General features: G+C 60.7%; 104 protein-coding genes, 1 pseudogene and 1 riboswitch (1 of these 106 cut by a window edge). Of the genes and pseudogenes, 44 read left to right on the plus strand and 61 right to left on the minus strand.

Features of this window, described 5'->3' with window-relative positions; translation table 11 throughout:
- Positions 1-288: TetR family transcriptional regulator (locus ACT3UA_RS01565; protein ID WP_444615340.1), on the minus strand; the 288-nt coding region annotated here is incomplete at its 3' end.
- A 268-nt stretch (positions 289-556) separates the two neighbouring features.
- On the opposite strand from ACT3UA_RS01565, the gene ACT3UA_RS01570 reads away from it, so the two are divergent.
- Positions 557-1,513 (plus strand): aldo/keto reductase, encoded by a 957-nt coding sequence (locus ACT3UA_RS01570; protein WP_217990316.1) that lies wholly within the window; start codon positions 557-559, stop codon positions 1,511-1,513.
- A gap of 75 nt (positions 1,514-1,588) precedes the next feature.
- Positions 1,589-2,383 carry a carbon-nitrogen hydrolase family protein gene (locus tag ACT3UA_RS01575; RefSeq protein ID WP_096282730.1) on the plus strand — a complete coding sequence of 265 codons (795 nt, stop codon included), beginning with the start codon at positions 1,589-1,591 and terminating at the stop codon, positions 2,381-2,383.
- A gap of 51 nt (positions 2,384-2,434) precedes the next feature.
- Here the strand turns inward: ACT3UA_RS01575 and ACT3UA_RS01580 are convergent, their stop codons facing one another.
- The gene (locus ACT3UA_RS01580) at positions 2,435-3,160 is read right to left on the minus strand and encodes an alpha/beta hydrolase family protein (protein ID WP_255248286.1); all 726 of its coding nucleotides are present in this window, start codon (positions 3,158-3,160) and stop codon (positions 2,435-2,437) included.
- A gap of 243 nt (positions 3,161-3,403) precedes the next feature.
- Here ACT3UA_RS01580 and ACT3UA_RS01585 point away from each other — a divergent pair, with 243 nt between their 5' ends.
- On the plus strand, positions 3,404-4,429 hold the full coding sequence (locus tag ACT3UA_RS01585) for a Gfo/Idh/MocA family protein (RefSeq protein WP_096282732.1): 1,026 nt from the start codon (positions 3,404-3,406) through the stop codon (positions 4,427-4,429).
- A 42-nt stretch (positions 4,430-4,471) separates the two neighbouring features.
- Here ACT3UA_RS01585 and galE read toward each other — a convergent pair whose 3' ends face one another.
- The 5 genes from galE to ACT3UA_RS01610 all read right to left on the minus strand — a co-directional run bounded on the left by galE (position 4,472) and on the right by ACT3UA_RS01610 (position 9,415).
- Positions 4,472-5,431, minus strand: coding sequence for a UDP-glucose 4-epimerase GalE (gene galE, locus ACT3UA_RS01590; RefSeq protein WP_096282734.1), 960 nt, complete (start codon positions 5,429-5,431; stop codon positions 4,472-4,474).
- The gene (gene galK, locus ACT3UA_RS01595; RefSeq protein WP_444615341.1) at positions 5,428-6,624 is read right to left on the minus strand and encodes a galactokinase; all 1,197 of its coding nucleotides are present in this window, start codon (positions 6,622-6,624) and stop codon (positions 5,428-5,430) included. Before galK ends, galE begins: the two co-directional genes overlap by 4 nt.
- Entirely contained in the window at positions 6,621-7,736 is a 1,116-nt protein-coding gene (galT, locus tag ACT3UA_RS01600) for a galactose-1-phosphate uridylyltransferase (RefSeq protein ID WP_443444872.1), read from the minus strand. The genes galK and galT overlap by 4 nt, the downstream gene beginning before the upstream one ends.
- A complete protein-coding gene (locus ACT3UA_RS01605; RefSeq protein WP_096282740.1) occupies positions 7,733-8,524 on the minus strand; it encodes a DeoR/GlpR family DNA-binding transcription regulator in 792 nt (263 codons plus the stop codon). The genes galT and ACT3UA_RS01605 overlap by 4 nt, the downstream gene beginning before the upstream one ends.
- 288 nt (positions 8,525-8,812) lie before the next feature.
- Positions 8,813-9,415 (minus strand): TetR/AcrR family transcriptional regulator, encoded by a 603-nt coding sequence (locus ACT3UA_RS01610; protein ID WP_444615342.1) that lies wholly within the window; start codon positions 9,413-9,415, stop codon positions 8,813-8,815.
- A 181-nt stretch (positions 9,416-9,596) separates the two neighbouring features.
- On the opposite strand from ACT3UA_RS01610, the gene ACT3UA_RS01615 reads away from it, so the two are divergent.
- Genes ACT3UA_RS01615 through ACT3UA_RS01630 form a run of 4 tightly spaced genes read left to right on the plus strand, consistent with a single transcriptional unit; the run spans position 9,597 to position 15,863 of the window.
- The gene (locus ACT3UA_RS01615; protein WP_096282742.1) at positions 9,597-10,937 is read left to right on the plus strand and encodes an ABC transporter substrate-binding protein; all 1,341 of its coding nucleotides are present in this window, start codon (positions 9,597-9,599) and stop codon (positions 10,935-10,937) included.
- Complete coding sequence (locus tag ACT3UA_RS01620) at positions 10,934-11,866, plus strand: carbohydrate ABC transporter permease (RefSeq protein WP_444615343.1); 933 nt, start codon at positions 10,934-10,936, stop codon at positions 11,864-11,866. The genes ACT3UA_RS01615 and ACT3UA_RS01620 overlap by 4 nt, the downstream gene beginning before the upstream one ends.
- Positions 11,863-12,738 carry a carbohydrate ABC transporter permease gene (locus tag ACT3UA_RS01625; protein WP_443443032.1) on the plus strand — a complete coding sequence of 292 codons (876 nt, stop codon included), beginning with the start codon at positions 11,863-11,865 and terminating at the stop codon, positions 12,736-12,738. The genes ACT3UA_RS01620 and ACT3UA_RS01625 overlap by 4 nt, the downstream gene beginning before the upstream one ends.
- Entirely contained in the window at positions 12,735-15,863 is a 3,129-nt protein-coding gene (locus ACT3UA_RS01630) for a glycoside hydrolase family 2 TIM barrel-domain containing protein (RefSeq protein WP_170947786.1), read from the plus strand. The genes ACT3UA_RS01625 and ACT3UA_RS01630 overlap by 4 nt, the downstream gene beginning before the upstream one ends.
- A gap of 21 nt (positions 15,864-15,884) precedes the next feature.
- On the opposite strand, the gene ACT3UA_RS01635 is transcribed toward ACT3UA_RS01630, so the two are convergent.
- The 4 genes from ACT3UA_RS01635 to chvE all read right to left on the minus strand — a co-directional run bounded on the left by ACT3UA_RS01635 (position 15,885) and on the right by chvE (position 20,898).
- On the minus strand, positions 15,885-16,829 hold the full coding sequence (locus tag ACT3UA_RS01635; protein WP_444615344.1) for an aldose 1-epimerase family protein: 945 nt from the start codon (positions 16,827-16,829) through the stop codon (positions 15,885-15,887).
- Between the two features lie 92 nt (positions 16,830-16,921).
- Positions 16,922-18,103 carry a multiple monosaccharide ABC transporter permease gene (gene mmsB / locus ACT3UA_RS01640; RefSeq protein ID WP_096282748.1) on the minus strand — a complete coding sequence of 394 codons (1,182 nt, stop codon included), beginning with the start codon at positions 18,101-18,103 and terminating at the stop codon, positions 16,922-16,924.
- Positions 18,100-19,638 (minus strand): multiple monosaccharide ABC transporter ATP-binding protein, encoded by a 1,539-nt coding sequence (gene mmsA / locus ACT3UA_RS01645; RefSeq protein WP_096282750.1) that lies wholly within the window; start codon positions 19,636-19,638, stop codon positions 18,100-18,102. Before mmsA ends, mmsB begins: the two co-directional genes overlap by 4 nt.
- Before the next feature lie 93 nt (positions 19,639-19,731).
- Positions 19,732-20,898 carry a multiple monosaccharide ABC transporter substrate-binding protein gene (gene chvE / locus ACT3UA_RS01650; RefSeq protein WP_096282752.1) on the minus strand — a complete coding sequence of 389 codons (1,167 nt, stop codon included), beginning with the start codon at positions 20,896-20,898 and terminating at the stop codon, positions 19,732-19,734.
- A 386-nt stretch (positions 20,899-21,284) separates the two neighbouring features.
- On the opposite strand from chvE, the gene ACT3UA_RS01655 reads away from it, so the two are divergent.
- On the plus strand, positions 21,285-22,679 hold the full coding sequence (locus tag ACT3UA_RS01655) for a TIGR01777 family oxidoreductase (RefSeq protein ID WP_096282753.1): 1,395 nt from the start codon (positions 21,285-21,287) through the stop codon (positions 22,677-22,679).
- A 52-nt stretch (positions 22,680-22,731) separates the two neighbouring features.
- Here ACT3UA_RS01655 and araA read toward each other — a convergent pair whose 3' ends face one another.
- The 9 genes from araA to ACT3UA_RS01700 all read right to left on the minus strand — a co-directional run bounded on the left by araA (position 22,732) and on the right by ACT3UA_RS01700 (position 33,697).
- Complete coding sequence (gene araA / locus ACT3UA_RS01660) at positions 22,732-24,243, minus strand: L-arabinose isomerase (protein WP_096282755.1); 1,512 nt, start codon at positions 24,241-24,243, stop codon at positions 22,732-22,734.
- 41 nt (positions 24,244-24,284) lie between these two features.
- A complete protein-coding gene (locus tag ACT3UA_RS01665) occupies positions 24,285-25,001 on the minus strand; it encodes an L-ribulose-5-phosphate 4-epimerase (protein ID WP_444615345.1) in 717 nt (238 codons plus the stop codon).
- Between the two features lie 33 nt (positions 25,002-25,034).
- Positions 25,035-26,648 (minus strand): FGGY-family carbohydrate kinase, encoded by a 1,614-nt coding sequence (locus ACT3UA_RS01670; RefSeq protein WP_105650002.1) that lies wholly within the window; start codon positions 26,646-26,648, stop codon positions 25,035-25,037.
- A gap of 174 nt (positions 26,649-26,822) precedes the next feature.
- Positions 26,823-27,884 carry a LacI family DNA-binding transcriptional regulator gene (locus ACT3UA_RS01675; protein ID WP_374955687.1) on the minus strand — a complete coding sequence of 354 codons (1,062 nt, stop codon included), beginning with the start codon at positions 27,882-27,884 and terminating at the stop codon, positions 26,823-26,825.
- Between the two features lie 328 nt (positions 27,885-28,212).
- A complete protein-coding gene (locus tag ACT3UA_RS01680) occupies positions 28,213-29,106 on the minus strand; it encodes an ATP-binding cassette domain-containing protein (RefSeq protein WP_096282994.1) in 894 nt (297 codons plus the stop codon).
- Between the two features lie 18 nt (positions 29,107-29,124).
- Positions 29,125-30,189 (minus strand): ABC transporter permease, encoded by a 1,065-nt coding sequence (locus ACT3UA_RS01685; protein ID WP_096282761.1) that lies wholly within the window; start codon positions 30,187-30,189, stop codon positions 29,125-29,127.
- Positions 30,190-30,263: 74 nt separating this feature from the next.
- Complete coding sequence (locus ACT3UA_RS01690) at positions 30,264-31,259, minus strand: substrate-binding domain-containing protein (protein WP_105553996.1); 996 nt, start codon at positions 31,257-31,259, stop codon at positions 30,264-30,266.
- Between the two features lie 210 nt (positions 31,260-31,469).
- Positions 31,470-32,483 carry a LacI family DNA-binding transcriptional regulator gene (locus tag ACT3UA_RS01695; protein ID WP_444615346.1) on the minus strand — a complete coding sequence of 338 codons (1,014 nt, stop codon included), beginning with the start codon at positions 32,481-32,483 and terminating at the stop codon, positions 31,470-31,472.
- Positions 32,484-32,488: 5 nt separating this feature from the next.
- Entirely contained in the window at positions 32,489-33,697 is a 1,209-nt protein-coding gene (locus ACT3UA_RS01700) for a Gfo/Idh/MocA family protein (RefSeq protein ID WP_444615347.1), read from the minus strand.
- 360 nt (positions 33,698-34,057) lie between these two features.
- Between ACT3UA_RS01700 and ACT3UA_RS01705 the strand changes: the two genes are divergently transcribed.
- Together ACT3UA_RS01705 and iolB are read left to right on the plus strand one after the other, a co-directional pair.
- Positions 34,058-34,798 (plus strand): GntR family transcriptional regulator, encoded by a 741-nt coding sequence (locus ACT3UA_RS01705; protein WP_444615349.1) that lies wholly within the window; start codon positions 34,058-34,060, stop codon positions 34,796-34,798.
- 32 nt (positions 34,799-34,830) lie between these two features.
- Positions 34,831-35,733 carry a 5-deoxy-glucuronate isomerase gene (iolB, locus tag ACT3UA_RS01710; protein ID WP_444615350.1) on the plus strand — a complete coding sequence of 301 codons (903 nt, stop codon included), beginning with the start codon at positions 34,831-34,833 and terminating at the stop codon, positions 35,731-35,733.
- A 93-nt stretch (positions 35,734-35,826) separates the two neighbouring features.
- On the opposite strand, the gene ACT3UA_RS01715 is transcribed toward iolB, so the two are convergent.
- Together ACT3UA_RS01715 and ACT3UA_RS01720 are read right to left on the minus strand one after the other, a co-directional pair.
- Positions 35,827-36,621, minus strand: a complete 795-nt coding sequence (locus ACT3UA_RS01715; protein WP_444615351.1) for a TIM barrel protein — start codon at positions 36,619-36,621, stop codon at positions 35,827-35,829.
- Positions 36,618-37,709, minus strand: coding sequence for a Gfo/Idh/MocA family oxidoreductase (locus ACT3UA_RS01720; RefSeq protein ID WP_105650006.1), 1,092 nt, complete (start codon positions 37,707-37,709; stop codon positions 36,618-36,620). The genes ACT3UA_RS01715 and ACT3UA_RS01720 overlap by 4 nt, the downstream gene beginning before the upstream one ends.
- 96 nt (positions 37,710-37,805) lie before the next feature.
- Here ACT3UA_RS01720 and ACT3UA_RS01725 point away from each other — a divergent pair, with 96 nt between their 5' ends.
- Positions 37,806-38,807 (plus strand): LacI family DNA-binding transcriptional regulator, encoded by a 1,002-nt coding sequence (locus tag ACT3UA_RS01725; protein ID WP_444615352.1) that lies wholly within the window; start codon positions 37,806-37,808, stop codon positions 38,805-38,807.
- A 62-nt stretch (positions 38,808-38,869) separates the two neighbouring features.
- Here the strand turns inward: ACT3UA_RS01725 and ACT3UA_RS01730 are convergent, their stop codons facing one another.
- The 8 genes from ACT3UA_RS01730 to iolC all read right to left on the minus strand — a co-directional run bounded on the left by ACT3UA_RS01730 (position 38,870) and on the right by iolC (position 49,206).
- Complete coding sequence (locus ACT3UA_RS01730) at positions 38,870-40,360, minus strand: sugar porter family MFS transporter (protein WP_096282775.1); 1,491 nt, start codon at positions 40,358-40,360, stop codon at positions 38,870-38,872.
- A 418-nt stretch (positions 40,361-40,778) separates the two neighbouring features.
- Complete coding sequence (locus ACT3UA_RS01735) at positions 40,779-41,663, minus strand: sugar phosphate isomerase/epimerase family protein (RefSeq protein WP_096282778.1); 885 nt, start codon at positions 41,661-41,663, stop codon at positions 40,779-40,781.
- Positions 41,664-41,670: 7 nt separating this feature from the next.
- Positions 41,671-42,684 carry a Gfo/Idh/MocA family protein gene (locus tag ACT3UA_RS01740; RefSeq protein WP_444615353.1) on the minus strand — a complete coding sequence of 338 codons (1,014 nt, stop codon included), beginning with the start codon at positions 42,682-42,684 and terminating at the stop codon, positions 41,671-41,673.
- A 54-nt stretch (positions 42,685-42,738) separates the two neighbouring features.
- Complete coding sequence (locus ACT3UA_RS01745; protein ID WP_105554004.1) at positions 42,739-43,659, minus strand: sugar phosphate isomerase/epimerase family protein; 921 nt, start codon at positions 43,657-43,659, stop codon at positions 42,739-42,741.
- 92 nt (positions 43,660-43,751) lie between these two features.
- Positions 43,752-45,266, minus strand: coding sequence for a CoA-acylating methylmalonate-semialdehyde dehydrogenase (locus tag ACT3UA_RS01750; protein WP_444615354.1), 1,515 nt, complete (start codon positions 45,264-45,266; stop codon positions 43,752-43,754).
- Positions 45,267-45,322: 56 nt separating this feature from the next.
- Entirely contained in the window at positions 45,323-47,251 is a 1,929-nt protein-coding gene (iolD, locus tag ACT3UA_RS01755) for a 3D-(3,5/4)-trihydroxycyclohexane-1,2-dione acylhydrolase (decyclizing) (RefSeq protein WP_444615442.1), read from the minus strand.
- A gap of 30 nt (positions 47,252-47,281) precedes the next feature.
- Positions 47,282-48,211 (minus strand): Cgl0159 family (beta/alpha)8-fold protein, encoded by a 930-nt coding sequence (locus tag ACT3UA_RS01760; RefSeq protein WP_444615355.1) that lies wholly within the window; start codon positions 48,209-48,211, stop codon positions 47,282-47,284.
- A 2-nt stretch (positions 48,212-48,213) separates the two neighbouring features.
- A complete protein-coding gene (iolC, locus tag ACT3UA_RS01765) occupies positions 48,214-49,206 on the minus strand; it encodes a 5-dehydro-2-deoxygluconokinase (RefSeq protein ID WP_444615356.1) in 993 nt (330 codons plus the stop codon).
- 338 nt (positions 49,207-49,544) lie between these two features.
- On the opposite strand from iolC, the gene ACT3UA_RS01770 reads away from it, so the two are divergent.
- From ACT3UA_RS01770 to ACT3UA_RS01780, 3 genes are all read left to right on the plus strand, one after another.
- A complete protein-coding gene (locus tag ACT3UA_RS01770; protein ID WP_444615357.1) occupies positions 49,545-50,552 on the plus strand; it encodes a LacI family DNA-binding transcriptional regulator in 1,008 nt (335 codons plus the stop codon).
- Between the two features lie 101 nt (positions 50,553-50,653).
- On the plus strand, positions 50,654-51,826 hold the full coding sequence (locus ACT3UA_RS01775; protein WP_444615358.1) for a Gfo/Idh/MocA family protein: 1,173 nt from the start codon (positions 50,654-50,656) through the stop codon (positions 51,824-51,826).
- A complete protein-coding gene (locus ACT3UA_RS01780; protein ID WP_444615359.1) occupies positions 51,823-52,836 on the plus strand; it encodes a sugar phosphate isomerase/epimerase family protein in 1,014 nt (337 codons plus the stop codon). Before ACT3UA_RS01775 ends, ACT3UA_RS01780 begins: the two co-directional genes overlap by 4 nt.
- A gap of 275 nt (positions 52,837-53,111) precedes the next feature.
- Here the strand turns inward: ACT3UA_RS01780 and ACT3UA_RS01785 are convergent, their stop codons facing one another.
- From ACT3UA_RS01785 to uraD, 6 genes are all read right to left on the minus strand, one after another.
- On the minus strand, positions 53,112-54,269 hold the full coding sequence (locus tag ACT3UA_RS01785; RefSeq protein WP_444615360.1) for an MFS transporter: 1,158 nt from the start codon (positions 54,267-54,269) through the stop codon (positions 53,112-53,114).
- Between the two features lie 128 nt (positions 54,270-54,397).
- On the minus strand, positions 54,398-55,357 hold the full coding sequence (locus ACT3UA_RS01790) for an ROK family protein (RefSeq protein WP_444615361.1): 960 nt from the start codon (positions 55,355-55,357) through the stop codon (positions 54,398-54,400).
- 305 nt (positions 55,358-55,662) lie between these two features.
- Positions 55,663-57,198, minus strand: a complete 1,536-nt coding sequence (locus ACT3UA_RS01795; protein ID WP_444615362.1) for a nucleobase:cation symporter-2 family protein — start codon at positions 57,196-57,198, stop codon at positions 55,663-55,665.
- A gap of 77 nt (positions 57,199-57,275) precedes the next feature.
- Positions 57,276-58,199, minus strand: coding sequence for a factor-independent urate hydroxylase (gene pucL, locus ACT3UA_RS01800; protein WP_444615363.1), 924 nt, complete (start codon positions 58,197-58,199; stop codon positions 57,276-57,278).
- Between the two features lie 4 nt (positions 58,200-58,203).
- Positions 58,204-58,560: a hydroxyisourate hydrolase gene (gene uraH / locus ACT3UA_RS01805; RefSeq protein WP_444615364.1), complete on the minus strand. Its 357-nt coding sequence runs from the start codon at positions 58,558-58,560 to the stop codon at positions 58,204-58,206.
- 28 nt (positions 58,561-58,588) lie between these two features.
- Positions 58,589-59,083: a 2-oxo-4-hydroxy-4-carboxy-5-ureidoimidazoline decarboxylase gene (gene uraD / locus ACT3UA_RS01810; RefSeq protein ID WP_444615365.1), complete on the minus strand. Its 495-nt coding sequence runs from the start codon at positions 59,081-59,083 to the stop codon at positions 58,589-58,591.
- Positions 59,084-59,401: 318 nt separating this feature from the next.
- On the opposite strand from uraD, the gene ACT3UA_RS01815 reads away from it, so the two are divergent.
- Positions 59,402-59,587, plus strand: coding sequence for a hypothetical protein (locus ACT3UA_RS01815; protein WP_096282807.1), 186 nt, complete (start codon positions 59,402-59,404; stop codon positions 59,585-59,587).
- Positions 59,588-59,811: 224 nt separating this feature from the next.
- Here the strand turns inward: ACT3UA_RS01815 and ACT3UA_RS01820 are convergent, their stop codons facing one another.
- Complete coding sequence (locus tag ACT3UA_RS01820) at positions 59,812-60,813, minus strand: AEC family transporter (RefSeq protein WP_105554014.1); 1,002 nt, start codon at positions 60,811-60,813, stop codon at positions 59,812-59,814.
- Between the two features lie 168 nt (positions 60,814-60,981).
- Between ACT3UA_RS01820 and ACT3UA_RS01825 the strand changes: the two genes are divergently transcribed.
- Positions 60,982-61,737, plus strand: a complete 756-nt coding sequence (locus tag ACT3UA_RS01825; RefSeq protein ID WP_105554015.1) for an SDR family oxidoreductase — start codon at positions 60,982-60,984, stop codon at positions 61,735-61,737.
- A 78-nt stretch (positions 61,738-61,815) separates the two neighbouring features.
- Positions 61,816-62,214 (plus strand): hypothetical protein, encoded by a 399-nt coding sequence (locus tag ACT3UA_RS01830; protein WP_105554016.1) that lies wholly within the window; start codon positions 61,816-61,818, stop codon positions 62,212-62,214.
- Here the strand turns inward: ACT3UA_RS01830 and ACT3UA_RS01835 are convergent.
- From ACT3UA_RS01835 to ACT3UA_RS01845, 3 genes are all read right to left on the minus strand, one after another.
- A complete protein-coding gene (locus ACT3UA_RS01835) occupies positions 62,211-62,660 on the minus strand; it encodes an SRPBCC family protein (protein ID WP_105554017.1) in 450 nt (149 codons plus the stop codon). The two genes, ACT3UA_RS01830 and ACT3UA_RS01835, sit on opposite strands and share 4 nt — an antisense overlap.
- A gap of 42 nt (positions 62,661-62,702) precedes the next feature.
- Positions 62,703-62,957 carry a hypothetical protein gene (locus tag ACT3UA_RS01840; protein ID WP_096282817.1) on the minus strand — a complete coding sequence of 85 codons (255 nt, stop codon included), beginning with the start codon at positions 62,955-62,957 and terminating at the stop codon, positions 62,703-62,705.
- A 90-nt stretch (positions 62,958-63,047) separates the two neighbouring features.
- Positions 63,048-63,509 (minus strand): MarR family winged helix-turn-helix transcriptional regulator, encoded by a 462-nt coding sequence (locus ACT3UA_RS01845; RefSeq protein WP_105554018.1) that lies wholly within the window; start codon positions 63,507-63,509, stop codon positions 63,048-63,050.
- A gap of 138 nt (positions 63,510-63,647) precedes the next feature.
- Here ACT3UA_RS01845 and ACT3UA_RS01850 point away from each other — a divergent pair, with 138 nt between their 5' ends.
- Genes ACT3UA_RS01850 through ACT3UA_RS01860 form a run of 3 tightly spaced genes read left to right on the plus strand, consistent with a single transcriptional unit; the run spans position 63,648 to position 66,037 of the window.
- Entirely contained in the window at positions 63,648-64,679 is a 1,032-nt protein-coding gene (locus ACT3UA_RS01850) for a tellurite resistance/C4-dicarboxylate transporter family protein (RefSeq protein WP_105554019.1), read from the plus strand.
- A 9-nt stretch (positions 64,680-64,688) separates the two neighbouring features.
- Entirely contained in the window at positions 64,689-65,690 is a 1,002-nt protein-coding gene (locus ACT3UA_RS01855) for a pirin family protein (protein WP_096282823.1), read from the plus strand.
- Between the two features lie 14 nt (positions 65,691-65,704).
- Positions 65,705-66,037, plus strand: a complete 333-nt coding sequence (locus ACT3UA_RS01860; RefSeq protein ID WP_096282825.1) for a GNAT family N-acetyltransferase — start codon at positions 65,705-65,707, stop codon at positions 66,035-66,037.
- Here the strand turns inward: ACT3UA_RS01860 and ACT3UA_RS01865 are convergent.
- The 4 genes from ACT3UA_RS01865 to ACT3UA_RS01880 form a co-directional block, all read right to left on the minus strand.
- Positions 66,034-66,222 carry a DNA-binding protein gene (locus ACT3UA_RS01865; RefSeq protein WP_096282827.1) on the minus strand — a complete coding sequence of 63 codons (189 nt, stop codon included), beginning with the start codon at positions 66,220-66,222 and terminating at the stop codon, positions 66,034-66,036. The genes ACT3UA_RS01860 and ACT3UA_RS01865 overlap by 4 nt on opposite strands.
- A gap of 9 nt (positions 66,223-66,231) precedes the next feature.
- A complete protein-coding gene (locus ACT3UA_RS01870) occupies positions 66,232-67,620 on the minus strand; it encodes an MFS transporter (protein WP_096282828.1) in 1,389 nt (462 codons plus the stop codon).
- A gap of 353 nt (positions 67,621-67,973) precedes the next feature.
- The gene (gene dnaB, locus ACT3UA_RS01875; RefSeq protein ID WP_096282830.1) at positions 67,974-69,329 is read right to left on the minus strand and encodes a replicative DNA helicase; all 1,356 of its coding nucleotides are present in this window, start codon (positions 69,327-69,329) and stop codon (positions 67,974-67,976) included.
- Between the two features lie 654 nt (positions 69,330-69,983).
- The gene (locus tag ACT3UA_RS01880) at positions 69,984-70,484 is read right to left on the minus strand and encodes a flavin reductase family protein (protein WP_444615366.1); all 501 of its coding nucleotides are present in this window, start codon (positions 70,482-70,484) and stop codon (positions 69,984-69,986) included.
- Between the two features lie 106 nt (positions 70,485-70,590).
- A riboswitch (SAM riboswitch) is annotated at positions 70,591-70,707 on the minus strand.
- A 233-nt stretch (positions 70,708-70,940) separates the two neighbouring features.
- Between ACT3UA_RS01880 and ACT3UA_RS01885 the strand changes: the two genes are divergently transcribed.
- The 5 genes from ACT3UA_RS01885 (at position 70,941) to ACT3UA_RS01905 (ending at position 75,780) form a co-directional block, all read left to right on the plus strand.
- On the plus strand, positions 70,941-72,062 hold the full coding sequence (locus ACT3UA_RS01885; RefSeq protein WP_444615367.1) for a PQQ-dependent sugar dehydrogenase: 1,122 nt from the start codon (positions 70,941-70,943) through the stop codon (positions 72,060-72,062).
- A gap of 139 nt (positions 72,063-72,201) precedes the next feature.
- Positions 72,202-73,812: an AMP-binding protein gene (locus ACT3UA_RS01890; RefSeq protein ID WP_444615368.1), complete on the plus strand. Its 1,611-nt coding sequence runs from the start codon at positions 72,202-72,204 to the stop codon at positions 73,810-73,812.
- An 83-nt stretch (positions 73,813-73,895) separates the two neighbouring features.
- On the plus strand, positions 73,896-74,474 hold the full coding sequence (locus tag ACT3UA_RS01895; RefSeq protein ID WP_444615369.1) for a dihydrofolate reductase family protein: 579 nt from the start codon (positions 73,896-73,898) through the stop codon (positions 74,472-74,474).
- A 206-nt stretch (positions 74,475-74,680) separates the two neighbouring features.
- The gene (locus ACT3UA_RS01900; RefSeq protein WP_444615371.1) at positions 74,681-75,052 is read left to right on the plus strand and encodes an SPW repeat domain-containing protein; all 372 of its coding nucleotides are present in this window, start codon (positions 74,681-74,683) and stop codon (positions 75,050-75,052) included.
- Between the two features lie 104 nt (positions 75,053-75,156).
- On the plus strand, positions 75,157-75,780 hold the full coding sequence (locus tag ACT3UA_RS01905; RefSeq protein ID WP_444615372.1) for a TetR/AcrR family transcriptional regulator: 624 nt from the start codon (positions 75,157-75,159) through the stop codon (positions 75,778-75,780).
- A gap of 65 nt (positions 75,781-75,845) precedes the next feature.
- Here ACT3UA_RS01905 and ACT3UA_RS01910 read toward each other — a convergent pair whose 3' ends face one another.
- Positions 75,846-77,363 (minus strand): acetyl-CoA hydrolase/transferase family protein, encoded by a 1,518-nt coding sequence (locus ACT3UA_RS01910; protein WP_444615373.1) that lies wholly within the window; start codon positions 77,361-77,363, stop codon positions 75,846-75,848.
- A gap of 181 nt (positions 77,364-77,544) precedes the next feature.
- Positions 77,545-77,880: a helix-turn-helix domain-containing protein gene (locus ACT3UA_RS01915; protein ID WP_217990317.1), complete on the minus strand. Its 336-nt coding sequence runs from the start codon at positions 77,878-77,880 to the stop codon at positions 77,545-77,547.
- Between the two features lie 213 nt (positions 77,881-78,093).
- On the opposite strand from ACT3UA_RS01915, the gene ACT3UA_RS01920 reads away from it, so the two are divergent.
- Entirely contained in the window at positions 78,094-78,396 is a 303-nt protein-coding gene (locus ACT3UA_RS01920; protein WP_444615374.1) for a PadR family transcriptional regulator, read from the plus strand.
- Positions 78,397-78,405: 9 nt separating this feature from the next.
- On the plus strand, positions 78,406-78,789 hold the full coding sequence (locus tag ACT3UA_RS01925; RefSeq protein WP_096282847.1) for a hypothetical protein: 384 nt from the start codon (positions 78,406-78,408) through the stop codon (positions 78,787-78,789).
- 70 nt (positions 78,790-78,859) lie between these two features.
- On the opposite strand, the gene rplI is transcribed toward ACT3UA_RS01925, so the two are convergent.
- The 7 genes from rplI to ACT3UA_RS01960 form a co-directional block, all read right to left on the minus strand.
- The gene (rplI, locus tag ACT3UA_RS01930; protein ID WP_096282849.1) at positions 78,860-79,318 is read right to left on the minus strand and encodes a 50S ribosomal protein L9; all 459 of its coding nucleotides are present in this window, start codon (positions 79,316-79,318) and stop codon (positions 78,860-78,862) included.
- A 17-nt stretch (positions 79,319-79,335) separates the two neighbouring features.
- The gene (gene rpsR / locus ACT3UA_RS01935; RefSeq protein ID WP_026820365.1) at positions 79,336-79,575 is read right to left on the minus strand and encodes a 30S ribosomal protein S18; all 240 of its coding nucleotides are present in this window, start codon (positions 79,573-79,575) and stop codon (positions 79,336-79,338) included.
- Positions 79,576-79,636: 61 nt separating this feature from the next.
- Complete coding sequence (locus ACT3UA_RS01940; protein WP_096282851.1) at positions 79,637-80,227, minus strand: single-stranded DNA-binding protein; 591 nt, start codon at positions 80,225-80,227, stop codon at positions 79,637-79,639.
- 58 nt (positions 80,228-80,285) lie between these two features.
- A complete protein-coding gene (gene rpsF, locus ACT3UA_RS01945; protein ID WP_096282853.1) occupies positions 80,286-80,582 on the minus strand; it encodes a 30S ribosomal protein S6 in 297 nt (98 codons plus the stop codon).
- Between the two features lie 172 nt (positions 80,583-80,754).
- Positions 80,755-82,848, minus strand: a complete 2,094-nt coding sequence (locus tag ACT3UA_RS01950; RefSeq protein ID WP_444615376.1) for an acyltransferase family protein — start codon at positions 82,846-82,848, stop codon at positions 80,755-80,757.
- Positions 82,849-83,059: 211 nt separating this feature from the next.
- Entirely contained in the window at positions 83,060-83,611 is a 552-nt protein-coding gene (locus ACT3UA_RS01955) for an LURP-one-related/scramblase family protein (protein WP_444615377.1), read from the minus strand.
- A 144-nt stretch (positions 83,612-83,755) separates the two neighbouring features.
- On the minus strand, positions 83,756-85,036 hold the full coding sequence (locus tag ACT3UA_RS01960; RefSeq protein WP_444615378.1) for a M18 family aminopeptidase: 1,281 nt from the start codon (positions 85,034-85,036) through the stop codon (positions 83,756-83,758).
- Between the two features lie 312 nt (positions 85,037-85,348).
- Between ACT3UA_RS01960 and ACT3UA_RS01965 the strand changes: the two genes are divergently transcribed.
- Positions 85,349-85,768 carry a lipopolysaccharide assembly protein LapA domain-containing protein gene (locus ACT3UA_RS01965; RefSeq protein ID WP_096282861.1) on the plus strand — a complete coding sequence of 140 codons (420 nt, stop codon included), beginning with the start codon at positions 85,349-85,351 and terminating at the stop codon, positions 85,766-85,768.
- A 66-nt stretch (positions 85,769-85,834) separates the two neighbouring features.
- Here ACT3UA_RS01965 and ACT3UA_RS01970 read toward each other — a convergent pair whose 3' ends face one another.
- The 7 genes from ACT3UA_RS01970 to ACT3UA_RS02000 form a co-directional block, all read right to left on the minus strand.
- Positions 85,835-86,536 carry a response regulator gene (locus ACT3UA_RS01970; RefSeq protein WP_096282863.1) on the minus strand — a complete coding sequence of 234 codons (702 nt, stop codon included), beginning with the start codon at positions 86,534-86,536 and terminating at the stop codon, positions 85,835-85,837.
- A gap of 3 nt (positions 86,537-86,539) precedes the next feature.
- Positions 86,540-87,829 (minus strand): sensor histidine kinase, encoded by a 1,290-nt coding sequence (locus ACT3UA_RS01975; protein WP_444615379.1) that lies wholly within the window; start codon positions 87,827-87,829, stop codon positions 86,540-86,542.
- A 38-nt stretch (positions 87,830-87,867) separates the two neighbouring features.
- Complete coding sequence (locus ACT3UA_RS01980; protein WP_444615380.1) at positions 87,868-88,698, minus strand: ABC transporter permease; 831 nt, start codon at positions 88,696-88,698, stop codon at positions 87,868-87,870.
- A complete protein-coding gene (locus ACT3UA_RS01985) occupies positions 88,698-89,630 on the minus strand; it encodes an ATP-binding cassette domain-containing protein (RefSeq protein ID WP_444615381.1) in 933 nt (310 codons plus the stop codon). Before ACT3UA_RS01985 ends, ACT3UA_RS01980 begins: the two co-directional genes overlap by 1 nt.
- Positions 89,631-89,758: 128 nt before the next feature.
- The gene (locus ACT3UA_RS01990) at positions 89,759-90,793 is read right to left on the minus strand and encodes a YdcF family protein (RefSeq protein ID WP_444615382.1); all 1,035 of its coding nucleotides are present in this window, start codon (positions 90,791-90,793) and stop codon (positions 89,759-89,761) included.
- A 15-nt stretch (positions 90,794-90,808) separates the two neighbouring features.
- Positions 90,809-92,227: a phytoene desaturase family protein gene (locus ACT3UA_RS01995; RefSeq protein WP_444615383.1), complete on the minus strand. Its 1,419-nt coding sequence runs from the start codon at positions 92,225-92,227 to the stop codon at positions 90,809-90,811.
- On the minus strand, positions 92,224-93,678 hold the full coding sequence (locus tag ACT3UA_RS02000) for a glycosyltransferase family 87 protein (RefSeq protein ID WP_096282873.1): 1,455 nt from the start codon (positions 93,676-93,678) through the stop codon (positions 92,224-92,226). Before ACT3UA_RS02000 ends, ACT3UA_RS01995 begins: the two co-directional genes overlap by 4 nt.
- Before the next feature lie 105 nt (positions 93,679-93,783).
- Between ACT3UA_RS02000 and ACT3UA_RS02005 the strand changes: the two genes are divergently transcribed.
- The 8 genes from ACT3UA_RS02005 to ACT3UA_RS02040 all read left to right on the plus strand — a co-directional run bounded on the left by ACT3UA_RS02005 (position 93,784) and on the right by ACT3UA_RS02040 (position 102,329).
- Complete coding sequence (locus ACT3UA_RS02005; protein WP_444615384.1) at positions 93,784-94,062, plus strand: DNA gyrase subunit A; 279 nt, start codon at positions 93,784-93,786, stop codon at positions 94,060-94,062.
- Positions 94,063-94,185: 123 nt separating this feature from the next.
- Complete coding sequence (locus tag ACT3UA_RS02010; protein ID WP_444615385.1) at positions 94,186-95,352, plus strand: cytidylyltransferase domain-containing protein; 1,167 nt, start codon at positions 94,186-94,188, stop codon at positions 95,350-95,352.
- Between the two features lie 32 nt (positions 95,353-95,384).
- Positions 95,385-96,278 carry an N-acetylneuraminate synthase family protein gene (locus ACT3UA_RS02015; protein WP_096282878.1) on the plus strand — a complete coding sequence of 298 codons (894 nt, stop codon included), beginning with the start codon at positions 95,385-95,387 and terminating at the stop codon, positions 96,276-96,278.
- Between the two features lie 81 nt (positions 96,279-96,359).
- Positions 96,360-97,346: a glycosyltransferase family 2 protein gene (locus ACT3UA_RS02020; RefSeq protein WP_444615386.1), complete on the plus strand. Its 987-nt coding sequence runs from the start codon at positions 96,360-96,362 to the stop codon at positions 97,344-97,346.
- The gene (locus tag ACT3UA_RS02025) at positions 97,343-98,686 is read left to right on the plus strand and encodes a polysialyltransferase family glycosyltransferase (RefSeq protein ID WP_444615387.1); all 1,344 of its coding nucleotides are present in this window, start codon (positions 97,343-97,345) and stop codon (positions 98,684-98,686) included. Before ACT3UA_RS02020 ends, ACT3UA_RS02025 begins: the two co-directional genes overlap by 4 nt.
- Complete coding sequence (locus ACT3UA_RS02030) at positions 98,683-99,708, plus strand: hypothetical protein (RefSeq protein WP_444615388.1); 1,026 nt, start codon at positions 98,683-98,685, stop codon at positions 99,706-99,708. The genes ACT3UA_RS02025 and ACT3UA_RS02030 overlap by 4 nt, the downstream gene beginning before the upstream one ends.
- Complete coding sequence (locus ACT3UA_RS02035; protein WP_444615389.1) at positions 99,705-100,949, plus strand: DUF6716 putative glycosyltransferase; 1,245 nt, start codon at positions 99,705-99,707, stop codon at positions 100,947-100,949. Before ACT3UA_RS02030 ends, ACT3UA_RS02035 begins: the two co-directional genes overlap by 4 nt.
- A 294-nt stretch (positions 100,950-101,243) precedes the next feature.
- Positions 101,244-102,329 (plus strand): inositol-3-phosphate synthase, encoded by a 1,086-nt coding sequence (locus tag ACT3UA_RS02040; protein ID WP_444615390.1) that lies wholly within the window; start codon positions 101,244-101,246, stop codon positions 102,327-102,329.
- A gap of 938 nt (positions 102,330-103,267) precedes the next feature.
- On the opposite strand, the gene ACT3UA_RS02045 is transcribed toward ACT3UA_RS02040, so the two are convergent.
- On the minus strand, positions 103,268-104,716 hold the full coding sequence (locus tag ACT3UA_RS02045) for a CCA tRNA nucleotidyltransferase (protein ID WP_444615391.1): 1,449 nt from the start codon (positions 104,714-104,716) through the stop codon (positions 103,268-103,270).
- Positions 104,717-104,840: 124 nt separating this feature from the next.
- Between ACT3UA_RS02045 and ACT3UA_RS02050 the strand changes: the two genes are divergently transcribed.
- From ACT3UA_RS02050 to ACT3UA_RS02085, 8 genes and pseudogenes are all read left to right on the plus strand, one after another.
- A complete protein-coding gene (locus ACT3UA_RS02050) occupies positions 104,841-105,380 on the plus strand; it encodes an NUDIX hydrolase (RefSeq protein ID WP_096282891.1) in 540 nt (179 codons plus the stop codon).
- On the plus strand, positions 105,364-107,121 hold the full coding sequence (murJ, locus tag ACT3UA_RS02055; protein ID WP_444615393.1) for a murein biosynthesis integral membrane protein MurJ: 1,758 nt from the start codon (positions 105,364-105,366) through the stop codon (positions 107,119-107,121). The genes ACT3UA_RS02050 and murJ overlap by 17 nt, the downstream gene beginning before the upstream one ends.
- A 98-nt stretch (positions 107,122-107,219) precedes the next feature.
- The gene (locus ACT3UA_RS02060) at positions 107,220-108,812 is read left to right on the plus strand and encodes a hypothetical protein (protein WP_444615394.1); all 1,593 of its coding nucleotides are present in this window, start codon (positions 107,220-107,222) and stop codon (positions 108,810-108,812) included.
- A 100-nt stretch (positions 108,813-108,912) separates the two neighbouring features.
- Positions 108,913-109,881 (plus strand): thioredoxin-disulfide reductase, encoded by a 969-nt coding sequence (gene trxB, locus ACT3UA_RS02065; protein WP_444615396.1) that lies wholly within the window; start codon positions 108,913-108,915, stop codon positions 109,879-109,881.
- 26 nt (positions 109,882-109,907) lie between these two features.
- Entirely contained in the window at positions 109,908-110,231 is a 324-nt protein-coding gene (gene trxA, locus ACT3UA_RS02070) for a thioredoxin (RefSeq protein ID WP_096282898.1), read from the plus strand.
- 3,332 nt (positions 110,232-113,563) lie between these two features.
- Complete coding sequence (locus ACT3UA_RS02075; protein ID WP_255248292.1) at positions 113,564-113,728, plus strand: hypothetical protein; 165 nt, start codon at positions 113,564-113,566, stop codon at positions 113,726-113,728.
- A gap of 231 nt (positions 113,729-113,959) precedes the next feature.
- Positions 113,960-114,259 carry a hypothetical protein gene (locus ACT3UA_RS02080; RefSeq protein WP_255248293.1) on the plus strand — a complete coding sequence of 100 codons (300 nt, stop codon included), beginning with the start codon at positions 113,960-113,962 and terminating at the stop codon, positions 114,257-114,259.
- A 189-nt stretch (positions 114,260-114,448) separates the two neighbouring features.
- Positions 114,449-115,084, plus strand: a pseudogene (locus ACT3UA_RS02085) (ATP-binding protein); it runs 68 nt beyond the window's last position.

The raw sequence follows: 115,084 nt of genomic DNA on the forward strand, positions 1-115,084 counted from the left end.
TGCTTCGAAACTACGGCGCAGCAGTTCGAGCAGGCTTTCACCCGAGTGCGAAGACATGGAGGCAACCATGTCGGAAAAGTGGACGTTCATCGAACGCAAGGCAGTTACTACGGCATCTTCCTTCGATGAGAAGTACCGGAAGAAAGTCGCCCGGGAAATGCCGATTGCCTGGGCGGCCTGCTGTGCGGTGACATTCTCCATGCCGCGCTCGGCGAACACGGCGTATGCCTGTTGCGCCAACTCGGCTTTCATCTTCTCGCGCACCCGATCGCGAACCACATTGCCCATGGGCAAAATTTTACGCTGAGATCATCACACCAAACTGAGACACCGTCTCTTACTCCATGTCAGAAGTTATTCAAGCACGGCGTGTCGCCAGGGTTAATGTTCATTAAGCTAAATAGTTTCGCAGATTAGTGCCATGTGTCCGCCCCTTCGCTAGGCTCGACTTCGGACTGAAATGACAACGAGAAGGATCCTCATGACCAATCAGCAGATCGCAACTCGCATCGACCTCGGCCAAGGGTTGAACGTCAACGCCTAGGGTTTTGGCTGCATGTCGCTGAGCGGACCCTACGGTTCTGCAGATGATCAAGAGTCCTTGCGCACGCTGAACCACGTGTTGGATCGCGGGGTCGCCTTCCTTGATACTGCCAATATCTACGGGGAGGGCCACAACGAGAAACTGCTCGCGCAGGTTCTGAAGATCCGACGCGAGGAAGTCACGCTGGCCACCAAAGCGGGAATCGTCAGGCCAAAGAATCCGGGTGATCCCCGCGCCAACGGCGATCCGGAATTCATCAAGAACTGCGTTGACGAAAGCCTGCAGCGGTTGGGTACAGAGCACATCGACCTCTACTACTACCACCGGGTGGATTCGCGCGTGCCGATCGAAGACACTGTCGGCGCATACAAGGAATTGGTTGAAGCTGGCAAGATCCGCCATATCGGCTTGTCCGAGGTGACTTCCAATGAACTGCGCCGCGCCCACCAAGTCCACCCGATTACCGCGATCCAGATGGAGTACTCGATCTTCAGCCGCGATATCGAACGCTGGCTGCTGCCGACCGCCAGCGAGCTCGGTGTGGGGCTGGTGTCCTATGCATCGCTGGGCCGCGGATACTTCACCAGCGAAGTGGATTCCCTCGCGCAGCTCGAAGCCCATGACATCCGGAGGAACTTCCCGCGTTTTGAAGCTGCCCGCATGGAGCAGAACGAACCCTTGCGCCAGGTAATCCGTGATGTCGCGCAGCGCGAGCAGATCACTGCCGCACAGGTGTCGCTGGCGTGGGTCTACGAGCAGGCCCGCCAGTATCAGGTCGACGTTTCCCCGATCCCGGGTACGCGCTTCATTGAGCATTTTGATGAGAATCTGCAGGCCTTGGACATCCGGTTGTCCAACGAATCAATGGGGCAGCTGAATGATCTGGCCGCCAAGGTTGACGGCGAGCGCCAGCAGGATGTCATGTCGGTGTCCAAGGGTCGCGAAGAACAGCAAATGGCCCAAATGTAGCTTCGCGCACCGCTACTGCGTAAAGTCGACAAGTGGGTGCATATCCCCTTATTAGCCGCAGGAAAGGAACCCACCATGAGAATCGCTTTGGCACAGGTGCTTAGCACCGCAGACCCGCAGCGCAATCTGGTGACGGTACGCGACTACGCACGCCAGGCCAAGGAGGTTGGTGCTTCACTGGTGGTCTTCCCCGAGGCCATGCAGGTGTCCTTTGCCCACGATATTTCCAAATACGCCCAGCCGCTGGATGGCCCGTGGGCAACCCTGCTGCGGCAGCAGGCCCGCGAAATCGGCATTACCATCGCGGCAGGAATGTTCACTCCCGGAGTTGATCAGCGGGTACGCAATACCCTGCTGGTTGCCGGCTCGCAGGTAGATACGCACTACGACAAGATCCATCTCTACGATGCGTTCGGCTACCTGGAATCGGACTCGGTAACCCCCGGGGATGCTCCGGTGCAGTTTGAGCATGAGGGCGCGAGCATCGGCCTGGCCACGTGCTACGACCTGCGTTTCCCGCAGCTTTTCGTGCATCACGCCAAAGCCGGAGCCAGTGTATGCATTGTCAGTGCATCGTGGGGTCAGGGCGAAGGCAAAGTCCAGCAGTGGACCACGCTGGCCCAGGCCCGCGCCCTGGACTCGACGACGTTCGTGCTGGCGGTAGACCAGGCGGATCCAGAAAGCGTGGGACGCAAGATCAGCGGTGCCGCGCCGCTGGGCGTGGGGCACTCCATCGCAGTGGATCCGCTGGGCCGGGTCATTGCCCAGGCTGGCACGCAGCCCGAGTTGCTGGTGGTTGATCTGGATCTGGATTTGATCGATACCGCGCGCAAGCAACTGCCGGTGCTGGCTAACGCGGTGCAGTTCTAGAAGCTACTGTGCCTTCTGGCTTGCATCCTGCAGCCAGGCAAGAATTTCATCTCAGGCTCCGGTGCCGACGCCTCGGCGCATCAGTCCGTGATGGCCGATGCTCTTGACCGAAAGATCTGCCGGCGTATAGGTCTTCCGCTCTACCTTCGCTGCGCTGAGCTGGGCGGTGAGAAGATCCATTTGCCGCGGTGAAGCCCAAAGGTCATCGCTGGCCCCTGCGGCGAGAATCGGAACGGTAGTCCGCGCGGCCCGTTGGGCAGCGTTCATGCTCGGATCATCGAAGAAGTAGTTCTTCTTGAGCGCCCAGCCAGACCATTCCATCATCGCCGCACGGGGCATGTCCTCGCCCAGTCCCAGCTTGGCACCGGGCATGTAGCCGAATATCGTGCTGAGTACCGGGCCAAGCACTTTCAGCACCATGATGACGCGCAGCCCTTCCTGCCATGGGTTGATGGTGCGGATTGAAACGACATGGCTGGAAATGATGGCCGCTGCATCCAGGTGCTCGGTGCCGAAGCCCAGCACCAGCGCGTGGCCGCCGAGGCTGTGCCCGATAGCGTAGTGCGGCAGGTCCGGGTACCGGTCTTTGGCCCAGTGCGCCACCGCCGGTGCGTCCTGCTGGATCCAGTCGCGCATTTTGAAGCGGCTGTTCTGCTTGGGCGGACCCGAGCGCCCGGTACCGCGGTAGTCATAGGTAATGGCCACCAGCCCGTTGGCCGCCGCATGCTGCGCAAAGGCGCGGTAGAAACCCTGCGGGGTGGCGGTGGCCGAGTGCACAAACCAGCACCGCCTTGGGAGCAACCGCGGGGACATACACCGTGGCTTGGACAGTGTCCTTGGCGGTGATCAGGATGCGCACCATTTCGGCGCTGGAGTACTGGGCCCGCATGCAGCCATCCTAGCCACAAGTTACCGACCGGTAAATAGTTGATCGGCGTTCAAAATCCCCTTTCCCGCATGGGCTGGCTGAACTAGTCTGAGTAGTAGTCACCCTGCTTTTCCTGCCATCGGAGATCCCCCGTGAGCCTAGCGCTGCCCCAGTCCGTTCTGCCCCATCCTTCTACGGCGCCGGCGCTGAACTGGGGGATCCTGGGGCCGGGCTGGATCGCCTCGCAGTTCGCCACGTCGCTCAAGGAGCTGACCAAGAGCAAGCTTGCCGCCATCGGATCGCGCACCCTGGCACGCTCGGAGGATTTCGCCCGCACCTACGGGGATGACGGCACGCGCGCCTACGGCTCCTACGCCCAGGTGCTCGAAGACCCGGCAGTAGATGTGCTCTACATTGCGGTCCCGCACAGCGGGCATGCAGATCTTGCGCTTCAGGCGATCGCGGCGGGCAAGCATGTGCTGGTGGAGAAGCCGTTGAGCCTGAACGCCCAGCAGAGTGCCCAGATCGTCCAAGCCGCCAAGGCCGCTGGGGTGTTTGCCATGGAAGCCATGTGGTCGCGCCTGCTGCCCATCGGCAATGTGGTTTCCCAGGTGATCGCCTCCGGGATGCTGGGGCAGGTCATCACCGTGCAAGCCGACTTCGGCGCCAAGTTCCCGGTTGACTACGAGTCGCGGATCTACGACCCGGCGCTGGGCGGCGGGGCCTTGCTGGATGTGGGCATCTACCCCATCGCCTTCAGCGCCATGGTCTCCCCCGCCAAGCAGCTCCTGCATGCCTCGGGGCGCCTGGCCAAAACCGGTGTTGATGCGTCCTTCACCGCGGTCCTTGCCAATGAAGACGGTTCTACGGCCACCGTGTTCAGCAGCATCGAAACGGAATCGCCGCAGAGCGCATGGATTGCCGGAACCGAGGGAACCTTGGAACTGCAGCGTCCGATTTGCTGCGGATCAGGTTTGGTCCTGCGAAGTGCCGACGGGAATATCGTAGATAGCCGCGAGTTCACCGAAACTTCCCCTGCCGCAGGCCTGGGCTGGGAGGCGGCCCACGTGGCCCAGTGCATTGCCGATGGCCTGGCCGAGTCCCCGGTCATGCCATTGGCTCAGTCTCTGGCCATCGCGCAGACCATGGATGAGATCGCCGCACGGCTGCGCGCCTAGGCCCAAGCAGGGCCCGGACGCGTCAGCCTCGTGCTGGGTGCGTCAGCGGCGGGCCGAAGCCTTCCACGCGCTGTGCACCATCTGCTCAAGACTATGGCGCATCTTCCAGTCCAGGTCGCGGGCGGCCAATGTGCCATCGGCAACGATGCGCGCCGGATCCCCGGGGCGGCGGGCCTCTTCGAGGGCGCTGAACTCGATGCCGGTCACCTTGGCCACCGCGTCCATGATCTGGCGCACCGAAACGCCATCGCCGGAACCCAGGTTGTAGACCGGCTCCAGCGGCGCATCGGCCTCAAGCTTCTTCGCGGCCTCGACATGGGCCAGCGCGAGGTCTGCCACGTGCACATAATCGCGCACGCAGGTGCCATCGGCAGTGCCGTAGTCGGTACCGAAGATCTTCGGAGTCTTCCCCGCATTCAATGCCTGGAAGACCAGTGGAAACAGGTTGTGCGGGCTGGCGTCGTAGAGCTCGTCGCTGCCCGAACCGACCACATTGAAGTAGCGCAGCGAGGTGTGCTTCAACCCGGCGGCAACGCCCTGATCACGAATCAGCCATTCACCCACCAGCTTGCTCTGCCCGTACGGGGATTCGGGGAAGGTGCCGGTGGCTTCGGTAACGAGGTCCTCATCCGGGGTGCCGTATACGGCGGCCGAAGAGGAGAAGACCATATTGTGCACGCGGGAGCTCTCCATGGCTTCCAGCAGATGCGCGGTGCCCGTGACGTTCTGCTCGAAGGCCAGCAACGGGTGCTTCACCGATTCGCCCGCGTACTTGTAGCCGGCCAGGTGGATGACCCCGGAAACGTCATGGCGCTTCATGATTTCCACGAGCTTTTCGGTCTGCAGGATGTTCAGCTGGTAGAACGGAACCTGATCGGGCACGAAGCCGCGCACGCCACTGGCCATCGAGTCCACGACCACCGGGTCAAGGCCCGCAGCGGACAGCGAGCGAACCACATGGGATCCGATATACCCGGCTCCGCCGGTCACTAGCCAACTCATGCTTTTCCTGCTCCCTCGTCTGCGATCACGGTGAAAATAGCCGGTTCAACATAGCCGGCCTGGTCAAATGCTTCACGCACCGCCTGGCTAACCTTATCGATGTGCTCGCGCTTGATCAATGCGATGGCGCTGCCGCCAAAACCTCCACCGGTCATGCGCGCGCCAATGGCTCCGGCGGCCATCGCAGCTTCCACGGCAACGTCCAGTTCCTCACTGGAGATCTCATAGTCATCGCGCATGGATTCGTGGGACTGGTACAGCAGTTTGCCCACGGCGTCCAGGTCCCCTTCGCGCAGTGCGAAGACGGTGTCCAGCACGCGGCGGTTCTCGGTCACGATGTGCATGGCCCTCCGCTTGGCCACCGGATCCTCGATGGCTTCAAGCTCGGCCACGACGGTGACTTCGCGCAGCGACTGGACTTCCAAGGCGGCGGCGGCCTGCTCGCAGCTGGCTCGCCGGGCGGCGTACCCGCCATCAACATGCGAATGCTCCACCCGGGTGTCCATCACCAGCACCACCGCATCGTGCTGTGCCAGCGGCAGTGGCACCGCCTGGGTTTCCATGGAACGGCAGTCCAGGAACAGGGCGTGCTGGGCGTGGCACATCAGCGAGGCGCTCTGGTCCATGATGCCTGTCGGGGCGCCGACGAATTCATTCTCGGCGCGCTGGGTCAACTGCGCCATCTGCACCTTGGACAGGCCCAACTCGTAGAGGTCATCCAACGCCACGATGGTTGCTACTTCCAGGGCGTGCGAGGAGGACAGTCCCGAACCCACCGGAACATCGGAGTCCACCAGCAGCTGGATCCCGCCAAGTTCCACCCCGTCGAGCTGGTTCAGCGCCCAGAGCACGGCCGCCGGGTACGCTGCCCAGCCGGGAACCGCGCGGGGCACCAGCTCATCGAAGGTGATGGAGGTGATCGGCGGGTGTTCCCCTGACCCGTAGGTAGACGCAAAATCCAGTGTCTGGCGATCCGCGTCAAGCTGCGTCTTGCGGCGCACAGCCACCAGCGCATTCTTGTCGATGGCGAAGGGCAGCACAAAACCCATGTTGTAGTCGGTGTGCTCGCCGATCAGGTTAACCCGTCCCGGGGCGCGCCAGATGCCTTCTGGCTGGTGCCCGTAGATCTTGGCGAACTTCTGGTGCAAAGCGGCCATGCGCTGCGTGGTTTCCTTGGAGTCGCTGATGCTCATGGCATGACCTCGCGCAGGCGTGCCGCGGTCTGCTCGGCTGGAACGTCGTTGATGAATGCACCCATGGCCGCTTCGGAGCCGGCCAGGAACTTGAGCTTGTCGGCGGCCCGGCGCGGGCTGGTCAGCTGCAGGTGCAGGCGGGAAGCTTCACGTTCCTTGCCTGCCACCGGCGCCTGGTGCCAGGCGGAAATGTACGGGGTGGGAGTCTCGTAGAGGGCATCGAATCCGCGCAACAGATCGCGGTACATCACGGCCAGCTCGTCTTTCTCCGCCTCATTGAGCGCGGCGAAGTCCGGCACGTGGCGATGCGGCACCAGGTGCGCTTCCAGCGGCCAGCGTGCAGCGAAGGGCACGAACACGGAGAAGTGCTCGCCGGCAGCAACCATGCGCGTACCTTCCTTGCGTTCGAAGTCCAGGATGTCGCCCATCAGGGTGCGTCCGGTCTTCTCCAGGTGGGCCACCGCTTGGGCGGCCATCTTGGTGGCGGTCGGGGTCAGGTAGGGGTAGGCGTAGATCTGTCCGTGCGGGTGGTGCAGGGTCACGCCGATATCCTGGCCACGGTTCTCGAATGGGAACACCTGGGCAATGCCTTCCATCGCCGACAGGGCCGCGGTACGCTGCGCCCACGCGTCGATGACGGTGCGCGCCCGGGCATCATCCAGCGAGGCGAAGGAACCCTCGTGCTCCGGGGTGAACACCACGACTTCGCAGCGGCCGTAGGCCGGGGCAGGAACCTGCACCGGAGCAGCGGCCGGGATCCGGCCCAGATCCGGTCCCAGCGAGGGGAAGCGGTTCTCGAAAACCACGACATGGAAATCCTCGGCCGGAATTTCGCTGTGGCGGCCCTGGGTACTGGGGCACAGCGGGCATTCTTCCTTGGGTGGAAGGTAGGTGCGCGACTGGCGGTGGGCCGCGACGGCTACCCAGTCTCCGGTCAACCGGTCGTAGCGCAGCTGTCCAGGTTCCCCACGCGGATCCAGCGCCCTGGCGTCGGGTGCCGGTTCGGGGGCGATGGCATTGGCATCGGCGAAGAAGATCGCCTCGCGGCCATCGGCCAGGTGATGGACCCGGTGTGATATCAGGCCAGAAGGGATCCTGCCGGTAACGCTCATGATTCGACCACCTTTTCAATTTTCAAGTTCTCGATGTGCTGGCGGAGTTCCTCGACGGCCGTCTCGTCCAAGCCGTCGTCGCTGACGAGTGTGTCGATTTCGTGCAATGGAGCACTGGAGTACAAACCGGCCAAGCACCATTTGCTGGAATCCGCGACGACCACGCGGCTGTCACAGCGTTCCAGGAAAAGTCGATTGACTTCCACCTCGAGCATGTTCGGTGTCGTGATTCCGTCCTGGACGCTGAACCCGTGGACCCCCATGAAGCATCGGTCGACGTGCAGTGTCCGCAGGGCCGCAGTGGCCAGTGGACCGACCAACGCGTCGGATACCGTTCGCAGGCCACCGGTGAGCTGCACGGTCTGGCCTGCAGCCGGGGCATCTTGTAGGAGGTCGGCGATGCGCGGAGAGTTGGTCACAATCGTGAGGTCGGGGACTGCCCGCAGCAGACGGGCCACCTCATAGGTCGTAGTCCCCGACGTAAGGGAGATGGACATTCCTGGTTCAACCATTTGCGCCGCCGCACGGGCAATGGCCGCCTTCTGCGGCAACTGCAGAGTTGACTTGCGCTGGAATCCCGGCTCTTCAGCAGACGCAGATTCCTGGAGCAGTGCGCCTCCGTGGACCTTATGCAATTCGCCGTCCTTGACCAGGCGGTCCAGGTCACGGCGCACTGTCATGTGCGAAACGCCAAATTCCTCAGCCAACTGGGCTACCTTGACGGCACCGTTGGCACGAACTCTATCCAGAATCCGCCGTCGACGCTGGGTTGGGAAGTTCTCGCTCATCGGGACTCCTTGGCAGACAGGTTGAAATAACACGCTCCGTAAAGCGATACATCCCTAATTCAAACACACTCAAACATATTTGAACACATTTGAACATATTTTCAACCAGAACCGTCCACTTGCCGGGCAGCCCGAGAACGTAGATATCAGCCCCGAAAATACTTCGGGATCATCGCTCCGGCGTGCCGCTGCAAGTGCTTCGCCCTGCTTGCGCCAAGTCCGCGCGCAGTGGGGAGCTGGATTTTCGCGCGGCTACGGCGCCCCGGAGCCAATTTCGGCAAACACGCCTCATGATTCAGGCAAAATGACCAGGTCCAGATACGCCTTGAGGGTGCCAGCCATGTCAACATCGTCGGGAGACAAGAGCCACTGCACTTGGATCCCGTCCCACAGGGCCAGCAGCGACGCTCCCGCCACATGCGGGTCCACCCCGGGGCGCAGCCGACCAATGCTCTTCATGAATTCGAATTCAGCGCCGTACTCGCCGCGCAAGCGCTCGAAGCGGGCCTCGAAATACGAGCGCGCCGGATGATCGGAAGTGGTTGATTCCCCGCAAAGGGCTGCGTAGAGCTCGATCAACTCCGCGGCACCGTCGTTGAATTGCGCTTGCTCGACAATGGACTGGGCAAAGCGCTCACCAGTGCCCGGCGTGCCGTCGGTGACGGCGTCGCGGCGCTTGAGAGCGGCAATGAGAAGTTCCTGCTTGTTCGGATAGTGGTGCAAAACGCTGGTTTGGCTCATGCCTGCCGCGTCGGCAACATCCTGCACAGTTCCGCCGCGATACCCCCGCGCGCCGAATACCTGGAGGGCAGCCTGGGCGATCTGTTCCCTTCGGGCTGCAGATTTGGCATATGGACCGCGCCGGCGGCGGCCGGATTCATTGCTCGTCACAGTTACTCAGTGTAGGTAGGCCCAGCAGTATTCGAAAATGATGCATCGGCCTAGCAAGCCAGCATGATCGGCAAACAAGAAATTTGACCAAAACTGAGTAATCACTCTATTTTTGCAGTAACCTATTTCACATGCCCTCGTCCCGGGCACCATAAAGAAAACTACTTTTAAGTGAGCACGGATGCCATTGACAACAAGACGCCGCCTTCTCAAGGCCGGCCTGGGCGCCGCCGCCCTGGGCGTAATGACTGCATGCGGCACCGCAGGCCCCCGGTCTGCAGATGCCATGCCAACCATTGCGCCGGCCGCCCCAGGAGAAAAAGTCAGGCTGACATATTGGAGCTGGCTCAAGGATATCCAGCGAGTCGCAGATGCTTTCAACGCCATGCATCCGAATATCCATGTTGAGGCGGTTTGGATCCCCAGTGGAAATCAAGGCGGATACCCAAAGCTCTACTCTGCTCTCGCAGCAGGCGGAGGACCCGATCTGGCCCAAATCGAATTCCGCACCCTCCCGGAGTTCATGCTCGTCAATGGCGTCGTGGATCTCGCGGCGTACGGTGCGCAGCAGTACGCTCACCGATATGATCCGTCACTGTGGGGCCAGGTCAGTTTTCCCAACGGAATATTCGGCATGCCTCAGGATTCCGGGCCGATGGCAATGTTCTACCAGCCAGAAACTCTGGACAAAGTCGGCGCCGTCGCCCCGGAAACATGGGCGCAATGGGCCGAGATCGGGTCAGAACTGCGTCAAGCCAACAGCTACATCGACTGCTTCTCCCTCAGTGATGCCTCCTACTTCGTGTCCTACGCGGCACAAGCAGGAGCCCAATGGCTTCGGCCATCCGACGACGGCTGGGTCATTAATATGACCGACGACGCAACACTGGAAGTCGCCAGGTTCTTCGACCGGGCCATCGACGAAGATGTCGTAACTACCGCGATCTCGCCCTTCAGCCCGTCTTGGTATGCTGCGGCTGCATCCGGCCAGCTCGCCTCTGTCACCAGTGGGAACTGGGCTGATGCGCTTGTCAGCTCTGTCGCTGGCGGACAGGGCAAATGGAGGGTCGCATCGATGCCGAAGTGGACCCCGGGCGGATACGGCTCCAGCTACCTGGGCGGATCGACGGTTGCGGTTCTGGCTAATAGCCGCCATCCGCATGAGGCCTTGGAGTTCGCCGCCTGGATGACGTCCACGGAAGCCGGGATCAGCAACGAAATCGCGCACAGCGGCATTGGCTGGTCACCGGTTCCGGGCATCATCGGCGAGTCGCGCGAAGGCCCCTCCGAATTCTTCGGCGGGCAATCGTACAACAAGCAAGTCATTGTCCCAGCCAGCAAATCGCAGAATCCCAATTGGAGCTGGTGGCCGGTCACCCAGCAATCCTTCAATATCCTTTCCGACGGATTCCGCCGGAAAGCCGCCGGAACCAGCTTGGTCGATTCGGTGGTATCCGCAGAGCAGGAAATCATTGCGGTATTCCGCAATAAGGGCCTGAAGATCCGCAAGGAGGCATCATGAGCACGCCGACCATCACCCGAGGCACCCGGAGAAAACGTGGTCCCTCACCAAGCAGGTTTGAGCTCGCCCCGTGGCTGTTGCTCGCGCCTTTCCTCGCGCTCTTCACCCTGACTTTCATCTTGCCCATCATTGCAGCCATACAAGCCAGCTTCACCCGTATCACACGGCGCGGATTGTTCGGAGAAGCCGGCGTGCACAGCGAATTCGCTGGATTCGGCAATTACGCGCAAGCCCTGGGAGACGAAGCCTTCGTTGCTTCGATTGGCCGCATGATCGTGTTCGGCATCGTGCAGGTTCCCATCATGATCCTTCTTTGCACGGTCCTGGCTCTGCTGCTTGAGTCGGCGAGCGCCAAATGGCCGGCCTTTTTCCGGGCGGCGTACTTCCTGCCCTACGGCGTGCCGGGGGTCATTGCCACTATCCTCTGGTCATTCCTCTATGTTCCCGGCCTGAGCCCGATCATCGATGCCGCCTCAGCCGTCGGCTTGGAAGTCGATTTCCTCGGGCCACAGAGCATCTTGTGGTCCATCGCCAACATCGTGACATGGAGCTACACGGGCTACAACATGCTGATCATCATCGCGCAGCTCAAGGCAATTCCCGGCGAGATCTACGAAGCCGCACGCTTGGACGGGGCGGGTCCACTGCGTGTGGCATGGAATATCCAGCTGCCGCTCATCAGCCCGGCACTGGTCTTGACCACGGTCTTCTCCATCATTGGCACCTTGCAGCTTTTCGCCGAAGCGCAAGTTCTCATGAGTGTCGCACCCGCCATCGACAGCCAATACACCCCTAACCTTTCCGCCTACACAACCGCGTTCGCCTACAACGACTACAATGTTGCGGCTGCGCAATCCGTTCTCATTGCCTTGGCCGCATTCGCGCTCTCATTCGCCTTCCTGCGCCTGACCAATAGGAAGTCCTCATGACTCTGATCCGCCGCCAGTCCTTCGAAAAGCCCGCCTCTTCAAAACCAGCGGCTCTGATTGTCACGGCCTTGCTGACCATAGCCGCATTGTATTTCCTGGTCCCGGTCTACTGGGTCGTCGTTGCAGCAACGAAATCGACCCAGGACTTGTTCAGCACAAATGGTTTCCTCCTGTCCGGTGACTTCGTCCTATGGAAAAATCTGGGCCAGGTTCTGGCCTATGACGGCGGAATTTTCCTGCGCTGGTTCATGAACTCGTTGCTATACGCGGGGGCAGGGGCGCTGATTGCCGCTTACCTTGCTGCAGCTGGCGGATACGCCCTGGCCAAGTACCGTTTCCGCGGAAGCAATCTGGTCTTCGGTGTGGTCTTGGGAGGCGTTCTCGTGCCTGGAACCGCAACCGCCTTGCCCCTATTCCTGTTGTTCAGCGAAATGGGGCTGTCCAATACCTATTGGAGTGTCCTGCTGCCATCATTGGTGTCCCCGTTCGGCCTGTTCCTCTGCCGCGTTTACGCTTCCAGCACCGTGGATAGCGCGTTACTCGAAGCCGCGCGCCTGGATGGCGCAAGCGAACTGCGGATCTTCCACACGATAGGACTCAGAGTCCTGTCCCCTGCTCTGGTGACGGTATTCCTGTTCCAGCTTGTCGGAATCTGGAATAACTATTTCCTTCCCCTGGTGATGCTGTCCGATTCGGATCTCTATCCAATTACCCTGGGCCTGAACACCTGGCTGGGACAGGTTGACCGCCTGCCAGAATTCTACGAGCTGACCACCGGCGGCGTCTTGCTGTCCACTATTCCCTTGGCCATTGCCATGATCGTCCTGCAGCGCTTCTGGCGCGGGGGCCTGACCGAAGGATCCGTTAAATGACTTCCCCAACAGCCTATCTGTCCGATACCGCCCCGGGCGGAGGCCGGCGCCTGCCGGCAACGTCCTGGACCCACAGTGATGCCCCTGAACTGAGCCTCGATGGACAGTGGAAGTTCCGCTGGCTCCCTGGCGTACCGGGCACGCCCGGAGGGCGCGGACTGCTGCCGGCAGGCGAGCTTCCCGAGTCCATGGCAGATGCTGGCTATGACGACTCGAGCTGGGACAGCATCGCAGTCCCTGGGCACTGGGTATTGCAGGCCGATGGCGCCTACGGACGCCCTTCGTACACGAACGTCCAATTTCCCTTCCCTTGCGACCCGCCCTATCCACCGGATGAGAATCCTACCGGCGACTACCGGCGGACCTTCGAAGTGCCCCAGAGCTGGACTTCCGGAATGGAGCGGCTGGTGCTGCGCTTCGACGGCGTTGAATCCCGGTACAAGGTATGGGTCAATGGGCAAATGATTGGCTGGGGTACCGGTAGCCGCCTTGCCCAGGAATTCGATGTGAGCTCGGCCGTAGCCGCCGGTGAAAATACAATCGTTGTCCGCGTGCACCAATTCTCCGCTTCGAGCTACGTCGAGGACCAGGACCAGTGGTGGCTCCCGGGAATTTTCCGATCGGTAACGCTCAAGGCCCGTCCGCACGGCAGCATTGACGACCTCTGGATAAAAACCGGCTATTCCTCCGGTACCGGAATCATTACACCAGAAATCATGGCCGCTGACGATGCGTTCCCGCTACGTTTCGTTGTTCCCGAACTGGAAATCGACGAAGTGTGGCAAAGCCGCGAGGATATCCGAGAGGTGGAAGTGCCCGCCGTTTCCCCATGGAGCGCTGAGCGGCCAAAACTCTATGGAGCAACCGTTTCCAGCACTGGCGAGACCATCAGCCTGCGGCTAGGTTTCCGCACGGTAAGAATTGCAGGCGACCAGTTCCTGGTCAACGATCGCAAAGTGGTCTTCAACGGGGTGAACAGGCATGAAACCCACCCGCTCCTCGGCCGGGCGTTCGATGAGCAATTCGCACGAGAAGACCTGATGCTAATGAAGCGCTTCAATGTCAACGCCATTCGCACCAGCCACTATCCGCCGCATCCGCGGCTCCTGGACTTGGCCGACGAGCTCGGTTTCTGGGTCATACTCGAAAACGATCTGGAAACCCACGGATTTGAACGTCACGGCTGGCAGGGCAATCCCAGTGACGACCCGGCCTGGCGAAGTGCCTATCTTGATCGGATGGAGCGGACTTTCGAACGGGACAAGAACCATCCCTCAATCATCATGTGGTCGCTTGGCAACGAGTCCGGCACCGGGGCCAACCTTGCCGCGATGTCCGCATGGATCCATGCGCGGGATAGCAGCCGCCCGGTGCATTATGAAGGCGACTACACCGGAGAATACACCGATGTGTATTCGCGAATGTACGCTTCGTTCCCCGAAGTGCAGACAATTGGAGAGGACCGGATGACCGCTCCGCTGCTGGGATGCACCACCGCAGAGGCCGCGCGCCAGCGGACCAGGCCCTTCCTGTTGTGCGAGTATGCGCACGCCATGGGCAATGGGCCCGGAGGATTGCAACGGTATGCGGATCTGGTGGACCGCTATCCCCGGTTGCATGGAGGCTTCGTCTGGGAATGGCGTGACCACGGGCTGCAGGCCAGCACACCGGATGGCAAGAGCTTCTATGCTTACGGCGGCGATTTCGGCGAGGAGCTCCACGATGGCACCTTCGTCATGGACGGACTGGTCCTCTCCGATTCCACTGCCTCACCGGGGCTCCATGAGTTCAAGCATGTAGTCGCCCCGATCAAGTTCTCCCTGTCCTCCGTGGACGGACACCGGGTGCGCTTGGGCATCCGGAATGACCGCCACAGTGCCGACAGCGGCGACCTCGCATTCAGCTGGCGCTTGGAAGCGGCCGGGCATCCGGTCGCTAGTGCAGAATTCTTGGTATCCGGCTCTGACGACGCGCTGGAAGCTGGCGAAACTGCCACGGTTGAACTCGCCTTGCCGTACCCCCTGCCCGCAGGCGAAAACTGGTTAACCGTGGAGGCGCGGCTGGCCGAGGATGCAGCGTGGGCGGCCGCGGGCCATGAGGTGGCCAGCGCCCAATGGCCGATAGCTGCTCCATCCACCGCAATGCCGGGGCCGCGACCCGCACGGTTGCCCTCTTCGGCTGATGCGGGCGGAGCATCGATCCCTCTGGACAATGGCCGGATGCAGCTTGGTGCCGCAGTTTTCGCCGAGGGCAAGCTCATGGAGTTGGCCGGGCAGCCGGTGCATGGGCCGCGGCTGGAGTTGTTCCGCGCACCCACCGACAATGACCGTGGCGCACACTTCGGCAGCTATAACCATTCTGATCCCTGGCAGGAAGATGAGCACGGAGTCCCGGGCAATGGAGAACCCGGTCCGTCAAATGCGGACCTCTGGACGGCGGCCGGATTGGACCGGCTGAAGGCGCGGGTGCTCAGTGTCGCTACCGGTCCGGGCCGTGTGCAGGTGGCGACCAGGTATTCAGCAGCGGACCAGGCCTGCTCCATCCGAGTCGACGAGCAATGGAGCCTGGACGAGTCCGGCCTGTGGCTTCGCATCGATATGGTTCCAAGCCGAGGCTGGACATCGGTGTGGCCCCGATTCGGCGTGCGTTTCCAACTGGGCAAGGAGGTCGATTCGGCATCCTGGTACGGCTTGGGCCCGCACGAATCCTACCCGGACAGCCGTCTGGCGGCACGAGTAGGCCGCTACAGTGCAAGCATTGACGATTTGCCGGTCGAATACGCACGTCCGCAGGAAACAGGGCACCGCAGCGATTTGCGCGAATTGGAGCTCGGCGTGGGCGGTGCGCCGTGGCTGCGCATCGAGGCCTGGCCCGACGGATTGGACCGCCGCCCCGGTTTCACGCTCAGCCGCCACACGGCACAGCAGCTTGCCGGCGCTGCCCATCCGCACGAGCTGCCGGAACCAACCAACTCCTGGCTGTACCTGGATGCGGCCCAGCATGGCGTAGGTTCCCGGGCCTGTGGTCCCGATGTCTGGCCGGAAGACGCGCTGCGCCCCGAGGCGCGCTCCTTGCTCCTGCGGATCACCGGATTGACAGGGAACGAAACCTCGCGGAGCGGGTAGCGCCGCGAACTTCCCTGCCGCTCATCGCGGCTGGACCGGGCCAATCAGCCAGCTGGCTTCATGGCTGGCGCCCGGGGCCAGCGCGATGACGTCCTGGCCGGAGTTGAAGCCGCCGGGCGGGCAGGTCATCGGCTCGATGGCCAGCCCGGTGCGGTCAAGCGCCGGATCATCGCGGTCTGCGGTGTGGATCTGGACCCACGGGCAGGCTTCGTCCCAGGTGATCTGCGACCCGAGGCCCTTGGTGTCGGTGATCGATGCGCTGAATGAGCCGTCCGCGTCGGCGGCCAGGGAAGTGTAGGCATGATCGATGAAGAGGTCCCCGATCGGCTTCGGGGTGCGGAAATCCAGCTCGGTGCCAGCCACCTGAACCACCTCCCGCGGCAGCAGGCGCGCGCCGTCGGTGAGCTGCGCCTTGCCGGCTGGCAGGGTGAAAGTCCATTCATCCGCCTTCTTGCCCGGTGCGACCAGGTAGGCGTGCGAACCCCAGGCGAAGGGCGCGGTGCCCTGCCCGAGGTTGGTGGCGGTGGCGATGGTGCGCAGCCCGCCGGCTTCCAGCCGGTAGTCGATCACCAGCTGCACCTCATAGGGGTAGCCGGGGTTCGGGACGATCACGGTGCGCAACTGGGCGGAGCTGCCGCGGCGCCCGGTGATCTCGAAGCTGGTATCGGCCACCAGGCCGTGCAGCGCGTGGCCGCGCTCCGGCTCGGTGATCGGCAACTGCAGCTCCTGGCCTTCCCAGTGGTAGGCCCCGTCGATCACCCGGTTGGGCCAGGGGGCCAGGATGGCGCCGGAGAACACCGGGCGCGCGCCATGCGGATCGAAGGCGCGCACCAGCGGGCGGCCACCGTAGTCCAGGGACACCAGTGTGGCGCCCACCGTGGCCAGCTGCGCGGTGAAGCCGTGGGCTCGCAGCGTGAGCACCGTTCCGTTGGCGGTGTCCTGCTGCGGCATTGCTTGGCGATCCATTTCGTCATCCTTCTGCTGTGCTGGGAAACCATCGGGCACGCACAGGCCCTCCCGCAATTGCGTGCGAGAGGGCCCCTGGCGCTAATCAAATGCTAGTTGCCCGCACCTGCGCGGCGCTTGTTGTAGATGTCGAAGGCGACTGCCAGAAGCAGCACGACGCCCTTGACGATCTGCTGGGTGGAAGCTCCCACGCCCATCAGCTGCATGCCGTTGGACAGCACTGCCATGACCAGGCCACCGACGATAGCGCCGGTAACGCGTCCGACACCGCCGGTGGTCGAGGCGCCGCCGATGAAGCAGGCCGCGATGGCGTCGAGCTCGAACATGTTACCCGCACCTGGCTGGGCGCCGTTGGAACGCGAGGAGAAGACCACTCCGGCCACGCCGGAGAGCAGGCCCATGTTGATGAAGATCCACATGTTGATGCGCTTCACGTTCACGCCTGAGAGCTTGGCTGCCGACAGGTTGCCGCCGATGGCGTAGACGTGGCGGCCGAAAACGGTCTTGGTGGTCAGCACGTGGTAGCCCAGGATCAGGGCAGCCAGGATGATCAGCACGATCGGCATGCCGCGGCTGGTGGCGATCTGCCAGAAGAACCAGAGGATGATGATGCCCGAGATGATGTTCTTGGCCAGGAACATGGCCATGGATTCAACGCTCTGGCCGTACTTGGCGCGTCCAGCGCGGTTGCGCCACTGCGAAACGAACAGTCCGGCCACGGCGATCACGCCGATGATCACGGTGAACAGGTCGAATCCGTTGCCGCCCAGCAGCCCGTTGAGGAAGCCGCCGGCGATCTGGCCGTATTCGCCGGGGAACGGCGAGAGCGAAACGTTGCTCAGCACTTCGTAGGTCAGGCCGCGGAAGAGCAGCATGCCGGCCAGGGTCACGATGAACGCGGGAATGCCCACGTACGCCACCCAGAAGCCCTGCCACAGGCCGCACAGGGCGCCCACGGCGATGCCGGCGAGCATGCCGACCCACCAGGGCAGATCCCCCTTGATGACAATGACCGCGGAGACCGCACCGGTCAGCGCCACGAGGGAGCCGACCGACAGGTCGATGTGCCCGGCGACGATCACCAGGATCATGCCCAGGGCGAGGATCAGCACGTAGGAGTACTGCAAGATGATGTTGGTGATGTTGATCGGGCTGAGCAGCAGCCCGTTGGTCAGGATGGTGAACAGCACCACGATGAGCACGAAGGCAATGTAAATGCCCGAGGTGCGCAGGTTCTTGGTGAAGATATCCTTCAGCTCGCTTGTGATGGTCATCGGGTGCTTTCCTTCTCGATGGTCATGAGTTCCATGAGGCGTTCCTGGGTGGCTTCGCTGCTGGGCAGCTGGCCGGTCATTCGGCCGTAGGCCAGGGTGTAGATGCGGTCGCAGATGCCCAAGAGCTCTGGCAGTTCGGAGGAGATCACCAGCACGGCCTTGCCGGCAGCCGCCAGCTCGTTGATGATGGTGTAGATCTCGTATTTGGCGCCGACGTCGATGCCGCGGGTGGGCTCGTCGAGGATCAGCAGCTCGGGTGCGGTGTGCAGCCATTTGCCCAGCACGACCTTCTGCTGGTTGCCGCCCGAGAGGTTCCCGACCTTCGCCATCACGTTCGGGGTCTTGATGCGCATGGACTTGCGGTAGTGCTCGGCAATCTGGATCTCCTTGTTGCCGTCCACGAAGCCCTTGGAAGAGATCTTGTCCAGGCCGGCCGCGGTGGTGTTCACGCGGATGTCCTCGATCAGGTTCAGCCCGAACTTCTTGCGGTCCTCGGAAACGTAGGCGATGCCGGCCTTGATGGCCTTGCCCACGGTGGAGGTGTCCACCGGCTTGCCGTCCATCTTGACCGTGCCGGTGATGTTCCGGCCATAGCTGTGGCCGAAGATGCTCATCGCCAATTCGGTGCGCCCGGCGCCCATCAGTCCTGCAATGCCGACGATTTCGCCGGCGCGGACCTCCAGGTTGGCGCCTTCCACCACGGTGCGGTCCTGCTGGACCGGGTGCTGGACCGACCAGTCCTGGACCTCGAAGACCACGTCGCCGATCTGCGGTACGCGTTCCGGGTAGCGGGAGGACAGTTCGCGGCCCACCATGCCGCGGATGATGCGGTTCTGGTTGGACCCGGGATCGGCCATGTCCAGCGCCTCGATGGACTGGCCATCGCGGATGATCGTGGTGGTGTTGGCAATGTCCTCGATCTCGCCGAGCTTGTGCGAAATGATGATCGAGGTGATGCCCTGTTCGCGCAGTCCGCGCAGCAGGTTCAGCAGGTGCTCGGAGTCGTCGTCATTCAGCGCGGCGGTCGGTTCGTCCAGGATCAGCAGCTTGACGTTCTTGCTCAGCGCCTTGGCGATTTCCACCAGCTGCTGCTTGCCCACGCCCAGCTGGCCTACCGGGGTGACCGGCAGTTCGTCCAGGCCCACGCGGGCCAGCAGGTCCGCGGCGCGGTGGTTGGTCTCGTTCCAGTCGATGAAGCCGCCGCGCGCGGTTTCGTTGCCGAGGAAGATGTTCTCGGCCACCGACAGGTACGGCACCAGCGCCAGCTCCTGGTGGATGATCACGATGCCCTGGGCTTCGGAGTCCTTGATGTTCGAGGCCTTGAGCTCTTCGCCTTCGAAAATGATCTGGCCCTCGTAGCTGCCGTGCGGGTAGACCCCGGAGAGCACCTTCATGAGGGTGGATTTTCCGGCGCCGTTCTCTCCGCAGATAGCGTGGATTTCGCCCTTGCTAACCGAAAGGTTGACGCCGTCCAGCGCCTTGACTCCGGGAAAAGTCTTGGTGATGTCCTGCATGTGCAGGATCGTGGTGTCCATAGTGCAGACGTCCTTGGTGTGTGCTGTGATCGGTGCATCCGGTGGGCGGGAGGGCGGCTTGCCCTCCCGCCCACCGGATTGCGGCCTGGGAGACTACTTGGTCTGGCCGGCCTTGACTTCCTCGGCCGTGTAGTACTCGGAGTCGACCAGCAGGGAGGTGATGTTGTCCTTGACGACGATGTCCGAATCCAGCAGGTAGGAAGGAACAACCTTCTTGCCGTTGTCGTAGGTTTCGGTGTCATTGGCTTCCGGCTCGCCGCCGCCTGCGTAGGACTTCACTGCCTCGACAGCCTGGGTAGCCAGCTTGCGGGTGTCCTTGAAGATGGTTGCGTACTGCACGCCATCGTCGATCAGCTTCACCGAAGCGATTTCTGCATCCTGGCCCGAGATGATCGGCAGGCCGGCCTCGATGGTCTTGCCGTAGCCGGCGTTGGACAGTGCGGTGATGATGCCGCGGGAGATGCCGTCGAATGGCGAGAGGATGCCGTCGATCTTGGTCTTGCCGCCCTGGTAGTGGGCGGTAATCAGGTCTTCCATGCGCGACTGGGCTTCTTCCTGGCTCCAGCGCAGGGTAGCTGCCTGCTCGATCTTGGTCTGCCCGGACTTGACCGTCAGGGTGCCGTCATCCAGGTAGGGCTTGAGGGTATCCATGGCGCCCTTCCAGAAGAAGTGCGCGTTGTTGTCGTCGATCGAACCGGCGAAGAGCTCGACGTTGAACTTGCCCTCCTTGCTGGTGCGCTTGCCTTCCTCATCGGCCAGGCCCATGCCGGTCAGCAGCGAGGTTGCCTGCTGGACGCCGACGTTGTAGTTGTCGAAGGTGACGTAGAAGTCGACGTTCTCGGTGCCGTTGATCAAGCGGTCGTAGGAGATGATCGGGATGTCCTGGTCCGCTGCGGCCTGCAGCTGGGTGGACAGCGCGGTGCCGTCGATGGAAGCGACCACGAGGATGTCTGCACCCTTGGTGATCATCTGGTCGATCTGCTGCTGCTGGGTCGGGATGTCATCGTTGGCGAACTGCATGAAGACCTCGTAGCCGGCTTCTTCAAGCTGCGACTTCACGGCCTCACCGTCGGCGATCCAACGCTCGGAGGTTTCGGTTGGCATTGCGACGCCTACCTGGATGTCCTCCGGGGCCGTGCTTTCGCCTTCGGCACCCGCGCCACCGCCGGCACCGCTGCCGCCACATGCTGCCAGTGCGCCAACGAGCGCGAGGGATCCAAACGTGGCTACCGCTCGACGAGCCCAGTTATTCCGTGCCATCTTTTCCTCCTGCGTATTCCGATTCATCCCGGCAGTGCGACCGGGCTCACACCATGTTAGCGCTAACAACGTGAGTTGCGCCACCCCAGATGATAACAATTTGATATTAACCGGACAAGACAGCCTAGAGGTTCCAGCATGTTGACGTGGATCATGAGCGAATGACCGCCTAACTGCCCCCGGGTGCAGTGCGGCCAAGGGGCTTGCCGAAGCGCCTTCAGCGTGTGTAATGGCAGGCTCGGAACACCCAAGGAACGACAAGGTAAAGCTACTACGGCCATGCTTGTCACGGCAGCCCTCGCAGTTAGCCCTGCGAGAATGGCCTTTGCAAGCCCGTCGACGCGCAGTGCGCGTGGCGGCAGGGATCCCGGACATAGTATTGGGCCATGACTACACAAAGGTCCAGCGTTCTTCCGGCACCCCCGGACGAGGTATCCGCCTGGTTTGCCCGGCCGGGCGCGATTCGCCGGCTGCTGCCGCCCTGGCTTCCGCTCAAGGTCATCGAAGAAGCCGGCTCCTTGCGTGGGGGAACCGCGGCACTGGGGCTGCCTGGCGGCCTGCGCTGGTACGCCCAGCACAAGCCCTCCGACTACCTCGAGAATCGGCGGTTCGTCGACGAGCTGCAGGCTCGCGGCGTGCGGGCGGCCCCCACGCGCGTGGCTCATTGGCGTCATGAACACCTCACCGAGCCCGCGGGATCCGGGCACACCACCGTCACCGACCGCGTCAGCTCCAATCTGCCCGCAACGCAGATCGAACGGATGCTGGACTACCGCCACCGCCAGCTCGCCGCCGATTTCGCCGCCCATGAGCGGGCGTCCGAGGCCGGACTGGAACCGTTGACCATCGCGGTCACCGGAAGCAATGGCATGGTCGGCACCGCGTTATGCGCCTTCTTGTCCACCGGCGGGCACCGAGTCATCAAGCTGGTGCGCCGCGCGCCGCAATCCACGGACGAACGACGTTGGGATCCGCTGGCTCCGGAGCACGACCTGCTAGACGATTGCGACGCGGTCATCCACCTCGCCGGAACAAGCATCTTCGGCAGGTTCAGCGACTCGCACCGGCAGGCGATCGAGGCAAGCCGCATCGAACCCACCCGGGCTCTGGCTGAGCTGGCGGATCGCTCCGGCGTCTCCCGATTCATCAGCGCCTCGGCCATCGGCATCTACGGTGCCTCGGCCGGAGCCGCCCCGATTGATGAGCAGTCGCCTCCTGAAGTAGGGGGCGCGGACTTCTTATCCGGCGTGGTCCAACGCTGGGAGCAAGCAACCGGGCAAGGCGAGACGAGCATGCGCCGGGTGCAGATCCGCACCGGCGTGGTGCTCAGCCCTTCGGGTGGCATGCTCGCGGTGCTGCGCCCGATCTTCGCCGCCGGCTTGGGTGGCCGCTTGGGCACGGGAGAACAGCGCCTGTCCTGGGTTGGCCTCGACGATCTCATTGATATCTACCATCGGGCTTTGTGGGACACGCAGCTGAGCGGCCCGGTGAACGCGGTGTCCCCTCACCCGGTCAGCAACGCCGAATTCACCAGCGCCTTGGCCAAGGCACTGCGCCGCCCGGCCATCATTCCGGTGCCTGCAGCCGCCCCGAAACTGCTGCTGGGAACCCAAGGCGCCAAGCTATTGGCCATGGCAGATCAACAGGTGGTCCCGCAGAAGCTGCTGGATGCCGCGCACCACTTCCGCTTCGCACAAATCGAGCAAACTCTGGCCCACTGCTTGGGTTCACCGACCCGGGGAGACCGAGCCGAGGCAAACTCGCTTCCGCCCAAGCCTTAATAGGCATTGGCCAGCACCCGGTGGTGCTGGCCAACCTAAGGTCCCTGTGCGCCTACAGGCCTTGAGCCAAGCGGTAGTACGCCTGGTTCAGCCGCACCTGTTCGGCAAAGCCGCGGCGCGTGGTGCTCTCGTCGATCACCAGCAGCTCGGTGCCGGCGATTTCGGCGAAGACCTCGAAGGCCTCGATTCCGGCGGCCGTGGACATGACCGTATGGTGGGCTCCGCCGGCGGTCAGCCAGGACTCCGCCGAGGTGGAGAAGTCAGGTCGCGGCTGCCACACGGCACGCGCCACCGGAAGGTTCGGCAGTTCCTGCGGCGGGGTCACCACGTCAACCACGTTTGCGGTCAAGCGGAAACGCTCGCGCATATCGGCCATCGAAACCACCACGGCGCCGGTGGTAGCCGCGGCGTTGAACACCATGCGCACCGGGTCCTCGCGTCCCCCAATGCCCAGCGGATGGATTTCGATACGCGGCTTGTCGGTGGTCAGCGACGGGCAGACCTCGAGCATGTGGGCGCCGAGGATCAGCTCCTTGCCCGGGGTCAGGTCATAGGTGTAGTCCTCCATCAGCGAAGCGCCACCGGGCAGCCCGGCGCCCATCACCTTCGCGGCACGCACCAGCACCGCGGTCTTCCAGTCGCCTTCGGCGCCGAAGCCGTAGCCCTTGCCCATCAGCCGCTGGACCGCGAGGCCCGGCAGCTGCTTGAGCCCGCCAAGGTCCTCGAAATTGGTGGTGAAAGCCCAAGCGCCCAGCGCACGCAGGAACGACTCGATGGCCAATTCCTGGCGTGCGGCGTAGCGCAGCGACTCGTGGCGGACTCCGCCGGCGCGCAGCTCCGCGGCGACATCGTATTCACGCTCGTATTCGACTACCAGCGCGTCCACATCGCCCTCGGCAACCGCTTCTACGGCTTCGACCAAGTCGTTGACCGCCCAGGTGTTGACCGAGACGCCAAACCGCAGTTCGGCCTCGGTTTTGTCCCCTTCGGTGACCGCGACGTTGCGCATATTGTCTCCGAAGCGGACCAGCTTCATCGACTGGGTGGCATTCCAGCCGGCGGCACCGCGAACCCAGGTGCCCACGCGTCCGGCAACCGCCGGATTGGAAACGTGGCCGACCACGGTAGTGCGGGTGGCCCCGATCCGGGTGGCCAGATAGGCGTATTCACGGTCGCCGTGGGCGGCCTGGTTCAGGTTCATGAAGTCGAAGTCGATGGTGTCCCACGGCAGCTCGACATTCGCCTGGGTGTGCAGGTGCAGCAGCGGCTTGGCCAGTGCCTTCAAACCCGAGATCCACATCTTGGCCGGGCTGAACGTGTGCATCCAGGTGATTACGCCCAGCACGTTGTCATTCGAGTTTGCATCCAGCATGGCCCGGCGGATCGATTCCGCGTCCTTGAGCACCGGCTTCCAGATGACCTTCGCCGGGACCTGCTCGGATCCGTCCAGGGCCTCGGCGACCTCGCGCGATTGCTCGGCGACCTGTCGCAGGGTTTCGTCGCCATACAGGTCCTGGCTTCCGGTGAAGAACCAGATTTCCTTGGATTCATATGCCTTGCTCATGGTGTCCTTTCGGATTGAAGTTTTTGGCCGCCAGCGAGCGGCTATTGTCCGTAAACGTTTTGGTAGCGCGCGTAGAGCGCGTCAATATCTTCGCCTCGCATCGGCAGTGGATCGCCGAGCTGGCGGGCAATATGGACCGTGCGGGCGACTTCCTCGCACATCACCGCGGCCTTGACCGCCGCTCGGGCGTCCTTGCCGATGGTGAAGGGGCCATGGTTTTGCATCAGCACGGCCGGACTGCGCGATTCGCTCAACGTTTGGACGATGCCGCGGCCGATGGAATCATCGCCAATGATCGCGAACGGGCCCACCGGGACTGGCCCACCGAACTCGTCGGCCATCATGGTCAGCACGCAGGGGATTTCCTCGCCGCGCGCGGCCCAGGCGGTGGCGTAGGTCGAGTGGGTGTGCACCACTCCCCCAACGTGGGGCATGTGCTGGTAGGTGTAGGCATGCGCCGCGGTATCCGAAGACGGAGCGCGTGTACCCTCCAAGAGCTCACCGTCTAGCGTGCAGACCACCATGGATTCGGCTGTCAGCTCGTCATAGGAGACCCCCGAGGGTTTGATCACGAACAGGTCCGCGCTGCCGTCGGGAACCTCCGGATTCCGCACGCGCTGCGAGACATTGCCGGCGGTCCAGACGACCAGCTCATAGCGTGGCAGTTCCGCGTGCAGGGCAGCGACGACCTCACGGACGCGGGCAACTTCTTGACGCATGGTGTTCGGGTAGCTGGCTAATGTTTGAGCGTGGCTCATCGGTTTCTCCTAAGTGCCGGGATGAAAGTGTTTTTAGATGGCCGTGATGGCCGCGCGTTCGATGTCCAGACCGGCCTGATAGGCGCGCAGGTATTGTGCGTATCCGGCCACGTCCTGCTGCTGCGGGGCCAGCTCCTGCAATTCGGCGTTCGCGAAAACCTGCGAATTCAGGTACTCCGCGAGGCTGGCTGCCGAGTTCGTCGCGACGCGGTGCCGGTAGGCTGCCAACACCGCAATTCCCCAGGCACCGCCATGTTCCGCGGTGCTGCCTACCGATACCGGGACATTAAGCGCCGCCGCCAGGAGCCGCTGCGCTGCCTGCGCGGTCCGGAAGATGCCGCCATGGGCGAACAGCTTATGGATTTTCACGCCCTCGCCGGCGAGGATTTCCATGCCCAAGCTCAGCGTGGCGAATACCGAATACACCTGAGTGCGCATCAGATTCGCGAGGTTAAACGTTGAATCCGGGGTGCGTACCAGCAGTGGGCGCCCCTCGGGCAGCCCGGTCACCGGTTCTCCAGACAGGTAGTTGTAGGCGAGCAGTCCACCGCCGTCCGCTGCACCGTCCAGTGCCGCGGCAAGCAGCGTCTGGTAGACCTGATTCGTGGAGGCTTCATGTCCTAGCCCCTGGGCAAACTGGCCGAAAAGCGCGGCCCAGCTGGCTAGTTCACTGGCACCGTTATTGCAGTGCACCATGGCCACCGGATCTCCGGTGGGAGTGGTGACGATGTCAATTTCGGGGTGCACTTCACGCAGCGGGGCATCGAGGACAACCATCGCAAAGATGGAGGTTCCCACCGAGACGTTCGCGGTGCGTTGCGCTACGGAGTTGGTAGCAACCATTCCGGTGCCTGCGTCCCCTTCCGGCGGGCAGCAGATCGCTCCCGGCTGCAGCTGCCCGGTGGGGTCAAGCAAAAGTGCTCCGGCCTCAGTCAGGCTGCCGGCCTCGGTTCCAGCGGCAAGGACCTCCGGCAAGAGCTGCTCCAGCGAACCTGCAGCTCCCAATGGCTTCGCCAACCGGTCAAAAGTCTCTATAAAAGCCTTGTCGTAACCGAGGTCGGCGCTGTCCAGTGGGAACATTCCCGAGGCGTCACCAGCACCGAGCACCCGGCGCCCGGTGAGCTGATGATGGATGAACCCGGCCAGGGTATTCAAGCTTGAGACCGCGCCTACGTGTTCTTCGTGATCCAGCAGCGCCTGATAGTAGTGCGCAACCGACCAACGCAGTGGGATGTTGTAGCCAAAGGCCTCGCTGAGCTGATTGGAGGCCTGTTCGGTCGAGGTATTGCGCCAGGTGCGGAAGGGAACTAGCAGTTCATCGGATTTATCAAAGGCGAGGTAGCCGTGCATCATCGCCGAGACGCCAATGGCCGCAAAGGCAGTGGGGCGCACTCCATATTGGTGCTGGGTATCAACCAGCAGATCCGCAAAGCAGCTCTGCAGACCCGCAATCATTGCTTCGCGGGAATAGGTCCAGCGTCGATCCACGAACTGGTTTTCCCACCCGTGGTTGCCGGTGGCGAGTTGCTCGTGGTTGGGACCGATGAGACTAGCCTTGATATTCGTTGAACCAAATTCGATCCCCAGAACTGCCTGCCCCGAACCAATCACCTCGGGCGCGGACAAACCTGCTTGCTGGCCAGTCATGGATTCTCCGTCCTCGCACCCGCACGGCAGGTGGCTATCGTTGCGTCGCCGCACCGCTGTTCTTCGGAAGAAGAGATCACAGGGTTCGGTCGGAACATTTACATTATGTTAGCGCTAACAAAATGCGATGCGCAACACATGACGAAGATTAGCTACCTGTCGATTGGGCTGAACTCAGTTTCGCGGTGGTGGGGCGGTACTGGCTCGGACGACCATGGTGGGCGCGATCATGCGCGGCTCCTGCAGCCCTCGTTCGCCACCGAGCAGCTCGGTTAGCGCGGCGCGACCCACGTCGGCAAAGGGCTGGCGCACCGTGGTGAGCTTCGGGATGTAGAACTCGGCGATCTGCAGGTCATCAAAGCCAACCACCGATACGTCCTCCGGCACGCTCAGGCCGGCCTCCCAGAACGCCCGCAGCAGCCCGATGGCCAAATAGTCGTTGGAGGCAAAGACGGCGGTTATTTCCCCGGCCTTCACCCGAGGTGCGAGGCTGACCCCCGCGGCATAACCGCTGGGGGCCAGCCAGGATTCCGCCGGGAACTCCACCGCGTCATAGCCTGCTGCGGCCATGGCTTCACGCCAACCGATATTCCGCTCCGTGGCATCAAACCAACCGGATGGGCCTGAAACATGGACGATCTTTCGGTGCCCCAAGGAGAGCAAATGCTCCGTCGCCTGTCGGGCGCCGTCGCGCTGATCGACATAAACGTAGTGCACCGGATCCCCCGCCGGAACATCGGTCCGTGCGGCTACCACCACCACCGGCACTTTCAGCTTCAGGTCGTCAATCGCGGCGGTGACCTTGTCATGCGGGGCGACCACCACCACGCCGTCCACGCTCTGGTCGGTGAGGTGGTTCAGGGCCGTGACCGCACCGCCAAAGTCATAACTATCCATGGAGGTCATGGTGACAAAATATCCCTGTGCGCGAGCAGCGGCTTCCACCGCGAGCACGGTGGACTGCGGCCCAAAGAATTCGCTGCCGATGGTCAGGATGCCGATGGTGCGCGTCTGCGCCGTGGCCAGGGCGCGCGCGGCAAGGTTGCGCCGATAACCGAGCTCCTTGATGGCCTCCAGCACTCGCACTCGCGTGCCTTCGCGGACATTTGGGTGATCATTCAATACGCGCGACACGGTTTGGTGGGAGACCCCGGCGACGGCTGCCACGTCCGCCATCGAGGGCGGTCGATCCGATGCGTTGCCATCTTCAGGCTTGAATGTATTCACATCCGCCATTATTGCAAACACTAACCCGCGGGCCGGAGCAGCCTCTCTGAACTCGGATCGACTGGAGCATCGAAATTTATATTCTACGATAGGAATATATGTTCCGTGAAGGAATCAGACCTAGGTTTCATCTGGTTCAATGCTTCATTCTCGCAACTCGAGCATCTTCAGTTTCTTGACTCGTAATGGTTGAGACATTTAGTCAAATATGCCTTTCCCGGTCCCCCTGTACAGAACCAGAAGTACTCGAGGCACGCATTAAAAGGCGTCGGCAAGAGCACAAGGTGGTGGCCACTTCAAGACCGAAGTGGCCGCCACCTTGGCAATTGGCTCGCAACTATCGAGCAACCTGAGGTCCAGCACCTGCCTCGGCTTCGGCCAACTCCTCGTCGTGGCCACCGAGCTGTTCCAGCTCATGTGCCAGCTCGGCCAGTTCAGCACCGCCGGCCATCTGGGCGGTCAACTCTTCCACGGTAATTTCCGATTTGGAATAGTAGCCAATAGCGCGGCCACGCTTGAGCAGCAGGAATGAGTCGCCGACCGGATAGGCGTGGTGCGGGTTATGCGTAATGAAGATGACCCCCAGCCCGCGGTCCCTGGCCTGGAGAATGTAGCGCAGCACCACACCAGACTGCTTAACACCCAGAGCAGCCGTGGGCTCGTCCAAGATCAGCACCTTCGCACCGAAATACACGGCTCTGGCGATGGCCACGCACTGTCGTTCGCCACCGGAAAGCTGCCCGATGGGCTGTTCCACATCACGCAGATCGATACCCATATCGGCCAGTTCCTGCTTGGTGATCTGCTTCATCCGCTGCACATCAAGCTTTTTGAAGGGACCTACGCCGGTAGTCAGTTCCGAGCCAAGGAAGAAGTTGCGCCAGATGGGCATCAGCGGGACGACCGCCAAATCCTGATATACCGCGGCGATCCCAGCGTCCAAGGCGACTCGCGGGCTCTTGAGCTTGATGGCTGACCCGTGAAGCGTGAACTCGCCCTCATCATGCTGGTGCAGACCGGCGATGATCTTGATCAACGTGGACTTGCCCGCACCATTATCGCCCAGTACGCAGGTGACCCTTCCCGGATCGACTTCCATGTCGACACCGCGCAACGCGATAATGCTTCCGTAGTGCTTGCCTACACCTTTGAGCGTGAGCAGGTTGTCATTGGTCTTGGGTTCGAGCTTCTGCAGCAGCTCTTCGGCCTTCTTGTTCTTTCGAGTTTTCATGTTCATGTCCTTGGCTTCCTATTTACTGGATTCCGCGCGCTTCTTCACGACGATGTTCACAACCGTGGCCAGCAGCAGCATCAAGCCCAGGAAGAACTTGAACCAGTCCGGGTTCCACTCTGCGTACACAATGCCCTTGTTTGCCATGCCGAATATGAATGCCCCGATGGCCCCGCCAATGGCTGATCCGTAACCACCTGTGAGCAGGCAGCCGCCGATCACCGCAGCAATGATGTAGAGGAATTCATTGCCGATGCCTTCGCCTGACTGCACGGAGTCGAAGGCGAACAGGTTGTGCATGCCCAGTACCCAGCCACAGAATCCGACGGCCATGAAAAGCCCGATTTTGGTGCGGACCACGGGGACGCCGACGGCGCGGGCGGCTTTCTCGTCCCCGCCAATGGCGAAGATCCAGTTGCCAATCTTTGTTTGCAGCAAGACCCACGAAGCGATGATCACCAAGGCTAGCCAAATGAACACGGTGATCTTGACGTCGATCCCACCGATATTCACCGAAGAGGCGAAAACCGCCTTGGCGCTCTGGAATCCTTCCATGTCTGCAATGGATGGCGAGGACACCGATCCGCCAATAGCGCGCGTCAGGCCCAGATTCAGGCCCGTGAGCATCAAGAAACTGGCCAGCGTCACGATGAATGATGGCAGCTTGGTCTTGATCAGGATGATTCCATTGATGAACCCGATCAGCAGTGAGACGACCAGAGCCAAGGCGATGCCGACCCAGACGTTGAGCCCGAAGTACCAGCTGATCAACGACGCGCTGAGTGCCGAGGAAATCACTGCCACACCTGTGGACAGGTCGAACTCGCCACCGATCATCAGCAAGGACACTCCAACGGCCATAATGCCGATGGTTGAAGCGCCGTAGAGGACGGTGGCCAAGGAGGCGGGACTCAAGAAGACCGGTGCAACGATGGCGAAGAAGATGAACAGGGCGACGGCGCCCACGAGGGCACCGATCTCCGGACGTCCCAGGAGAATTGACAGCGTGCTTTTCTTGCCAACGCGTTCGTCTTGGGTGAGGGATGGTTTCTTATGCGTGGGTGAGGCTGTTGTTGAAGACATGAGTTTTCCTCCATGTCCTGGCTGCGCGCCGGCTCGCCGCTACCGGCAGGCTCGGCGCGCACCGAGGATCGTTGCTAGCGGACGCCTTCTTCGGCGAAACTGGTGATCTTTTCGGCCACGGTCTTGTCAACGATGGCCGGGCCGGTCAGAGTCGCCTGTCCACCGCCGATCGTGAAGCCACCGCGGTGGTTCTGCCACAGCGCATCAACTGCCATGTAGCCCTGCAACCATGGCTGCTGGTCAACGGTGAACAGCACGTTGCCCTTGGTGATTTCTTGGACTAGCTGCGAGTTCATGTCGAAGGAGGCTACCTCGACCTTTGAGTTGGCCGTAGCCTTGGCTTTGATCAGCGTCATGGTAAATGGCGCGCCCAGCCCGATGATTGCATCGGCTTGCTTGTCCGCTTGGAGCTTGGCAGTTGCTGTTGACTCGACCTGGGTCATGTCAGTGCCCTGCACGTAGAGTATTTCGGTGCCTGGGACAACTTTCTTCACGCCGGCGCAGCGGGCTTCAAGGCCAACGTGCCCCTGTTCCTGGATGACGCATATTGGCTTCTTGATGCCCGAATCCTTCAGCTTTTCGCCGGCAGCCTGGCCTGCGAGCTGCTCATTGGACCCGAAGTGGGCGAACGCTCCGATGTCCTTAAACCGGTCTTCGCCGGCGTTCAGGCTGACGATGGGAATTCCTGCGTCCGTGGCCTTTTTCAGCGCTCCGGCCATGGCGTCCGGCTTAGCCAGGGTTACGGCAATGCCGTCCACTCCCTGGTCAATGGCCTGCTCAATCAGCTGGGATTGGCGCCCGCCATCGGGGTCGCTCAAGTACTGCAGGTCAACGTTGTCCTTGGCCGCAGCCTCTTCGGCACCCTTGCGGATGATGTCCCAGAAGGTATCCCCCGGAGCCGCATGGGTGATCACTGCGACTTTGATGCGATCGGTGGCCGCAACAGCCCCACCGCCCGCACTGCTTTCCGGTTCTGGTGCACGCCCGCCCGTTGATGAGCAAGCCGCCAATCCCAGGGCTGGAATGATGGCGAGTGTGATTGCGAGTTTGCGCCAAGTTGGCTTTCCCATATTCGTTTTCCCCTTCAGGGCTACGTCGACGCACCCCGATAGTCCCCTGGAGCGGGCCGCCTTAACAAGATTTCCGTGACTTGAATCACAAGATGTCTAAAGTCTGCGCGACAAAAAGCGATCCGTCAAGACTTTGTAAAGACATGAGGATGTGAAGACGAGAACTTTGCGACCTTCAACAGGCGAAGCCAGGTGCTGCTTCCTCCTGGTTCAACGGCGCGGAAGGGATGAAGAACGCACGATAAGCCGTGGCGGAATCATCAATTGACGTGCAAATTTTCCGTCCGGATTCCGCATCAACTGGAGAAGCAGCCGCACGCTGCTGCGACCGATGTCTTGCGAATCCGAGTCGACGCTGGTCAACGAGATTCTCCCCAGCGACGATAGAGAAATATTGTCGTAGCCAGTCACCGCCGCAGACAAGCCAGCCTCATCAAGAGCCTGCAGCGCGCCAAATGCGGAAAGATCATTGAAACAGGCCAGCGCTTCAGGCCGTGCCCCCGAGGCCAGCAACCGCACCACGGCTTCATAGCCGGCCTGAACCGTTGGTCCAGCTTCCACCACCTGCACTTGCTGGCGCAACCCATGGCGCAGCATCGCCCGATGATAGGCAGCTTCGCGCACCGCCGAAACCGGCCCAGCGCCACCGGCGATATGGGTGATCCGCTCATTCCCGCAGTGAACCAAGTGGTCAATCACCAAGCCAAAGCCCTGCTCATCATCTACTGAAACCGCAGCAGTATTTGATTGCGCCTGACGCCCGCTGCCCACAAATACAGCGGGAGTCTCACCCAACGCGGCTTCGAAGCTGGCTGCATCATCGGCTGATCCAACGACGAGGATTCCACTGACCCGCAAATCGCGCAGGGCCTGCAATTCCGCGGGGCCAACACCCAGACCATCGTGGATCGCGGCCGCACTGAACAGCACGTCACACCCCACTGCTTGCAACTGTTCGCGAACCACTTCCGCGACGGTCAGAACCCAGGGATTATGCAGTTCCCCTAGGACGACACCAATGGCATGCCGGTTCGCGGCAACCAGCGAGCGAGCCGCCAGGTTGGGCTGATAGCCCAACTCGCGGATGGAGTCCTCGACCAGCGAACGCCGCAGCGAACTGACCCGGCTCGGATCCGAGAGCACCAGGGACACCAATGATTTGGAGACCCCGGCCCGCTTGGCGACGTCTCGTATCGTGGGGCGGCGGCGCGGCGAGTCAGGCATGGCGGTCAGTATTGCACATTCGCAGCGCGCACCGCCTCATCCAGCGCCTGCCATGTGCCGCTTGCGGCAGATGCTTCGGCCGCTTCCACCAGTGCGGCCGCGGTCACCGCATCGGCGATGGTGGAGTTCGCTTTCTCGCCACCGCAGACAGCCAGCAGGAACTTCTTAGCCTCGATGGTCTTGAGGTCGTCAAAGCCCATCGCATTCCCCGGGCCAGGCTGGAACCGGGAGTATTCGCCATGTTTTGGCGAGCCAATGACCGTCGTGAATCCCTGTTCGTCATTGTCTCGACCGAGCACGACCTCCAGTTCATTCAAGCGTTCAAAATCCCACTTGACCGAACCTTCCGTGCCGTAGATTTCGAGTCGATAGCCGCACTGCGGACCCACGGCCACTCGGGATGCCTCAATAGTTCCGATCGCGCGGTCCGCCACGCCTTCTGGGCTGAAACGCAGCAACGCGGCGGCGTAGTCCTCATTCTCGACTTCACCTTGTTCGCCGCCTTCGATCAGGTCGAAGTGCGTGCCCTGGCCCATGGACAGTTTCGGCCGGGATGGGATCATGACGTTGGTTGATGCGGAAATGCTCCGGATGGGGCCGACAACATGGCTGCATAGATCTGCTGCATGGCTGAATAGGTCAGCGAGCACGCCGCTGCCGGCAAGTTCCCGGTTGAAGCGCCATGACAGAGCCGCGCGGGGGTCTGCCGCATATCCGGCAAGGAAGCTGGCGCGGACATTGGTGATGGATCCCAACCGGCCCTGGCGCACCAGCTGGCGCGCTCGTTCTATAGCTGGCGCATGGCGGTAGTTGAAGCCGATCGAGGTGACTACGCCGTTGCGGATGGCGGCTTGCTCGATAGCCTGCGTTTCGGCCAGGCTTCGACCAGCGGGCTTTTCGATCCAGATGTGCTTACCGGCCTCTGCTGCGGCGATCGCCATTTCGGCGTGCAGGAAGTTCGGTGCGCAAATCGAGACGACATCCACTTCGGGATCTGCGAGCACCTGGTGGTAGTCCAGCGTTCCGCGTTCAAAGCCCAGCGCTGAGATCGCGAAGTCGACTCGTGACTGCTCGGTATCCGCGGCTACGACCAGTCTTGGCTTGATTCCCAACTCTGGATAGACATAGGGCACTGAGCTGTAGGCGCGAGCGTGCAGCTTGCCCATCCAACCCACCGAGATCAGCCCCACGCCGATGCTGCGCTGTTCGTTCATGATTTTCTCCTGTCTGTGGCGCTTCACGCCGTGATTCCCTGCGGCCGCCGCGGCTTGTCCCAAGTCTTGGACCGTTCCAAAAACCATATGTTCCGCTCGAAGCCTTGGGCAATGAAATTCAGCAGAATTTTTGTCAGGACAATTGGACAAACGGACCATATTGTCCAAATTCCCTTGTCGCGATCGCATTTCAAGTCCAAAGCGACGCTTGGCCAAGCGTTTGGCCTTCACCGCTAAGCAGCGAAAAAGCCATGGATCGCGAAGATATCCAGCCAAGAGATGCCCAAATCATGAACTTTCATATAGAGTTTGTCCTGTCAAAGCGACATATCCAGACAAGGTCGCCGGCAAGGAGCAACTGTGAGCACACCCCTGAGCATCAAGATCGACCGATCTTCACCGGTTCCCCTCTACCACCAGGTAGCGCAAGGCATCGAGGGCGCGATCCGCGACGGTTCGCTGACCTCGGGCACTCGACTGGAAAATGAGATCGAGCTCGCCCAGCGACTGCGGCTTTCACGCCCCACCATTCGCAAGGCCATGGACGACCTCGTCCAGTCCGGCCTTCTGGTGCGCAAGCGCGGTGTGGGAACGCAGGTTGTTTCCAGCCAGATCCGGCGGCACCTTGAACTATCCAGCCTGAATGATGACCTTGAGCGCGCCGGAAAGAAGCCTTCTACCAGCTTGCTCAGCTTTGAACATATTCCAGCTCCAACGGAGATCCAGGAACTTCTCTCACTGCCCAAGGATGTCTGCGTTTACCACTTCACCCGGCTGCGTTCTGCCAGCGGAAGCCCACTGGCACTGATGGAGAACTGGGTTCGCGACGACATTGTTGAGCTGGATGAAAAGTCCCTGCAAGCACATGGCCTGTACGAGCTTCTGCGTGAAGCAGGGGTCAACTTCCGGCTGGCCCAGCAGCGCATCGGGGCGACCACCGCCGACGATATCCAAGCCAAGGCCTTGGACACGGCGGCAGGTTCGGCCCTGGTGACCATGCAGCGCACTGCCGTGGATGACACCGGGCGCAACGTGGAGACCGGTGCCCACGTTTATCGCGCTGATGCCTACAGCTTTGAAATGACCTTGGTGCAACGCTAGGCACCTGGCACCGCCGTCGAAAGGAATGACTGATGACCGATTGGATTTACCCTGCAGGTTCCGCCGCCAACGGAGACTGGAGCATCTCGCTCGGCGCCCATGACTCGACCGCTTCCATCGAGGGCTGGGCCCACACCGGGCTCAAGGTAGCCGAGCTGGCTCCCGGTCAAACAGTCGAACTGGCGGCCACCGCCGAAGAACGCATTGTCGTCCCGCTCAGCGGCGCATCATTCAACGTCGCTATCGCAGGCAAAGAATATGTTCTCAGCGGTCGCGAATCAGTCTTTGCCGGACCAGCTGATGCCCTCTACACCGGCATCAACACAGCGCTGTCCATCAGCTCAGCCGAGGGGGGCCGGGTCGCCGTAGCGCTGGCCCCGGCCAAGCAGTCCTACCCAACCCGCCTGATCAAGGCAGAAGAGACTCCGGTGGAGCTGCGCGGAGCAGGAAACTGCTCCCGCCAGGTCCACAACTTCGGCACCCCGGCCGCACTGGAAGCAGACCGTTTCATCGTCTGCGAAGTCATTACTCCGGCAGGCAACTGGTCTTCCTATCCACCGCATAAGCATGATCAGGAGAAGGAAGGCGAGACCAGCCTCGAGGAAATCTATTACTTCGAGACGCAACTAGCCCAGGGCATGCCCGCCGAAGCGGCCACCGATCCCATCGGCTATGCGCGCGTTTATGCCTCGGATGAACGCCCCATTGACGTTAATGCCGAAGTCCGCACCGGGGACGTTGTCTTGGTCCCCTACGGCTGGCATGGTCCAGCCATGGCGGGACCGGGTTATGACCTTTACTATCTGAACGTCATGGCCGGCCCGGGACGCGTGCGCGATTGGCTGATCAGCGATGATCCCCACCATGGCTGGATCCGCCAGACTTGGGATTCGCAGAGCATGGATCCGCGATTGCCCTTCGGAGCCGGCGCGTAGCCACCCGGGTTGCAAAGCCCAGCGGCGGCAGCAGGATCCCCTGCTGCCGCCGCTGGGCTTTAACTCTCAATCCTCCGCCCGGTATAAGATCCCCTAGCGCGCCACGGGCCTGGCCAGCGGTTCAAAAGCCTGGGCAAAGGCTGCGATGGCAGCATTGGAATCTGCGCTGGCATAGGCTTCCATGCCGATCGGGCCAGAGTAATCCAGATCCGCCAGAGCTTGGGCAACAGCCAGGTAGTTGATTTCCCCGGTGCCCGGCTCGCAACGCCCGGGAACGTCTGCGACCTGGATTTCTCCGATATGCGGCAGTGCCGAACGCACCAGTTCGATGAGGTTCCCCTCGCCAATTTGAGCGTGGTACAGATCAAGCATCATCTTCACGTTCGGGTGTCCCACGGCCTTGACCAGAGACATCGTGTCCTTGGCGCGTCCCAGCGGGATGCCCGGGTGATCCAGAATCGTGTTCAAGTTCTCCAGCATGAAGGTGACCTGGTGTTCTTCCCCGATCCGGCCCAGCTCCTCCAGAGTTCGCGCTGCGGTGAGCCACATGTCTCCGGTAGCCCGAAAACGTGGGGTGGCGGCCTGCCCGTCAATGAGCTGAGCCGGATGCACCACCAGCCGGTTGATGCCCAGCTCCCGGGCGGCCGGAATCAATTCCTTGGCGGTGCGAACCACTTCGTGCGCGCTGCCCGGATCGCAGAGGCTCCCTTCGCTGTAGCCTGTCATGGAGCCGAAGCGGGCACCGGTGGCCGCCAAAGCCGGAAGGTCTTTGTCTCTGATATCCCAGAGTTCAATTTCAAAACCGGCCTCGTCAAGGCGCTTGACCCGGTCGATCAGCGGAAGGTCCAGGAAGACCATTTCGGCGCAGACCGCCAGCTGCGCACTCATGCGTTCACCGCAAGCCGGGTGGCCGATTCCAGCTTCACCGGCAGGCCGGTTTCCGAGGATTCCAAGGCCGCCAGTGCCACGCGCAGCGCTGCGCGTGCGTCCGCGCCGGTGGGGACCGCCAGGCCCGCGTCGGCCGAACCGTCGCGCAGGCCACGGATCTTGCGGGCGAAGATCGAGAGCTGCTCGCGGTAGGCCTGGGCGAAGAGCTCGATGTTCAGCCGTTCGGTTGGCGCATGGGCCCCCGCGCTGTCAAAGCTGGCCGCTGCCAGCTGCACTGGATTCCCTGCCTGCACCATGCCCTTTGAACCAAAGACTTCTCCGCGCACGTCGTATCCGTAGCTGGCCGAGAAGTTCGCCTCGGCCACTGCAATTGCTCCGTTCGAGTAGCGCAGGCTCACCACGGCGGTATCCAGCAAACCGGCATCCCGGTGCTCTGGCGCCACCAATGCATCGGCCATGACGTGGACTTCCACGGCTTCTGCACCCGGGTTCAGCCAGTTCAGCGTGTCAAAATCGTGGATCAGGGTTTCGGTGAAAATCACGTGCGAGCGGATCTTCGCCGCGTTGGGCAACCCGCCTGCAACTTCTGGATCGCGGGTCAGCGACCGCAGCAGCTGAGGGGTGCCGATTGCACCGGAATACACCTGTTCTGCCACGGCAGCGAAGTCGCGGGAGAAGCGCCGGTTGAAACCGATCTGCAGCAGCACTCCGGAATCCTCCACTGCTTTCAAGGCGGTGTCGAGATCTGACAGCGCGTGCGCTGCCGGCTTTTCGCAGAAGATGTGCTTTCCCGCCGCGGCGGCCTGGGCGATCAAGCCGGCATGGAAGCTTGAAGGCGCGCCGATGACCACAGCGTCTACGGTTTCGTCGGCAAACACGTCCGCAATGTCTTCGGTGTAGTTCGTGCAACCCAGTTCTGCGGCCAGTTCGGCGGCGCGGCCTGGTGCCGGATCTGCCACGACGTGCAGTTGTGCATCTGGCAGGTGCTGTGCCACAGTGCGGGCGTGGAATGCGCCGATCCACCCGGTGCCGATGACCGCAATGCGCAGTGGCCGTGCGGAATTTTCTGGCAGGGATTGGTAAGCCATGGAGTATCTCCTAGAACGTTCTAGATAAAGTGTTCAGGAAAATCATGGCACACTGGATAGCAGGTGTCTATAACGTTCTAGAAGAAAGTTCCGCCAATGCCGCATGCATCTGCGCCACGCCCCGCCAAACGCCCTACGTTGGCCGACGTCGCCCGCGCCTCAGGGGTCTCGGTAGCACTGGCCTCGATCGTGCTGCGCGAGGCTGAGGGCGCCAGCGGAGAATCCCGGGCCCGGGTCAAGCAGGCCGCCGCGGATTTGGGCTACCGCCCGGACTCGCGTGCACGGTCGCTGCGCAGCAGCCGCAGCAGAACGCTTGGCCTGGCCCTGGCGCTGGGAGAGCCGCTGCACGCGGAGCTGGCAGATGCTTTATACGCGCAGGCGGACCAGAGCGGATTTGAAATCATTCTGGGCGCCACCGGCAGACACCGAGATGAACGCCGTGTGCTCAATACCCTCATCGATGCCGGCGTCGAGGCGGTGATCGGGGTGTTCCCCGAACTGCCAGCCGCGCAGCTGGTCCAGGTGTCCAAGCAGCTTCCCGTCATCAGCCTGCTGCGCAAGGTCAAAGGCATCCCCTCGGTCATTACCGACGAGGCTGCCGGCGTTGAACAGGTCGTCAGCCATTTGGTGCAGCGCGGCCACACACGGCTGCTGCATCTGGATGGCGGTTCCGCCGTCTCGGCGAAACAGCGGCGAGATGCCTTCTTCGAATCCGCTGCCCGCGCCAACGCCAGCGGCCAGATCCTTCCAGCGGGTTCTGACGAGGCGACCGCTTTTGCGGTCCTGCGAGAGTATCTGGAGAAAACGCCCCAGGCCGAACGCGCCACGGCGGTACTGGCCTTTAATGACCGCGCGGCGCTCGGCGCCCGGCAAGCCATAGATCTTGCGGGCCTGCAGGTTCCCGAGCAGATCTGCCTTGCCGGATATGACGACAGCGAATTCGCCAGGCTTGCGCATGCCGATCTGACCAGCGTTCGCCAAGATGTCGCAGCCCTGGCTCAGGCCGCCATGCAGGCGGCCCTGTATTCCCCGGGAGCATCCAGCACCCATGCGCCGCAGCTGGTGGTGCGCGGCAGTACCGGACAGCGCCGGGCATAGCAGGGGGCCCAGCCCTGCCAAGTGGCGGGGCTGGGCTCACTAGCTCAGCGAATGGTCGTGCCTTAGGCGTTGACCGCCGGCTTGACTTGGTAGATCGCTCCTGTGGAGACGTCCTCTTCCAGGGCTTCCAGTGAGCGTCCGCGGGTTTCGGGAACCTGGGTGGCCACGAAGATCAGCGCCAGCACACCGATGCCTGCGAAGATGAAGAAAGATCCGGTAATTCCGACACCGGAGACCAAAGAGGGGAAGAACAGCGCCAGCACACCGTTGGTGGCCCACCCGAAGAACACCGAGATGCCAATTCCCAGCCCACGCATATGCAGCGGGAAGACTTCAGCCAGCCACACCCAGACAGCCACGTTGAGGAATGTCTGCATGGACATCACGAAGGCAACCACCAAGATCAGGATCACCACCGGTCGGATAGGGCTGCCGACCGGCAGCAGCATGCCCGCGATGGCTACCAGCAGGTGGCAGGTGGTGGTCAGCGCCAAGCCGATCAGGAAGGTCTTGCGGCGGTCCATACGGTCCATATTGCGCAGGGCGATGATGCCGCCAATCACGGCAACCACGCCGAAGGCGATATTCGCCAGGACTGCCTGCTGCTCTGACATGCCGGACTCTTCCAGCACGCGTGTTCCGTAGTACATGATCGAGTTGATGCCGGTGAGCTGCTGAGTCATGGAAACGCCGATGCCGATGGCGACGATGCGCATCAACCACTTGTTTTTCAGCACGGCCTTGATGCCCACCGGCTTGTTGTTCCGCTTTTCCTCGTCGGCAACGATCTCGATCTCGTGGACTTCGGCCAGTGCACGCTCAGGCGAACGCACTGTCTTGAGCACTCGCAGCGCCTCGGCATAGCGGCGCTTTTCCACGAGCCAGCGCGGAGATTCAGGCATGCGCAGCATGCCGAAGAACAACGCCAGCGCTGGCAGTGCGCAAATTGCGAACATGATGCGCCAGACGCCATCCACGGTTCCACCCAGGACGGTTCCAATGATCGCGTTCATCACGAAGGCGGCCAACTGACCCGAGACAATGGCCAGCTCATTGCGACCGGTGATGGATCCGCGAATTTCATACGGGGCCAATTCGGCCAAGTAGATCGGCACGACCGTGGATGCGCCACCCACGGCCAATCCGAGCATGATGCGTCCGGCGATCAAAACACCAAAACCCAGTGGCGAGAAAGTTCCCGCTTCCGGGCCGGCAGGCGAGAAGACTACGAGCAAGGTTCCGGCAAAGAACAGGACTGCCAGCAAGATGATGGTCTTGCGCCGACCCCATACATCGGCAATTTGTCCGCCGATGAGCGCTCCGAACGCGGCGGCGAAGACCAGTGAGCTGATCACCACGCCAACTTGCAGAAGGTCCAGGCCGAGTTCCGCTGCCATGGGACCTTCGGCGCCATTGGCAACACCGGTGTCGTATCCGAAAAGCAATCCGCCAAAACAGGCGATGATGGAGATCAAACCGAGTCGCTTAACATGAGGCCCCGCGGTGAGGGGCGGCAGGCTTGACTCTGCAGAAGCTTGCTGCGCACTAGACATGGGAACTCCTTTGGATTGCCCGGGTGAAAGCATTACTGGCCTTGGGCCATCCATCGGATCGACTGCGATCCGGCTTCCTCCACTCGGTTCGGCGGGAACCAATTCGCATCATTCTGGTTCCTTGCCGATAACTGAAAGTGATGGGCTTCACAGCCCATATGTAAGGACAATACGTCATCAGTGTTTAGCGGGCAAGCATTATTGGCTATTAAGTCCTGACAAATGCCGTTTTTCTTGCCGCACCGGCCCTGCCGACCGCTAGTTCCCGAGACTGTACGCACAAATCAATCTGGAATTCTGCGAGCTCTTCTCGAGCCGTCCTGTGCACAGGATGACTCCCGGGCCGGATGACGAAAGCCGAACCCGCAAGGGTTCGGCTTTCGTCATCCGGCAACTCAACTCGGCGTTGCCTGATTTGCTAGGAACGCGCAGCTTGGGCGGAAGCTACACGGCTGCGCATCTGCTCCAACTGGAATTTGGAGACCTCGACGGCGTTCTCGTTCTCGGCAAATACGCTGGAGACCATGACGCTCTCCTCGCGGTCGGCAAAACCGTTGGCCACGAGACCGGAGAAGAATCCATCCCAGTCCACGTCCCCATCACCAAGCTTCAGGTGCTGGTGCACGCGCACCGGATTGCCCGGCGGATTGGTGATGTAGCGCAACCCGTGCGAGGCATGATGGTTCATCGTGTCAGACACATGCACCACCCGCAGTCTCTCCCCCACGGTCTGCATGATTTCCAGCGGTTCGTCCTTCATGTGGAAGGAATGAGAGGCGACGTAGACAAAGGACAGATTCGGCGAATTCACCCCGCGGATGACCCGCCAAGCTGCCAAGCCCTCTTCGACGAAATCATCCGGATGCGGGTCAATGGCCACGTTAATGCCCTCGCGCTCAATGATTGGCACGAGCTCCTCCATGGAACGGTAGAACGCGGCCTCGGACTCCTCGGCGCGTTCCGGCCGTCCGGAAAATTCCGTGTTCATCTGGTTCACGCCCAAATCCACGGCGATCTGGATGGCGCGCTTCCAATAGCGCACCGCGGCCTGGCGCAAATTCTCCTCGGGCGAGGACCAGCGCAGCACCGGAAGCACCGAAGCGATCCCCACCCCGGTGGCCTTGCACCGGGCCGCGAGTTGCGCGACCAGGTCATCGTCGGCCTTGGGGTGGGTGAAGAACGGAATCATATCCGCATGCGGGGTCAGCTGTATGCAGTCATAGCCCAGCTCCGCTGCCAGTTCCGGGAACTGGAGCAGCGAGTGCGTGGAATGGAACGGGGTCGGGTCCAATGCGTATTTCATGATGCCCCTAGCTGTAGAGATCCGGCTTGCTGTTCAGCTTGACTGCCACCTTTTCGCCGGTGCGCTGGGCCTCGACTCCAGCCTCGCAGCACGCCGCGGTGGCGTAGCCGTCCCAGGCGCTCGGCCCGCCCAATTCCCCACGCAGCGCGGCGTCAACCCACGACTGGATTTCGGTGTCGTAGGCGACGCCGAAACGCTCCTCGAAGCCCGGGGTGACCTTGCCGCCCCACTGCCCGGCGGTACGCACATACGGTCCGGCGTCATTGCCGATGGACACGATGCCATCTTCAAAGGATGCCTGGGTCGCCACCTCGTAGCCGAACTTCGCGTTGACGTAGATCTCCACGTCGGCGAGCACTCCGGCAGAAGTTTCCAGCAGCACATGCTGTGGGTCATGCTGGCCGTTGGGTGCATTGCGGGTGGCTTTGCCCAAGCGCACCTGCACCGAGGTGATCTCTGCGCCGGTGAAGTAGCGAATGGCATCGAACTCGTGGACCACCGAGTCGTTGATCAGCATCTCATTGGTGAAGCCTTCCGGGGTGGATGGGTTGCGGTGCTGGTGGTGCAGCACCAGCAATTCACCCAGGCTCTCGTCCTCGATCAGCTGGCGCAGCTGCCGGTACTCGGCGTCAAAGCGGCGCATGAAGCCCACCTGGATGCGCTTGCGGCCCAGTCTGGCCTCCGCCTCGACAATCTCCCATGAGGAAGCGGCATCCGGGGTCAGCGGCTTTTCGCACAGCACCGGAATATCGGCAGCAAGCACCGTCAGCAGCGCATCGTGGTGCAAGAAACCGGGGGTCGCCAGCAGTACGGCGTTGACCTCGCCGTCGGCGAGCGCCGCGGGCAGGTCGGTGTAGCCCTTGGCGCCCGGGATGTCTGCGATGGCAGCGTTGACCCGGTCGGTGTCAATATCGACAACGGCCGCCAGCTTGGCGCCGGAGATGCGGTGGTGGATGCGCTGGATGTGGTCGGCGCCCATGCGTCCGGCTCCGACGACGGCGACGCGCAGGATTTCTGGCACGATGAGTCCTTTCAAGATTTTTTGGTGGTCCTGGTTTGAGTTAGGCAAGTTGGCCTAGACGCGGGTGTGCGAGCCGCAGCTGAGCAGGTAGTCGCGCGTGCGGGTGGCGATGGGCAGCGGCACCGTGAAGTCGGCGACCGGGTACATGTCCTGTTCGACAATGCCGAAGATCGGGCGGCCCAGCTTCTCCACTTCCGCCAAGACCTCATTGAGGTCAGGCAGGCCCGAAGGCGGTTCGCACATGACCCCGGCGAGGTTGGCCGCGGCCCAGGTCAGGTCCTGCGCGCGCACCGTGGCCAGGATGTCCGGGTTGATCTGCTTCAGATGCAGGTAGCCGATGCGCTCCGGGAAGCGGCGGATCAGATCCACGCTGGACGCCCCACCGTATTCGGCATGCCCGGTATCCAGGCACAGGGTGGTGAACTGCGGGTCGGTGAGCTCAAGGAACTTCTCGATATCGCTCTGGCCGCAGACATGCGAGTCGGCGTGGGAGTGGAACTGCTGTTTCAGGCCAAATTCTTCCTGCAGGATCTTGCCCAACCGGTCATGGCCCTGGGCCAGCGAGTCCCAGGCCGCGGCATCCAGTGTGCCGGATTCGACGGCTTGCCCGGTGACGTCATCGCGCCACATGGCCGGGATCACCACAATATGCTCCCCGCCCATGGCGGCGGTCAGCTCGGCCACCTTTCGGGCTGGCTCCCAGGCTTGCTCCCAGGCGCTGGCGCTGCCGTCGATGCCGCGGTGGAAGGCGGTGAAGACGGTGCCGGCGCAGACGTTCAGGTCGCGGGCGGCCAGCTCATCGGCCAGCTGGGCGGGGTCGGTAGGCAGGTACCCGTAGGGGCCCAGCTCGATGGTTTTGTAGCCGGCCTCGGCTACCTCGTCGAGGAAGCGCTGCCAGGGTGTCTGCTTGGGGTCATCGGCAAACCAGACGCCCCAGGAGTCGGGGGCAGTTCCAATGGTGATGTTCTGTGCCATGGCATGTACCAGAATCTTTCGATGCTCATTGCCGATGCCGACCGTTTACCGGCCGGCATCGGCACGATGGAAATTAGTTGCAGTGCAGGAACCTAGTTTGAGGGGAAGCTGTACGATGCGGTGGACAGCTGTGCCGGCTCCGGCCACCGCTGCGTGACTGCCTTGCCGCGGGTGTAGAAACGCACACCGTCCGGGCCATAGATGTGGTGCTCGCCAAATAGTGAATTCTTCCAACCACCAAATGAGTGCCATGCCACCGGTACCGGGAGCGGAACGTTTACCCCGACCATGCCCACATGAATACGTCGGGTGTAGTTGCGCGCGTGCGAACCCGAGGAGGTGAAGATTGCGGTGCCGTTGCCGTATGGGTTGGCGTTCACCGTGTCGATGGCTTCATCCAAGGAATCAACGCGAAGCACCACGAGTACCGGGCCGAAAATTTCCTCGGTGTAGGCACTCATTTCTCGGTTCACCCGGTCCAAGATGGTCGGGCCAACGAAGAACCCGTTTTCATGGTCCTTGACCACTAGGTCTCGACCATCCAAGATCAGGGCGGCACCGGCATGTTCGGCCTCGCCAACAATCTTCTGCAGGCGAGTCTTTGATGCCGGTGTGATGACCGGTCCCATATCTGCTTTTTCGTCAAAGCCGTGGGAGACGTTCACGCCACGGGCTCGTTCGGCTAGCTTGTCCACGAGGATGTCAGCGGCCTCGCCAACGGCCACGGCCACGGAGATCGCCATGCAACGCTGGCCTGCCGAGCCGAATGCCGCAGCATTGATATGGTCTGCAGCCTGCTCCATATCTGCATCCGGCATGATGACCGCGTGGTTCTTGGCACCGCCCAATGCCTGGACGCGCTTTCCGTACTTGGTTGCGGTCTCGTGTACGTACTTGGCAATGGGTGTTGACCCGACAAATGAAATTCCGTCCACATCTGGGTGGGACAGCAAACCATCTACAGTTTCCTTGCCGCCATGCAGCACCTGGAATACTCCGTCGGGAAGCCCCGCCTGCTTGAAAAGCTCGGCAATCAACAGCGCAGCCGACGGATCACGCTCGGAAGGCTTGAGGATGAAGGCATTGCCGGTGGCGATGGCAACTGGCGCCATCCACAAGGGAACCATGACCGGGAAGTTGAACGGGGTAATTCCGGCAACTACGCCTAGTGGCTGGCGGAATGAGAACACGTCTATGCCGGTGGATACCTGGTCCGAGTATTCCCCCTTGAGTGACTGGGAGATTCCGGCGGCGTATTCCACGACCTCGATACCGCGGGCTACTTCGCCGGCCGCGTCCGAGAGTACCTTGCCGTGCTCGCTGGTTACCAAGCGGGCCAGGTCATCGGTGTGTTCGGTGAGCAGTTGCTGGAAGCGGAACATGACCTTGGTGCGCTTGACGATGGAGACTTCGCCCCAGCTGTCGGCGGCGGCGTGGGCCGCTGCCACGGTCTGGGCCAGGTCTTCGGGGCTAGCCAGATGCAGCTGACCGGTAATTTCGCCGGTTGCCGGGTTGTAAACCGGCTGGGTGGCGGTTCCGCTGCCCGCGGTTGGCTGTCCGTTGATGAAGTGCTTGATGTCGGTAATTTCGGTGGCAGTTGTGCTCATGATTAGCTCTCGTCTAGTAGCGAAAAAGTGTTGGGCCGGCGATAACGTGCGGCGATTCAGCCTAGATAAGGCTTCTGCCGCTCCTTGTGGCTTTCGTAGACTTCACGGGCCTTCGTCGTGGAATCCAGCTCGGATGTTTCACTGACCGGCACGTCCCACCAAGACTGGCTGGAAGGTGCATCGGCGTAGAGATCCGATTCAATATGGATGAGGATTGGGCCGGATCCTTCCGGCGCTGCCTTTGCGGTGGCGATGGCGGCCGCCAGGTCCTCGATGGCCCGATCTCCGGGGGCGATTCTTATGACCTTGACTCCCAATGATTCGGCGTTCAGCGCCAAATCGATTGGCAGCGTTTGCCCCTCGTCGAAGGAGTGCGTTTGGGTGTCCAGTGCACGGTATTTGGTGCCGAAGCGCTGGGATCCCAATGATTCGGAGAGCGACCCGATGGAGGCATAACCGTGGTTCTGGATGAGCACCGTGATCAGTTTGATCCCCTCGGCCACTGCGGTGACCAGTTCGGTGTGCATCATCAGATAGGAGCCGTCGCCGACCATGACCACTACGTCACGGTTTTCCGCGCCGCGCGCGGTCTCCGCAAGCACCGCACGCTTCAGTCCCAGCCCACCGGCGATTTCGTAACCCATGCAGGAGAAGCCGTATTCCACGTGATATCCGAAGGGGTCCGAAACCCGCCACATCTTATGCAGGTCTCCGGGCAAAGATCCTGCCGCGCACACTACAACGTCGCGGGAATCCATGGCCTGGTTGGTTGCGCCGATAATGGCATTCTGGCTGACTAGCGGGCTGAGCCTTTCGGCGAATGCCTCATCCACGGTCGCATCCCAACGTTGTTTCTCTTGGGCGGTGAACACCTCAAGAGCGCCTTCCACCCGATACCCGGTGAGCGCTTCGCGCAGGGCAATGAGCGCCTTGCGAGCATCCGCGACGATCGGCAGCACGGTGGCGTGCTTGTACGCATCAAGTGCGGCAACGTTGATATTTACGAACTTCGCTCCGGGGTTTTGGAAGGCCGTGCGGCTGGCCGTGGTGAAGTCCTCATAACGGGTACCAATACCGATGATCAGATCGGCTTCTGCGGCCAACGCGTTGGCCGCAGAAGTACCGGTGGAACCGATGGCTCCTAGCGAATGCTTCGAGTCCCAAGGCAGGGCGCCAACGCCGGCTTGGGTATTGCCCACCGGAATTCCGGTGGCCTCAGCGAAGGCCGCAAGCTCCTCGGTCGCATAGGCATAGAGCACTCCGCCACCGGCAACGATCAACGGGCGCTTGGCAGCACGAATCAGCTGCGCAGCCTGGGCTATGTCTTCGGTTTCCGGGGCCGGGCGGCGGATCTTCCAGTCGCGTTCGGCAAAGAACTCTTCCGGGAAATCAAAGGCCTCGGCCTGGACGTCCTGCGGCAAGGAGATGGTCACCGCGCCAGTTTCGGCCGGATCGGTGAGCACGCGCAGACCGTGGTGCAGTGCGCTGGCCAACTGTTCCGGCCGGGTGACCCGGTCAAAGTACTTGGATAGCGGGCGGAAGGCATCGTTAACGGTGATGTCGTAGCCGTGCGGCATTTCCAGTTGCTGGAGTACTGGATCGGCGGCACGGGTGGCGAAGGTATCGCTGGGCAAGAGCAATACCGGCAAACGGTTAGCGGTGGCCAGCGCGGCACCGGTGAGCAGGTTGGAGGAGCCAGGCCCGATGGAGGTGGAGACCGCATAGGTGGCGCGGCGGCGGGTATGCCGGGCATAGGCCACCGCCTGATGCGACTGCGCCTGCTCGTTGCGACCTTGGTAGTACGGCATGAGGCTCGGGTCTTTGAGCTGCCATTGCTTCAGGGCCTGCCCCACCCCGGCGACATTGCCGTGGCCGAAGATGCCGAACATTCCTGGAATCAGGCGCTCTCGATAGGCAGCTCCACCGATGTTGTCCACCGTGTACTGTCGTCCCAGGAATTCTACGACCGCCTGAGCAACGGTCATTCTGCGTGTAGTCATCGAGCTTTGTCCTTCTCAGCTGCGTACAGGAGTGGTGGTGTTCAAGAGCGATGCGGCGGTGGCCACGGCGGCGGCCACATCCCCGTCCTCGGGATACAGCAGGGTCCGGCCCACGGTTAGCCCCTGTACCCCGGGCAGGGCCAGCGCCGCCTGCCAGGAGGCGAAGACCTTATCGGGACTTCCGGATGGATCCCCGCCGAGCAGGACCGTGGGCAGGGTGGTCGCGGCCATAACCCGTTCCATTTCCTGGACCACGGGGATTTTCAGCCAGGTGTAGGCGCTGGTTTCGCCCAGTCCGGAGGCGATGCCCATGGACTTGATCACTGCCTCCGGGCGCAGGTCGTTGACCACCTTGCCCTCGGCCCGCTTGGAGATGAACGGTTCGACCATGGCGACCAGCTGGTGCCGGGCCAGATCGGAGACGGCATCGGCGGTGGCAGCCAGGGTTTTCACGGTGTCCGGATCCTCGTAGCTGATCCGGGTGAGCATCTTGCCGCCGTCTGCGCCCAAGGCGGCCAGGGCCGCAGCGCTATGCCCGGTGAAGCGGTCATCGATCTCGTTGACCAGGCCGGTGAGCCCGCCGCGGTTCATCGATCCGAAGACCAGCTTGCCTTCCAGTGCGCCCAGCAGCAGCAGGTCATCGAGGATATCCGGCGAGGCCAGCACCCCATCGCAGGCGGGGTTCTGCAAGGCGATCCGCAGCCGGTCCAGCAGTTCGCGGCGGTCGGCCATGGCCGTGGCGCGCTTGCCTACGGATAGCGCCCCGCGGGCCGGGTGGTCGGCGGCGATGATGAAGTTCTGCCGTCCCAGCACCGGGCCGGCGTGCTTCTGGCGCAGCGAGGCGGCGCGCTGCACCGCTGCCGGGTCTTCCAGCCGCTGGCGGGTGATGGATTCGTAGCGGCGCGGGTCTTCGCGGTCCACGTGCAGGTCTGATGCCTGTTTCATATCTAGACCAGGTCTTTCTGGGAGGCGGGTACGGTGCGGCCGCGCTCGGCCAGCAGGGCGTTCACTTCTTCTGGGTCCGGCATCGCATCGGAGCAGGCAACCTTCGAGGCCACGATCGCCCCAGCGGCATTGGCGTAGTCAAGGACCTGTTCCAGCGGCCAACCGGAGAGCAGTCCGTGGCAGAAGGCGCCGCCGAAGGAGTCGCCGGCGCCCAGTCCGTTGGCGGTCTGCACCGGAACCGGCGCGGAAACCACGCGTTCGGTGCGGGTTTTGGCCATGACGCCTTCGGGGCCGAGCTTGACCACTGCGATCTGCACTCCGGCCTCCAGCAGGCGGTCGGCCTGCTCATCCGGGGTGCCTTCGCCGACGGCTACCGAGCATTCGGTGTCATTGCCGATGGCCACGGTGGCCGAGGGCAGGGCGCGCGCTACCTGTTCGCGGGCCTGTTCCACGGAGTCCCAGAACATCGGGCGGTAGTCCAAATCCAAAATGGTGAACTGCCCTTCGGCCAGCGAACCGGCCGGGCGGGTCTCGTAGGCCGCCAGCTGCGCAGTGCGCGAAGGCTCTCGGCTCAATCCGGTGACGGTGCTCCAGAAGATCTTGGAGTTCTTGACCGCGTCGAGGTCGATGTCACTGCTTGTGATGTTCCAGTCCGGCGCCATCGGAAAGCGGCCGTAGAAGTACAGCGGGAAGTCATCTGGTGGCATGATGGCGCAGAAGGTGACCGGTGTCTGCAAGCTGGCATCGCGGGTGACCTGTGCGCGGTCCACGCCGTAGCGGTCCAATTCGCGTTCCAGGAACGTGCCGAAGTCGTCGTCACCGATTTTGGTGATCACCCCGGCCGTACGGCCGTGCCGTGCAGCTGCCACTGCGACGTTGGTGGCAGAGCCACCAAGATACTTGCTGAAGGAGTTCACATCGGCGAGGGAAACACCGATGTCGTTCGGGTAGACGTCAACGCTGATGCGTCCGAGGGTGAGTACGTCGTAAGTCACGCAGATCGACGTCCTTTCGAGTCAGAAGTTCAGAATCGGCCAGCTGCCGAAGATGTGAACGGTGCCACAAGAAATACTTTGCACCATGAATCTGGCTCTGTCAAAGGTTTGTACTGACATATTTACAACATGAGTAACACTTTGAGTGAAAAACCTTGCAATTCTGCGGATATCGACCAGTTCAAGTCGACAAAAGTTTATGATTCCCTCAAGAACTATGTCCTGACGTTAAGATCTGACTAGTTTGGAATTCCTGCTCCGAAGCTGGAGGTGCCGCGTTCGATGCGGGCGGAACGCTAGGCTCTTAACGAGAGCCCGGACCAAGCCCAGGAGGCACTATGGAACCAGAACGCCGCCGCGCGACAATCTACGATGTCGCCCAAGCTGCCGGTGTCTCCAAATCACTGGTATCCCTGGTGCTGCGCGGCTCCGCCAGCGTCTCCGAGCCACGCCGCGCCGCGGTGCTGGCTGCCATCGAGCAGCTGGACTACCGCCCGAGCCAGGCCGCGGCCGCATTGGCCGGCGGCACCAGCCAGACCGTCGGCGTGGTGATCGACGACTACACCAACGTCTGGTTTGTCGAATTGCTTCGCGGGCTGCAAGAAGGACTGGGCAATGCCGGACTGCGCATCGCCGTCTCGGACCGCACGCTGAACGCGCATGTGGAGTCGGACCCTCTGGATGGATTTCTCAGCACCCGCGTCGAGGCCCTGGTCCTGGCCACCGAGCCTACACCGGCCATGCGCTTCCCCTCCCAGATCCCGGTGATCGTGGCAGGCAATCGAGCAACACAGGTGACCGGAGCGGATATTTCAGCAAGCGACGACCGGCTTGGCGCACGCCGAGCCATCGAATACCTGATTTCACTGGGGCATCGGCACATCGGGCACATCGGTGGCGGCGGAGGCGCATCAAGGCTCAGGCGCATTGGATACCAGGACGCCATGCGCGCGGCGGGCCTGGCCGAGCGCATCGTCATCCTCACCCCGCACACCACCGAGGACAGCGGTTATCAGTGCACCCAGCAGCTTTTACGCGAAACCCCGGAAATTACCGCCATCCTGGCCGGCAATGATTCGATGGCCATGGGTGCCCTGGCCTCGGCCCGCGAGAACGGCCGCTCGGTCCCCGAGGATCTGTCAATTATCGGCTACGACAACTCGCCGCTCTCCGACACGCACCTGCTCCGCTTGACCACCGTAGACAGCCGCAACCGCGAGCTCGGCATGCACGTGGCCGAGCAGGTGCTCTCCCGGCTCGCGGACCCTGAACGCGCCGCGCAACAGGTCTCGCTGGAGCCGGCACTCGTTGAGCGCGGCACCTGCGCCCCAGTTCGCACCGCCTAGATAATCCCCGCTCAAGACCCCTTGACCGCCGCTTGGATTCGCCTTTACACTTTTTTGGAGCGCTCCAAAATCCCCTGAACAACTTCCACCCAGGAGAACCCGTGACAAAAAGCATCGGAATCGCCGTCATCGGCGCAGGCATGGCCGGCTTGTCCCACATCGCCGGCTACCGCACCGCGCCCACCCTGTACAACTCCGACCTGCCCCCGCTGCGCTACATCGCGGTGGCCGATGTGAACACCGATCTGGCAGCCAAAGTTGCCAAGCGCTACGGCTACGAAAAGGCACTGGGCTCCTGGCAAGAGGTGGCCAACGATCCGGACATCGACGTCGTTTCGGTGGTTATTGCCAACCGCTTCCACCGCGAAGCCGTTGAGGGCCTGCTGGCCGCTGGCAAGCACGTACTGTGTGAAAAGCCGTTGGCCGACACCCTAGAAGAAGCCGAGGCCATGGCCACCGCGGCCCGCAACGCCAACTCCATTGCCCGCGTCGGCTTCACCTTCCGCCGCACCCCGGGTATCGCCACGATCCGCAACCTCATCACCGATGGCACTCTGGGGAAGGTATTGCATTTTTCTGGTCGCTATTGGACCGACTACGGCCACAATCCACAGGCTCCAATGAGCTGGCGCTTCAAGGGTGCTGCCGGCTCTGGCGCACTGGCCGACGTGGGAAGCCACCTGTCCTACGTCGCCGAGTTCCTGGCCGGCGGCATTCTTTCGGTCAGCGGCGGTCAGCTGAGCACCAGCATCACCGAACGCTTCCTGCCGGCCGGCGCCGTGACCGGACACGATCTGGTGGAACTAAGTGATAAATCGGAACCGGTGGAGAACGACGACTATGCGGCGTTCAACATCCAGTTCGCCGAAGCCTCGGGCAGCTTGGAAGTCTCCCGCGTGGCCGCCGGCCACCCAAACACGCTGAACTTCGAGGTCTTTTGCGAAAAGGGCGCGGCACGCTTCAGCCAGCTGCGTCCGTCGGAAATCGAAATCATGCTCACCGAAGGGCCTTCGGCAACCAACGGCTATCGCACGGTGAACCTCGGCTCGGAACACGCGTACCTAGGCGGAGGGCTCCCCATGGACGCACCGGGAGTCGGCTTTGGCCAGAATGACGCCTTCGGCTATCAGGCCCGCGCCTTCCTCGACGAGGTCTGCGGTCTGGACACCGCACTTCCCATCAACGCAACGTTCGACGAGGGCGTGCACAATATGCAAATCCTACAGGCGGTCGTTCAGTCCGCCAGCAACAACGGAAAGAAGGTCGCCCTGTGAAACTCGGTGTATACAACGCAATCCTCCACGACCGCCCCCTGCCCGAAGCGCTCAACATCATCAAAGATCTGGGACTGACCGGCATCGAGCTGAACACTGGCGGGTTCTTGCCAGCAGTCCATGTGCCCAATTTCGACCAGATCCTGGAAAGCGATAGCGCCCGGGATGACTTTCTGGAGATTTTTGACCACGCCGGCGTGCAGATTGCAGGACTGAACTGCAACGGCAACCCCTTGCACCCCAACCCGGTTATTGGTGGCCAGCACGCCGACGATATCCGCCGCAGCATAAGGCTCGCACAGCGACTGGGACAGCATCGCGTTGTGACCATGTCCGGCCTGCCCGGCGGTGAACCGGGTGCTACCCGAGTCAACTGGGTGGTGAACGCCTGGAACTCGGCAGCACTGGAGCAATTGGATCACCAGTACGGCGTCGCCGCCAAGTTCTGGAAGGAGATGGATTTCCTGGCCCAGGACAATAACGTCAAGGTCGCCCTGGAATTGCACCCGCAGAACCTGGCTTTTAATCCGGCTAGCTTCCGCGAACTCATCGAACGCGCTGGCACCAGCAACATCGGCGTCGAGCTCGATGCCTCGCACCTGTTCTGGCAGCAGATGGATCCCGTGGCCGTGGTTCGAGATCTTGGCTCATGGGTCTTCCATGCCGCGGCCAAAGACGTGCGCATTAACCCGCATGCGGCAATCCAAGGAGTTCTGGACAACAGCTTCCGTAAAAAGAGCGCGGACGAACCACGCACCAATATGGGCGGGGACGAATGGGTCAATGAATGGCCAGAAAACTCAGCCTGGGACTTCGTGGCCCTAGGTAAGGGACATGACACCGCCTTCTGGACCGAGTTCCTACGCGCCCTGCACGAGGTGGACCCTGAGATGCTGGTGAACATCGAGCATGAAGATACCGAGCTGGGGGCCGTTGAAGGCCTAGAAGTCGCCGCCAAGGTACTGCTTGAGGCCGATACCGCGCTGACCTCGTCGCTGATGGCAAACTAGTACCGCACAGGGGAGCGCACCTCCTTAGAGCCTCGCCCTCGCCAATGAAATGCGCCACGAGCCCGGCGTTCACTAAATGTGGACGTCGGGCTCGTGGCTTGAGTAAGTCAATTACGGCGGGCCAAAAATTAGCCGGTACGTGCAACGTATTGGCAGGAAGATATCCCACTGTCCGTGCCATGCGATGTCGAAACCGAGGATTGCTACCGGCGCAGCCACGACGGTCTTGGCCTGATGCTCGTGAGTCAACGCGTTAGAACAGGAAAGAACAGCGCTCAGGCACTAGTTGATATCCCTCGGGCTGGATGCCCCGCCCAGCGCCGATGCAGCAAAGCACACCCCGCCGCGCACAGCGCAATCACCACACCAAAGCAGGTCACCGCCATCGGTTCGCCGGCGAGTTGGCCTACCCAACCTAGCCCCAAGGCACCCAGAGCGGTCAGCGCGTAGCCCAGCACCCAAAAAGCCGAGCTAACACTACCTCGATGGCGCAATTCAATACGACGCAACACGACCCCCAGGCCCACCGGGAACAACGCGCCATGGCTCAGTCCGGCCAGGATCAACCCGGCAAGATATACGGCCAGGGCCGGGCCACCGGCCAATTGCGGGGCTAAAGCAATCAGCAACGCACCGACCCCCAACCCGAAATAACCTAAGAGCGCTCTCTCGCTGACTAGCTTCCCGCCAAGTTTCTGACCCACTGTTGTCGCGGCAAAGATCAACGAGCCAATCAGCCCCAGCAGACGCAGATCGGTGATGCCAAAAGCGCGGACTACCAGAATGGAGGTCATTGCGGTGCAGCCACCCATCACCGCGAAGCCCAGAGTCATGAGACCACCCACGCAGAAGTCGCGCCGGGCAAGGCGAGGCACCCGGGGAAGGCTGAGCGTCAACAGGTATCCACGGTGCAGCACGCTGTCCGGGATCATTGCCAAAAGCACAAGGCACAGGCCCGAAAGTACCGAGTGAACGCCGAAGGTCATCATGGGAGCATTCGGAAAGAAAAAGGTGAGGAAAGCTGCCATGGTTGGACCGCTGCCCAGCCCCACCATATTCGCCACGCTTGAAATGCTGGCGCCGCGGGTGGAACTGGAGACTAGATCCGTCAGATAAGCGGTGGCCGTTCCAGTGACTAATCCGGCGCACACTCCAGAAAGAGCCCGAGCCATAAACAGCATGGGCACCTCGGTCGCCACCGCATAGAGCATTCCGCTAGCCGCCGAGGCAAGTAAGCCGAGGATCATTACGGGTTTGCGACCAATGGCATCGGATAGTGAACCGAAAATACACAACACGGCTAGGACCACGATGGCGTATATCGCGAAGAGCTGCGTGGACGCGGCAGTGCTCAGACCATACTCGTCCTGAAGCATCGGGTACAGCGCAGTGGGCATGGTGGTGCCGCACATGGCCACCGCGTATGTCGCCAAAACGACAGCCAACGGCCAACGAGGGGTCAGGGCTGGCCTATCCCGCAGAACCATGCCAAGTCCTCAATCTCGTGATGGATAACAACACGAGCCTAAGTAAGTCCTAATGTCCTGTCAATGCAACTGTGTTATTTTCTATTTTCTCGCGCCAGATCGGCGGCACCGATAAGTCCAGCTGCCGGCCCTAGCTCCGCCTGGCATATCCGAGCGAATGGACGATATCCTCGTCCGGACAGCGTTCGGCGGTACGCTTCTTCTGCGGTCTTAATTAACTGTTTAGAAGCTGTTCCAAGTCCGCCACCTATCACCACTATGCCGGGGTCTAGCACCGAGGCGAGGTTTGAAATCCCCAATCCAAGCCATTCGCCCATGTCAGATATCAAGTCACGGCAGGCTGGGTCCCCGGCTGCCGCCAGCTCGGTGACCACGATGCCGCTGACCGCGTCTGGATCGTTGCTTACAGCGGCTCGAAGCCGGAAGGCAACCGGTGACTTGGTCCGGACCAGTTCGGCGCCGTCCCTTCCGAGTGCATTTCCCGATGCGTATTGTTCCCAGCACCCGCGATTACCGCAGGCGCATCGATGCCCACCGGGAACAATGACCTGGTGGCCAAACTCCCCTGCGATTCCCGACTTTCCACGATGAATCTGCCCGCCAAGAATGACAGCACCGCCTATGCCGGTACCGAGAGTGAGGCACACCATGTCGTTTTCTCCACGGCCCGCGCCAAAACGGTGCTCAGCCCAGCCAGCGGCATCGGCGTCGTTAACTAGGGTGATGTCATGCCCAACAAGGCTCATCAGCCGTTCACGAACTGGTTCATTCCGCCAAGATAAGTGGGGGCTGAAGAGGACCGTCTTACCCTTTTTGTCCATCCACCCAGCCGCGCCAATCCCCACGGGCAGATCTTCGTGCCCTTCGGAGATTTCCTTGATCAGTTCCGCGAGAACGTGTTCCGTGGCCGCGACATCGTGCTGCGGAGTCTCCCGATGGATCTGTCCCGAGATGCTTCCCCGCTCGTCCACTAGCGCCGCGAGTATTTTGGTGCCACCGATATCAACGCCGATGGAAAGATTAGCTGAATGCACAGTTTCCAATACTAAGAGCATTAGGCGCTCAAAACACAGGGCGAATCTCTTTAGGACCATCGCCGTTGACATTAGTCGTCCGATAGCCAAGCCGAATTTCCTGCTCACCTCAACTTGGTGGCTTAAATAGTCAGCTGATTTCTAGTGCATTCCACTCCTGGCTGCAGCTCGTAATTGCTCCTAGCTCTTTCAAGTGAAATCCGCGAAGTAGCGGCTAGAACACCAGGCTCTAGCAGCTACTCCGCATCGCTAATTACCCGTTATCCCGTGATTCATCGTCATCTTCAACGACTCTGGTCTCAATGTCAGCGCTCGGCGGTTTTGGCAACTCTGGGTACAGGCATCTCGATGGCTCCCGTCTGGATCTGCTCGAATTCTTCCGGTGTGACCACCGGGATCTCGTAGCCCTCTTTGTCGATGAGCTTTCCGCCTTCATAGTGGTCGCCCTCTATCAGCCCGCAGATTTCTTCGCGCTTCACCATGCGCGGCGGGGCGGCGGAGAACACCGAAGAGTTCTTCGAATTCCCGAATTTCAGTTCGTTGAATAGCAGGTTCAACAGCACCGCCATGATCGCGGCCGAAGAGATCCCCGAGTGGAAGATCGTTTCGAACCAGCTTGGGAAGCTCGCATAGAAGTCAGGTTTGACGATCGGGACGCAGCCAAAGGAGATCGATGCTGCCACGATGACTAGGTTCATCCCGTCATATTTGATCTTGGACAGGGTTCGAATTCCGGAGGCGGCCACGGTGCCGAAGAGCACGATTCCGGCACCGCCGAGCACCGGGGTGGGAATCGCGGCGACCACACGCCCCAGGATCGGCAGCAGGCCGAGCACCACCAGAATGCCGCCGCCGGCCGCGACCACGAAGCGGCTGGTGATCCCGGTGATGGCCACCAAACCGACATTCTGCGCGAAGGCCGACTGCGTGAAGGTGTTGAACAACGGAGCCACGGCCGAGGAGGCCATATCGGCACGCAGCCCGTCGGCAATGCGCTTTGAATCCACCCGGGATCCGGCGATCTCACCGACTGCCAGAATATCGGCGGTGGTTTCGGTCAGGATAACCAGGACCACGATGGTCATGGAAATGATTCCGCCCAGCTCAAAGACCGGCATGCCAAAGGCCAGCGGCTGCGGGAAGGCGAAGACCGAGCCGGTACCGACCGCGGAGAAATCTGCCATCCCGAGCAGGGCCGCGGCCACGGTGCCGAAGACGATAGCCAAAAGGATCGACATCCGCGAAATTGCGGCGTTGCCGACCTTGGAAAGCAGCAGCACGGCGAGCAGCGTACCGGCGGCGAGCCCGATGTTCGGCAAGGAACCGTAATCGGGAGCCTCGGCGCTTCCTCCCATGGCCCAGTTCGCCGCGACCGGAGTCAGCGAGATGCCGATCATCGTAATGACCACCCCGGTGACCACCGGCGGGAAGTACCTAATCACCCGCGCGAAGAACGGCGCGATGAGGAACCCGATGAGCGCGGCAACGAGAACCGCGCCGAAGACCGCCTGGATGCCTCCTCCCCCGTTGACGATGGCAACCATCGTGGCGACCGAGGCAAAGGAGGTTCCCTGGACCAGCGGCAGCTGAGCTCCGAAGAAGGGAATTCCTACAGTCTGCAAGATAGTTGCCAGCCCGCCAATGAACAGGCAGCTGGCCACGAGCAATCCGACTTCTTCGCTGCTCAGCCCCGCCGCACCGCCGATGATCAAGGGCGGGGCGATGATTCCCCCGTACATGGTCAGGACATGCTGAAGCCCGTAGGCCAGTGACTTGCCAAAAGGTAATCTAGCGTCCTCTGGCCGTCGTGCTTTGATAGATTCATCAGGTGTAGCGCTCAAGGCTGACCTCCTACGTCAGTCGCTGCCAAAAAGGGTGTGCCGGTGTGTCCGCACCGGCACACCCTTCTCACATCGGGTTAGATAAATGCAGGGATATTGGCCCACACCGGATGGTTGGCCTCGGTTCCCTCGCGGGAGAGGGTTGCTTCGATCAGCCCATAAGGGCGATCTGCGGCAAAGAACACTTCATTCGGGTTGTCCTGGCCGAAGGCTTCCAGATCCACCAGGAAGTGGTGCTTGTTCGGCAAGGACATCTTGATCTCTGCAATTTCCGGATGCGCCTCGAGAACCGCTTGGCCCATGTTGTACATGCTCTGCTGCAGCGCGTACGAGTGGGTCTGCGCGAACTGGGTGAGCATCAGCGAACGCACCGAGCGGTACACGGCGTCGTAGTCGATGCCGGCGGCTACGGCCTCCGGATCATAGCGCCAGCGGGCGGTCACATCGGTGGCCAGGATGCGGTCGGTGGTTTCCTTCAAGGTTGTGTACTTGTCAACCGGGAATCCATGGAATTCGCTGCCAGTAGACTTCAGCACGGTGAGGCCTTCCAGCCCCGCGACGATGCTCTTCTCTCCGTCGGCCCCGATTTCCAGGACCGCCGTGCGAATTTCGGACTTGTTCTGCGAGAAGGCGTGGTCGTGGTCGTTGATGCGGTCCCAGAAAAACTGCTGCGCCGCCCAGCGTCCACCGGTGATCCACTCGAATTCGCCGGTGAAATGGGTGCCCAGCTGAACCAGGAAGTCTTCGATGGCGCCCACGCCATTTCGGGCCAGGCCGTAGACGGTGTTCTTCTGGGTGTCAGTGGGTACGACTCGGGCGTTGTCTCCGTCGATGTGGGCGGCGGTGAAGTCGCCGTGCAGCTGGCTGGTGACGTTCAGATCCTGAATCTGGTGGCGATCGGTGTCGCGGGTGATTTTTACCAGGCGAACCTCGGCCTTGCCATACTGGTTGGATCCCAGCACGATCTTGGTTCCTGCTGGGGCGTTGATTTCGGTAGTCATGGTTCTAACTTCCTCGGTACGTGGAATATGCAAACGGGCTGATAAGAAGAGGTACGTGGTAATGCTGGTCGACGTCTTTGACGTAAAAGTCGATGCTTACCGCGGGGAAGAAGCTTTCCGTTCCCTGCTTCCCGAAGTAGTCGCCGGTTCCGAAGGAAATCCGGTAGCGTCCTGCTTCAACCTGAGCCGGTCCCAGAGCCGTGATGCGGCCGTCCGCATCGGTGAGTCCGGATCCGATTTCTTGCCAGCCGGATGCCCTGTTGGCTTCCAGCGTGGCCTTGACACCGGAGGCAGGCCTCCCGGTCCCGGTGTCGAGAATGTGGGTGGTGATGTGACTGCGAACTGCGGTCGATTCATCCATGGAGTACTCCTTAGCTCAAGGGTTGGCTTTATCCGCGGACCGCGCTGGACATGCGGAGCAGCGCAATCGCACGCAACTGCTCGGCTACTTCGCGCAATTCGGTATCCTCGTCATTGCCCAGGCGGCGTTCGCATTCGGCGAGGATTTCGCTGCTGCTCCGGCCCGCGGCACGGATCAGGAAAACCCGATTGAAGCGGGATTCATAGCTGCGGTTGGCTTCGGCCAGACGGGAGGCGACATCGTCATCGAGCTGCAGGCTTGCTTGCTCGCCCCGGGAGAGTGAGGCTTCGGCGGAGTCCCCTTGGGCTCGTTCGCCGATGCGGGGGTGATGCGCCAGGGCCGCAGCGATTTCGATCTCGCCAAAGGGTGCGGCAATGCGTTGGGCTGCAGCCGTTAGCGCTGCACGGTCTGCATAGGGGCGTGCAGCCACAAGTCCATTGATCCAACGTTGCACATCGAGGCATGGCCGCAAGACGGCGGCAGCGTCTGCCTCGGGTAAGTTGTTAAAAACATGCAGGTCCATCGGGTGATCAGCTCTTTTCTTACACCACGATCCGATGGCTGAACACCCTTACCACCGATGGTTCTATCGGCTTCGACTCGATGTTTTTGGATCGTGGAATCTTCGTTCCACTACTGTAAGCCAACTCACACTACCTCCGTCAAGTGGTTTTCGAGGGAAATTTTTTGAAGTGTGATTTATTGTCGGAAATTTCGGTCGCAGGGAAGTTTTTAGGCCGAAACCCTTGCCAGGAGCCGCGCTCACCCGACATACTGTTTTCGTAGGACAAAAATAAACTTCCGCATTACGGAATCAACTTATCGCAAAAGGAGGGTCGCCATGACCGCCAACCAGTCGGCAAGCATCAACTACTCACCTAAGGAAGCGCGGGTCCTCTCGGCGACCGCGGCGCTCCAGACGGGCATGTTCCAGCCAATCGAGAATCTGGACCCTGACATGTCCCCGCGGGCACGCATCAACACTTCGGCACCGAGCTTCCTGGACCGCCTGCTGCGCAGAAACTAGTTCGCCGACCCCTAGGGGTGCAAAACTTCATAAAGGCCATGTTCCGGAGGCGCCGAGCATGGCCTTTATGTTCTTAAATGGCCCACGTCAAACGGACGTGGGGCTCAAGGGAGGCATCGAAAGATCATTGCGCTGCGTGCTTGGCGTGCTTGGCACCGGGATCGTTCCACGAACCCGCTTCGGCGCGAGCTTCAACCATGAAGAGAAGTGCTGCCCGCGAGGATCTACTTGAGCACCAGCTGCGCCAATACCGGAAGCGCGATTACCGACAGGGCGCAGGTAATCACGATGGCCAGCGCCGTCGGCTCACCGTCACCGGTGTCATTGTGAGCCATGATGTAGGCCGTGGCGGAGGTCGGCATAGCTGCCATAAGCACCGCGGTGTTGAACCACATCGATTCGAGATCCGGCGCGAAAATCCAGAGCATCGAAACGGTCAGCAGAGGCAATGCCGCCAGCTTGCCAACCACCATGACCAGCATGGTTCGCTTGGCTCCACGCACCTTGGTATGCGCCGTCCCCGCCCGCCGGTCCAGGGTGCGCTGAACGGTGCGCCGCAAGGATAGACCGATTACGAACAAGGCTCCGGGGGCTGCCGCGGCGGCAATGAGGTCTACGGTGTCATCAAGCGGTTTTGGAATGGGGATCCCCCACATCACCACTGCTCCGCCAAACACCATGGCCCAGGTAACCGGGCTATAAAGCAGTGCATTGCGAACCGTCAACGCGATCCGGCGACCGCTGGGCTTATGCCTGTTTCCCGGGCCTGCCGGCATCATCAGCTGGGCCAAGATGGGAAAACCCACCATAAAAATAACGTTGTGGACCAGCTGCCCCATGCCTGCGGCGAGACCGGCTTGGCTGCCGAGCACCCCGAGAACTACCGGAATTCCCAGATAGGAGACGTTGCCAAAGCTGGTGCTGAGCATGCCAGCCAGGCTCCGCCCGCGCTCTACGCGCAACACATAGCGGAAAAGGACCCAACAGATGAGGGCGAATGCCAACGTCGAGACGATGCTGACCCACAGGAAATCGAACGGAACTCCCCGACTAACATCGGCCCGGGCAACCACCTTGTACAGCAATGCAGGCAGTGCCACGTAAAAGACAAAAACGTTCAGAGCCGGTTCCACGCTGGGCGGGAATTTCGGTGAATAACTGACCGCGTAGCCAATGAGCATCACGAAGAACAGCGGCAGGACACCGAACAGCACGTCGAGGAACACAAGACTCCTTCAAAGTTCATTTTTGAGTCTTTCCAAGCCTAGTTGTCCTTCCCGCGGCAACCTGCATCGGCTTCGCTGGACCTGCCGAACTTCAGGCATGCTCCGGCGGATTCACATACGCGGCTGCCATGGCACCTGCGACTAGGCTAGATGCCAAAAGGAGTTAATATGCCATCTGCAAACATGCCGACGTCCAGCATCCTGATCACCGGAGCCGGCTCCGGCATAGGTCGGGCCACCGCACGGCTGCTACTAGCCCAGGGCTGGAATGTGGTCTTGGCCGGACGCACCGAACAGACACTGCAGGAAGCAGCACAAGGCCACGGCAACGCTCTAGTGGTCCAAGCCGATGTCTCCTCCGCCGAAGAGGTTCGATGCCTATTTGCGAAGGCGACCGAGCATTTTGGTCGTCTCGATACGCTATTCAACAATGCCGGAACGTTCGGTCCCGCGGTCTCCATCGATGAGCTAAGCGCGGAGGACTGGGAGAAAGTCTGCCAGGTGAACCTGACCGGAGCGATGAATTGTGCCCGCGAAGCTTTTAAGCATATGAAGCTGCATGGCGGCGGAAGAATTATCAACAATGGATCAATTTCCGCTCAAGTGCCCCGACCACGGTCGGTGGCCTATGCAGTTACCAAGCACGCCATCACGGGGCTGACTAAGTCCATTGAACTCGATGGCCGCCCGTTTGGCATCTGCGCTTCACAGATCGACATCGGCAACACTGCTAGCGACATCATGGACGAACTCGGCACCTCGCAAGGAGCCTTGCAAGCCGACGGCTCGCGCAAGGTTGAGCCAACATTCGACCTGCAACAGGCAGCGCAAGCCGTAGCCTTCCTGGCTAACAGCCCACTCACCGTCTCGGTCAATCAGCTCACCATTACCGCTGCAGGGATGCCCTATATTGGCCGCGGTTAGTTCGCTTTGCGCGCGGAGTTCAGCTGGTGGCTATAGTGGGACGAACCGTTTAGAGTCCAAATTCAGGCAAGTGAGAAGATGAGCGCCGAACCGTCAGCAATGCAAGTGAGCTATCCGGAGAATTGCGGTAATGCCCCACGGCATCTGGTGATTCAGGAAGTGATCGTGGCGCTGCACGGGCGAGATCTGGATCATCTCAGGCTGTGGCTCACCGAGGACATTGAATGGGAAATAGTTGGCTTTGAAACGCTGCACGGGATCGAGGCGCTCTGTAGCTGGGTAATGATTTCAGGAGATACGAAATCACTCGAATTCAAAAGCGTGCTCACTCACGGTCGCGAAGGAAGCACCGATGGAAATATCACCAACGGTCAGGATATCTCCGCGGCTTTTAGCCATGTGCTGCGCTTTACCGGAGCAGCGAAAACCGCACGGATCAAGTCCGCGCGCAGCTATCTGGTGTCGAAGCCAATTTAGAAGTACTCGGCCAAGAACGATTCAAGCTTTGCAAACGCGGAATTCCAGGCCTTTTGGCTGCTCTCGATGACTTCATGTGGCAATGGGCCCTGCGTCAAGGTCACATAGGTCTGGCCGGCAAATTCCTTGAAGTCCAGCTTGGTGTGAATGACCAGATCCAGCGTCATCTCATGCGGACCATCGGCGCTGGCCAGGCATACCTGTTCGTCAAAGATCGTGACCACTGCCTTGAGCGGCACCTGAGCTTCCGGGTTATCGCTTTGTGCCATGGTCAGCTCATGGCGTCCCCCGACCTTCGGCTCGAGAATTACCGAGCCCTCCTGCACCGTCCAGCCATGCGGTCCCCACCACTGCGTAATAATCTCCGGTTCGACGAATGCGGCCCAGACCGCAGCACGAGGAGCGGCGAATTGCCGGGACAAGACAAGTTCATTCATTTCCTGCATACTCGGATTTTACCGTGCTCTCGGCGGGGAATCTAAAGCCGGCTATTTGGGGCGACGGGATTCCATGCGGCTAGCGGTATATACGGTTAGCTCATCGGCCTGAGTTCCGGCGGCCTCGTGGGCGCGCAGCACCATCATGGCGCGGTCCCATTTAATGCGTTCGCGTGGGCTGGTCATGATCGAGCGTTCGGCCGGGCCGAAAATACTCAACCCCAAATACTTCAGGCGCCATCGGGCACGATATCCAAGACTCAAGCCGGTGGTGTCGCTGATGATGGGCAGTGGTGACTCGTCCATGGGGAAACCTCAATTTGTCAGGGCGCCGGAGCCAATTGCGTCCGTGACTTAAGCCTACTCCAATAGTTGGTGCACCAACTATATCCTTAATCACTCGGCGGGCGCCGCGATTCCCGCGTCCACCACATCGCCCAGAATCTTGCACAATTCAACGACTTTTTGCTCGCTTAAGTTCAGCCGACTCAGCATCTCATGGGGAATATCCAACGCCTGCTCACGCAGCATTTCACCCTTCTGGGTAGTCTCAATCAAGATCGCGCGTTCATCGCGCGGATTCTTTCTGCGCTCGAGCAATCCGGCTTTTTCAAGGCGCTTGACCAGCGGGGAGAGCGTCCCGGGATCCAGATGCAGCTTTTCGCTGAGCTCCCGCGCACCGATTGGAGCAGATTCCCACAGGGCCAGCATCACCAGGTATTGCGGGTGGGTCAGCCCCAATGGGTCGAGCACCGGCTTATAAGCTGAAATCACCGATCGTGAGGCGACGGCCAGTCCAAAACACAACTGCCGCTCAAGCTTGAGCAGATCATCACGACGAAGATTGGAGCTGTCCACGATGTTTTGTTCTCCTTGGGGTTCATGCCGGTACCGACACTAAGATCGTACGCCAGCATCCTGAGACGGGGCTTGGCGGCAGAGCGCCACAGGCGTTAGCCTCAACATCTCGGCAAAGAAGACTTCAAGGAGACCTAGGTGAACCCAGAACTGCGTGCTAGCCGCTCACGATTCACCCGATGGGTAGCCACCCTTGCCCCGTCGGTATTCTCCAGCGTGATGGCCACCGGCATCGTAGGCATGGGTCTGCTGCTTTCCGGGTTCTCCGCCCTCGGCCAGGCTTTCTGCATCCTGGCCGGTATCATGTTCCTCGGACTACTCACGGTGCTGGTCCTGCGCGTCGTGCGCTATCCGACGGCGGTGCAAATTGATGCGCTGAACCCGGCCGTTGGTTTTGGGTTCTTCACCGTGGTCGCGGCCTCGAATGTCCTAGCCCTCGCACTGGCGGTTTTGAAGCTCCCGGGCGCCGCACTGACCGCGCTGATATTCGGGACGCTCATTTGGCTGATCACCACCTACGCGATTCCCGCCGGGCTGGTGCTGCATGAACGTCCGGAACCGGCACTGACCCACGCAAATGGGTCGTGGTTCCTCTGGGTGGTGGCCACCCAATCCGTTGCCGGCGGATTAGCGCATCATACGAGCTTCGGCGCCTGGGCCGCCATGCTTGCCTTAGCTATCTGGTTGCTAGGCTGCGCGCTCTATCTGCTGACCGCTACCCTCGTGACGGTGCGCATGATCCGCTATCCGAACCGCGCCGAGACGCTTTCACCGACGTATTGGATCTTCATGGGGTCCACCGCGATCAGCGTATTGACCGGTTCGCAACTACTCGGCTTGGCAAACCGCGGTGAGATTCCGAACTGGCTGCAAGCAAATATCGCCTTTACCACCTTGGCGTTGCTCGCCATAGGGTTATGGTTCATCCCCCTGCTGCTGGTCTTCGGAATCTGGCGGCACATCATCCACCGCCACCCGCTGAGCTATGAAACGGGCCTTTGGGCGATTGTCTTCCCGCTGGGCATGCTCGCCACCGCATGCCTTTCCCTGGGATCAATACCGGATTTCTCGGCTCTCTTTACGCTGGGGCAGATAGTGATTTGGGTGGCCGTGGCCAGCTGGGCGGGAACCATCGCCCTATGGGTGGCACGAATCAGGCATCCTGCCTAGTCTTAGGTTATGAGCAACCTTGAACAGGCACCGGCGGAAATCGACTGCAGCAACCTCGATGCACGCTCAGAGGTTCAGGCGCTGGAGCCCCGCCCAGTCCCCCTCGGTGGCCCGCGAGCCATGACGGTCTCCCGGACTCTTCCGCAGAAACAGCGCAGCCTGATCGGCGCGTGGTGCTTCCTCGACCACTACGGACCGGACGACGTAGCGCTCACCGGCGGGATGAACGTTCCACGGCATCCGCACACCGGACTGCAGACCGTCTCCTGGCTCTTCTCCGGCGAAATCGAACACATCGACTCGGCCGGGCATAAGGCCAAAGTGCGCCCCGGTGAATTGAACCTCATGACCGCTGGATACGGAATCACGCATTCCGAAATGCTCTGCGAAGAAACCACGATCTTGCACGGAGCCCAGCTATGGACCGCCCTGCCTGACCGGGTGCGCAATATGGAACCAACCTTCGAAAATTACCGTCCCGAACCGATATACGGCCAAGGATGGATGCTCAACGTTTTCCTCGGCACTCTCGCGATTGGCGAGCAGAGCCTCACCTCCCCGGTGAAGACGCATACCGAACTCAGCGGGGCCGAACTGCATCTGGACCCGCATACCGAGGTCGAAATCGTGGTCCCCGCACATCACGAACACGGTGTACTCGTTGATCAGGGCCGCCCGACGGTCAACGGCAAACCACTTGAGCACCGCGAACTGGGCTTCGTCCGGGCCGGATGCACCACGCTGCGCATCACTGCCGGCGAGCAGCCGGTCCGCGCTTTGCTGATCGGCGGAGAGCCGCTTAAAGAGGAGATCCTCATGTGGTGGAACTTCGTGGGACGCAGCCATGAAGAAGTCCTCGCATTCCGCGCGCAGTACCAAGCGGAAATCGGCGCCGAACCAGGAGACAGCTCGGAGGACCGCTTTGGCCCATTCCCGGAAAACACTCCCGCGCCATTGCCGGCGCCGGCGCTACCTACCGTCCGACTACGTACACGAGTTAACCCCTCCTAGAAAGCGGCCACCAAATGAGCGAAATCACACCTGTTTTCCTGCCCGAACGTCGGCGATATGCACTGGACGATGATGGAAAGGTCATTGGCGCAACCCACTTTCGAGAATTCACCGGTTCCGCTGGCACCGAGCGGATCTTTTTCCACACGACCGTGGACGAAGAATACGGCGGACAAGGACTGGCCAGTGTGCTGGTGAAATTCGCGTTGGACAACACCATCGCCGGTGGAGCCAAGATCGTGGCAGTTTGCCCGTACGTCAAGGCCTATGTCGCTAAGCACGCCGAATACCAGCCACACCTCGTCGCGACGACCCCAGAGCACCTGAAAGTCCTGCCACGCGCCTAGCTGCGCAGCTCAAGACCCTGCTTGTCCAGGGCTTCACGGAGGATGCGCAGCGCTTTTGGTCCGACGCCATGCAACCGAAGCAGCGCTTTCTCGCCGGTTTCGCCCGCTTGTTCGAGGCTCGTGATACCAGCGCTTAGCAGCGCCCTGGTGGCCGGTGCGCCGATGGCTGGGAGCTCAGTTTCCATACGCCTGGGCTACTTAGGGCCAGCCGCCGCCGGGGATTCGATCCGCGGCGTAACGACCAGCAGTACGATGATCAGGAACAACGAGAAGGCGAAGACCGCGGCGAAGCCCAGCCCCACTGCCACCGTGGCGAAGATGACCCCGCCAAGCGCGGTCACTCCCGCGTTGCCCAGCGCATCCGCCATGGTCATCGCCGAGGAGTTGAATCCTTGTTCCTGCTTGCCGGAGAGGGCCAGCATATTCACGTTTTGGCGTGGGAAGATCATTCCCATTCCAAATCCGCCTATCGCCCAACCAACCACGATGATGGCCACCGGCGGGTGGAACAACGCGGCATAAAGCGCGGTGGAGATGCCAAACGCCCCGGCCAGGGCGCCGATTCCGATGCATGCGGAATTGCTTAAACGTTCACCGGCTTTCCCCTGCAGCCACGAGCCCAGGGCCCAGGACAATGCGGAGGCGGTGAGCACCAGACCCGCGCGGTCCGGAGGCAGAAAATAGTCTTCGCGCAGCAAATACGGCAGGTAGACCTCTGTGCCGAAAAATGCTCCAGCCACCAGCGATCGGGTCAGCACCGTGGCTGGCATTCCACGCCGGGCGCTGAAGGTCCCTACGGGCAGCAGCGGCCGGATCGCTAACAGGGCGAGCGCCAACGCTGACAGCAGGGCGACGACGGAGGGCCACCCATTGTCCATGAGCCCAAGCAGGTTCATGGCGATCACCGAAGCCCCGGTGAACCCCGCGAGCAGTAGCCGCTTGATGGAGACCGGACCGAGGGTTGCATCGCGTGCAGAATCCATGCGATGCAGGGTCGGGATGACCGCCACGATCGCGAAGGCGATGAAGATCAGCACCCCAAGGAATACCCAACGCCAACCGAGGTATGTGGCGATCAGGCCCGCAATCCACGGTCCGAGCAACGCCGGGATCACCCCGGCGGCGGCGAAAAGTGCGAAAATTTTGCTGTGCAATTTTGCCGGATATGCCCGAGCGATCAGCACAAAGATTGCCACGGTCACGGCGCCGCCACCGATGCCTTGCAAAATTCTTCCGAGGATCAGCACCTGCATATCCGCCGCGGTGCCGCAGATAAGCAGGCCGCCGGCAAAAATAGCCACGGAAGCGTACAGCGGAATCTTCGGGCCTCTTCGGTCCGAAACCTCTCCCGCAGCAACCATGCCAAGCATCGCGCTGGCAATCGGTGCGGCAAAGGCCAGCGCGAAGTACTTCTGTCCATCGAGCAGCTCACTGACCAGCGGCATGATCGTGGAAACCGCCAACGCTTCGAAACCCACCGAGAAGACCAGGACGAACATGCCCAGGGTGGTCGCCAAATATTTGGCGGCATAGATCGACTCAACCGTTGCGGAATCTACCGCAGAGTCACGTGGTGATGGCATGCGGCCATTCTTTCATTGAACGTCTCGGACGCCGATTCGGCACCGATGGTTAGTGGATGCACCGCATGGCTTTGTAAGCTGAACCCATGCTTAACGAAGATACGCGTCGCCGACTGGTCAAGATCACCGCGCTCTGCCTAGCGCTGATGGTGGGAGCTACCGGGATACTCTCCAGCGGTGTTCTTGGCCTTTTCTAGGCAGCCAGCCCCAGGTGCGGCGCGAATGGACGGCGCTTTCAGCACTATCAACGGCACGCAGCGATGCACGGAGAACGCAGCTGAACCAAGGGGCAGGGCCAAGAAATCTTGCGGATTTCTGGACCCTTCCCTGTGCCGTAGGCCTGCCTCGGCAGGCTAGCCGTCGTTCTGCATGTTGCTGAAGCGCGAATAGTGGCCCTGGAACGCCACGGTGATGGTCTTGGTGGGGCCGGCACGGTGCTTTGCGATGATCACGTCGGCTTCACCCGGACGGTTTTCCTTGTCGTAGACATCGTCACGGTGCAGCAGGATTACCATATCGGCGTCCTGCTCGATCGATCCCGATTCACGAAGGTCCGAGATCATTGGTTTCTTGTCGGTGCGCTGCTCGGAACCACGGTTCAGCTGCGAGAGGGCAACCAGCGGAACATCGAGTTCCTTGGCCAGCAGCTTGAGGTTACGCGAGAACTCGGACACTTCCTGCTGGCGCGATTCCACGCGCTTGCCCGAGCTCATCAGCTGCAGGTAGTCGAGGATGATCATGCGCAGCTCATTGCGCTGCTTCAGGCGGCGGCACTTGGCGCGGATTTCCATCATGGACATATTCGGCGAATCGTCGATGAACAGCGGCGCTTCATTCAACCGGCCCATGGTGGTGGCAATCTTCGTCCATTGTGCGTCTTCCACCGAACCCTTGCGCAGATCCTGCAGCTGGATGGATGCTTCTGCCGAGAGCAGGCGCATCGCAATTTCGTTGCGGCCCATTTCCAGCGAGAAGAAGACGGTGGCCATATTGTTCTTAATTGCCGCGGAACGGGCGAAGTCCAGGGCGAAGGTCGACTTACCCACTGCGGGGCGGGCGGCGATGATGATCATCTGACCACCCTTCAACCCCTGGGTCAGTTCGTCGAATTCGTAGAACCCGGTTGGCACGCCGGTAATTCCGTCGCCGGCGTTCGCCGCATTCTCGATCTCATCGACGGTTCCCTCGATGATGTCGCTCAGGCGCACGTAGTCTTCGCTGTTGCGGTTCTCGGCGACCTTGTACACCTCGGCCTGCGCCTCGTTGACGATCGCGTCAACCTCACCATCGGGCGAATAGCCCATCTGGACGATCCGGGTCCCGGCATCGACCAGTCGGCGCAATACGGCGCGTTCGCGCACGATTTCGGCGTAGTAGCCGGCGTTCGCGGCGGTGGGCACCTGCTGGATGAGGTTGTGCAGATAGGCGGCGCCACCCACGCGGGCGATCTCGCTGCGCTTGGTGAGCAGATCGGAGACCGTCACGGCATCGGCTGGTTCGCCTCGTCCGTAGAGATCGATGATTGCGTCAAAAATGGATTCATGGGCCGGGCGATAGAAATCTGTTCCGCGCAGCGCCTCGACCACGTCGGCGATCGCATCCTTCGACAGCATCATGCCGCCAAGAACCGACATTTCGGCAGGAATATCCTGCGGCGGGGTGCGACCCGCTTCCGAACCCTGACTCTCGTAGACCGGCTCCGCGCTCATAACTGACACTTCCATCCCCTATTGACCCTCTGGGAAATACCCTTGTGCCATGATGGCAACACTCAAGCATGTCACCGCCAACCGACGTTATCGTGTCGGCGGTACCTGTGGATATATCAGTCCCAAAGCCAACAGTAGGTCTCTTATCCATAGCCGCAAACTCTGTTATCCACAAGATCTGTGGATAATCCCCCTCTAGCTGTGGATGACCCTGTGTGCGACTTGGGGAGAAGCTTGTGGATTACCCCACTTAAGTTGCGCTAATGACTATCTGACTTGGAGTTTGTTGTTTGCACACCTGTGGATAGAAAGTTAATTTCTTTGTAGAGTCAACCTTCGCAAATGACGTTATCCACAGCATAACTCGCGGGATTCCGGTGTTTTCAACCTGCTGCAACGACTTATCAACGTACCATCCACAGAGGTGTGGATAGTTTTGTGGAAAGAATCTTCGTGAAGAACGCGGTAGTCACCGCTCCAAAAAGCTACTGAAACGTAACTTCGAGGCGAGTAATCCACAATTCGATGCAGAGCACCCCTCTGCGGTCATATGAACTTAACGCGCCCGCGCGGTCCGAGCCCGCCGGGCCAGTTAAACGACTGCGCGCCACATGTCAGCGAAAATGACAGGTGGCGCGAAGCGACGACAACTATTTAGACGAGTTCCGGGACTGGTAACGAGTGAAATCGTGAATCATGGAAAATCGACGGTAAATGCTCGGCGACCTTATGGCCATGGACCTGCAACAGGATGACCCAATGGTCTCCGGCCTCAACCTCACTGTAGATCGTCGTGTCGAGCCACAGCGTTGAGTCATGGATGAACAACGAGCCGTCGTCGCTGGTGTGGGTGTCCACCCCGCGGAATCGATCTCCGCTCTTGGAAGCGATCTGCCCGCAGACCCCTTCATTGCGCTCGCTGAGCACCGAAACGCCGATTCGATTTGCGTCCCGCAGCTTCGGCCAAGTGTTCGAGGTTTTCTGCACGGCAAACATCACCAACGCCGGTTCCAAGGAAACCCCTACGGTGAATGAGGAAGCGACGATTCCCGTCTTTTCCCCGTTGACTTCGGCGCACAGAGTGGCAATTCCCGATGGGTGCTGGGCGAAAACCTTGCGCAGCGTCAGTGCGTCAAGTTCCTGATTCAAAGACATGCCTTGACTTCCTTTGCTTCATGCCCACCGGTACGGCGACGGTCGGCGGCAGGCTAAAGCAGCTTTGACTTGCTCTTACCCGCCGTCGAAGGTTTAACGCCTCGATGTGCGGTACTTGTATCGTGCGGTGTTGCGCGACACCGAATCTTCACCTGGAGCACCCCGCTACCGTATAGAGGGTTGCCGGCCAGCTAGCCAGGGCCTTTAGCTGACGCTCATGATTCTGATTAAAACGATATTGGCCTAAGCTCCCGCGCGTCAAACAAATTGCTTCGCAAATCGAAATATTCAACCCAAAATTCGATGAGCCACAAGTATTCGAGGGTCCATTGGAAATTTATTCAATCACCGGAGGGTTCGGATGCGGCTGCGCGGCCCGCTGATACCGCTCCCCTTCGGTGCGATACGAAGCGCCCAGCCTCTTGCATAGCGAACGGATCTTGCTAGCCTGAAACCATGCGGCCTCGAATAGCTGGTAATCCGAAGATCACCGTTTTCCTTGGGATTCTCGCCTGCGCCGCGATGCTCACCGGATGCGCCTCCGAAGCACCGCGCTCCCCCGGCCCCACGTCAAGCAGCAGCGCAGTCGATACCAAGTCGCCCGAACCGCGAAGTATCGCAGCCGAGCTAGCCGCCCCCTGGTCCATGGCCTTCGCCGAAAATACGCTGATCGTTTCGGAACGCGATTCGGGGCGGATCGTGGAAATAGATTCAGCGGGCAAAACCAGGCAGATCATCCGCCTGGACGACGTGGTCCATGGTGGCGAAGGCGGACTGCTTGGGCTGGCCTATCAACAGCCCTACCTTTTCGCATACTCCACCGCAGAAGACGGCAATCGCATCCAGCGATTCGAGCTTTCCGGCGAAAGCGGTGCGCTCGCGCTGAGTCAACCGCGGACGATCCTGTCCGAATTGCCATCGGCAGGAATCCACAACGGGGGGCGTCTAGCCATCGGCCCGGATTCGATGCTCTATGCGACCGTGGGAGACGCTGGAAATGAAGCCTCGGCTCAGGATCTGGAAAGTCTAGGCGGAAAGATTCTGCGGCTGACCATTCAGGGCGAGATCCCCGACGACAACCCATTCCCCGGTTCGCCGGTATTCAGTGTCGGCCATCGCAATCCACAGGGTATCGCTTGGGCTCCCGACGGAACCATGTATGCCAGCGAGTTTGGGCAGAACCGCTGGGATGAATTGAACATTATCGAGCCCGGAGCCAACTACGGCTGGCCGGCGTACGAAGGCATTGCGGAAGATCCCGAATACCGCGACCCGATCCAGCAATGGAGCACGCAGTCCGCGAGCCCCAGCGGCATCGCCATCCACGACGGGGTCCTCTACATCGCCAACCTGCGCGGGGAGCGCCTGCGAGCCGTCGAGCTGAGCGCGCCCGACGATTCCACCGAGCTCCTCGTAGGTGACCACGGGCGCCTGAGAGACGTGAAGGCCAGTGAGACCGGCGAGCTCTGGGTGCTGACGAACAACACCGACGGTCGCGGCACCCCGCATGCGGGTGACGACAGGATTCTCGGCATCTCTCCAGAGGCGCTCCTCGACCGAACTGTCACCCGGCGCTGAATTTCGGCCACTGAACGAATTGATACCGCGTTTCTTGGATTGAACCTGAGGTTCATGCCACCATGAAGGTCGCAAGTGTTTCAGCTCACATACGTATGCTGAAGGAAACCACGGATACGAATCGAAGGATATCGCACACATGGTCTTGACTCAGGCTAACCACTCGGAACTCACACCCCTGCGATTCCTGCAGCGTTCGGCCGAGGTATATGCGTCGAAGACCGCGGTGATCCACGGGACCCGCAGCTACAGCTACGCCGAATTCGAGCGGCGAGTGCAACGCTTCGCCCAGGTCATCAAGGCCCGGATCGCGCCCGGGGACCGCGTCGCGGTGCTGGCGCCGAATACTCCCGAGATGCTCATGGCCCACTACGCGGTACCGCTGGCCGGGGGCGTGCTGATCGCACTGAACACCCGGCTCTCGGCACACGAACTGCGCTACATCATGGATCATTCCGAGTCTAAGCTGCTCTTCGCCGATACCGAACTGTTGGCGAATACCTCCACCCTGCGCTCCGAGATCCCGACCTTGGAAGCGTTGATCGAGATCACCGATGACCAATATGCCGGAGCGCGACCGGCGGTCGCCGTGGACGCGGTGCTCTCCGAGCTGCTGGACGCGGCCGGCGAGGAACGCCTGAGCTACGAGGTGGCAGATGAGCGCGCCCCGATCACGTTGAACTACACCTCGGGCACCACCGGCAAGCCCAAGGGCGTGCTGTACTCGCACCGCGGCAGCTACCTGAACTCGCTGAGCGAGGCCCACCACCAGGGCTTCACCGCAAAGACCCGCTATCTGTGGACCCTGCCGATGTTCCACTGCAACGGCTGGTGCACCCCCTGGGCGGTCACCGCCGCGGGCGGCACGCACCTCTGCTTGCGCGGGGTGCGCGAGGAGGCGGTGTGGGACGCCATTGAGAATCTTTGCGCCACGCATCTGTGCGGAGCCCCGACGGTCTGCTCGATCATTGCCGACGCTACGCGCGCCCACGCCCTGAGCGATCCGCTGCGCATCACCACCGCCGGCGCCCCGCCGTCCCCGGCGATCATCGCGAAGCTGCAGAAACTGGGCATCGAGGTGGTCCACGTATATGGGCTCACCGAGGTCTATGGCCCCTACACCATCTGCGAATACCAGGATGACTGGGAGCAGCTGGATGCGGACGCACGAGCCGCAATGCTCTCCCGCCAAGGCGTGGGCATGCTGACCGCCGAGAGCGCACGCATTGTCGACGAGCACATGGTGGACGTTCCCGCCGATGGGCAAACCATGGGTGAGATCGTCCTGCGCGGCAACAACGTGATGATTGGCTATTACCGCGATGCGGCAGCCACCGAGCAGGCCTTCTCCGGCGGCTACTTCCATACCGGCGATCTGGGAGTGATGCACCCGGACGGCTACATCCAGGTGCGTGACCGCGCCAAGGACATCATCATTTCAGGTGGCGAGAACATCTCCACCATTGAGGTCGAACAGGCTCTCGCCGCGCACCCGCAGGTGCTGGATCTTGCGGTGGTGGGCGTCCCCGACGACAAATGGGGCGAGCGTCCGGTCGCCTATGTCATTCGCACCACCGGTTCGAGCCTGGACGAGGCGACGCTGATCAATTTTGCCCGCGAACGGCTGGCTGGGTTCAAGGTGCCACGCACCATCGTGTTCCCGCAGGATCTGCCGCGCACCTCTACCGGCAAGGTGCAAAAGAACGTGCTGCGCAATCGAAGCCTTGCCGCGCATCGGGAGAACGCATGATCTGATGCCTGCCTTGGGTTCCCCCGCGCACCTGCGAGGCGTAAGGTGAGGTGCACTTAGCGCAGATTTCACGGGGAGTTCCCATGGCAGCGACATATACCTTCGACATCTTCTCCAGCCTCGACGGGTTCGGCAGCGCCACCGGAAATTGGGGCGGCTACTGGGGCAAACAGGGCCCGGAGCTGCTCGCTCGGCGGCTCGAGCACTACGCGCCACCCTGCCGGATGGTCTTCGGCGCGAACACCTATCGGCTCTTCGCCCAGTTCTGGGCCGAGGCGGAGAAATATACGGATGTTGATGACCCCTGGGGCGAGGCCATGCACGAGCAGCCTGCCACCGTTATTTCCAACTCTCTCGCCGGCCCGCTGGACTGGCCCGACGCGGTCATCGCACGCGGCGATGCCCTTGCGGTAGTTCCGCGGCTGAAAGCCGAGTCGCCGGTGCCGCTGCGCTCCCACGGTTCGCTGTCCATGAACCGTTCGCTGTTGGCAGCCGGCCTGGTCGACTATATCCAGGTCACCATCTTCCCGGTGCTCACCGGATTGACCGGGCAATCACCGATCTTCGAGGGGGCCGAGGACTTCGACCTGGAACTCGTAGAGTCCCGACTGCTCGATGGCCGGACACAAGAGCTCATCTATCGCCCGAGCCTGCATCACTAGCGCCGGCGCACCGGCTACAAGCGACCGTTGGCTACCGGAAATACGGCCGTCAGCTGGCTGGTCGCGCAACGGCATGCGCGGCCAGGATCGGCTCTCCAGCCGCAGTCCGGTACCCCGGATAAACTATTGACCGGGCGGTCAATCAATCATAAATTGGAAATTGACTCCCAAAGGGAGCACTCCGACCTCTGGGAAGGTGACTTTCAATGAAGAAGTGGACTCGGTGGCAAGATTGGGTTGTCGTGGTGGCTGGCGCCTACGCCGCGCTGTCGACAACATGGGTCACGGGCACCACGATGTCCATGAACCTGATGGTGGGCCTTGGCGCCCTGATGGTCGTTGTCGGCATATGGAGTGTCGCCATGCCACGGCTGGTCAGCCTGGAGTGGATTCTGGCCGCGGTCAGCGCACTCTTGGCCGTCGCCCCTTGGCTCGGATCCTATGCAAGCAGCTATGCCACTGCTTCTTGGGTCTCATGGATCTGTGGCGCCGTAGGCCTGGTTGCTTCCCTCTGGGCGATCGCACCGGCGATGCACATGCGCCACGAAACCCATGGCGGTACGCGGGCCGCGCACTGACAACCACCGGCAACACGCAACCGGACGCGTGCGGGACGACGGGCAGAGCCCGCTGAGTCGCACGCGTCGTTCTTGCCCGCAGCTCAACCGCGGAAGGATCCCCCATGCCCCTGCGCAACCCGACCCATGGTGGCAAGCACTCTCCTCGCGCCAAGGACGAAACCGGGGCCTCCGCGCGCACCCGCATTCTGGACGCCGCCGAACAGCTGTTCGCGAAGCAAGGCTTCGATGGGACCCCTACCTCGCATATCGCCAGGGATGCCGGTGTACCCAAAGGGCTCCTGTTCTACTATTTCCCGGCGAAGTCCGCCCTGCTCACCGCCTTGCTGGAGGAACGCCTGCAGGGCACGGAGATCGATTCCGGCGCGCTGGCAGTTCCCGGCGATCCTGCCTCGGGCCTCGTGAAGATCGCCGAACGCTACTGCGCGGAGCAAGCGCGTTCCACGATGCTCCGGGTGGTGCTGTGGCGCGAACAGCATACCCACGACGAGGTGGCAGCCGCCCTGGCGCGTTACCTGCATGATCTCGAGCGGTCCATCGAGCAGGTGCTGAGCTTGAGCGTGACCTGCGCGGTGGATCAGCGATTTCTGCAGGCCGCCGCCCGGCTCTGGGCCAGCTTTCTGGGGGCTCCGCCGCTGCTGGGCGCTGCAACCGGCGGGCAACGCTCCGCCCCGGAACTGCGCCTGGCCGCGGATCTGGTCTGCTCCGGGATGATTTCGGGGCAGTGAACGAGTGCGAGCCCGCGAAAACCCTTGGGTTTTCGCGGGCTCGCTGCACGGTATGCGGCGGACTGCTACCGGGCCAGGCGCATATCCCCGGTCTCGTAGTAGCGCTGGTGCCAGCTCAAGGCCTCGCCCAGCAGGTGCGGGGTGTGCTTGCCGTAGCTTTCGCTCCGGGCCCGGTCGAAGTAGTCCTGGAGCATCGGACGGTACGTGGGGTGCGCGCACTTGTCGATAACCAGCTGGGCGCGCTGCTTCGGTGACAGCCCGCGCAGGTCGGCCAGTCCCTGTTCGGTAATCAGGATCATGGTGTCGTGCTCGGTGTGGTCCACGTGGCTGGCCATGGGCACGATACCCGAGATCTTGCCGCCCTTGGCCATCGAGGGAGACATGAACACCGACAGGTAGCCATTGCGGGCAAAGTCGCCCGAGCCGCCGATTCCGTTCATCACATGGGAGCCGAGCACATTGGTGGAGTTCACGTTGCCGTAGATATCCGCCTCGATCATGCCATTCAGCGCGATGCAGCCCAGCCGGCGGATGATCTCCGGATGGTTGGAGATTTCCTGGGCGCGCAGCAAGATGCGTTCGCGGTAGTGGGCCACGTGCTTGTTGAACTCCTCGATGCCCGCTGCCGACAGGGAGAAGCTGGTGGCGGAGGCGAACTCGATGGTGCCGTCCTTGATCAGCTCCAGCATGCCGTCCTGGATGACCTCGGTGTAGGCGGTCAAGCCCTTGTAGCCGCCGCGGGCCAGCCCTGCGAGCACCGCGTTGGCGATGTTTCCCACACCAGACTGCAGTGGCAGCAGCTTCTCGGTGAGCCGTCCGGCGCGGATCTCGTAATCCAGGAAGTCGAGCAGGTGATCGGCGATCTGCGTGCTGGTCTCATCCACCGGGGCAAAGGGGCTCAACCGGTCGGGCGCGTCGGTTTCGACGACCGCGACCACCTTGGTGACGTCGATATCCAGGTATTTCTGGCCGATGCGGTCGCGCACCGTGGTCAGGTCGATGGGTTTGCGGTGCGGTGGCAGCGCGGTGCCGTAGTAGATATCGTGCATGCCGTCCAAGGAGGCGGACTGCTGGGTGTTGACCTCGATGATGATCCGGTCTGCCATCTCCAGCCAGGTCTTGTTATTGCCCACCGAGCTGGAAGGGATCAGGTCGCCTTCTGCGGTCACCCCGACTACCTCGACGATAGCTACATCGATCTTGCCGTAGAAGCCGAACCAGGCGTGCTGGGCGACGTGGGACAGGTGAATGTCCATGTACTCCATGTTGCCGTCGTTGATGCGGCGGCGCAGTTCCGGATCGGACATATACGGTAGGCGCAGATTCATGCCCTCGGCCTTGGCCAGCACTCCGTCAAGCTCGGGGGCGGTCGAGGCGCCGGTGAGCACGTTGATCTTGAAGTCCTTGCCTTCGCCATGCTGGTGTTCCATCTGCGCCGCGAGCGCGCCCGGTACCGCCTTGGGGTATCCCGCACCGGTGAAGCCACTCATGGCCACTGTCATGCCGGGTTTGATAAAAGTTGCCGCCTGTTCGGCACTCATCAAACGGTCAACAAAGGCTCGGTGGTGAATACGCTCGTGCAAAATAACCCCTTCTAAACTTCCTTGTGATGCAGGTCTATAACCTGCATCTCACCGGAATACTTTAGCCGTTATTCGCCCGCAGTTGGACCTCTACTAGGCCTTATGCGCGATAGGTGGGGATATTAGCGACGAGATGCGTCCAATTTGCGCTGACCGGTCTGGCCCCAGGTGACCTCGTGGCCTAGCTCAGCTCCACATGAACGACTTCGCCTACAACCCTTGCCTGCAGCCTGCCACCCATCGCTTCGACGTAACGGCGCAAGGTGGCGAATTGCACGCGGTCGATATCCCCCGTTTCCATGCGGGCGACGCGATCAACGCTGAGCTTCAGCATTGCGGCTAGTTCCACCTGGCTCAATTGCGCTTCTTCACGCATTTCGCGCAGCGACAGCTTGCGGGATTCCTCCTGCACGGTACGCCGATGCTCGGCAACCGCGTCGCGCTGGGAGTCAGTTAATACATCCGGATCGGCATACGCAAAGCCCATGTGTTCCACCGCTTCTCTTGTTTTCGTCAACCATAGCCACTCTCACATTCGAGGCTATGGGCGGCGGCAGCGTTCCCCAATGATTATGACGGCATTCGTGCGGGTCATTTCGATGAATTATGGACCAACACAGGGTTTCGACATGGCATTAAATACCGGCAAGCGGTACTGACTAGGGGACACCGGGAAATTTCATCCAAAAGCGGGATGAGATCCTGGCTATGTACGAATCATGCTTAAGTCATGGACGAAAATAAGGTAGTTCATCAGATCAAGCGTTCCATGCTGCCCGTGGTGATCTTGGGCCAATTGCTCCAGAGGCCAAGCCACGGTTATTCCATGCTTTCAAAACTCGATGAGCTCGGCATCACCGGGATCAAGAGCGGCACCTTGTATCCGCTGCTACGCGGCATGGAAGAGGCCGGAGATATCGCAGCCGAATGGGAACTCGCCGACCGCGGACCGGCGCGCAAGAACTTCACCATCACCGAACAGGGCCAACAGACCCTGCGAGAAATTCGACTCTGGCTACGCCAGATTGCCTAGGAGCACCACATGAGCAGCGTTGCAACTTATATCGATGAACTCCGCACGAGCCTGACATCACGCCATATTGCCATCGATACCATTCGTGACATCGTGCGCGAAGTCGACTCCGAGAGCAGCAGCTACGAAGAAGCCACAAGCAGTTTCGGCACGCCTGGGGAATACGCGAAAAGCTTCCCCGAGGGCAAGAAGCCAAAAGGAAGTGCCGCGTTTCTCGCTGCCGCCGTGATCCTCGCCGTGCTCTGGGTGCTCATTCAGCTAATTACGCGTGATAAAAATTCCGAAGGCCTGGCCAACTTTGCGATGACCTGGCTCCCGGCTTGGGGGTTGATCGCACTTGGAATCACTATCGACTTCTCACGTTTCTTGGCGCGTGTGCGGAAGAGCCGTTAACGCCAATGGGTGGTGCACTCCCCTTGCGGAGAATGCACCACCCATTGAAAAGAGGTGAGTCTAAGCAGACTTACTTCTTGGCAGCAGCTACAACCTGAAGCTTCAGGTTTGCAACAACATCCGCGTGAATGCGAACGGTTGCGCTGTAGTTGCCAGTCGACTTGATGTGGTCGTTGACCTCAACGTTGCGCTTGTCGATCTTACCCAGACCGGCAGCCTCAACTGCGTCAGCGATGTCAGCGGTCTTAACGGTGCCGAACAGGCGGCCGTTAGCGCCAGCCTTGACGGTGATCTTCACCGGCTGGGACTTCAGCTTCGCCGCAATTGCCTGAGCTTCCTCAAGGTTTGCAACGGCACGAGCGGCACGAGCAGCCTTGATGGACTCAACCTGCTTCTCACCGCCCTTGGTCCACACGAGTGCGAACCCGCGTGGAAGGAGGTAGTTACGGGCGTAGCCGTTCTTTACCTCAACAATGTCGCCCGCAGCACCCAGACCGGATACTTCGTGAGTCAGAATGATCTTTGCCATTTTGCTATCCCTCTTCCTTAGCCTCGGCCAGCGCCGGAGTAAGGCAGCAGGGCTACTTCACGTGCGTTCTTGATTGCCTGTGCGATCTTGCGCTGTTCCTGAACCGATACGCCGGTCACGCGACGAGCGCGGATCTTTCCGCGATCAGAGATGAACTTGCGCAGCAACGCTACGTCCTTGTAGTCGATGACGGTGATGTCAGCGGCCTTCAAGGGATTGGACTTTGGTTTGGGCTTACGGATTTCAGCCTTAGCCATCGTGGAGCTCCTTAGGTTTGGAGCCCGCAGAGAGATCTGCGGGATGGTGAATAAATAATTGTTAGAAAGGTGGCTCGTCGTTGCCTGGGTTACCCCAGCCACCGCCGCCGCCGTTGTTACCGCCGGAGTTGCCGCCGGTGCTCCACGGGTCGTTGGATGGAGCATTCCATCCACCGCCCTGCTGCGGCTGCTGTTGCTGCGGCTGCTGTGGGGCATTTTGCTGCGGCGCGTTGGAGAAACCTCCACCGCCGGCGTTGTTGCCAAAGCCGCCCTGGCCACCGCCGGAGCGCTGGGTACGGGTTACCTTGGCGGATGCAAAACGGAGCGACGGGCCGATTTCATCGACCTCTAGCTCCATGACGGTGCGACGTTCGCCTTCCTTGGTGTCGTACGAACGCGAGCGCAGACGACCCTGGGCGATGACTCGCATGCCCTTGGTGAACGTCTCGGCTACGTTTTCTGCAGCCTCTCGCCACACCGATGCACGCAAGAACAGGGCTTCCCCGTCCTTCCATTCATTGGACTGGCGATCGAAGGTGCGAGGAGTCGAAGCGATCGTGAAGTTCGCTACGGCTGAACCGGATGGCGTGAATCGCAGCTCCGGATCGGCGGTCAGATTTCCGATGACGGTAATAACAGTCTCGCCTGCCATTGACTCTCCTTACTCAGAATGAACGTTTGTCGTACAACGGAAGATGTTGCCAGCGTAATTAAACGCGGGCTTCTTCCGGACGGGTGACCTTGTGGCGCAGGATCTGCTCGTTGATCTTGAGCTGGCGCTCAAGCTCGAACGAAGTAGCTGGATCCGCGGTGTAGTTCACCACGATGTAGATGGCTTCTGCCTTCTTCTGGATCTCGTAAGACATCTTGCGACGTCCCCAGATATCGACCTTCTCGATCGATCCACCAGCAGCGCGAACAACCTCGAGGTACTTCTCGATGGTTGGTTCTACGGTGCGGTCATCGACCTCTGGATCGATGAGGACCATAAGTTCATAAGCACGCATGTGAACCCACCTCCTTTGGGCTAAACGGTCGCGGCATTTCCGCAACAGGAGGTTCTTGCGTTATCCGTGCTCCGCGGCACCCAAGTTTCGGGCGTGCAGTAGCACAGACCTTTCAATCCTACCCGAGATGTCGGTCTAGGCAGAACCCTTGGTGTCCTAGATCATGATCTCTTTATTGCTCGCCGTCCATCGCAGCTTCCAGACGATCGCCGAACACCGGCGCCAACGTGCGCATATAGGTGTCCGAAACATGATGCTTATCCCGGTAGACCAGTACATTTCCGATGACCGCCGGGCAGCGCTGGTCGATGCAGAACTGATCGCTGAAATCCAGCACCTGAACCCGCGGCTCAAGCTTCGCGGCCTGCCGGGTGGCATCCCCCTCTTCGAAGGCGGACTCCTTTTCGAAGGAGCATTGCTCCGGGTTAGAGGAGTGCTGCTCCACGCAGTCCCGCGCGTAGGAATCCTGCGGCGGCCGCGGCGTATCGACCACCGCGTACACCTGGCGTCCCGCGTCTTCGAGCTTGCCCCACTGCTCGGCGTATCCGCGCCCCGCATCCCCCACGAAACTCGCTCCGCCCCAATTAGCCGCAACGATCGCGTTGAGGTCCTCGCGTTCGCTCAGTTTCTTCAGCGTCTGCTCATTGGCTTCGGCGCAGTTGATCCCTCCCTCGCGTTCTGCGGTTCGGCTCTCGGCGCTGAACGGGCAGGAGTTCTTCAAATAGGTCACGACCTTCCAACCGCGCTCCTTGGCGTGGCCGGCGAGCGCCTCGAACCAGTGGGCCGCGTGGGAGTCGCCGACCAGGGCCACCGCAAAAGTGGCATCCTCGCTGCCGAATTCGCATTCCTTGATCCGGGTGGATTGCGGGTCCTGCACGCATTCGCCTAAATCCGGCTGATCGTCTTCGGCCGTTGCCGGCACCGGAATGATCTGGGGCTGATCCGCCAGATAGGCCGGGGCGCCAACGGATACGGAGGCGGCGCCGAAGCCGGCCGGCGGGTTCGCCAGCAGCGCCGCGACTTCTTGCTGCTCGCGTTCGATCGATTCGCGCTGCGCAACGCCCGGAACCAGCGCCACCGATGCAACCACCGCGATCATCGTGGCCCCTGCGAGCAGCGAGCGCTTCGCGGAGGCCGCCACTGGCCGCCAATGGCGTGCCGGGGTTTCGACGAAACGCAGGCTGGCCCAGGCCAATACCAGGGATCCTGCCAAGAGAGCCAATGATTCCACCGGGGTCGGATCATGCCCGGTGAGGTGGATGGCGAAAACTATCAGTGGCCAGTGCCAGAGATACAAAGAGTATGAGGCCATGCCGACCCACTGCACCGGAGCAAAATTCACCAGCGCGTGCAACGAACCGGGACCCGAGGTGCTGCCTGCGGCAATGATGGCCGCACAGCCAAGCACCGGGAGGGCGGCTGCGATGCCGGGGAATACGGTCTGCGCGTCATAGCTGAAGGCCGCACCGAGAATTGCCGTCAGCGCGAGCAGCACCAGGGCATTGCGCACCGACCAGGAGCCGGCCCAGCGCGGCAGCCTGAAGGCACCGTGCGCATGCCCATCCGCGGCAAGGGCGAGCAGCCCGCCGGCCGCCAGTTCCCAGATGCGGGTGGTTGTGATGAAGTAGCCGGCCGGGTTCCCGGAATACCCGGTGAAGATCGAATAGCCCAAGGAGATCAGGGCAGTAGCCGTAAAGACGATCCACAGCATCCGCCGGCGGGAGGCAAAGCGATCGGCTCGCGGGCCGGGAAGGTTGTGTTTGACCAGCATGCAGACCGCCAGCACGAGCAGCGGCCAGAACAGGTAGAACTGCTCCTCAACCCCTAGGGACCAGAAGTGCTGCAGCGGTCCGGGTGCCTGTTCGGCCGCCAGGTAGTCCACGGAATCCGCGGCCAACACCCAGTTCTGCACCGAGAAGGCCGAGGCGAGGGCCTGCACGCCGACTGTCCCCCATAGGGTTTTGGGGAAGATGACCAGGGCCGCCGCAACGACCACCAGAATGACGAGCATTGCGGCCGGCAAGATCCTGCGGGCACGCCCGGCGAAGAAGGACGCCAGGTTCACCGTTCCGGTACGCTGCGCCTCGCGCAAAAGGTGCGAGGTGATCAAGAAGCCGGAGATCACGAAAAAGATATCCACGCCAATATAACCGCCGGGCAATAGTCCAGGCTCCAGGTGATAGGCAACCACCAAAAGGACCGCGAGGGCACGCAACGCCTGGATCTCGGGCCGGAAGTTCTTGGGGGCAGCAGAAGGAGAACTCATAGAGTCCTATCCGACCACCGCCGGGTTAACGGATAGCAACCAGCCGATGACCCGCAGGCCATCGGCAGGTACCAATCCCCTGTGCGGCAGCCGCAAGAAGCCAAAAACCGTATCGCCACCCACCTGCCGATCCGGGGCGCTGTTGGCTCGGTATCAAGCTGCTATGCCTCGCCGATGAACGTGCCCGGGAAAATAAGGCGCGGAACTCTCATCAGCTGCTACGTTTTTGCTTCTCCCGAATAAGATCGAGGGCCAAGATCGAACCGATGACGGCCTGACGCTGCCCAATCGTGAGGCTTGGGGCAAGCCGCAAGGCATAGGTGGATTTTCCGAGCAGGGCATTGCCCATACCCGACCATTCGCGCGAAACGCTGGCGAGCGCACCCACAGCCCCGGTGACCTGGAAATCGAATCCCCAGATATCACCGGACATTTCCAGCTCTTCGCCCTGGAAATCGATGGTGATTCGAGTTTTGAAGAAGGTGATTCGCTTGACCAGACTAGCCAGCGGATTGCCCTGCCCATCTAGGATTTCCAAGCGGTCGCGGCCCAAGGTCATGGTGTCTTTCACCTGTAGGACCGGATTGCCTGGACCATCGAAGACCGTAAGCTGCCGGGCCCCGGCAAACATTCGGCCCAGCGCGCTGCCACCCGTTTCAACGTGGGCAACCTGCACGCCAGCGCCGTCCCTGATGGCGAAGTCATTCTTCGAGATGTTTTTCGTCTGCTGGAACACCAACAGGTCTTGAGCGAAGATCGTCATGCAGGCGATTATGCCACCATGTGCCGCGGTACCCCGAGGTTCGAAGCGGCCAGCGGATCCAGCGGCAACGACCAACTCAAACTCCAAATGAACTCAGAATCAGAGCAAGATTTTGAGTTCATTTGGAGCTGAGCTCATTTTTGCCTAGGCTCCGAAGAACTCGCGGGAAACCTTCGAGAGGTACCAAGGATCGTCAACGCCGCACATCTCGCGTGCCGAATGCATGGAAAGCAGCGCGACGCCTACGTCCAGGGTGCGGATGCCCAAACGGGTGGCGGTCAGCGGGCCGATGGTCGAACCGCACGGTACCCGGTTGTTCGAGACGAACTCTTGGTATGGAACTCCTGCGTTCTCGCACCAATTCGCGAAGGCAGCCGCCCCGACCGCGTCGGTGGCGTAGCGCTGATTGGCATTGATCTTCAGCAACGGACCGCCGTTGAGCTGCGGTCGGTTGGCCGGGTCGTGACGCTCCGCATAGTTCGGGTGCACCGCGTGGCCGGCATCCGCGGAGAGGCAAACCGAGGCCGACATCGCCCGGGCGGTATCCTCGGTGCTCGCGCCGAAGGATGCCTGGATCCGGCCCAGCAGTTCTTCCAAGAACGGACCGCTGGCACCGGAACGCGATGCCGAACCAATTTCCTCGTGGTCGAAGGCGGCGAGCATGGCGATGCGGTTGCCCGAGGGATTCCGGGAGTAACCGGTCAATGCGATCAGCCCGGCATGCACGCTGGTGAGGTTGTCCAGTCGCGAACTGGCGAAGAAGTCCTTGCCGTGGCCGAAGACCTCGCCGCGCTGAGCCGGAGCGGTGAGCACGTCATAGCCCGCAACCAAGGCCGGGTCCACGCCCGCTGAGGCCGCCAGAATGCCTAGGATGTCCGCGTCTGCCAGATCCCCTGCGCCGAATATCGGGTTGGTGTGGGACTGCTTGTCCAAGGTCAGGCCTTCGTTGACCTGGCGGTCCAGGTGAATCGCGAGCTGCGGGATGCGCAGCAGTGGTTCGGTCTGCGCCAGGTGCACTGACCCGTCGCGCAGCACCAGGCGTCCGGCGAGCACCAGTTCGCGGTCCAGCCAGGAATTCAGCAGCGGACCGCCGTAGACCTCGACGCCTGCCTGCCACCATCCGTTGGAGCCGGTGGTTGGTTTGGGCTTGAGCTTAAAACCGGGTGAATCCGTGTGGGCACCGAGGATGTGGAAACCGCTGGTCGCGGTGGCTGCATCGGGCTGGACCCAGGCGATGACGGCGCCGTCGCGCACCACGTAGTAGGAGCCCGCGCTGAGGTTCCACGCGGCTGATTCGTCCAAGGCGGTGAAGCCCGCGGCCTCCAATCGTTTGGCAGCGCTGGCTGCCGCGTGGAAGCTCGACGGGGAGGTCGCTACGTATTCGGCCAGGTCTGCAATGTGGGCCATTGCTGCGGCTTGTGCCATAACTGGGTGCTCACTTCTTTCATCAGGTTGCGGTGTCGGCCTGAATTGCCGAGCTTTGTCCAGCTTAGTGGGCTTCTGCCGTGACCGGCTATGCCAACGAAGACACCATGGAGTTTTCGGCAACTTGCCTGCTGACTTTTGGAGTCCGCGCCGGATTGGGGACCCGCGGACTGACTCGATGCATGGCTCACCTTCGGCATTCGTGAACATCGAAGGGCTCTGACCAGCGAATCAAAAGGTATTGCACTTGACGAAGTGCCTGTATTCGGGCAATGCTGGCAGAAAGTAGCCAACTAGGAAACGAGCGAAATCATGACATCGACTCCTCACAGCCCAGATGAGATCCCGGTTGGTCACGAACCAACACCAGATCCAGCTGAGGTTGCCGTAGCAAAACCGGTTGCCGACCCGGTCGGCAAACCGAGAAAATCCAAGACCAAGACCCCGCCGCCCGAACCGGAGTCCAAGTTGCCCGCCACCAGGCTCGGACGGATCTGGACGGCATCCGTGCTGGGGCTCATTGTGCTGGTGCTGCTCATCATTTTCATTGCCCAGAATCAGGACCAGGTGACGCTGCGCTACTTCAGCTACGAAGGCCAGGTGAATCTGGGACTGGCGCTGTTCATTGCCGCAGTCGGTGGCGGCTTGCTCATTGCGGCAGCCGGGGCTGCCCGCGTGATCCAGCTGCGTGCCACCGCCAGGAGAGAGCGCAAGGCGCAGAAGCGCCGCTAGGCTCAAAAGCACTGCGGGCGGCACCCCTATTGGAGGCCGCCCGCAGCGCTTTGCTTTGCAAAAACCTTAGAAGTCCAGCCCCTGCGAAGGGATCACCAATCCGGTCTCGTAGGCGTAGACCACGGCCTGCACCCTATCTCGCAGATGCAGCTTGGTCAGGATGCGTCGCACATGTGTTTTGACCGTCGCCTCGGAGAGGAAGAACCGATGCGCAATCTCCGCATTGGACAGCCCCTCGGACAGGGCGCGCAGCACTTCCTGCTCCCGAGGTGTCAGATCATCGAGTAGCGGATCGCGTTCCGGAGCCTCCGCATTCTTCGCAGGCTGGCCTTTAGCGCCGTTGCGCACATAGGTCTCGAGCAGTCGCGCGGTCACGCGCGGTGCAACAACGGCATCCCCCGAAGCAACCAGCCGTACCGCGGAGACCAGCTCCTCGGGTGCCACATCCTTGAGCAAGAAGGCACTGGCACCGGCCTGCAAACCGGAAAAAGCGTACTCATCCAGGTCGAAGGTGGTCAAGATGATGATCTTCGTTTCCGGATGCTGCTTGGCGATCCGTTCGGTCGCCTCGAGGCCATCCATCTTCGGCATGCGCACATCCATCAGCACCACGTCCGGGGTCAACGCCGCGGTCTGTGTCAACGCTTCCAGGCCATCTGCTGCCTCCCCCACGATATGCATATCGGTTTCGCCTTCGAGAATCAGCCGGAAGCCCATGCGCAGCAGCGGCTGATCATCGACCAGCAGCACTTTAATATTTTCTTCCATCAGCTACTCCTTGGACCTTGGATTCTGCGTGCTGTATTCGGGCAATTGCAAGGTGGCTTTGACAATCCAACCGCCATTGGCCGCCGGCCCTGCGTTCACCGTTCCGTCAAAAAGCGCCACGCGTTCACGCATTCCGCGCAGTCCCTGACCGGTGCCGACGCTTGGCACACGGGTTGCATCACCGTCATCGATGATTTCGATCCGCACCTGGCTCGTACAGCGTTCCATTCGCACCTGCACGTTGCTGACATTGTGGGCGTAGCGCAGGGAGTTGGTCAACGACTCTTGGATAATGCGGAAGATCGTCAGCTGGAAGGCGGCGTCTTCGGGAAGTTGCTTGCCGGTGTATGTGTAGGTCAGTGGCAATCCTGCAACACGGAAGCCCTCAAGCAATTGGTCGAGGCTGCCGCCGGTTGGTTTAAGCTCTGGCTCACCGGTCTCATTCTGGCGTAGTACCCCGAGCATGCGGCGCATGTCGGCGAGCGCCGCCCGGCCGGTGCCCGAGAGCTCCTTGAGCACCTGCTCGGAACGTTCCTGGTCACGCCGCCCGACCACGCGCGCCCCTTCGGACAACGCAATCATCACCGAAAGCGAGTGGGCGACCACGTCATGCATTTCGCGGGCGATACGGTTCCGTTCCTGCACCTGGGCCAGGCGCGAGACCTGTGAGGCCCAGTGGTTGAGCTCGGCCTCGTGGATGCGCGCATTGCGGATGTTCGTACCGATAGCCGCGGCCGCGGCGTAAATGCCAATCAGGAACCCGCCGGTGACACCGATGAGAATACCGGAAGCCGCAGCGTCATCGAGGTTTTCTTCATCTGGTTGCGCGATCAGATCCGAAAGGTCCGGGTAACCCATCAGCACCATCATCAACAGTTGGAAGCAGCCGGCGAGCAGCGCGATGGGGATCGCACGCCGGCCAGAATAACTGGTTCCCACCGTATACAGGGCGATGGTCATGCCGACCCCGCCCATTCCGCCGCCTTGGCCGGCAATCAATATGCCAACGAATTCAAGGACAAAAACGATGCTCAGCACGGTGAGCGGCGCTTTACGACGCCAGAGCAGCACCAGCCCGATACTCACCGTCAGCAGCAAATACAGCGCCGGAGGTACCTGTGGCAGATAGGCCATCATGACGGTGTTGGGGAGCGCCAAGAAGAAGTAGATTACTACGGTTCCCACAACGACCACACGCGGATGGGTGCGCAGGTACCTGCGTACCCGGCCCATCCGCTTGGCCGCCAGCTCGTCGAAGGAGACTATCGGCTCCTGCAGCGATGTTTGGCTCATATCATCCAGTCTAGTTTGCTCAGCTGCTGCAACTCTTCTTAGACGTCTCGGCTCTTCAACAGCCAAGCGGCCAGAATGAGCGGAATCAGCGTCCATCCGGCTACCCCGAGCAGCTGCTGCCACTGCTCAAGCTCGCTGGGGTAGGACAGCGGCATAGCCAATGACATGCTCAGATTATCCGGGAGGAAACGGACGATGTCCTGGACCCAGTCGGCAAGCAAGGTGAGCAGCCCGGTGACCGCGGGGAGCACAAAGAACAACGCCACCAGCGAGGTAATCCCACCTGCAGAGTTGCGCAGCAGTGCGCCCAGCGCCAAACCGATCAGCGCAGCCATCACCACAGCCAAGACTCCGAACCAGAGCACGTTCTGGAAATCACCGCCGAAGTAGTTCAGCTCCATGTTGTAGTTCTTGGCCAATGGCATGCATACCAGGTAGGCAAGTGTGCTTCCGATGACCTGGACTACGGCGCAGAGCAGGGTAATCAGCGTAGCCTTGGCGGCGAATACGCGCAGACGCTGCGGGCTGGCCAAGAAGGTGCTCACCGCCGAACCGGTGGTGAATTCTCCGCTGACGAGCAGCACGCCCAAAACGCCGAGGATCAGCTGGGAGAACGCCAGGCCGGAACCCACGAGTTCTGCGGTAAAGGCCGCACTTGACATGTCGGGGGCGCCTGGCATCGGCGGGGCCTCGCCGGCAAAGGAGCCAACTCCCCACACGCCAAGGGCGGCAATGCCCATATTGAGCACGATCGCCACAAGCAGCAGAATACGGGTGGAATTCAGGGAGAAGAAGCGAATGGATTCCGAACGCAGCACACCACCGAAGGTGACCTTGCCGCGTGTTGGGGTTGCGAGCTGAGTACTCATTAGTTCGTTCCTCCGGCAACTGCTTCGTTGAGAATTCGTGATTTGTATTCGACCTCGTCGCGGGTCAATTCCATGTACGCGTCTTCCAGGGTCCGTTGCAGTGGACGCAACTCGCTCAGCACGACTCCGGCTTCCAGGGCACGGCGGCCGATCGATTCGGAATCCGGGCCGGCGACGCGCAAGGTATCCGCATCCAGACGGGTCAATTGCACCCCATCGGCCGCCAAGCTGCTCATCAGCAGCTCCAGGTCGCTAGAGCGGACAATGGTTTGCGATAGCCCGTCATCGATGAACTCGTTGATCGGAGCATCCGCGAGGATCCGGCCGCGGCCGATCACGATCAGATGATCGGCGGTCTGCGCCATCTCACTCATCAGGTGCGAGGAGATGAATACGGTCTTCCCCTCGGCCGCCTGCTGGCGGGCCAGATTGCGCACCCAGGCGACACCTTCGGGGTCCAGTCCGTTAACCGGTTCGTCCAAGATCAGCACCTGCGGGTCCCCGAGCAAGGCCGAGGCGATCCCCAGACGCTGTCCCATGCCCAGCGAGAAGCCACCGACCTTCTTGCGGTTGAGCTGGCTCAGGCCGGTGAGTTCCAGAACTTCGTCAACTCGGGAGGCCGGAATTCCGCCGGTGGCCGCCATGGCTCGCAGGTGGGATCGCGCGGAGAGCGACTTATGTACCGATTTAGCCTCAAGTAGCGCGCCCACCTCGGTCAGCGGGTGCTTGGAGGAGGCGAATTTTTTGCCATTGACGGTGACCTGCCCGCCGGTTGGCTTGGCTAGGCCCACGATCATGCGCATGGTCGTTGACTTGCCCGCGCCGTTAGGGCCAAGGAATCCGGTCACCATTCCCGGCTGCACCGTAAACGACACGTTGTCGACTACGGTTTTCGCACCATATTTTTTGGTTAACTCATGTGCCTGAATCATACTTCCAGTTTAGAAACCGAACAGCTGGAAAGCACCGCCCCGAATGCTGATTTTGGCTCTCACTCCAAAGACTGAGCCAGCAGCTCAGCGGCGACCCGCATACACCTATAGGTGCACGTATGTGCTGTTTAGCGTACCTGGTCGTAGTTCAACAGAAGCACCAGGGCCCCGATGACCACCGCGGCGAAAGGCAGCGCTAGCAACCCCACGACCAGCTTGTGATCCCGCACGATGGCCACGCATTCACGCAAGAAGGCGCTCGGCCGATAATAGGCCGCGGTCTTGCCGCCGAAGGCGCGTGCATCCAACCCGAGCTGGCGAGAAGCAAAGCCCGCCCGCATCGCATGGTAGTCGCTGGTCACCACCCACAGCCGGCCTTCGACTTTCTGCTGACGCACCAACGCATCGGAGAAGGTCAGATTCTGGATTGTGTCCTTTGCTTGGTCTTCAACCATGATTTGCGCTTCGGGTATCCCCTGCTCCTGCAGGTAGCGTGCCATGCTGACGCCTTCGGACTCCACCTCGTCGCCACCTTGCCCGCCGCTCGGAACCAACAAGGGTTTAGGCTCGGAAGCGGTTTCGTAAAGCGAGATTCCCCTATCCAATCGCCCGCGCAGCAAGGGAGTGACTTTGCCTTTAATGGTGCGTGCCCCCAGCACTACCACCGCGGCGCCCTGCCCCTTGGAGGGGAACTTCGCCTGCACCCAGGCATAGAGCAGCAGCATTGAGAAGAGGCAAGCGGCCAGGGAGGAGGACATGAACAGGACAAAGGCGAACGCATAGGCCCACCAGGTATTAATAGACAAGATCGCAAACGCCAAGACAGGCAGGCCAAGGACCGCCAGCCCCGCGACCAGCGAGAGCAGGTTCGAGATCCTGGGGCCTTCACGCCGCCACATCACGACACCGTTGTGGATCAGCGCGCCGGCAAACACGAGATAGATCAGTGGCGCCAGCAGGAAGACCAGCACAAGCACTAAGCCGAGACCGGGCACCAGACTGGTCAGCAGGTTGATGCTCAGCGAGATACTTCCCAGCACCAGCGGAAAGAGCAGTATCGCGTTGCTCAACCGGCGCGGATCCTTGCGGTACCGAACAATGAAGACCGCCCACAAGATCAGCAAGATGAAGGCCGGGACAACCCCGAAGTACGTCGAATCCATCAAAGTCCTTAGGTCTCAGATTCCCAGAGAGTATTCACGACGGAGCATTGCCTTGGCACCGAGGTAGCCGGCCATGCCATGTACCGACGGTCCCGGAGGCGTCGCCGAAGAAACCAGGTACAGCCCCTTGGACTGCAGGTACCACGGCTCCGGGGAGAGCCGGGGACGCATGATGCTGCCGAGCAGATCCATGGTTCCGCCCGATAGGTCACCACCCACCAGCGCGGCATTCTGCCGTTCCAACCCGGTGGCCGGAACGACATGGCTTTCCTTGACCAGGTCGCCGAATCCCGGGGCCGCCGCTTCGATTTGAGCGGTGATTTGGCGCCTCATATCCGCGCCAGAGCCCAATGGCACATGGCAGTAGGCCCAGATGACCTGTTCTCCATCCGGGGCCCGCGAATCGTCGAAGACCGAGGGTTGGGCAACGATCAGGTATGGATGCTCGGCGGTACGCCGGTTGGCGGTGCGTTCGGCCCGGCCGATCTGGCGGGCGGTCCCGCCTAGGTGGACGGTACCGGTTTGGCCAAGAACCGGGTCCTTCCATGGAACCGCTTCACGAAGCACAAAATGTATCAGGCAGCTCCCCGGCGAGCGCCGGGTCTGGTTCAACGCCTTGGCCAGTTTCTCGGGAATTCTTCCGCGGCCCAACCTCGCCGCGTCTTCGGCGGAGGTATCGAGCAGGACCGATTCGGCATTCAGCTCATCGACATGCGACACCTTGTGCCCGGTATGGATTTTGCCCCCATGGGCGGTGACTTCCGCGGCGAGCGCGTCCGAGATGGCCTGCGACCCTCCGCGCGGGATGGCCCATCCCTGGCTGTGGGCCGCGGCCGCGAGAAATAGCCCGGCCCCGGCGTTGGCCGGGCCGCGCGATCCGCCAGCCACATGTGCGGCGCAACCGGCATAGAGTGCGGCCGCCTGCGGGAACTTCCCTGAGAGCACATCTTTGAGCGCCATGCCGCCGAGCGTTGCGGCGCCAAAGATGCCCAGGGTCACCGGATGCGCCGGTACCTTCAGCAACGGGTTCAGCAAGGTGTCCCCCAGCTGCGTCATTCGGTCCACCAACGGGCCAAGCAGCCGGGTATAGGCGACCCCGTCTCCTGCGCCCAGGTCCTCACCGGTGCGCTTCAAATCCCGCCAAGCGTAGGCCGTGCGTTCGCCAAGGACATGAGCAAAAGATAGCTCCGGGACAATGAAGTCGACCCGTTTATGCACGTTGAGCTCATGCATCGCCTCGGAGAGCATCGCCATCGGATGCACCGCGCTACCCAGGTCGAACTTCGCGCTCGAGCCCTCCAAGGTCTGGGTTCGCGCGGCCCCGCCGATCGTCTCGTTCGCCTCGTAGACCTCTACTCGCAGTCCCGCTCGGGCGGCCACCGCGGCGGCGGCCAGGCCATTGGGTCCCGAACCAACCACTGCAATCGAGCTCATAGCTGTTGCTCCTGAGAAGTATTAGCGGGCTTGCGCAGTCCGCGCAAGGTGAAAACGTCTTTGGCTCCGGCGAAGGCACCAGCCAGCGGGTCGTCCTGGCCTACCGCACGGATTGGATCGCGGCGCGGGTCAAGGATCGAGCGCACCACCTGGAACATCAAGTAGGCAAGCATGCCCATATGCGCGAGCACCAGCACCACGTAGCCGATTTCCGGGAAGGTTTTATGTGGGTCTTGCTCTCCGGAGAATGCATCGAGATAGTTCCATAGCCCGTAGAAGTGGGCGACCTCCACCATCATCCAGACCAGGAACAACCGCCAGCGTGGCAGTGCCAGCGCGAACAACGGAATCAGCCAGACGATGAACTGCGGAGAGTAGACCTTATTGACCAGCACGAAGGATGCGATGATCAGGAATGCCAGCGACCCCAGGCGCGGAGTACGCTTGGCCAGCAGACCGAGCACCGCAACACCGGCGCAGCAGATGAAGAACAGAATCAGGCCGTAACGGGAGATCTGTTCTGCCTCGAAGGTGCCCATGGAGTCGGTTTTTGCTGCCACCGCGTTCCACGCATGCCAGAAACTTGAAAGCCCGGCACCGCGTTCCGAGGAAAAGGTGAAGAAGTGCCTAAAGGAGTCCGGATAGGCCAGTGCGTAGGGCAGATTTACCAGGACCCAGGTGGCCGCGGCGGCGCCGCCGGTCACCCAGAAGACCTTGAGTTTTCCGGTGCGAAGCGCGATCACCAGTATCGCTCCGAGGATGAAGAACGGGTAGATCTTCATCGCCGCGCCCAAGCCAATCAGCACCCCGGCAAGTAGTATGCGTCCACGGGCGAAGGACAGCATGCCCATGGCAAGCAGTGCCACGGCCCACATATCCCAATTGATGCTCGCGGTCAGGATGATGCCCGGGGCGATCGCCACCATCGCCGCGTCCCAGGGACGGCGCCCGCCCATGCGCAGCGTGCACACCACGGTCACCACCCAGAGGATCGCCACGATGGCCAGGTTCATATCGAAGTAGAGCAGCGAGCGGTTCTCCAGACCCTGCGGGACCAGCGCGGCAACCGCCGAGGCCACCGCGCTCATCAGCACCGGGTATTCGAATTCGGCCCCGCTGCTGAACGGAACCCACGGGTTGTCGGCGAATCCGCGGGCCCCGAAGAGCGGCACCCAGTCGGTGTAGCAGGCATATACGTAGGGGTTGGAACCGCCCCAACCATTAAGCCTGCAGGGGTTCTTTGCCAAGAGCATGAACAGTGCGCCGAGGGTAGTCAGCAGGATCATGACTCGTTCAACGCTGAAGAATCCGGGACTGACTCGCCCCGGATCGCTGTGACGGCCCAACGGGCCACCGACCAGCGCGGTGAACTGACGCAGGAATCCGTCAGCCCTCGAGGGGACGGTGATCCGCAGCGGACCACGCTGGCTCGGCTTATTCGGGGCACTCATAGGTTCCAGCCTAGTTCGCCGGGGCCCCGCACTGCACCATTTAGTCCGTTGATTCGGTTATTCGCATCGCTTCCATCGCCTTCGCGCAGGTGGCAGGATGCCACTATGCATAGTCAATCCAAGGAAAGCCTGGGCCGGTCGCTGCAGCTCCTCCAGGCGCTGGCCCAAGCCATCGACCGGCGTGCGGAAGTTTTCGCGGCAATCGAAAAAACCGATTCCCACGCCGCTGCCGTGGCGAGCCTGGGCGACCTGTTGCAGGTAGACGAGTCTGGCGCCCGGGACGTCCTTGATATGCAGGTCCGCCGCTTCACCGGTGAAGAACGCCAAAAACTGGACGAACACTTGACAGTGCTGCGCGCCCAACTAGCGGCCGGAGAACCGTAAAACGACTGGATAAGCTCAATGACATGGGCATACAGGGTTTTCCCAGCAAGCTAAACCTGCTCTTCACCCTGCGTTAACCTGATGTAGGGCAGGTGGCCAACTGGGCTTCCTAGGCTCATGGATGTGAGTAAAACCGACAAGCCCAGCGTCCTAGCGATCATCCCAGCCCGGGGTGGCTCCAAGGGCGTCAAGCTCAAAAATCTACGCACCATCGGGGGCATCTCCCTGGTGGGCAGGGCCATCCTTGCGGCGCGTTCTGCGACGACAGTCAGCGAAGTCGTGGTCAGCACCGATCATGAACAAATCAAGGCCGAAGCCCTCGCCTACGGGGCCACCGTGATCAGCCGACCGGCAGATATCGCCGGAGACACGGCTAGCAGCGAAGCGGTGCTTCTCGATGTTTTGTCCAAGGTCTCCGATACTCCGGATATCACCTTGTTCATTCAGTGCACCAGCCCGCTGATCGATCCTGCGGACCTGGACGCTGCAGTGGGAGCGGTCCGCGACGGCGAAGCCGAAGTCAGCTTCGCCGCGGTACCCGACCACGGATTCCATTGGACCGCCGATCCCCAGGGGCTCGCGCTGGCCAGCGGACATGACGCGGCGAACCGGCCGCGCCGACAAGACCGCGAGGCCCGCTGGCTGGAGACCGGAGCGTTCTACGCCATGCAAACCGCCGGATTCCAGGCAGCCAAGCACCGGTTCTTCGGCCGGGTTCGCATCTGCGAGGTCGCCGCGGAACACGGGATGGACATCGATACCGAAGCGGACCTGGCGCTGGCGCAACTGCGCGTCCCGCAGCACAGCGAACCGATCCTGGTTGATGCGGTCGTCACCGATTTTGATGGGGTGCATACCCCGGACACCGCCTACGTGGACGAACACGGGACCGAAACCGTGCGCGTCTCGCGCTCCGATGGCATGGGCGTGGCCCGGCTACGAGCGGCCGGCGTGAAGTTCCTGATTCTCTCCAAGGAACGCAATCCGGTAGTCGCCGCCCGAGCGGCAAAACTGAATGTCGAGGTCGCCCACGGCATCGACAACAAGGCCGAATATCTGGCCCGCTGGTTGGTCGACGAGTCGATCAACCCGGCCCGCGTTGCCTATGTAGGCAATGACATCAATGATCTGGCACCGATGGAGCTGGTCGGCTGGCCAATCACGGTCGCCGACGCCAGCGACGAGGTGCACCGAGCCGCACGGCACCGCCTGACCCGCTCCGGCGGGAATGGTGCGGTCCGTGAGCTCGCCGAGCTGGTCCTCGCGGCCCGCTCCAATCCACAAGTTTGAATTCCCAAGTTTTCCCAATGAAAGGCAAGTCAATGACCTCCGTGAACACCGAAATCAAGCCAGTAGCCATCGGCGAATCCCTGCTCGGCACCGGCCAGCAGGTTTACGTCATCGGCGAGATCGGCATCAACCACAATGGCGACATCGAGATCGCCAAGCAGTTGATCGACGTCTCGGCCGAGGCCGGCGCCAACGCGGTCAAGTTCCAGAAGCGCACCCCGGAGATCTCCACCCCGATGGACATGCGCGACAAGATCCGCTCCACCCCATGGGGCGACATGACCTACCTGGACTACCGCTACCGCGTCGAGTTCGATCAGGCCCAGTACAAGGAGCTCATCTCCTACGCGGCTTCCAAGGGCCTGCACGCCTTCGCTTCCCCATGGGATGTTCCTTCGGTTGAGTTCATGGAAGAGCAGGGTGCAGTCACCCACAAGGTCGCTTCGGCCTCGGTCACCGACATCGAGCTGCTCAAGGCCCTCGCGCAGACCGGCAAGCCAATCATCCTGTCCACCGGCATGTCCACCATCGAGCAGATCGATACCGCGGTGGAGACCCTGGGCACCGACAAGCTGGTCATGATGCACGCAACGTCCACCTACCCGCTGCCTCCAGAAGAGGCGAACCTGCGCATGGTCGAGACCCTGCGCGAGCGCTACCAGGTGCCGGTAGGCTACTCGGGCCACGAGCGCGGCCTGCAGATCTCGCTGGCAGCCGTCGCCCTGGGCGCGGTCACCGTCGAGCGCCACATCACCCTGGACCGCACCATGTGGGGTTCGGATCAGGCTTCTTCGCTGGAGCCAAAGGGCTTCGAATCGCTGATCCGCGACATCCGCATCCTCGAGCAGGCCATGGGTGACGGCGTGAAGAAGGTCTTCCCGGGCGAGCTGGCACCGCTGTCGCGTCTGCGCCGCGTCGACGCCTAGCCACGGCACACAACCGGCGGTTGGACTCGCCATTGGGTCCAACCGCCGTTTATTTTTGCCCCGCCTAGCCCAGAAGGAACCATGAGTTTGATCCCCGGTCGTATATCAGTGGTGATTCCCGCCTTTAACCAGGAGGAATACATCTGCGATGCCCTCACCTCGCTGACCCGCCAAAAGCTGGGCAAGTGGGAACTAGAGGTGCTGGTGGTCGATGATGCTTCCACCGATCAGACCGCGAATCTGGTGCTCGGCTACCAGCAGAAGCTCGAGGGCCTCGAGCTGGTCAGCCTCGCCGAAAACGCCGGAGTCTCCGCGGCCCGCAACGCCGGGCTCGAGCGGGCCACCGGCGAATTCTTCACCTTCCTGGACCCGGACGACTGGTACGCTCCGGAACACCTTGCCACCCTGGCCGCGGCCTTGGAAGACCTGCACGTGGACTTCGTCCGCACCGACCACGTGCGGGTGACGGGAACCAACCGGGTGCTGCATCGCGCCCCGCAGGCGCTGCGCGGCCTGCCCCTGAACCCGGCAGACGATATCGAGCCGATCGACTCCCCCTCGATGGTGGACTATGCCTTCGTTTGGGCAGGCATGTATCGCACCGAGCTGATGCGCAACAAGGACGCCTACCTGTTCGACGCGGATTTGCACAGCGCCGAGGACCGGCTGTGGCTGTGGAAGCTGCACCTGCGCACCAGCCGCTACGCGGTGATCTCCTACCCCGGAGTGTTCTACCGCCGCGGGTTGCCCGGATCGCTCACCCAGGTCTTCGACCAGCGCCAGCTCGGCTTCATTCCGGCCTATGCGCGGATCCTGGAGGAGGTGCGTGCCCATGAGCACGCCGACCGCCACCTGCCCAAGGCGATGCGCCAGTTCTTCGCGATCGTGTGCCATCACGAGAAACGCGCCAAGCACTACCCGCCACAGGTGCGGCTAGAAATGAAACAGCAGCTACGAAAGATCTTCACCACCATCGACGTTCATATCGCACAACAGGTAGCGCTCGAAATGGATATTGCGCGCCGCCGCCACATCCTTTCCTTCCTTCAGGTCGGGGCCGCTAAATGATCGCTTTAGTCGAGGCCAGCAGCTATTTTCAGTTAGCTTCCCTGGCCGCCATGGCCGATGCCGGACTGCTGCCGCAGGCAGATGAATATGTTCTGGTGCTCGCCAATGGCTCGCAGCTGCCCGAACTGACCACGCCCCTTCACGAAGCCCCGGGATTCGCCGAGCTTGCCGCCCGATTCGATCGGGTGGTGGATTTCGCCGCGCTGGTTTCCCCGCGCCGGCCAGCCCAGTTCAACCCACGCGAAGACGAATTGCTCATCTTCGAACGCTTGCTGCGCAGTGCCTGGGATCTGGGAGACGAACGGCTGACGCTAGTTATCGAATCTATCCAGGTAAACCCTGCTCGGGCGCTGGCACGGGTCTTCTTCGACGCGTCGATTTGGGTGCATTCGGACGGTCTGATGTCCTACGGTCCGACGCGCAATAAGCTGCAGGTCCCAATGGCCCAGCGCCTGGCCGGGACCATCCACGTCGATCTGGTGCCGGGCCTCGAGCCGCAGCTGCTCGCCGAGCAGCAACCATCGCGCCTGGTCTTGCAGGGAAGCGCGCTGGCGCCGGTCTTTGCGCAACTTGCTCGGGAGGCGCAGCTGCAGCTACCCGCGGGCGCCGCCCTGATCCTCGGCCAGTACCTGGGTTCCCTGGGCCTGATGGATGCCGAAGAAGAGCTAGAGCTGCACGAGCAGATGCTCCGGGCCGCCAAGGACCGAGGGCTGCACACCATCTTGTTCAAGGCCCACCCGTCGGCCAGCGCCACCTCGGCGGCCCGATTGCGCGCCCGCGCCCAAGACCTCGAGCTGGATTTCCATCTGCTCGATACCGGTCACCTGGCCGAAACCGTGATCCTCGCGGCGAAACCGGAAGTTGTCATCTCCTGTTTCTCCACGGCGCTGGTCACCGCCCACTATGTGCTCGGTACGCCGGTTCATGCCGTGGGTACCGCCAAGATGCTGCAGCTCCTCGCCCCCTATGAGAATTCGAACCGAATTCCGCTGTCGATCATCCACGGGCTCTTTGTCCAGGACCTGCCGACGCCCGCTCGTGCCGGAAGCATCGACATGCTCAGCGACTTGCTTGGTGCCATTTCTTATTGCATGCAGTCCAAGCAGCTCCCGCATTTGCGCCCGGTCGCCGAGGCTTTCCTCGCCGAACACTACGGCGTGTTTTCCGCCCACTTCAAGCGTCGACGCATCACCAAACTTGCGCTGCCACCGCAGTGGGCCCACTTGCAAGCACGTCGTTCGGTGCCGGCCAAGGTCCGTGGAGTATCCCGCCACATGTTGCGCCACGGCTCACGGACCTTGGACACCATGTCCAAATCCCTGAGTCGACTGGCAAAATGAACGATACGATGATCAAAATTTCCCATCCCGACACCCAGGAAGTGCCACGGCCACGCTTTGGCACCGCACACGTGTGGGTGGAATCTCCCCTGCAGTTGCTCTCGGCCGTGGAAACTCACGCCGCCGGATTGCTCGGCGATGAGGTGCGCATCATTCCGCGGCGCGGCATGCCGCTGGAGGCAACCACCGGCGCACTGCTAAGAAATTCGCCGGCTGGTTTGCACTTCATGCCCGCGGCCAAACGGCCACCGCAGCCTAGCTCGCCGCGAGACAGGTACGTCACCGGCGATGCCTATTCGGGTCGGATACAGCGCACCATGCTGACCGGGGTTAAGGCCAAGGAAGTTGTCATCATCGATGATGGGCTGGCCACGTTGGCGCTGATCCGGCAGCTGGTCAGCGAGGAACCTACCGCTGTGGTGCGCGCCCGTGCGAAGAGCACCGCTGCCCGCCTGGGCCTGGGCTTGGCGATGTGGCACCGGCTGCGCGGCTTGGCGCGAGAGGGGCGCCTGCTGATTGTCTCTGCCTTGCAGGTTGAACCGGAAATCAGGAAGCGCATGGAAGCGCTGGGCATTAAATTCGCCCAGCACAAGTTCGAGTGGCTAGCTACCCAACCCGTCGCCGAACGATTCACCGAACCAACCTTGCTCATCGGCTCGGCCATGGCGGCGGACGGAATTATTCATGCCGCACCGTATCTGCAATGGATTCGTTCCATCGCCGCAGAAGGGCCAGTCGCCTTCTTCCCGCACCGCCGAGAGACCCCGCAGATATTGGAAGAACTACAGCAGATTCCCAACGTCGTGCTGAAGGAGCATACGATTCCCATCGAGATGAGATTGCGCGATTTGCGTCCCGGACAAGAAATCAGGGCGCTTCCTTCAACCGTCATTCCCTCCTTGCGCCTCCTGCTCGGTAATGAAGCTCGTAACCTGTACGCGCAACCGGTGCCAGATCATTGGTGGACGCCGAGCACCTCGCAAGATCTTCGTGACCATCTATCAAGCTCGTTGAGGGTGTGACAATCCTCTTGAAACCGGCAATTCTTGCGGTCGCGGATTCAGACTCGTATCTGAAACTCGCCACCACATTTCTGCACCGTCTGGGCCCTAGTTGGGACCGCCGCGTCGTATTGGCGCGCACCCCTGTCATGCCCACCGAAGAACAGATCGCCGCGGCGTTCGAGGGCACCGACCTCGACCCCACAGATCTGGAGGTCTTAGCCTTGAATCAGTTCAATGCACAAACCGTTGGCGAAGATATCGTCTTCGCCGCCGCCACGGGACCAGTAGTCGCCGAATTATATGCGCGGATGCTGCGTACCGAACCGGTGGACCAGCGAAGCACGGCACTGATCTCCGCGCTTCCCGGGGTCGCTTATCCTGCCACCCGCAAGGGATGGAATTACCGCCGTCCAGGTGACGCATTCATCTGCCATTCACACGCCGAGGCGCGCGATTTTTCATTTATGAACCTCGACCACGAGGGGCATCAGCCAACGATCATGGTCAGCAAGCTTCCCTTTCTGCGCTCATCCGGTTTTCCCGCCAGTTCTTCTGCCCCGATCAAGCGACTGGTCTTTGCACCGCAGGCCAAGGTGCCTTTCGGCAAAACCGAACGCGAGAACATCTTGGTCTCGCTCGAGCAGGCCGCTCGGCTCAATCCGGGACTGGAAGTCATGGTCAAATTGCGAGCGCGCGCTGGCGAACCTCAGACGCATCTCGAGGCCTACCCCTATGACCTGCTTTTTGAAGAGCTTGTTCGCTCTGGCCGGTTAGGAAAGTCCACGCATCTGCGCTTCGTGACCGGCAGCATGTCTGAAGTGCTTACGGAGCATAGCGCGCTTGTGACCGTTTCATCCACGGCAGCGCTCGAGTCGATCGATCGCGGATTGCCGACCATGGTGCTCTCCGACTTCGGCGTAAATGCCCAGATGATCAACGTCGTTTTCGAATCCTCCGGATTGCTCGGTACTCTGCAGGACCTCGAGGACCTGAACTTTGAGCCGGCGAACAAGCCCTGGCTACGAGAAAATTATTTTCACCGTGTGGACAACACGTTCAATGAGTCTTTGACCATCCTCGCGCATCGCGCCCGAGACGGTCAGCTAAAAACAGATCCCGAAATACTGGCTTTCATCAAGCACCAACCACTCCGTCAACGGGTCCGGACGGCACTTCCGACACCAGTACTCAGGGTATTGCTGAAAATTCGCAGACACATGAAGTTGTCACGACAATCAAACCCAAGATCCATGTCATGATCAAAATCATCTATACCAGTGACATTGAAAATTCTATGCCTTTTCAATGTCAGTCATGGTCATAAGTTATTTTGCTCTTGTACAAAAATGGTTCCTTGATCTGCATTTACTCGGGTTGCTGCACGTCATACGCGCCACGATCTGCCTGCCCTGCGTTGAAACATCCGGTGATTGCAACCACTATGGGAATGTTTCTTGACCAAAAGGTCTTAAGATCATTAAGGGCCCATTAATAGACTGTGCTTTCGCGCGGTCATTTTGCCCACAGTTTTGTATATTTCATTAGGAGTTCATGTGTCGGCGAGCCCGATTCGCGTTGCCATTGTTGGTGTGGGTAACTGCGCCACTTCCCTTATCCAAGGTGTCGAGTACTACCGAAGTGCCGACGAAAATGCCTCTATTCCGGGTCTGATGCACGTGCGATTCGGTGATTACCACGTGGCCGACGTTGAATTCGTTGCGGCATTCGATGTGGATGCGAAGAAGGTAGGCCTCGACCTATCTGACGCCATCCTGGCCAGCGAAAACAACACCATCAAGATCGCCGACGTGCCAACCACCGGTGTCACCGTGCAGCGCGGGCCCACCTTGGATGGTCTGGGCAAGTACTACCGTGAGACCATTGATGAGTCGACCGCCGAGCCTGTTGACGTCGTCAAGGCGTTGAAGGACAGCAAAGTAGATGTCATGGTCTGCTACCTGCCGGTAGGCTCCGAAGACGCAGCAAAGTTCTACGCTCAGTGCGCTATCGACGCAGGCGTTGGCTTCGTCAACGCCCTGCCGGTCTTCATTGCCGGCACCCCGGAGTGGGCACAGAAGTTCACCGACGCAGGCGTGCCTATCGTGGGCGACGACATCAAGTCGCAGATCGGTGCCACCATCACACACCGTGTGATGGCCAAGCTCTTCGAAGACCGTGGAGTGGTGCTTGATCGTACCTACCAGCTGAATGTCGGTGGCAACATGGACTTCAAGAACATGTTGGAACGCGATCGCTTGGAGTCCAAGAAGATCTCCAAGACGCAGGCAGTCACCTCGAACACCTCGGCCAAGCTCACCGCCGACGACGTGCACATCGGACCTAGCGACTACGTTGCCTGGCTTGATGACCGCAAGTGGGCGTTCGTTCGCCTCGAGGGACGCAACTTCGGTGACGCTCCGGTGAATCTGGAATACAAGCTAGAGGTTTGGGACTCGCCAAACTCGGCCGGTGTCATCATCGATGCTGTGCGTGCAGCCAAGATCGCGCTTGACCGCGGCATTGGCGGCCCGATCCTGTCGGCTTCGAGCTACTTCATGAAGTCCCCACCAGAGCAGTACGACGACGAGTCGGCTCGCGCGAAGGTCGAAGCCTTCATCCGCGGCGACATCGAACGCTAGAAAGTCCCTTCGGGACGAAGCAAAAAGATCCGTGCGTGGAATTCTGAACTTGAATTCCATGCACGGATCTTTTTGTATGCCCCCGTCTATAGCACGCGGCCTGCCCCGGACGCGGAGAAGCCCGCCGGCTGATAGGCCGGCGGGCCTCTGCTGAATTGTTTGCGAGTTCATTTCGCACCCCTCTTCCTGTAGTTGGCAACAACGGTAATGGCGTTGAGCTCAACTATCGGATACGGAGGTACATTTCCGGTGGCACATGGTTGACCAACTCCCGCTGACTCAGTCGGCGGTTTAATTCGGCACTATCAAGTTGCTTCCGGTTCTTAGCAAAACGCTTTTTCATTATTGTTCCCTCCCTTCTAAACAGATCGGGGAGGTGGGAAGGTCCTGGTGCGTAGTAGAGACTGCGCGAGCTTTCAGGCTTTCGGGACCTGCGAAGATGAGTTCCGAGGTTCGAACTGCCCGTTGAACAGAGCTATCAAAAAGTGGAGCAGACATGAAAAAAGTTCCTAAGGGAGAATGTCGATTACTGACTGACCGCCCCAGGAACTTTTGCTTGAATTCGTAGAAGTCTAGGAATCCATCATTCCGGAGGCAGGGGAAACGCCATGGCGCGCGGCAAAGCCGAACCAGCAATTTGAAAAGGCCATTTTGCCTGATCGCATGCCGCCATAATTCCAGTTATCTCGATTTGTAATCACGTTTCCCACCTCCTATAAATCTGTCCGAGTCAATCGCGCAAAAGCCCGAGACTCACTTAGTATTGTCTTTTAGATCCGCAAGTCTCATTGAGACTTCCCAATCACAATATTTAGCATACATGGAGAATTTCGCACGCGCCAGTGATTTACTCAAATTCTTCAATAAGTTTCTTTAAAGCCGTGTAGGGACGCTCTGGGCCTGCCCCAAAACGTCCCCACATGCGCTAATTGCAACTATTATTCGGCTACAGGTTGCTGAGATTCCGGTTGTTCCGCCCACCATGCACGGAGTCTTTCTGCGGCGACTTGTTCTCCCAGCGGACCGTCATCCAAACGTAGATTGAGCATGAAATTGTAGGCGCGACCTACCAATGGCCCGGCTTTAATGTCCAGTAGGGCCATAATCTGTTCACCGTTCAGATCTGGACGAATGGACTTCAGCTCTTCCTGCTCGGTAATTTCAGCTATTCGCGTCTCAAGATCGTCATAGGCAAATCCGAGGCGCTCGGCCTTACGGCGGTTGCGGGTCGTGACATCCGAACGGGTCAGACGGTGCAAACGCTCGAGCAGTTCGCCCGCGTCGGTCACATAGCGGCGCACTGCCGAATCGGTCCAGCCGGCGTCTCCGTAGCCGTAAAAACGCATGTGCAGTTCAACCAGGCGCGCCACCGCTTTTGTGGTGTCCTTGTCGAATCGCAGGGCGCGCATGCGCTGTTTCACCAATTTCGAGCCGACCATGTCATGGTGGCGGAATGAAACCGCGCCATTGGATTCGAACTTACGAGTTGCAGGCTTTCCAGCGTCATGCAGCAACGCCGCAAAGCGAAGAATGAAATCTGGCCCTGGAACGGGGCCCTCGCTATCGGTTTCGTGTCCCATGGCTTGTTCAAGCACGGTCAGCGAATGCTGGTAGACGTCCTTATGCCGATGGTGTTCATCGATTTCCAAGCGCAGCGCTGAGACCTCGGGCAGCACCTTGTCTGCCAAACCCGAATCGACCAGCAAATCTATGCCTGCGCGCGGGTCAGCTCCGTTGATCAGCTTGATCAATTCGTCGCGGACTCGTTCGGCAGAAATGATATCGATGCGCTCGGTCATTTCGCTCATCGCCTGGCGGACCTCGGAAGACACCTCAATGCGAAGCTGCGATGCGAATCGTGCGGCTCGCATCATGCGCAACGGGTCATCCGAGAAGGAAATATCCGGGGAACCTGGTGTGCGGATTAGTTCATCGCGCAGCGAACTGACCCCGTCAAAGGGATCCACCAGTTCCAATTCGGGCAGACGTAACGCCATGGCATTCATGGTGAAGTCACGGCGGTACAGGTCATCATGCAGGTTATCGCCAAAGGCAACGATTGGCTTGCGTGAATCCTTGTCATAGGCGTCGGCCCGGTAAGTCGTGACCTCTAGCGTGTGCTCACCCTTTTTTAAGGCGATGGTCCCGAATTCGCGTCCCACATCCCAGATGTTGTCGGCCCATCCCGAGATCACCTTAACGGTTTGTTCCGGCGTCGCGCTGGTGGTGAAATCCAGGTCGGGAGAGACACGGCCAAGATAAAGATCGCGGACCGGACCACCAACCAGGGAAATCTCATGACCGGCCCGAACGAAACGATCGGCGAGCTCGAAAATGACCGAAGGCAGGATCTGGCGCAGGGCGTCATGAGATGGAAGTGCGTACATAGTTCCTTAAGCGTGCCAGATTTCTGGTGTTCTCGCTCGAAAAATCGCTGAACTTCCTTGCGAGATACCTCTCTTGTCCAAGTCGCTAAGGCGTAGATCGCCAAAAAGTCGATAGAGTGGTTTCATGAACCGTCCGATCCCGTCTGCCCCAAAGCGCACGCCATTGACTGCGTCAATGGCTTCTGCGCAGGCGTCCGGCGGTCCTCAGACACTTCCAACGGTCGAAGAAGTTTCCTCCGGCGGCATTGTTATTGACTTTGACAACCCTGATTTTCCAGTCGCAATCATTGCACGGTACAACCGCGGTGGACGTTTGGAATGGTGCCTTCCTAAGGGGCACCCAGAAGGCGAAGAGGTCAATGAGGAAGCAGCCGTCCGTGAGATCGAAGAAGAAACCGGTATCGCCGGCCGTATTCTCGCTCCGCTGGGCTCTGTGGATTACTGGTTCACAGTAACCAATTACCGGGTTCATAAGACCGTGCACCACTTCCTCCTGGAAGCCACCGGCGGCCACCTCACGATCGAGAACGACCCCGACCATGAGGCTGTAGATGTCGCATGGGTGCCGTTAAATGCGCTCGGTAAGCGTCTTTCTTTCCCTAATGAACGCCGGATCGCTGACCTGGCACGCGAGGTCCTTACGAAGTATGTCTCAGGTTCCTAAATCACCGCCCAGCCCCGATCAGCCGAATACCGGAACCCACGAACAGGTTACTGAACTGGCGACACCAGCGGCCCCGGCATCCGGTGGAAGATCAAAAACCTATGCACTGATGGCTTCGGGCACGTTGGTTTCGCGCATGCTCGGCTTCGTCCGCACCGCAATGCTGGCCATGGCCATTGGTTCGGTCACCTCGGTGGCAGATATCTTCGAGAAGGCGAACGTCATCCCGACGATCATCTTCATGCTGCTAGCTGGCGGCGTCTTCAACGTGGTGTTGATTCCACAACTTATCAAGGCCTCCAAGGCCAAGGACCGTGGAGCCGCATACACCTCCAAGCTAGTCACTCTCACCATCGTGGTGATGGGTGCGCTGACGGTTGTGCTGACTGTGTGCGCCCAACCAATTATCATTGCGCTCACTAATAACTGGACCGATCCGATGATCGCGCTCGGCACGGCATTCGCCTATTGGTCCTTGCCGCAGATCTTCTTCTACGGGCTCTATGCGGTGCTTGGGCAGGTCCTCAACGCGCATGGCAGGTTCGCCGCCTTCATGTGGGCTCCTGCGGCCAATAACCTGATCCAACTGTTGGTCATCGGCTCGTTCATGCTGGTCTTCGGCGCCTATTCTTCGGGCGATCCGATGGATTCGTGGAGCACCGGAAAAACTATATGGCTTGCCGGCGGTGCGACCCTAGGCATCATCATGCAATCTCTCGTACTGCTCTGGCCTTTGAAGAAGACTCACCTCAAGCTCCGCTTCGATTTCTCCTGGCGTGGGATGGGACTGCGCCGGGTCGGCCGGCTAGCTATCTGGACGCTGGCGGCGATGGTCATCGGTAACATCTCTTCGTTGATCTACTCGAAAATCGTCTCCGGAGCGACGGCGGCCCGTACCGAACTATCTGCCGAACAGGCCGCCTCGGTAGCCGGTGAATACGCGCTGAATACCTCGCAGCTAATCACCGTGTTGCCACATTCACTTTTCGCACTGACCGTGGCCACGGTCCTTTTTAATGACTTCACTCGTGCCTTTGCCGACCGCCGGCGCAAAGATATCGGACCACTGCTCAACCAGGGCATGCGTTCTACCGCGATCCCTATCATTTTCTTCACCGTGGTCTTCATAGTATTGGCCGGCCCGTTGGGGCGGCTCTTCGCCGGCAGTTCCGAAAATTCCGTTCAAGCGGCAGCCGCCATCGGCCAGTTGCTGGTGCTCACTGCTCTGGGACTTCCTTTCAAGTCGATCCAGTTCTTCATGTTGCGCGTCTTTTTCGCCGATGAAGACACCCGCACTCCTATGCTGATCCAGAGCAGCATTGCCGCGATCGGTCTGATCGGTGCCGTGTTGGCAGCCTGGCTGGTCGACCCGATAAATATTGCCGCAGCGATTGCCTTCATCTACGGCATCACCAATGTCATATCGGCAGTCATCACGCATTACCTGATCAAACGACGCTACGGCGACTATGGCGTCACCAAGGTCATCGACACCTATATACGAATCGGTTGGATGGCCACCCTGTCGGCAATTATTGGCTGCATTCCCCTGGCCTTATTGGGTGGTTTCAGCTTCGGATTCGCTTATGATTCGCTGTTCAGCGCCGCTGTCACGATCTGCGTTGTGGGCCTGATTATGGCCATAAGTTTTGTGTTGTTGTTGCATCGGACTAAGGTCCCGGAGCTCGCCGGATTCCTCGGCCCGCTACTGCGCAGAATTCCGGGCCTCCCCAAGCCGTGATTCTGCTCAAATGACCAACAAATGAAGGGTTTGGGCAGGTAACATGAAGGATGGTGGGTCTGCCTGCCGTTCGAAGCAATCAAACCTTGGAGATGCACGTGTCGCAGCCCATCGATGTCGGTTCTGTCCTTAGCGGGCGCTACCAGGTCACCGAAACCGTTCTGACCACAGCCGAGGGAGATCTGGTGCTTGGCGGCATCGATCAGGTGCTCAACCGATCGGTCAGCATCGTGGTCGCTTCCGCGGCCAACTCCTCGCAGCTGGCCACCAGCGCGCGTGAAATTGCCATGGGCGAGCGTCAGGCCAACGTCCAGGTACTAGACCTAGGCATCACCGAAACGAATCAAAGCTACTTAGTGGCGAACGTCGCCCGCTCGGCCGACCTGCTGGATCTGGTGCTCGAGGCTCAAGACGCGCCGTACGTCGAACCATTCTTCACTGACACCCTGGGCACCGAGCTATTCGGCGAGTCCCGTCAGTCGGTACCCGAGACCTACGAAGACGATGCGGAATACTACGAACAGCTGCGCTACGAAGACGAACCTGAAGAACAGAACAAGGTCGGCAACGCGCTGAGCAGCGGGTTCGCCGGTTTGAAGAACCGTTTTGGCCGTAAAAATGCCACCGCCGCGGAATCCGTCGATGAAGACGAGTACGTCGAAGAAAATACCGACGATCAGACCGCACCAAATGCCCAGGTAACCACGCCCACGGCGGCAACTCCGGTCTCACCGGCAAACAAGGCTTCTGCGGCCCCTAAGCCCAAGGTGACCCGTCTGGACGACGATGAAGAACCTAATGTCACCGCCACGGCCGCCCTCGCGGCTGCGGCCCAGTCCAAGGGATCGGCTCCTAAGAATAAGAAGGAGGAGCCGAAAAAGGAAGAGCCCAAGAAGCCTGCACAGAAGAAGGCAGCAGCTATGGCCGGCATCGCTGCAGCTTCCGCCCCGAAGGCTTCTACCTTCCCTGCAGCCGCCAAGGGCGTTCCTGCACAGGATGTTCCAGAGCCATTGGAAGAAGAGGAAGACGAAGGCACCTCGAAGGGCGTACGTCTGCTCGTTGGTGCCGTGCTGATCGCGGTTCTGATCATTGGCATCGTTTTCGCCTTCAACTTCTTGGGTGGCGCAGGTAAGGACACAACTGCCGACCCTTCAACCGCCCCGTCCGAAACCGCGGCCGCACCGACCCAGGAAGAGGCTGAAACTCCAAGCGAGCCTTCGCTGCCGGCTCCCAAGGTCGATGATGTCTCGCGCTTGGTGCCAGGCAACCAGCAGCTCAATGCGGAAACCGACAACACCCTCGGCGACATGATCGACGGCAACCCTTCGAGCACCTACAAGACCTACTCGTACACCACCAGCAACTTCGGTGGCTTCTCCTCGAATATGGTCTTCATCCTGGAGCTTGAGGAGGAATCCGGAATCTCCGAAATCAATCTCGAGGGCCTGAATGCCACCGGTGGCGACTACGAGGTCCTCGTAGGTACCTCAGATGATCTGGGCGATGCGAAGTCTGTGGCCAAGGGCTCGTTCTCCGGTCCGTCGATCTCCGTTCCGGTCAAGGGCGATGACTCCGATCAGATGGCAGGCACGCACGTGTTCCTCAACGTCACCGACCTACCACGCCGTGCTTCGGGCGCCAACGCCTCCCGACCATTCGGCTTGCAGATCGGCGAGTTCTCCGCCAAGTAACAGAAGCGGAATTTTTTACCAAAGCAATGCGTTGAGGTGGATAGTGAGGGTAGACCTCGCTATCCACTTCGCATTATTAGAACGAAAGGGTTCTACCCTCGTGACTTCAGCACAGAACGACGAAATCCGCGACGTAATCATCGTCGGCTCCGGTCCGGCCGGTTACACCGCCGCGGTTTACACCGCGCGTGCGAACCTGAAACCATTGGTCATTGCCGGCTCGGTCACCGCCGGTGGCGAACTGATGAACACCACCGATGTGGAGAACTTCCCAGGCTTCCCCGAGGGCATCATGGGCCCGGACCTGATGGACAACATGCAGAAGCAGGCCGAGCGCTTCGGCGCGGAGGTGCTCTTCGATGATGTCACCGAGATGCAGCTCGACGGAGAGATCAAGACCCTGTCGTTGGCCGACGGTACCGTGTACCGCGCCCGCACGGTCATTGTTTCCACCGGCTCTGCCTACCGCGAGCTGGGCCTTCCAGACGAAAAACGCCTCTCCGGCCACGGTGTCTCCTGGTGTGCTACCTGCGATGGTTTCTTCTTCCGCGACCAGACGATCTCCGTCATCGGCGGTGGCGACTCCGCAATGGAAGAAGCTCTCTTCCTGACCAAGTTCGCGGCAAAGGTCATCGTGGTGCACCGACGCAACGAGCTGCGCGCCTCGAAGATCATGGCGGATCGCGCCTTGGCGCACGAAAAGATCGAATTCGTCTGGGACTCCGAGGTTGTCGGCATCAATGGTGAAAACAAGGTCAACGGCCTCGTCGTGAAGAACCGCAACACCGGCGAAGAGTCCACCCTGGATGTCACCGGCATCTTCGTAGCCATCGGCAATGATCCACGCGTGGATCTCGTCAAGGATCAGCTGGAGCTTACCGCAGAAGGCACCATCGCCGTCGATGGCCGTTCTTCGCGTACTTCGTTGCCTGGTGTTTACGCAGCTGGCGACGTCATCGATTCAAACTACCGTCAGGCAATCACCGCCGCAGCTTCCGGCTGCGCCGCTGCTCAGGACGTCGAGCATTACTTGGCCAACGTCAAGACCCCGGCCAAGGTAACCAACTAATAATTCGCAGAAAGGGGTTCACTCACATGAGTAACGCTAAAGCAGTCACCGAAGCAACCTTCCAGGCAGAAGTTCTGGAGTCCGAGAAGCCAGTAATCGTAGATTTCTGGGCAGAGTGGTGCGGTCCATGCCGTCAGCTGAGCCCAATCCTGGATCAGATCGCCGAGGAGCACGCAGACAAGGTCACCATCGTAAAGCTGAATATCGATGAGAACCAGGCGATTTCCGCGAAGTACGGCATCACCAGCATTCCTGCAATGTTCGTTTTCAAGGATGGCGAGCACGTTGCCTCCTCGCTCGGTGCCAAGCCAAAGGCTGTCATCGAAAAGGAATTTGCAGAATACCTGTAAATCCTAAGTAGTCGTCAAAAATAGGCGTTGTGCTTCCGAGCTCAACGCCTATTTTTGTCCCTACCGCTAGTCAGGGCGTGGTGACAATGCTCAGAAAACTCAGCTCAGGATCAAAACGTAATTAGACAAGTAATTTAACTTGTTTTCGTGACTATAAACTGACTACTACACTTTCTTGTGTGTTCGTTGGTCAGGGTCAGCATATCGACGGGAAACACGGTACTCAACCAACCGGCTGCAGGCAGGCAAAAGACTACGTTCGAGATTCGGCAGTAGACGACGAGCGACGGTGCCATGCGCGTTCAAAGAGGAAGACGCTGGATGGGGTTCTCTCAAGGCCATGGCCCACTTTAAGATGCTCCGGGAAGCTGTTTCTCCGCACTGAACGTGTTACGTGATCAGGACCAGAAACGTGCCGCGAGACCTGACGGACCGTCCTCAGATCGTTCCCGACCTACGTCGCTACGCTCCTTCGATGCACAATGGATCTGTCCCGAGGCCCAACGGATGTATCAAGGTTTATGCTTCTACGCCAGACTAGTGACATGCGATCACAACCGTGAAGGGTCTGCGAGGCGAGAAGCGATTGGATTGTTGCGCTCTTCGCTCCCCCGTCAGATATCTGTTCCCGGTACCGCAAGTCCAGGTGGCCGGTCCGCGTAACCGCTGCTGCTGCTCCAGATATCGGGAATCGGCAACCGCTGAACTGCCATCAATGTCCGTCCGCCACACTCGTGTAGAGCGTTGACGCCAAGCCGTGGGTATGGACGCGGTTCAGCGAATAAGGCGCAGATAATCTCGGATTTTTGCATCTCTTTTGCCCTGACTAGCAACTCACTGAATTTTCTCGGGAACGCTGTAACAAGAAGCCCCGATCGGTCTTCATTGATTCGATTGCTGGTGATGAAGCAGGCTCCTCGAAGCCTTCGTATTGCTGGAGCCTCCTATTGGGAATCCGCAGGTCCAGTTGTTCTGCGTTGAGATTATCAACGTGATCCAAAGTCGTGAGCAGTTCGTTGTGCAGGGGCCTTGATGGCGCTGTTGACGGCCCAAAGTGGACAGTTCTCAGTTTTGACGATATCGCTGCGTCTATGTCCTCGACCGAGTGGACGCATGATGGCAAGGTAGTTTGCCGTCCTTCCTCCTAGGATAGTTTCGCCTCCCCCGAGTTGAGCATTTGACTCATTGAGAGCCAGCAGTACTGCATTCCAGAGCCACGCCATCGGAACCCGTGTAGTCTCCTTCAGAGCCGCCCATAGCGCCCTTGGAGATCACTAAATAAGCAAACCCTTTCGGGGAGCCTTCTGCGGATGCTGTAAATCGAAGGAAGGCCCGTATGGGTCGCCAGCAACGACGGGGTCTGTGCTCTCTCTACAAGCAATCGGTCTGGCATACCAGGATCATTTCCGGAATTCACGCGGAGACGATCTTAGAACGGTGTGTTCATCATAGGATCTGGGTCGAGACGGAAAACTGCAACATATAGGTGAAGGCCTCAGTGCAACGGATCAACGATGCTGTTGGGATCCGGGGGTCCCTTCGGGGTAGGTTCTAGCGCTCAACGGCAGTATCGGCGCCGGCCAGACCTCCAGGCATTCATGGTTACCGATTCAGTCGAGAACACTTGCCACAACTGGCACTTGCTGACCAGTCATTCCTATCCAAAGGAACCGATTCAGTCATTCATTGCTTCGTGTACTCCCCCGCAAAGAACAATCAGCGGCGTACGCCAGCGGCTTCGTTGTCAGAGGATCAATGCCGGTGTCGGTTGCCGTAATGTTCCACCTTCTGGTGCTTGGTGAGGTCCCGAGATCTTCCGGCGAGATCTTTGCGTCAAGAGTCATTGTTCGTTGGGCCTATCCGTAATCTGTTCTGAAATCGACCGACCCTGATTTGTCAGATAATCAAGTTCGCCTTGTTCCGATCGTCGAACGGTGGATACTGTGTCGATTCAGAAATAACGTTGTTTCACGTGAAACAAACATCAGTTCTGGACTGGCCTCGAAAGGGCTATTCCAGTCTGCCTTCCGTTGAATGCCGTTCGAAATCGTGCGTCGACGATCGTTGTTTTCCATGTCTGGAGGAACCGATAGCGCACACCGCTGTATCTGTAGAACATACTTGCGTCCCGTGCTGATGCTGAGTGGGATTTCTCGTCGTCAACCATACAACACGTTGGATTCTGCAATTCCAACCTTTAAGAGGGTGGAGATTGTTTCACGTGAAACACGCGGAAACAGAGATCAGTATCAAGCGGGCTGTGAACCGACCCCCTCACATGCAGTGAAAATATCAGGAACTAGCGCCTAGACGTAAGCAACAATTATGAAACCCGCTTACGGACGCCAGGCTACGTCGCAGGTGACATGAGAGGACCTGGTGGATCTGCCCGATTACTCGTAGTGAGTTCCAGAGTCACGGCGGGAGCAGCCAGTGCTTCGATTGAATGTTCGCATCGATGCGTCGAGTACCACATCTGAATAAGCGGCCTCTTGTCCCAGGCCGACTGTCGGCGAATAATCACAAGTGCACAGTCATCGTATTTGAGCGAAACTCCAAGTAACTCTCGAATAGGCAAATACCCGACTACCTGCAAACGAGAACGAATGGCAGACACCGGGCGTTTAACAGGCGCCTCTCCCCTGCACATCAAGGATTTACATTTCGATTCGCACATGTACTGATTGTTCGACGTACTGGAAGCTGATCACGCTCACTGAAATTCCCCACTTCTGCTCACCGAAATTCTCCACCTCGTGTTGACCCGCCCATGAGGGCGGGCCTTCCTCGAAACTGATGGCCTCTGACCACACACCAGTTCTTGAGAAAGGCCCGCACTTCCATGTTGAACGGAGGAAAGACGTGGATATCCACGCGTTGAAAAAGAATGAGCATCAGTGAGATCGCCCGCCGCACGGGCGTGACCGCAAGACCATAAGTGCGTACCTCACCGGGCAACGGGAAACCGGGAAACGCCAACGCACCACCGACCCGGTCGACGCCTTCGATGACTACATCAGGACACGCCTGATCGAAGATCTACACCTCTGGGCGCAAACACCGATGGACGAGCTGCAGAACTTCAATTTCGCACTTTCCTACCCGTCATTGACGAGAAATATTCGGGCCCGGAACCTGCGTCCTGCCTGCCAATCCTGCAAGAGCGTGCTGCAACGACCAACGTCGTCAACGAGTACCCTCCCGGTGAAGAAACCCAATGGGATTTTCTCGAGCTGCCCGATCCGCCCGCCGGATGAGGCATGAAGGAAGTGTTGCTGCTGATCCGGTCCTTGGCGGACTCGGGCCAATGACGGTCCGTGCTGGCGCCGTCTATGGACCAACGGCACTTCTTCGAGGCGATGATCATCATGCAGGATCTGCTCGGCGGGGTGAACAAGTTCTGGTGTATTGACCGACTGTCCACGGTCTATAACGTCTCCAGCAGGGACGATAACACCGAGTTCGCGACCTACACCAAGCACTATGGGTCCAGATAGCAGCGCGTCCTCCTCGTTCGGAACAACGCTAGTGCGTGATGGAGAAAAACAACCACACCGCCGCCCAAGGTGGTGTCGGACCTTGCCTGATGAGACCACCTTCGAATAGGCGCAGAGCTCCGTCTAGTGCTTTGCCGCCTCCCAAGATGCACGCGACAGACGCATCCCCGCGGGGAAAACCACGTGCAAGGCCATGTCCGCCGCCGAGCACCTCGGCTCCCCGGCCGCCCCGTGCCCGGTGATCCAGACCGAAATCCGCACCGCCTCGAGGCAGCCGCCCAAGTGATGATCAGCCACCGTTTGGGCACCGGCCATCTCGATATCGCAGTCACAGACGGAACCGTTATTGCCCGACACCAGCGCGCGGCCAACGGATTGGGTGACACCATCAGGGACATGGGCAACGTGATCGCGTTGAACCAGGCGTCCATGGCCGGGGCCAACACCGCACGTCCCCATCGTCGCAGGAAACGGATCCCGCGGGGAATCGAGCCCCTGGCTGCCGCCGCAGTCCTTCGCGAAACACCTTAGTACACCTTGGCATCTGCTACGAATCCCTTGGCCGCCTACGAACGCGCCGCCCAGGGAAGGACCCGACTCTCATGAACGAGAGCACCTCAATCTCCTTGGCCGATCCGCCCCAGACGTGCATCTGCCAACAGCTGCGTCCTACCTGACCGTGCACACGCTTACGGCCTCGGCTGAAGCCCTGCCCGGGTCATGTCCGTGGACATCGACAGGGAAGAATCCAGGAGGCTGGCCGGCAGACTGCGTTTCGCCAGCCTTCCCACCGAGGCACGGCTGGACACCTTCGATCTTGTCCTTGCCCAGGGCATTGACCTGTCCCTGCTCAACGAACCGGGAACGTGTCGGTGGATCGAGACGGCGACTAACGTCCTGCTGATTGACCCGCCCGGCGTGCGGAAAACGCACCTCGCGCGGGCCTGGGGCGGGCAGCGGGGAGCCGGATACCGCGTCCATTTCGCCTCCGCGGCCGAACTGGCCGCACGCTGCCACAAGGCCGCCATCGACGGGCACTGGTCATCGACCATGCGCTACTTCGCCGGCCCCACGCTATTGATCATTGACGAGCTGGGTACCCTCCCACTCCCGGGGCGTCGGCTTCGGCCCTGTTCAAGGTGAGCAATCAGCGGTATTTGAAAACCAGTATCGTCATCACGACCAATCGGCCTGTTGGTGCTTGGAGCGAGATCATCGGGGATGCCACCCTTGCCGAGCCCATGCTCGGCAAGCTTTTGCCTCGGTCCGTGGTGCTGAACCTCGACGGGGGAATCGTATCGGTTGCACAATCATCATGCCGCCCAACAACTCAGAAAGGCCACTACCGGGACGCAA

Origin of the sequence: Glutamicibacter sp. 363 (assembly GCF_052379505.1) — a bacterium.
In the GTDB taxonomy this organism is placed as follows: domain Bacteria; phylum Actinomycetota; class Actinomycetes; order Actinomycetales; family Micrococcaceae; genus Glutamicibacter.

Excerpts from the sequence above, each read along its gene's own strand:
- rpsF (WP_096282853.1), bottom strand. The coding sequence starts at position 80,582 with ATGCGTGCTTATGAACTTATGGTCCTCATCGATCCAGAGGTCGATGAC.
- ACT3UA_RS01690 (WP_105553996.1), bottom strand. The coding sequence starts at position 31,259 with ATGGGAAAGCCAACTTGGCGCAAACTCGCAATCACACTCGCCATCATT.
- ACT3UA_RS02025 (WP_444615387.1), top strand. The coding sequence starts at position 97,343 with ATGATCGCTTTAGTCGAGGCCAGCAGCTATTTTCAGTTAGCTTCCCTG.
- ACT3UA_RS01920 (WP_444615374.1), top strand. The coding sequence starts at position 78,094 with ATGGACGAAAATAAGGTAGTTCATCAGATCAAGCGTTCCATGCTGCCC.
- araA (WP_096282755.1), bottom strand. The coding sequence starts at position 24,243 with ATGAGCAAGGCATATGAATCCAAGGAAATCTGGTTCTTCACCGGAAGC.
- ACT3UA_RS01770 (WP_444615357.1), top strand. The coding sequence starts at position 49,545 with ATGGAACCAGAACGCCGCCGCGCGACAATCTACGATGTCGCCCAAGCT.
- ACT3UA_RS01870 (WP_096282828.1), bottom strand. The coding sequence starts at position 67,620 with ATGCCATCACCACGTGACTCTGCGGTAGATTCCGCAACGGTTGAGTCG.
- ACT3UA_RS02020 (WP_444615386.1), top strand. The coding sequence starts at position 96,360 with ATGAGTTTGATCCCCGGTCGTATATCAGTGGTGATTCCCGCCTTTAAC.
- ACT3UA_RS01725 (WP_444615352.1), top strand. The coding sequence starts at position 37,806 with ATGCCGCATGCATCTGCGCCACGCCCCGCCAAACGCCCTACGTTGGCC.
- ACT3UA_RS01760 (WP_444615355.1), bottom strand. The coding sequence starts at position 48,211 with ATGAAACAGGCATCAGACCTGCACGTGGACCGCGAAGACCCGCGCCGC.
- ACT3UA_RS01990 (WP_444615382.1), bottom strand. The coding sequence starts at position 90,793 with ATGGATTCGACGTACTTCGGGGTTGTCCCGGCCTTCATCTTGCTGATC.
- ACT3UA_RS01985 (WP_444615381.1), bottom strand. The coding sequence starts at position 89,630 with ATGATTCAGGCACATGAGTTAACCAAAAAATATGGTGCGAAAACCGTA.
- ACT3UA_RS01925 (WP_096282847.1), top strand. The coding sequence starts at position 78,406 with ATGAGCAGCGTTGCAACTTATATCGATGAACTCCGCACGAGCCTGACA.
- ACT3UA_RS01680 (WP_096282994.1), bottom strand. The coding sequence starts at position 29,106 with ATGAAAACTCGAAAGAACAAGAAGGCCGAAGAGCTGCTGCAGAAGCTC.
- ACT3UA_RS01960 (WP_444615378.1), bottom strand. The coding sequence starts at position 85,036 with ATGGCACAAGCCGCAGCAATGGCCCACATTGCAGACCTGGCCGAATAC.
- iolB (WP_444615350.1), top strand. The coding sequence starts at position 34,831 with ATGACCGATTGGATTTACCCTGCAGGTTCCGCCGCCAACGGAGACTGG.
- ACT3UA_RS01980 (WP_444615380.1), bottom strand. The coding sequence starts at position 88,698 with ATGAGTACTCAGCTCGCAACCCCAACACGCGGCAAGGTCACCTTCGGT.
- ACT3UA_RS01970 (WP_096282863.1), bottom strand. The coding sequence starts at position 86,536 with ATGGAAGAAAATATTAAAGTGCTGCTGGTCGATGATCAGCCGCTGCTG.
- ACT3UA_RS01715 (WP_444615351.1), bottom strand. The coding sequence starts at position 36,621 with ATGAGTGCGCAGCTGGCGGTCTGCGCCGAAATGGTCTTCCTGGACCTT.
- ACT3UA_RS01720 (WP_105650006.1), bottom strand. The coding sequence starts at position 37,709 with ATGGCTTACCAATCCCTGCCAGAAAATTCCGCACGGCCACTGCGCATT.
- murJ (WP_444615393.1), top strand. The coding sequence starts at position 105,364 with ATGTCTCAGGTTCCTAAATCACCGCCCAGCCCCGATCAGCCGAATACC.
- ACT3UA_RS01745 (WP_105554004.1), bottom strand. The coding sequence starts at position 43,659 with ATGGCACAGAACATCACCATTGGAACTGCCCCCGACTCCTGGGGCGTC.
- mmsA (WP_096282750.1), bottom strand. The coding sequence starts at position 19,638 with ATGGACACCACGATCCTGCACATGCAGGACATCACCAAGACTTTTCCC.
- mmsB (WP_096282748.1), bottom strand. The coding sequence starts at position 18,103 with ATGACCATCACAAGCGAGCTGAAGGATATCTTCACCAAGAACCTGCGC.
- rplI (WP_096282849.1), bottom strand. The coding sequence starts at position 79,318 with ATGGCAAAGATCATTCTGACTCACGAAGTATCCGGTCTGGGTGCTGCG.
- uraD (WP_444615365.1), bottom strand. The coding sequence starts at position 59,083 with ATGGACCTGCATGTTTTTAACAACTTACCCGAGGCAGACGCTGCCGCC.
- ACT3UA_RS01955 (WP_444615377.1), bottom strand. The coding sequence starts at position 83,611 with ATGACGATCTTCGCTCAAGACCTGTTGGTGTTCCAGCAGACGAAAAAC.
- ACT3UA_RS01830 (WP_105554016.1), top strand. The coding sequence starts at position 61,816 with ATGAGCGCCGAACCGTCAGCAATGCAAGTGAGCTATCCGGAGAATTGC.
- ACT3UA_RS01975 (WP_444615379.1), bottom strand. The coding sequence starts at position 87,829 with ATGAGCCAAACATCGCTGCAGGAGCCGATAGTCTCCTTCGACGAGCTG.
- ACT3UA_RS01905 (WP_444615372.1), top strand. The coding sequence starts at position 75,157 with ATGCCCCTGCGCAACCCGACCCATGGTGGCAAGCACTCTCCTCGCGCC.
- ACT3UA_RS02015 (WP_096282878.1), top strand. The coding sequence starts at position 95,385 with ATGACCTCCGTGAACACCGAAATCAAGCCAGTAGCCATCGGCGAATCC.
- ACT3UA_RS01635 (WP_444615344.1), bottom strand. The coding sequence starts at position 16,829 with ATGGATCGCCAAGCAATGCCGCAGCAGGACACCGCCAACGGAACGGTG.
- ACT3UA_RS01625 (WP_443443032.1), top strand. The coding sequence starts at position 11,863 with ATGACTCTGATCCGCCGCCAGTCCTTCGAAAAGCCCGCCTCTTCAAAA.
- ACT3UA_RS01815 (WP_096282807.1), top strand. The coding sequence starts at position 59,402 with ATGACCGCCAACCAGTCGGCAAGCATCAACTACTCACCTAAGGAAGCG.
- ACT3UA_RS01570 (WP_217990316.1), top strand. The coding sequence starts at position 557 with ATGTCGCTGAGCGGACCCTACGGTTCTGCAGATGATCAAGAGTCCTTG.
- ACT3UA_RS01825 (WP_105554015.1), top strand. The coding sequence starts at position 60,982 with ATGCCATCTGCAAACATGCCGACGTCCAGCATCCTGATCACCGGAGCC.
- ACT3UA_RS02050 (WP_096282891.1), top strand. The coding sequence starts at position 104,841 with ATGAACCGTCCGATCCCGTCTGCCCCAAAGCGCACGCCATTGACTGCG.
- trxA (WP_096282898.1), top strand. The coding sequence starts at position 109,908 with ATGAGTAACGCTAAAGCAGTCACCGAAGCAACCTTCCAGGCAGAAGTT.
- ACT3UA_RS01750 (WP_444615354.1), bottom strand. The coding sequence starts at position 45,266 with ATGAGCACAACTGCCACCGAAATTACCGACATCAAGCACTTCATCAAC.
- ACT3UA_RS01995 (WP_444615383.1), bottom strand. The coding sequence starts at position 92,227 with ATGAGCTCGATTGCAGTGGTTGGTTCGGGACCCAATGGCCTGGCCGCC.
- ACT3UA_RS01940 (WP_096282851.1), bottom strand. The coding sequence starts at position 80,227 with ATGGCAGGCGAGACTGTTATTACCGTCATCGGAAATCTGACCGCCGAT.
- ACT3UA_RS02045 (WP_444615391.1), bottom strand. The coding sequence starts at position 104,716 with ATGTACGCACTTCCATCTCATGACGCCCTGCGCCAGATCCTGCCTTCG.
- uraH (WP_444615364.1), bottom strand. The coding sequence starts at position 58,560 with ATGGATGAATCGACCGCAGTTCGCAGTCACATCACCACCCACATTCTC.
- ACT3UA_RS01900 (WP_444615371.1), top strand. The coding sequence starts at position 74,681 with ATGAAGAAGTGGACTCGGTGGCAAGATTGGGTTGTCGTGGTGGCTGGC.
- chvE (WP_096282752.1), bottom strand. The coding sequence starts at position 20,898 with ATGGCACGGAATAACTGGGCTCGTCGAGCGGTAGCCACGTTTGGATCC.
- ACT3UA_RS01865 (WP_096282827.1), bottom strand. The coding sequence starts at position 66,222 with ATGGAAACTGAGCTCCCAGCCATCGGCGCACCGGCCACCAGGGCGCTG.
- ACT3UA_RS01855 (WP_096282823.1), top strand. The coding sequence starts at position 64,689 with ATGAGCAACCTTGAACAGGCACCGGCGGAAATCGACTGCAGCAACCTC.
- ACT3UA_RS01685 (WP_096282761.1), bottom strand. The coding sequence starts at position 30,189 with ATGTCTTCAACAACAGCCTCACCCACGCATAAGAAACCATCCCTCACC.
- ACT3UA_RS01700 (WP_444615347.1), bottom strand. The coding sequence starts at position 33,697 with ATGAACGAACAGCGCAGCATCGGCGTGGGGCTGATCTCGGTGGGTTGG.
- ACT3UA_RS01965 (WP_096282861.1), top strand. The coding sequence starts at position 85,349 with ATGACATCGACTCCTCACAGCCCAGATGAGATCCCGGTTGGTCACGAA.
- ACT3UA_RS01840 (WP_096282817.1), bottom strand. The coding sequence starts at position 62,957 with ATGGACGAGTCACCACTGCCCATCATCAGCGACACCACCGGCTTGAGT.
- ACT3UA_RS01605 (WP_096282740.1), bottom strand. The coding sequence starts at position 8,524 with ATGAGCGAGAACTTCCCAACCCAGCGTCGACGGCGGATTCTGGATAGA.
- ACT3UA_RS01890 (WP_444615368.1), top strand. The coding sequence starts at position 72,202 with ATGGTCTTGACTCAGGCTAACCACTCGGAACTCACACCCCTGCGATTC.
- iolD (WP_444615442.1), bottom strand. The coding sequence starts at position 47,251 with ATGACCGTTGCTCAGGCGGTCGTAGAATTCCTGGGACGACAGTACACG.
- ACT3UA_RS01730 (WP_096282775.1), bottom strand. The coding sequence starts at position 40,360 with ATGTCTAGTGCGCAGCAAGCTTCTGCAGAGTCAAGCCTGCCGCCCCTC.
- ACT3UA_RS01655 (WP_096282753.1), top strand. The coding sequence starts at position 21,285 with ATGACTACACAAAGGTCCAGCGTTCTTCCGGCACCCCCGGACGAGGTA.
- ACT3UA_RS01670 (WP_105650002.1), bottom strand. The coding sequence starts at position 26,648 with ATGACTGGCCAGCAAGCAGGTTTGTCCGCGCCCGAGGTGATTGGTTCG.
- galE (WP_096282734.1), bottom strand. The coding sequence starts at position 5,431 with ATGAGTTGGCTAGTGACCGGCGGAGCCGGGTATATCGGATCCCATGTG.
- ACT3UA_RS01665 (WP_444615345.1), bottom strand. The coding sequence starts at position 25,001 with ATGAGCCACGCTCAAACATTAGCCAGCTACCCGAACACCATGCGTCAA.
- ACT3UA_RS02030 (WP_444615388.1), top strand. The coding sequence starts at position 98,683 with ATGAACGATACGATGATCAAAATTTCCCATCCCGACACCCAGGAAGTG.
- ACT3UA_RS01735 (WP_096282778.1), bottom strand. The coding sequence starts at position 41,663 with ATGAAATACGCATTGGACCCGACCCCGTTCCATTCCACGCACTCGCTG.
- ACT3UA_RS02000 (WP_096282873.1), bottom strand. The coding sequence starts at position 93,678 with ATGAGTGCCCCGAATAAGCCGAGCCAGCGTGGTCCGCTGCGGATCACC.
- ACT3UA_RS01695 (WP_444615346.1), bottom strand. The coding sequence starts at position 32,483 with ATGCCTGACTCGCCGCGCCGCCGCCCCACGATACGAGACGTCGCCAAG.
- ACT3UA_RS01895 (WP_444615369.1), top strand. The coding sequence starts at position 73,896 with ATGGCAGCGACATATACCTTCGACATCTTCTCCAGCCTCGACGGGTTC.
- pucL (WP_444615363.1), bottom strand. The coding sequence starts at position 58,199 with ATGACTACCGAAATCAACGCCCCAGCAGGAACCAAGATCGTGCTGGGA.
- ACT3UA_RS01860 (WP_096282825.1), top strand. The coding sequence starts at position 65,705 with ATGAGCGAAATCACACCTGTTTTCCTGCCCGAACGTCGGCGATATGCA.
- ACT3UA_RS01885 (WP_444615367.1), top strand. The coding sequence starts at position 70,941 with ATGCGGCCTCGAATAGCTGGTAATCCGAAGATCACCGTTTTCCTTGGG.
- ACT3UA_RS01675 (WP_374955687.1), bottom strand. The coding sequence starts at position 27,884 with ATGGCGGATGTGAATACATTCAAGCCTGAAGATGGCAACGCATCGGAT.
- ACT3UA_RS01950 (WP_444615376.1), bottom strand. The coding sequence starts at position 82,848 with ATGAGTTCTCCTTCTGCTGCCCCCAAGAACTTCCGGCCCGAGATCCAG.
- ACT3UA_RS02005 (WP_444615384.1), top strand. The coding sequence starts at position 93,784 with ATGCATAGTCAATCCAAGGAAAGCCTGGGCCGGTCGCTGCAGCTCCTC.
- ACT3UA_RS01575 (WP_096282730.1), top strand. The coding sequence starts at position 1,589 with ATGAGAATCGCTTTGGCACAGGTGCTTAGCACCGCAGACCCGCAGCGC.
- ACT3UA_RS02075 (WP_255248292.1), top strand. The coding sequence starts at position 113,564 with ATGGACCAACGGCACTTCTTCGAGGCGATGATCATCATGCAGGATCTG.
- dnaB (WP_096282830.1), bottom strand. The coding sequence starts at position 69,329 with ATGAGCGCGGAGCCGGTCTACGAGAGTCAGGGTTCGGAAGCGGGTCGC.
- ACT3UA_RS01880 (WP_444615366.1), bottom strand. The coding sequence starts at position 70,484 with ATGTCTTTGAATCAGGAACTTGACGCACTGACGCTGCGCAAGGTTTTC.
- ACT3UA_RS01615 (WP_096282742.1), top strand. The coding sequence starts at position 9,597 with ATGCCATTGACAACAAGACGCCGCCTTCTCAAGGCCGGCCTGGGCGCC.
- ACT3UA_RS01620 (WP_444615343.1), top strand. The coding sequence starts at position 10,934 with ATGAGCACGCCGACCATCACCCGAGGCACCCGGAGAAAACGTGGTCCC.
- ACT3UA_RS01835 (WP_105554017.1), bottom strand. The coding sequence starts at position 62,660 with ATGCAGGAAATGAATGAACTTGTCTTGTCCCGGCAATTCGCCGCTCCT.
- ACT3UA_RS01630 (WP_170947786.1), top strand. The coding sequence starts at position 12,735 with ATGACTTCCCCAACAGCCTATCTGTCCGATACCGCCCCGGGCGGAGGC.
- rpsR (WP_026820365.1), bottom strand. The coding sequence starts at position 79,575 with ATGGCTAAGGCTGAAATCCGTAAGCCCAAACCAAAGTCCAATCCCTTG.
- galK (WP_444615341.1), bottom strand. The coding sequence starts at position 6,624 with ATGAGCATCAGCGACTCCAAGGAAACCACGCAGCGCATGGCCGCTTTG.
- galT (WP_443444872.1), bottom strand. The coding sequence starts at position 7,736 with ATGAGCGTTACCGGCAGGATCCCTTCTGGCCTGATATCACACCGGGTC.